This is a genomic window from uncultured Williamsia sp., from assembly GCF_947494875.1.
In the GTDB taxonomy this organism is placed as follows: domain Bacteria; phylum Actinomycetota; class Actinomycetes; order Mycobacteriales; family Mycobacteriaceae; genus Williamsia_A.
On the sequence record NZ_CANLWM010000004.1, the window covers coordinates 113,587 to 227,042 of the forward strand.

At 70.4% G+C, this 113,456-nt stretch carries 110 protein-coding genes, 3 pseudogenes and 2 riboswitches (2 of these 115 only partly in view); of the genes and pseudogenes, 61 read left to right on the plus strand and 52 right to left on the minus strand.

Translation table 11 applies throughout. The features are described 5' to 3' along the window. On the minus strand, nt 1-396 hold the start of the coding sequence (locus Q1A98_RS10885; RefSeq protein ID WP_299573104.1) for an ABC transporter ATP-binding protein. The gene continues 1,512 nt to the left of window position 1, outside the view; 396 of the gene's 1,908 nt are visible here — the first part of the coding sequence; the start codon lies at nt 394-396; its stop codon lies off the left edge, out of view. Between the two features lie 133 nt (nt 397-529). On the opposite strand from Q1A98_RS10885, the gene Q1A98_RS10890 reads away from it, so the two are divergent. Then, a complete protein-coding gene (locus Q1A98_RS10890; RefSeq protein ID WP_299573107.1) occupies nt 530-1,483 on the plus strand; it encodes an aldo/keto reductase in 954 nt (317 codons plus the stop codon). A 4-nt stretch (nt 1,484-1,487) separates the two neighbouring features. Here the strand turns inward: Q1A98_RS10890 and Q1A98_RS10895 are convergent, their stop codons facing one another. Next, on the minus strand, nt 1,488-2,711 hold the full coding sequence (locus Q1A98_RS10895; protein WP_299573110.1) for a DUF1501 domain-containing protein: 1,224 nt from the start codon (nt 2,709-2,711) through the stop codon (nt 1,488-1,490). Between the two features lie 28 nt (nt 2,712-2,739). Further along, complete coding sequence (locus Q1A98_RS10900; RefSeq protein WP_299573113.1) at nt 2,740-4,035, minus strand: DUF1800 domain-containing protein; 1,296 nt, start codon at nt 4,033-4,035, stop codon at nt 2,740-2,742. 144 nt (nt 4,036-4,179) lie between these two features. Here Q1A98_RS10900 and Q1A98_RS10905 point away from each other — a divergent pair, with 144 nt between their 5' ends. The 8 genes from Q1A98_RS10905 to Q1A98_RS10940 all read left to right on the plus strand — a co-directional run bounded on the left by Q1A98_RS10905 (nt 4,180) and on the right by Q1A98_RS10940 (nt 11,105). Continuing rightward, entirely contained in the window at nt 4,180-4,812 is a 633-nt protein-coding gene (locus Q1A98_RS10905; protein WP_299573116.1) for a hypothetical protein, read from the plus strand. 36 nt (nt 4,813-4,848) lie between these two features. Further along, the gene (locus tag Q1A98_RS10910; protein ID WP_299573119.1) at nt 4,849-5,589 is read left to right on the plus strand and encodes a response regulator transcription factor; all 741 of its coding nucleotides are present in this window, start codon (nt 4,849-4,851) and stop codon (nt 5,587-5,589) included. Continuing rightward, nucleotides 5,586-6,938: a HAMP domain-containing sensor histidine kinase gene (locus Q1A98_RS10915; protein ID WP_299573121.1), complete on the plus strand. Its 1,353-nt coding sequence runs from the start codon at nt 5,586-5,588 to the stop codon at nt 6,936-6,938. Before Q1A98_RS10910 ends, Q1A98_RS10915 begins: the two co-directional genes overlap by 4 nt. A gap of 62 nt (nt 6,939-7,000) precedes the next feature. After that, nucleotides 7,001-8,017: a glucose-6-phosphate dehydrogenase (coenzyme-F420) gene (gene fgd / locus Q1A98_RS10920; RefSeq protein WP_299573123.1), complete on the plus strand. Its 1,017-nt coding sequence runs from the start codon at nt 7,001-7,003 to the stop codon at nt 8,015-8,017. A gap of 80 nt (nt 8,018-8,097) precedes the next feature. After that, nucleotides 8,098-8,568, plus strand: coding sequence for a hypothetical protein (locus Q1A98_RS10925; protein WP_299573126.1), 471 nt, complete (start codon nt 8,098-8,100; stop codon nt 8,566-8,568). Nucleotides 8,569-8,577: 9 nt separating this feature from the next. Beyond that, the gene (locus tag Q1A98_RS10930) at nt 8,578-9,366 is read left to right on the plus strand and encodes an alpha/beta hydrolase (RefSeq protein ID WP_299573129.1); all 789 of its coding nucleotides are present in this window, start codon (nt 8,578-8,580) and stop codon (nt 9,364-9,366) included. A 73-nt stretch (nt 9,367-9,439) separates the two neighbouring features. Beyond that, the gene (locus tag Q1A98_RS10935; RefSeq protein WP_299573131.1) at nt 9,440-10,384 is read left to right on the plus strand and encodes a DMT family transporter; all 945 of its coding nucleotides are present in this window, start codon (nt 9,440-9,442) and stop codon (nt 10,382-10,384) included. A gap of 10 nt (nt 10,385-10,394) precedes the next feature. Next, complete coding sequence (locus Q1A98_RS10940; RefSeq protein WP_299573133.1) at nt 10,395-11,105, plus strand: enoyl-CoA hydratase/isomerase family protein; 711 nt, start codon at nt 10,395-10,397, stop codon at nt 11,103-11,105. Between the two features lie 3 nt (nt 11,106-11,108). Here the strand turns inward: Q1A98_RS10940 and Q1A98_RS10945 are convergent, their stop codons facing one another. Next, nucleotides 11,109-11,597: a polyketide cyclase gene (locus tag Q1A98_RS10945; RefSeq protein WP_299573135.1), complete on the minus strand. Its 489-nt coding sequence runs from the start codon at nt 11,595-11,597 to the stop codon at nt 11,109-11,111. Between the two features lie 128 nt (nt 11,598-11,725). Between Q1A98_RS10945 and Q1A98_RS10950 the strand changes: the two are divergent. Next, nucleotides 11,726-13,836: pseudogene (locus Q1A98_RS10950) on the plus strand (glycosyltransferase family 39 protein). Between the two features lie 88 nt (nt 13,837-13,924). On the opposite strand, the gene Q1A98_RS10955 reads toward Q1A98_RS10950, so the two are convergent. Next, nucleotides 13,925-14,338: a GNAT family N-acetyltransferase gene (locus tag Q1A98_RS10955; protein WP_299573138.1), complete on the minus strand. Its 414-nt coding sequence runs from the start codon at nt 14,336-14,338 to the stop codon at nt 13,925-13,927. An 81-nt stretch (nt 14,339-14,419) separates the two neighbouring features. Here Q1A98_RS10955 and Q1A98_RS10960 point away from each other — a divergent pair, with 81 nt between their 5' ends. Together Q1A98_RS10960 and Q1A98_RS10965 are read left to right on the plus strand one after the other, a co-directional pair. Continuing rightward, complete coding sequence (locus tag Q1A98_RS10960) at nt 14,420-15,283, plus strand: hypothetical protein (RefSeq protein ID WP_299573139.1); 864 nt, start codon at nt 14,420-14,422, stop codon at nt 15,281-15,283. Between the two features lie 233 nt (nt 15,284-15,516). Beyond that, complete coding sequence (locus tag Q1A98_RS10965; protein ID WP_299573142.1) at nt 15,517-17,178, plus strand: HNH endonuclease signature motif containing protein; 1,662 nt, start codon at nt 15,517-15,519, stop codon at nt 17,176-17,178. A gap of 9 nt (nt 17,179-17,187) precedes the next feature. On the opposite strand, the gene Q1A98_RS10970 is transcribed toward Q1A98_RS10965, so the two are convergent. Then, nucleotides 17,188-18,147 carry an alpha/beta fold hydrolase gene (locus tag Q1A98_RS10970; RefSeq protein WP_299573145.1) on the minus strand — a complete coding sequence of 320 codons (960 nt, stop codon included), beginning with the start codon at nt 18,145-18,147 and terminating at the stop codon, nt 17,188-17,190. A 121-nt stretch (nt 18,148-18,268) separates the two neighbouring features. Between Q1A98_RS10970 and pta the strand changes: the two genes are divergently transcribed. Next, nucleotides 18,269-20,377, plus strand: coding sequence for a phosphate acetyltransferase (gene pta, locus Q1A98_RS10975; protein ID WP_299573147.1), 2,109 nt, complete (start codon nt 18,269-18,271; stop codon nt 20,375-20,377). Then, on the plus strand, nt 20,374-21,576 hold the full coding sequence (locus tag Q1A98_RS10980) for an acetate kinase (protein ID WP_299573150.1): 1,203 nt from the start codon (nt 20,374-20,376) through the stop codon (nt 21,574-21,576). The genes pta and Q1A98_RS10980 overlap by 4 nt, the downstream gene beginning before the upstream one ends. A 12-nt stretch (nt 21,577-21,588) precedes the next feature. Here the strand turns inward: Q1A98_RS10980 and Q1A98_RS10985 are convergent, their stop codons facing one another. Next, nucleotides 21,589-25,338 (minus strand): hypothetical protein, encoded by a 3,750-nt coding sequence (locus tag Q1A98_RS10985; RefSeq protein ID WP_299573153.1) that lies wholly within the window; start codon nt 25,336-25,338, stop codon nt 21,589-21,591. A gap of 181 nt (nt 25,339-25,519) precedes the next feature. Between Q1A98_RS10985 and Q1A98_RS10990 the strand changes: the two genes are divergently transcribed. From Q1A98_RS10990 to Q1A98_RS11055, 14 genes are all read left to right on the plus strand, one after another. Next, nucleotides 25,520-25,681: a gallidermin/nisin family lantibiotic gene (locus tag Q1A98_RS10990; protein ID WP_299573155.1), complete on the plus strand. Its 162-nt coding sequence runs from the start codon at nt 25,520-25,522 to the stop codon at nt 25,679-25,681. 161 nt (nt 25,682-25,842) lie between these two features. Continuing rightward, entirely contained in the window at nt 25,843-26,607 is a 765-nt protein-coding gene (locus tag Q1A98_RS10995; protein ID WP_299573158.1) for an ATP-binding cassette domain-containing protein, read from the plus strand. Beyond that, nucleotides 26,604-28,118, plus strand: a complete 1,515-nt coding sequence (locus Q1A98_RS11000; RefSeq protein WP_299573161.1) for a hypothetical protein — start codon at nt 26,604-26,606, stop codon at nt 28,116-28,118. The genes Q1A98_RS10995 and Q1A98_RS11000 overlap by 4 nt, the downstream gene beginning before the upstream one ends. Before the next feature lie 50 nt (nt 28,119-28,168). After that, nucleotides 28,169-29,290 carry a histidine kinase gene (locus tag Q1A98_RS11005; protein ID WP_299573162.1) on the plus strand — a complete coding sequence of 374 codons (1,122 nt, stop codon included), beginning with the start codon at nt 28,169-28,171 and terminating at the stop codon, nt 29,288-29,290. Then, the gene (locus tag Q1A98_RS11010; RefSeq protein WP_299573164.1) at nt 29,287-29,913 is read left to right on the plus strand and encodes a response regulator transcription factor; all 627 of its coding nucleotides are present in this window, start codon (nt 29,287-29,289) and stop codon (nt 29,911-29,913) included. Before Q1A98_RS11005 ends, Q1A98_RS11010 begins: the two co-directional genes overlap by 4 nt. A 172-nt stretch (nt 29,914-30,085) precedes the next feature. Further along, on the plus strand, nt 30,086-30,625 hold the full coding sequence (locus tag Q1A98_RS11015) for a hypothetical protein (protein WP_299573167.1): 540 nt from the start codon (nt 30,086-30,088) through the stop codon (nt 30,623-30,625). Nucleotides 30,626-30,629: 4 nt separating this feature from the next. After that, the gene (locus tag Q1A98_RS11020) at nt 30,630-31,601 is read left to right on the plus strand and encodes an LLM class flavin-dependent oxidoreductase (RefSeq protein ID WP_299573169.1); all 972 of its coding nucleotides are present in this window, start codon (nt 30,630-30,632) and stop codon (nt 31,599-31,601) included. Then, a complete protein-coding gene (locus tag Q1A98_RS11025) occupies nt 31,598-34,525 on the plus strand; it encodes a thiopeptide-type bacteriocin biosynthesis protein (RefSeq protein ID WP_299573172.1) in 2,928 nt (975 codons plus the stop codon). Before Q1A98_RS11020 ends, Q1A98_RS11025 begins: the two co-directional genes overlap by 4 nt. Beyond that, a complete protein-coding gene (locus Q1A98_RS11030) occupies nt 34,522-35,844 on the plus strand; it encodes a lanthionine synthetase C family protein (RefSeq protein ID WP_299573175.1) in 1,323 nt (440 codons plus the stop codon). Before Q1A98_RS11025 ends, Q1A98_RS11030 begins: the two co-directional genes overlap by 4 nt. After that, nucleotides 35,841-36,797, plus strand: coding sequence for an ABC transporter ATP-binding protein (locus tag Q1A98_RS11035; RefSeq protein ID WP_299573178.1), 957 nt, complete (start codon nt 35,841-35,843; stop codon nt 36,795-36,797). The genes Q1A98_RS11030 and Q1A98_RS11035 overlap by 4 nt, the downstream gene beginning before the upstream one ends. Further along, the gene (locus Q1A98_RS11040) at nt 36,794-37,612 is read left to right on the plus strand and encodes an ABC transporter permease (protein ID WP_299573181.1); all 819 of its coding nucleotides are present in this window, start codon (nt 36,794-36,796) and stop codon (nt 37,610-37,612) included. The genes Q1A98_RS11035 and Q1A98_RS11040 overlap by 4 nt, the downstream gene beginning before the upstream one ends. 193 nt (nt 37,613-37,805) lie before the next feature. Continuing rightward, a complete protein-coding gene (locus Q1A98_RS11045) occupies nt 37,806-38,054 on the plus strand; it encodes a BatC protein (RefSeq protein WP_299573184.1) in 249 nt (82 codons plus the stop codon). Nucleotides 38,055-38,082: 28 nt separating this feature from the next. Further along, nucleotides 38,083-39,309 carry a cupin domain-containing protein gene (locus Q1A98_RS11050; RefSeq protein WP_299573185.1) on the plus strand — a complete coding sequence of 409 codons (1,227 nt, stop codon included), beginning with the start codon at nt 38,083-38,085 and terminating at the stop codon, nt 39,307-39,309. Nucleotides 39,310-39,368: 59 nt separating this feature from the next. Beyond that, a complete protein-coding gene (locus tag Q1A98_RS11055) occupies nt 39,369-40,205 on the plus strand; it encodes a sucrase ferredoxin (protein ID WP_299573187.1) in 837 nt (278 codons plus the stop codon). Nucleotides 40,206-40,217: 12 nt separating this feature from the next. On the opposite strand, the gene Q1A98_RS11060 is transcribed toward Q1A98_RS11055, so the two are convergent. Genes Q1A98_RS11060 through Q1A98_RS11070 form a run of 3 tightly spaced genes read right to left on the minus strand, consistent with a single transcriptional unit; the run spans nt 40,218 to nt 45,050 of the window. Then, nucleotides 40,218-42,641, minus strand: coding sequence for a serine/threonine-protein kinase (locus tag Q1A98_RS11060; protein WP_299573189.1), 2,424 nt, complete (start codon nt 42,639-42,641; stop codon nt 40,218-40,220). A gap of 7 nt (nt 42,642-42,648) precedes the next feature. Beyond that, nucleotides 42,649-43,635, minus strand: coding sequence for a glutamate ABC transporter substrate-binding protein (locus Q1A98_RS11065; protein ID WP_299573215.1), 987 nt, complete (start codon nt 43,633-43,635; stop codon nt 42,649-42,651). Beyond that, nucleotides 43,632-45,050, minus strand: coding sequence for a hypothetical protein (locus Q1A98_RS11070; RefSeq protein WP_299573218.1), 1,419 nt, complete (start codon nt 45,048-45,050; stop codon nt 43,632-43,634). The genes Q1A98_RS11065 and Q1A98_RS11070 overlap by 4 nt, the downstream gene beginning before the upstream one ends. 147 nt (nt 45,051-45,197) lie before the next feature. Here Q1A98_RS11070 and Q1A98_RS11075 point away from each other — a divergent pair, with 147 nt between their 5' ends. Beyond that, nucleotides 45,198-45,665, plus strand: a complete 468-nt coding sequence (locus tag Q1A98_RS11075) for an NUDIX hydrolase (RefSeq protein ID WP_299573221.1) — start codon at nt 45,198-45,200, stop codon at nt 45,663-45,665. 266 nt (nt 45,666-45,931) lie between these two features. Here Q1A98_RS11075 and Q1A98_RS11080 read toward each other — a convergent pair whose 3' ends face one another. Further along, complete coding sequence (locus Q1A98_RS11080) at nt 45,932-46,684, minus strand: hypothetical protein (RefSeq protein WP_299573223.1); 753 nt, start codon at nt 46,682-46,684, stop codon at nt 45,932-45,934. Here Q1A98_RS11080 and Q1A98_RS11085 point away from each other — a divergent pair. Continuing rightward, on the plus strand, nt 46,665-50,504 hold the full coding sequence (locus tag Q1A98_RS11085) for an Ig-like domain-containing protein (protein ID WP_299573225.1): 3,840 nt from the start codon (nt 46,665-46,667) through the stop codon (nt 50,502-50,504). The genes Q1A98_RS11080 and Q1A98_RS11085 overlap by 20 nt on opposite strands. Before the next feature lie 6 nt (nt 50,505-50,510). On the opposite strand, the gene Q1A98_RS11090 is transcribed toward Q1A98_RS11085, so the two are convergent. Together Q1A98_RS11090 and thiE are read right to left on the minus strand one after the other, a co-directional pair. Next, nucleotides 50,511-50,972 (minus strand): hypothetical protein, encoded by a 462-nt coding sequence (locus Q1A98_RS11090; RefSeq protein ID WP_299573228.1) that lies wholly within the window; start codon nt 50,970-50,972, stop codon nt 50,511-50,513. A 142-nt stretch (nt 50,973-51,114) separates the two neighbouring features. Continuing rightward, nucleotides 51,115-51,804 (minus strand): thiamine phosphate synthase, encoded by a 690-nt coding sequence (gene thiE, locus Q1A98_RS11095; protein ID WP_299573231.1) that lies wholly within the window; start codon nt 51,802-51,804, stop codon nt 51,115-51,117. Nucleotides 51,805-51,848: 44 nt separating this feature from the next. Continuing rightward, nucleotides 51,849-51,963: riboswitch (TPP riboswitch) on the plus strand. Between thiE and thiO the strand changes: the two genes are divergently transcribed. From thiO to thiD, 6 genes are all read left to right on the plus strand, one after another. Continuing rightward, on the plus strand, nt 51,961-53,028 hold the full coding sequence (gene thiO / locus Q1A98_RS11100; RefSeq protein WP_299573233.1) for a glycine oxidase ThiO: 1,068 nt from the start codon (nt 51,961-51,963) through the stop codon (nt 53,026-53,028). (Overlaps the previous riboswitch by 3 nt.) Next, nucleotides 53,025-53,225: a sulfur carrier protein ThiS gene (gene thiS / locus Q1A98_RS11105; protein ID WP_299573235.1), complete on the plus strand. Its 201-nt coding sequence runs from the start codon at nt 53,025-53,027 to the stop codon at nt 53,223-53,225. Before thiO ends, thiS begins: the two co-directional genes overlap by 4 nt. Beyond that, complete coding sequence (locus tag Q1A98_RS11110) at nt 53,218-54,000, plus strand: thiazole synthase (RefSeq protein WP_299573238.1); 783 nt, start codon at nt 53,218-53,220, stop codon at nt 53,998-54,000. Before thiS ends, Q1A98_RS11110 begins: the two co-directional genes overlap by 8 nt. Nucleotides 54,001-54,069: 69 nt before the next feature. Next, nucleotides 54,070-54,999 (plus strand): ABC transporter ATP-binding protein, encoded by a 930-nt coding sequence (locus Q1A98_RS11115; RefSeq protein ID WP_299573241.1) that lies wholly within the window; start codon nt 54,070-54,072, stop codon nt 54,997-54,999. Next, nucleotides 54,996-55,766, plus strand: a complete 771-nt coding sequence (locus tag Q1A98_RS11120) for an ABC transporter permease (RefSeq protein ID WP_299573244.1) — start codon at nt 54,996-54,998, stop codon at nt 55,764-55,766. The genes Q1A98_RS11115 and Q1A98_RS11120 overlap by 4 nt, the downstream gene beginning before the upstream one ends. A 54-nt stretch (nt 55,767-55,820) precedes the next feature. Further along, entirely contained in the window at nt 55,821-56,666 is an 846-nt protein-coding gene (thiD, locus tag Q1A98_RS11125) for a bifunctional hydroxymethylpyrimidine kinase/phosphomethylpyrimidine kinase (RefSeq protein WP_299573245.1), read from the plus strand. A gap of 25 nt (nt 56,667-56,691) precedes the next feature. Here thiD and thiC read toward each other — a convergent pair whose 3' ends face one another. Next, entirely contained in the window at nt 56,692-58,341 is a 1,650-nt protein-coding gene (gene thiC / locus Q1A98_RS11130) for a phosphomethylpyrimidine synthase ThiC (RefSeq protein ID WP_299573246.1), read from the minus strand. Beyond that, nucleotides 58,332-58,445, minus strand: a riboswitch (TPP riboswitch). It overlaps the preceding gene by 10 nt. Before the next feature lie 244 nt (nt 58,446-58,689). Between thiC and Q1A98_RS11135 the strand changes: the two genes are divergently transcribed. Both Q1A98_RS11135 and Q1A98_RS11140 read left to right on the plus strand, forming a co-directional pair. Next, nucleotides 58,690-59,034, plus strand: coding sequence for a GNAT family N-acetyltransferase (locus Q1A98_RS11135; protein WP_299573247.1), 345 nt, complete (start codon nt 58,690-58,692; stop codon nt 59,032-59,034). Between the two features lie 109 nt (nt 59,035-59,143). Further along, nucleotides 59,144-59,596 (plus strand): limonene-1,2-epoxide hydrolase family protein, encoded by a 453-nt coding sequence (locus tag Q1A98_RS11140; RefSeq protein ID WP_299573249.1) that lies wholly within the window; start codon nt 59,144-59,146, stop codon nt 59,594-59,596. A 34-nt stretch (nt 59,597-59,630) separates the two neighbouring features. Here Q1A98_RS11140 and Q1A98_RS11145 read toward each other — a convergent pair whose 3' ends face one another. Beyond that, nucleotides 59,631-60,425, minus strand: a complete 795-nt coding sequence (locus Q1A98_RS11145; RefSeq protein ID WP_299573251.1) for an exodeoxyribonuclease III — start codon at nt 60,423-60,425, stop codon at nt 59,631-59,633. An 86-nt stretch (nt 60,426-60,511) separates the two neighbouring features. Here Q1A98_RS11145 and Q1A98_RS11150 point away from each other — a divergent pair, with 86 nt between their 5' ends. Further along, entirely contained in the window at nt 60,512-60,793 is a 282-nt protein-coding gene (locus Q1A98_RS11150) for a zinc ribbon domain-containing protein (protein ID WP_299573253.1), read from the plus strand. 36 nt (nt 60,794-60,829) lie between these two features. Beyond that, nucleotides 60,830-62,083, plus strand: coding sequence for a formamidase (fmdA, locus tag Q1A98_RS11155; protein WP_299573255.1), 1,254 nt, complete (start codon nt 60,830-60,832; stop codon nt 62,081-62,083). 13 nt (nt 62,084-62,096) lie between these two features. On the opposite strand, the gene Q1A98_RS11160 is transcribed toward fmdA, so the two are convergent. The 5 genes from Q1A98_RS11160 to Q1A98_RS11180 form a co-directional block, all read right to left on the minus strand. Continuing rightward, nucleotides 62,097-62,582 (minus strand): CHAP domain-containing protein, encoded by a 486-nt coding sequence (locus Q1A98_RS11160; protein ID WP_299573258.1) that lies wholly within the window; start codon nt 62,580-62,582, stop codon nt 62,097-62,099. A 61-nt stretch (nt 62,583-62,643) separates the two neighbouring features. Continuing rightward, nucleotides 62,644-63,075 (minus strand): hypothetical protein, encoded by a 432-nt coding sequence (locus tag Q1A98_RS11165; protein ID WP_299573260.1) that lies wholly within the window; start codon nt 63,073-63,075, stop codon nt 62,644-62,646. A 10-nt stretch (nt 63,076-63,085) separates the two neighbouring features. Continuing rightward, complete coding sequence (locus Q1A98_RS11170) at nt 63,086-63,439, minus strand: DUF3291 domain-containing protein (protein WP_299573262.1); 354 nt, start codon at nt 63,437-63,439, stop codon at nt 63,086-63,088. A gap of 128 nt (nt 63,440-63,567) precedes the next feature. Continuing rightward, nucleotides 63,568-64,083 (minus strand): hypothetical protein, encoded by a 516-nt coding sequence (locus Q1A98_RS11175; protein ID WP_299573264.1) that lies wholly within the window; start codon nt 64,081-64,083, stop codon nt 63,568-63,570. Then, the gene (locus Q1A98_RS11180; protein ID WP_299573266.1) at nt 64,080-64,448 is read right to left on the minus strand and encodes a hypothetical protein; all 369 of its coding nucleotides are present in this window, start codon (nt 64,446-64,448) and stop codon (nt 64,080-64,082) included. The genes Q1A98_RS11175 and Q1A98_RS11180 overlap by 4 nt, the downstream gene beginning before the upstream one ends. A 658-nt stretch (nt 64,449-65,106) precedes the next feature. On the opposite strand from Q1A98_RS11180, the gene Q1A98_RS11185 reads away from it, so the two are divergent. Then, on the plus strand, nt 65,107-66,378 hold the full coding sequence (locus tag Q1A98_RS11185; protein ID WP_299573267.1) for an HNH endonuclease signature motif containing protein: 1,272 nt from the start codon (nt 65,107-65,109) through the stop codon (nt 66,376-66,378). Here Q1A98_RS11185 and Q1A98_RS11190 read toward each other — a convergent pair. The 3 genes from Q1A98_RS11190 to Q1A98_RS11200 all read right to left on the minus strand — a co-directional run bounded on the left by Q1A98_RS11190 (nt 66,363) and on the right by Q1A98_RS11200 (nt 68,894). Beyond that, the gene (locus tag Q1A98_RS11190; RefSeq protein WP_299573268.1) at nt 66,363-67,205 is read right to left on the minus strand and encodes an FAD:protein FMN transferase; all 843 of its coding nucleotides are present in this window, start codon (nt 67,203-67,205) and stop codon (nt 66,363-66,365) included. The two genes, Q1A98_RS11185 and Q1A98_RS11190, sit on opposite strands and share 16 nt — an antisense overlap. 97 nt (nt 67,206-67,302) lie before the next feature. Next, nucleotides 67,303-68,277 carry an N-acetyltransferase gene (locus Q1A98_RS11195; RefSeq protein WP_299573269.1) on the minus strand — a complete coding sequence of 325 codons (975 nt, stop codon included), beginning with the start codon at nt 68,275-68,277 and terminating at the stop codon, nt 67,303-67,305. Then, nucleotides 68,274-68,894: a peptide deformylase gene (locus Q1A98_RS11200; RefSeq protein ID WP_299573272.1), complete on the minus strand. Its 621-nt coding sequence runs from the start codon at nt 68,892-68,894 to the stop codon at nt 68,274-68,276. The genes Q1A98_RS11195 and Q1A98_RS11200 overlap by 4 nt, the downstream gene beginning before the upstream one ends. A gap of 167 nt (nt 68,895-69,061) precedes the next feature. Here Q1A98_RS11200 and Q1A98_RS11205 point away from each other — a divergent pair, with 167 nt between their 5' ends. From Q1A98_RS11205 to Q1A98_RS11220, 4 genes are all read left to right on the plus strand, one after another. Then, nucleotides 69,062-69,460 (plus strand): DUF3263 domain-containing protein, encoded by a 399-nt coding sequence (locus tag Q1A98_RS11205; protein WP_299573273.1) that lies wholly within the window; start codon nt 69,062-69,064, stop codon nt 69,458-69,460. A 22-nt stretch (nt 69,461-69,482) separates the two neighbouring features. Beyond that, on the plus strand, nt 69,483-70,016 hold the full coding sequence (locus Q1A98_RS11210; protein ID WP_366943429.1) for a LytR C-terminal domain-containing protein: 534 nt from the start codon (nt 69,483-69,485) through the stop codon (nt 70,014-70,016). 93 nt (nt 70,017-70,109) lie between these two features. After that, nucleotides 70,110-70,826 (plus strand): superoxide dismutase family protein, encoded by a 717-nt coding sequence (locus tag Q1A98_RS11215; RefSeq protein WP_299573276.1) that lies wholly within the window; start codon nt 70,110-70,112, stop codon nt 70,824-70,826. Then, entirely contained in the window at nt 70,823-71,992 is a 1,170-nt protein-coding gene (locus tag Q1A98_RS11220) for a glutamate--cysteine ligase (RefSeq protein WP_299573278.1), read from the plus strand. The genes Q1A98_RS11215 and Q1A98_RS11220 overlap by 4 nt, the downstream gene beginning before the upstream one ends. Nucleotides 71,993-72,004: 12 nt before the next feature. Here the strand turns inward: Q1A98_RS11220 and Q1A98_RS11225 are convergent, their stop codons facing one another. The 7 genes and pseudogenes from Q1A98_RS11225 to Q1A98_RS11255 form a co-directional block, all read right to left on the minus strand. Next, nucleotides 72,005-73,264: a CdaR family transcriptional regulator gene (locus tag Q1A98_RS11225; RefSeq protein WP_299573281.1), complete on the minus strand. Its 1,260-nt coding sequence runs from the start codon at nt 73,262-73,264 to the stop codon at nt 72,005-72,007. Between the two features lie 148 nt (nt 73,265-73,412). After that, nucleotides 73,413-73,736, minus strand: a complete 324-nt coding sequence (mnhG, locus tag Q1A98_RS11230) for a monovalent cation/H(+) antiporter subunit G (protein ID WP_299573284.1) — start codon at nt 73,734-73,736, stop codon at nt 73,413-73,415. Between the two features lie 185 nt (nt 73,737-73,921). Then, nucleotides 73,922-74,176: pseudogene (locus Q1A98_RS11235) on the minus strand (monovalent cation/H+ antiporter complex subunit F); the annotation flags it as partial. Beyond that, on the minus strand, nt 74,173-74,916 hold the full coding sequence (locus Q1A98_RS11240) for a Na+/H+ antiporter subunit E (RefSeq protein WP_299573287.1): 744 nt from the start codon (nt 74,914-74,916) through the stop codon (nt 74,173-74,175). The pseudogene Q1A98_RS11235 and the gene Q1A98_RS11240, both read right to left, overlap by 4 nt. Continuing rightward, on the minus strand, nt 74,913-76,520 hold the full coding sequence (locus Q1A98_RS11245) for a Na+/H+ antiporter subunit D (RefSeq protein WP_299573290.1): 1,608 nt from the start codon (nt 76,518-76,520) through the stop codon (nt 74,913-74,915). Before Q1A98_RS11245 ends, Q1A98_RS11240 begins: the two co-directional genes overlap by 4 nt. Beyond that, the gene (locus Q1A98_RS11250; protein ID WP_299573293.1) at nt 76,517-77,116 is read right to left on the minus strand and encodes a Na(+)/H(+) antiporter subunit C; all 600 of its coding nucleotides are present in this window, start codon (nt 77,114-77,116) and stop codon (nt 76,517-76,519) included. Before Q1A98_RS11250 ends, Q1A98_RS11245 begins: the two co-directional genes overlap by 4 nt. Next, nucleotides 77,113-80,064, minus strand: a complete 2,952-nt coding sequence (locus Q1A98_RS11255) for a Na+/H+ antiporter subunit A (RefSeq protein WP_299573295.1) — start codon at nt 80,062-80,064, stop codon at nt 77,113-77,115. Before Q1A98_RS11255 ends, Q1A98_RS11250 begins: the two co-directional genes overlap by 4 nt. Before the next feature lie 170 nt (nt 80,065-80,234). On the opposite strand from Q1A98_RS11255, the gene Q1A98_RS11260 reads away from it, so the two are divergent. Beyond that, nucleotides 80,235-80,699 carry a hypothetical protein gene (locus Q1A98_RS11260; RefSeq protein WP_299573297.1) on the plus strand — a complete coding sequence of 155 codons (465 nt, stop codon included), beginning with the start codon at nt 80,235-80,237 and terminating at the stop codon, nt 80,697-80,699. A gap of 3 nt (nt 80,700-80,702) precedes the next feature. On the opposite strand, the gene Q1A98_RS11265 is transcribed toward Q1A98_RS11260, so the two are convergent. From Q1A98_RS11265 to Q1A98_RS11280, 4 genes are all read right to left on the minus strand, one after another. Then, nucleotides 80,703-81,587 (minus strand): phosphatidylcholine/phosphatidylserine synthase, encoded by an 885-nt coding sequence (locus Q1A98_RS11265; RefSeq protein ID WP_299573811.1) that lies wholly within the window; start codon nt 81,585-81,587, stop codon nt 80,703-80,705. 77 nt (nt 81,588-81,664) lie between these two features. Beyond that, nucleotides 81,665-82,351 (minus strand): phosphatidylserine decarboxylase, encoded by a 687-nt coding sequence (locus Q1A98_RS11270; RefSeq protein WP_299573813.1) that lies wholly within the window; start codon nt 82,349-82,351, stop codon nt 81,665-81,667. A 181-nt stretch (nt 82,352-82,532) separates the two neighbouring features. Beyond that, complete coding sequence (glp, locus tag Q1A98_RS11275; protein ID WP_299573300.1) at nt 82,533-83,801, minus strand: gephyrin-like molybdotransferase Glp; 1,269 nt, start codon at nt 83,799-83,801, stop codon at nt 82,533-82,535. Continuing rightward, a complete protein-coding gene (locus Q1A98_RS11280; RefSeq protein ID WP_299573817.1) occupies nt 83,798-85,183 on the minus strand; it encodes a dipeptidase in 1,386 nt (461 codons plus the stop codon). Before Q1A98_RS11280 ends, glp begins: the two co-directional genes overlap by 4 nt. 103 nt (nt 85,184-85,286) lie before the next feature. Between Q1A98_RS11280 and Q1A98_RS11285 the strand changes: the two genes are divergently transcribed. Beyond that, on the plus strand, nt 85,287-86,084 hold the full coding sequence (locus Q1A98_RS11285) for an HAD-IIA family hydrolase (protein ID WP_299573302.1): 798 nt from the start codon (nt 85,287-85,289) through the stop codon (nt 86,082-86,084). 14 nt (nt 86,085-86,098) lie between these two features. Here Q1A98_RS11285 and Q1A98_RS11290 read toward each other — a convergent pair whose 3' ends face one another. From Q1A98_RS11290 to Q1A98_RS11300, 3 genes are all read right to left on the minus strand, one after another. Beyond that, complete coding sequence (locus tag Q1A98_RS11290; RefSeq protein ID WP_299573304.1) at nt 86,099-86,560, minus strand: SRPBCC family protein; 462 nt, start codon at nt 86,558-86,560, stop codon at nt 86,099-86,101. Nucleotides 86,561-86,642: 82 nt separating this feature from the next. Beyond that, complete coding sequence (locus Q1A98_RS11295; protein WP_299573308.1) at nt 86,643-87,767, minus strand: acyl-CoA dehydrogenase; 1,125 nt, start codon at nt 87,765-87,767, stop codon at nt 86,643-86,645. 54 nt (nt 87,768-87,821) lie between these two features. Beyond that, on the minus strand, nt 87,822-88,994 hold the full coding sequence (locus tag Q1A98_RS11300; protein WP_299573310.1) for an acyl-CoA dehydrogenase family protein: 1,173 nt from the start codon (nt 88,992-88,994) through the stop codon (nt 87,822-87,824). A 153-nt stretch (nt 88,995-89,147) separates the two neighbouring features. Between Q1A98_RS11300 and Q1A98_RS11305 the strand changes: the two genes are divergently transcribed. Next, complete coding sequence (locus Q1A98_RS11305) at nt 89,148-91,118, plus strand: acyl-CoA thioesterase/BAAT N-terminal domain-containing protein (protein ID WP_299573313.1); 1,971 nt, start codon at nt 89,148-89,150, stop codon at nt 91,116-91,118. Nucleotides 91,119-91,122: 4 nt separating this feature from the next. Here Q1A98_RS11305 and Q1A98_RS11310 read toward each other — a convergent pair whose 3' ends face one another. Next, a complete protein-coding gene (locus Q1A98_RS11310) occupies nt 91,123-92,367 on the minus strand; it encodes an MFS transporter (protein WP_299573316.1) in 1,245 nt (414 codons plus the stop codon). 95 nt (nt 92,368-92,462) lie between these two features. Between Q1A98_RS11310 and Q1A98_RS11315 the strand changes: the two genes are divergently transcribed. Continuing rightward, the gene (locus tag Q1A98_RS11315) at nt 92,463-93,050 is read left to right on the plus strand and encodes a TetR/AcrR family transcriptional regulator (RefSeq protein WP_299573319.1); all 588 of its coding nucleotides are present in this window, start codon (nt 92,463-92,465) and stop codon (nt 93,048-93,050) included. A 3-nt stretch (nt 93,051-93,053) separates the two neighbouring features. On the opposite strand, the gene Q1A98_RS11320 is transcribed toward Q1A98_RS11315, so the two are convergent. After that, nucleotides 93,054-93,509, minus strand: coding sequence for a carboxymuconolactone decarboxylase family protein (locus Q1A98_RS11320; RefSeq protein WP_299573320.1), 456 nt, complete (start codon nt 93,507-93,509; stop codon nt 93,054-93,056). 69 nt (nt 93,510-93,578) lie between these two features. On the opposite strand from Q1A98_RS11320, the gene Q1A98_RS11325 reads away from it, so the two are divergent. Continuing rightward, nucleotides 93,579-94,577: a pirin family protein gene (locus Q1A98_RS11325; RefSeq protein WP_299573322.1), complete on the plus strand. Its 999-nt coding sequence runs from the start codon at nt 93,579-93,581 to the stop codon at nt 94,575-94,577. Beyond that, nucleotides 94,574-94,915 (plus strand): GNAT family N-acetyltransferase, encoded by a 342-nt coding sequence (locus Q1A98_RS11330; protein ID WP_299573323.1) that lies wholly within the window; start codon nt 94,574-94,576, stop codon nt 94,913-94,915. The genes Q1A98_RS11325 and Q1A98_RS11330 overlap by 4 nt, the downstream gene beginning before the upstream one ends. A gap of 78 nt (nt 94,916-94,993) precedes the next feature. Here the strand turns inward: Q1A98_RS11330 and Q1A98_RS11335 are convergent, their stop codons facing one another. Continuing rightward, a complete protein-coding gene (locus Q1A98_RS11335) occupies nt 94,994-95,266 on the minus strand; it encodes a DUF559 domain-containing protein (protein ID WP_299573327.1) in 273 nt (90 codons plus the stop codon). Nucleotides 95,267-95,600: 334 nt separating this feature from the next. Further along, nucleotides 95,601-95,678, minus strand: a pseudogene (locus Q1A98_RS22370) (hypothetical protein); the annotation flags it as partial. A 270-nt stretch (nt 95,679-95,948) separates the two neighbouring features. On the opposite strand from Q1A98_RS22370, the gene groL reads away from it, so the two are divergent. Next, nucleotides 95,949-97,574, plus strand: coding sequence for a chaperonin GroEL (groL, locus tag Q1A98_RS11340; RefSeq protein ID WP_299573329.1), 1,626 nt, complete (start codon nt 95,949-95,951; stop codon nt 97,572-97,574). 241 nt (nt 97,575-97,815) lie between these two features. Next, a complete protein-coding gene (locus Q1A98_RS11345; RefSeq protein WP_299573332.1) occupies nt 97,816-98,178 on the plus strand; it encodes a hypothetical protein in 363 nt (120 codons plus the stop codon). Nucleotides 98,179-98,182: 4 nt separating this feature from the next. On the opposite strand, the gene Q1A98_RS11350 is transcribed toward Q1A98_RS11345, so the two are convergent. From Q1A98_RS11350 to Q1A98_RS11370, 5 genes are all read right to left on the minus strand, one after another. After that, a complete protein-coding gene (locus Q1A98_RS11350) occupies nt 98,183-99,298 on the minus strand; it encodes an LLM class flavin-dependent oxidoreductase (RefSeq protein WP_299573335.1) in 1,116 nt (371 codons plus the stop codon). Further along, nucleotides 99,295-100,326, minus strand: a complete 1,032-nt coding sequence (locus Q1A98_RS11355) for an ABC transporter substrate-binding protein (protein WP_299573338.1) — start codon at nt 100,324-100,326, stop codon at nt 99,295-99,297. The genes Q1A98_RS11350 and Q1A98_RS11355 overlap by 4 nt, the downstream gene beginning before the upstream one ends. Before the next feature lie 28 nt (nt 100,327-100,354). Next, nucleotides 100,355-101,077, minus strand: a complete 723-nt coding sequence (locus Q1A98_RS11360; RefSeq protein WP_299573341.1) for an ABC transporter ATP-binding protein — start codon at nt 101,075-101,077, stop codon at nt 100,355-100,357. Further along, on the minus strand, nt 101,074-101,880 hold the full coding sequence (locus Q1A98_RS11365; protein WP_299573343.1) for an ABC transporter permease: 807 nt from the start codon (nt 101,878-101,880) through the stop codon (nt 101,074-101,076). Before Q1A98_RS11365 ends, Q1A98_RS11360 begins: the two co-directional genes overlap by 4 nt. 148 nt (nt 101,881-102,028) lie before the next feature. Further along, entirely contained in the window at nt 102,029-102,271 is a 243-nt protein-coding gene (locus Q1A98_RS11370; RefSeq protein ID WP_299573346.1) for a DUF3072 domain-containing protein, read from the minus strand. 65 nt (nt 102,272-102,336) lie between these two features. Between Q1A98_RS11370 and Q1A98_RS11375 the strand changes: the two genes are divergently transcribed. The 3 genes from Q1A98_RS11375 to Q1A98_RS11385 all read left to right on the plus strand — a co-directional run bounded on the left by Q1A98_RS11375 (nt 102,337) and on the right by Q1A98_RS11385 (nt 106,441). Beyond that, nucleotides 102,337-103,884: an alpha/beta fold hydrolase gene (locus Q1A98_RS11375; protein WP_299573818.1), complete on the plus strand. Its 1,548-nt coding sequence runs from the start codon at nt 102,337-102,339 to the stop codon at nt 103,882-103,884. Then, nucleotides 103,881-104,531, plus strand: a complete 651-nt coding sequence (locus tag Q1A98_RS11380) for a DsbA family oxidoreductase (protein ID WP_299573349.1) — start codon at nt 103,881-103,883, stop codon at nt 104,529-104,531. Before Q1A98_RS11375 ends, Q1A98_RS11380 begins: the two co-directional genes overlap by 4 nt. A 68-nt stretch (nt 104,532-104,599) precedes the next feature. Continuing rightward, on the plus strand, nt 104,600-106,441 hold the full coding sequence (locus tag Q1A98_RS11385) for an endonuclease/exonuclease/phosphatase family protein (RefSeq protein WP_299573351.1): 1,842 nt from the start codon (nt 104,600-104,602) through the stop codon (nt 106,439-106,441). A 7-nt stretch (nt 106,442-106,448) separates the two neighbouring features. Here Q1A98_RS11385 and Q1A98_RS11390 read toward each other — a convergent pair whose 3' ends face one another. After that, nucleotides 106,449-107,105: a TetR/AcrR family transcriptional regulator gene (locus Q1A98_RS11390; protein ID WP_299573354.1), complete on the minus strand. Its 657-nt coding sequence runs from the start codon at nt 107,103-107,105 to the stop codon at nt 106,449-106,451. Then, nucleotides 107,062-107,508, minus strand: coding sequence for a hypothetical protein (locus Q1A98_RS11395; protein ID WP_299573356.1), 447 nt, complete (start codon nt 107,506-107,508; stop codon nt 107,062-107,064). The genes Q1A98_RS11390 and Q1A98_RS11395 overlap by 44 nt, the downstream gene beginning before the upstream one ends. Before the next feature lie 62 nt (nt 107,509-107,570). Here Q1A98_RS11395 and Q1A98_RS11400 point away from each other — a divergent pair, with 62 nt between their 5' ends. Next, on the plus strand, nt 107,571-108,143 hold the full coding sequence (locus tag Q1A98_RS11400) for an isochorismatase family protein (protein ID WP_299573359.1): 573 nt from the start codon (nt 107,571-107,573) through the stop codon (nt 108,141-108,143). A 19-nt stretch (nt 108,144-108,162) separates the two neighbouring features. Here Q1A98_RS11400 and Q1A98_RS11405 read toward each other — a convergent pair whose 3' ends face one another. The 4 genes from Q1A98_RS11405 to Q1A98_RS11420 all read right to left on the minus strand — a co-directional run bounded on the left by Q1A98_RS11405 (nt 108,163) and on the right by Q1A98_RS11420 (nt 110,921). Then, nucleotides 108,163-108,540: a DUF5313 family protein gene (locus Q1A98_RS11405; protein ID WP_299573362.1), complete on the minus strand. Its 378-nt coding sequence runs from the start codon at nt 108,538-108,540 to the stop codon at nt 108,163-108,165. Then, nucleotides 108,537-109,304 (minus strand): trans-aconitate 2-methyltransferase, encoded by a 768-nt coding sequence (locus tag Q1A98_RS11410; protein ID WP_299573365.1) that lies wholly within the window; start codon nt 109,302-109,304, stop codon nt 108,537-108,539. Before Q1A98_RS11410 ends, Q1A98_RS11405 begins: the two co-directional genes overlap by 4 nt. Before the next feature lie 84 nt (nt 109,305-109,388). Continuing rightward, nucleotides 109,389-110,165, minus strand: a complete 777-nt coding sequence (locus Q1A98_RS11415; protein ID WP_299573368.1) for an acyl-ACP thioesterase domain-containing protein — start codon at nt 110,163-110,165, stop codon at nt 109,389-109,391. Between the two features lie 6 nt (nt 110,166-110,171). Continuing rightward, a complete protein-coding gene (locus Q1A98_RS11420) occupies nt 110,172-110,921 on the minus strand; it encodes an acyl-ACP thioesterase domain-containing protein (RefSeq protein WP_299573370.1) in 750 nt (249 codons plus the stop codon). Between the two features lie 208 nt (nt 110,922-111,129). Between Q1A98_RS11420 and Q1A98_RS11425 the strand changes: the two genes are divergently transcribed. The 4 genes from Q1A98_RS11425 to ppk2 form a co-directional block, all read left to right on the plus strand. Continuing rightward, on the plus strand, nt 111,130-111,804 hold the full coding sequence (locus Q1A98_RS11425) for a DUF4166 domain-containing protein (RefSeq protein WP_299573372.1): 675 nt from the start codon (nt 111,130-111,132) through the stop codon (nt 111,802-111,804). 52 nt (nt 111,805-111,856) lie between these two features. Continuing rightward, nucleotides 111,857-112,297 carry an SRPBCC family protein gene (locus Q1A98_RS11430; protein WP_299573374.1) on the plus strand — a complete coding sequence of 147 codons (441 nt, stop codon included), beginning with the start codon at nt 111,857-111,859 and terminating at the stop codon, nt 112,295-112,297. A 124-nt stretch (nt 112,298-112,421) separates the two neighbouring features. Further along, a complete protein-coding gene (locus tag Q1A98_RS11435; protein WP_299573377.1) occupies nt 112,422-112,976 on the plus strand; it encodes a DUF6764 family protein in 555 nt (184 codons plus the stop codon). Nucleotides 112,977-113,043: 67 nt separating this feature from the next. Beyond that, nucleotides 113,044-113,456, plus strand: partial view of a polyphosphate kinase 2 gene (ppk2, locus tag Q1A98_RS11440; RefSeq protein ID WP_299573820.1) — the 5' portion only. The gene runs 529 nt beyond the window's last position; 413 of the gene's 942 nt are visible here — the first part of the coding sequence; the start codon lies at nt 113,044-113,046; its stop codon lies beyond the right edge, outside the window.

The following is a 113,456-nucleotide window of genomic DNA, read 5'->3' on the forward strand; positions in this document are numbered from 1 at the left end:
CGGCATGCGCTGCACGTGGTCGTAGACGGTGCGCCGGAGGTCGAGGATCAGCCCCTCACCGATCGACGCGGACAGCCACCGCACGATGAGACCGACACCGGCCTCGGCGAGTGCGACCACGGCGATGACGAGCGCGAGCCACATGATCGTCTCGGTGGACCCGTGTCCGGTGATCTGGTTGACGACCCGCCCCGCGAGGATCGGCGTCACCACCGTCAGCACCGCCGTCACGACGGACAGAGCGAGGAAGACCGCGATCATGCGGCGGTGGGGGCGGGCGAAGGCGGCGATCCGCCGCACCGTCGACCGTCGCGTGCCCTTGGGCAGCTTCGACGGCCTCCGGCTCGCCGACAGGCCGCGATACATCGTGTTGTAGGCGACCGATTCCATGGTCATGGGCTCGACAGTAAGCGTTCAAGTGGACTTGAAGTCATTCGCGGGGATCGGTGTTCGCGACGGGTGAACACGCGGCGTCTGCGGGCCGATCGCGACGGGAATGGCACCGTCGGACGGGGCGTTCTGTGTAGCCATGGCAACGATCGGCAGGTCAGACCTCGATGTCCATCCACTGATGCTCGGTGCGAACACCTTCGGATGGACGAGCGACGAGAAGGAGTCGCACGCGGTCCTCGACGCGTTCGTGGAGGCCGGCGGCAACGCGATCGACACCGCCGACTCGTACTCCGCGTTCGCCCCGGGCAACCACGGCGGTGAGTCCGAGTCGGTGATCGGCTCGTGGTTGACGGCGCGGGGCGATCGCGACGACGTCGTCATCGCGACCAAGGTCAGCCAGCACCCGGACTTCCTCGGGCTCGCCCCGGACACCATCCGTGCCGCGGCGGATTCGTCGCTGCAGCGTCTGCAGACCGATCACATCGATCTCTATTACGCGCACTACGACCGTCCCGACGACGACACCCCACTCGTCGACTCGCTCGCGGCGTTCGACGAACTGATCCGGTCGGGCAAGGTCCGGTACGTCGGCATCTCGAACTTCTCCCCGGAGCGCATCGAGGAGTGGGTGGCCATCGCCGACCGCGAGGGCTTCGCTCCTCCGATCGCACTCCAGCCGCACTACAACCTCGTGCACCGTCGTTCCTACGAGCCGGCCCTGCGTGATCTGGCCCTGAAGCACGATCTCGGCGTGTTCCCGTACTTCGCGTTGGCGTCGGGATTCCTCACCGGCAAGTACCGGACGAGAGAGGATCTCGCCGACACCCCGCGCGAGCAGCTCACCCAGGGCTACTTCACCGATGCCGGACTCGAGGTGGTGTCCGCGCTCGACGAGATCGCGACCGCCCACGACACGACCATCGCGACCGTCGCGCTGGCGTGGTTGCTGACCCGACCCGGGATCGTCGCGCCGATCGCCAGCGTCAGTCGCCTCGATCAGCTCCCCAGCCTGCTGGCGGCGACCACGCTGCGACTCGGCGACGAGGAGATCGACAGACTCACGACGCTGTCCGACAACGTCGGGGAGTAGCCGCTCAGAGGAAGCCGATGGGCCTGCGCCCGGGACCGACAGCCGGTGTGGGATCGCCACCGAGTCCACGCTCGATGAGCTCGGCGTAGACGTCGCGGAAGTCCGTGGTGACCTTCAGGTCGCCGTCGTCGAGATCGGTCAGGCTGGGCTCGTCTCCGTAGAAGCCGCCGCGGACGGGCGCGCCGGCGACCAGCACCGGCCCGGCCGTGCCGTGGTCGGTGCCCTCGGAGGCGTTCGCCTTCACCCGACGACCAAACTCGGAGTAAGCCATCACCACGACGTCGCGGCCCCGCGGGTCGGCGGCCATCTCCGTCAGGAAGCCCGACAGTGCCGAGTCGAGTTGGCCGAGCAGACGCTGTTGCGTCTCCCGTTCGTCGGCGTGGGTGTCGAAGCCGCTGATGCTCACCGAGTAGACCTTCGTCGGCACACCGGCCTTCACGCACGCCGCGACGGTCGCGAGCTGGTCGGAGAGGGACGAGCCGCCCTTCCCCTTCGCGCCCGATGTGTGGTGCTTCTGCGCGCCGGACAGCAGGGGACCGAACGTCGACGTCATCGTCTTCTCGGCGCGGTAGGACGAACAGACCATCGACTCCGCGGGACTGTCCCCGGTCCGGTCTGCCCCGAGTTCGGTGAGTGCGGTGACCGCGGAGGTCGTCAGTCCGCGGCCCGAGGTGTTCAGTGCGGCGGCCGTCGTCGTCTCCCCGATCGCCAGCATCGGCAACACGGGTCCGACGCACACCGCCCGCAACGGGTCGTCGCCGGTCGCGTCCAGCCAGCGACCGATCCACCCGGTGTGCACCGCCGACTGCGGCTGGGCGGTCTGCCAGATGTCCATCGAGCGGAAGTGGCTGTGGTCGGGCTCGGGGTAGCCGACGCCGCGGATCACCGCGAGTGACCCGTTCGTCCACTGCTTCGCCAGTCCGGTCATCGCCGGGTTCAGGCCGAGCCGGTCGTCGAGGTGCAGGACGTCCTGTGGCGCATAGGCGAGTTCGGGACGGTTGTCGTGGTAGGCGTTGTCCGCGTATGGGATCACGGTGTTGATGCCGTCGTTGCCGCCGTACATCGTGACCACGACGACCACGCCGTCGCCGACCACGCGCGGCCGGTCCGACGCCGCGGAGGTGAGCTCCTCCCACGTGACGGTGGTGACGCCACCGACGACGCCGAGCGCTGCGAGCACCCCGGACCCGAGGAGGAACCGGCGACGATCGACGGTGGGCGTCTTCATGTGTGACTCCGATGCAGGCGGAACGGGTTCAGACGGTGAGGTATTCGGGACTGTTGAGTGCAGCCGCCGTGAGCGTGACGGGGTCGTCCCGGTGCTGCGACAGCACGCGGGCGGTGCGGTCGGAGAACTGCCCGACCCCGAGGAGGTGCGCTGCGGCATCGATGCGATCGGCGGGCGAGGCGTCGTGGATCGTGGTCACTTGGGGCTTGGCGGCCAGACGCATCGCTGTGGTCCACCGGGTCTCGGTTCCCGCCGTCGACAACCACGCGCGGCCCGCGGGCCACCCGCCGACGCTCGGCGGGTGGAAGGGCAACTGGCCCAGATTCTTCAGCGTCGTGGACATGGTGGTCAGATCGGCGGCGGACGGGTCCGGTGCCAGTGCACGATGGGCGCCGACCACCCACTCCACGGGTGAGTTCACGATGGAACCGCGCCCGAACTCGGGGTCGGTGACGATCGCGGTGATCAGGGCACGCAGGTCGCGCCGCGAGCCGTATGCGTCGGTCAGACGGTTCAGCGTCGCGCTCGACGGCGCTGCGGCGGAGGCGAGTTGCTGCCACCACCGGGTCGCGACGTATCCCGACGATCCGGGGTGGTCGAGGACGGCGTCGCAGAACGACGACGCGTCGAGGTCGCCGGTCACGCCGAGAACGGTCTTGGAGCCGGCGTCGTGGCGTCGACGGATCACCTGGGGCGTGCGGTCGGCGGTGACCCGCCATCCGGTGAGCGCGCGGGCACCCTCGCGGACGTCGGTCTCGGTGTACCCGTTGCCGTGGCCCAGGGCGAACAGCTCCATGAACTCGCGCGCCAGGTTCTCGTTGGGTGAGCCGGCGACGTTCTGTCCGCCGTCCAGCCACCTCAGCATGGCGGCGTCGGTGAGCATCGCGTACGCGAGCGGCCGGAAGGTGCCCAACCCCATCGACCGCAGTTTCTCGTTCTGCGCGACCATCGCGGCGGCGTCGTGCACCTTGTCGTTCGAGGTGGAGAAGTGGTTGTGCCACAGGAACGTCAGCTTCTCGCCGGCGGGGCGCTGGGCGAGGACCATCCGCTTCAGCCACCAGGTGGTCGCCGCCTGGTCCTGGGCGCGGATCTCGGCGTTGCGGGCCTTCTTCTGCGCGGTGGTCATGTCGGCCGTCGCCGGCACGCGCGCGAACGTCGGTGGGGGAGTCGCGGCCACGCCGGGATCGATGCCGGGTCCGAGGGCGTCGGTGACATGGGCCGTGATGCCCCGGGCGACCGCCGCGTCGACCTCGGCACCTGTCGCACCGAAACCGAGCCGACGGACCACCCGTGCGGCGGCTGTCCAGTCCGAGGAGGGGATCACGCAGTCGAGTGTGCGAGCAGCCGTCGCCCGTCTCCAGACCCGCGTCACGATCCTCAGAAGTCCTTCAGGCTGCCGTGACCAGGCATTCCGCACTCTCAGTCGGTCTTCAGCCGCGAGGCCGCCGACGTTCCTAGCGTGGCGTCCATGACCGAACCGCATGACCCGCAGCACCCCGACGACCGCGCCCCCTATGAGGCGCCGAGCGACGACACCCGCCCCTACGCGTCGCCGGCGGGTCCACCGCCCCCGTTCCCGCCGCAGGGCCCGCCGCCCCAGGACGGCCCGATGGGCGGGCCCCCGCCGAACCCCCCGGCGCGACACGGTCTGGTCTCGCGTCGCACGCTGGCCGCGACCGGCGCCGCCGCGCTGATCGTCGGCGGTGTGGTCGGCGGGCTGATCGGCTGGGCGTCGACCGACAACGACCAGCCGGTGCGCGCCACCACGGTCGCCGAGACCCAAGCACCGGACGGCACGCATTCGCAGCAGGGTGAGCACGCCCGCAAGGCGCGCGGCGTCGCGGGCACCATCACGGCCATCAACGGGTCGACGTGGACCATCCAGACCACGCAGGGCGACCCCTTCACCGTGATGGTCGGGTCCGACACGACGTTCGGGACCGCGAAGGCCCCCGCGCAGGCGTCGGACTTCGCCGTCGGCGACCGGATCGTCGCGACGGGCAAGCGGTCCGGGACGACGGTCGAGGCCACTCGGGTCGTGAAGCGGGTCGCCCGCAGCGCGCCGAGCAGCGCTGCGCCGTCGGCCGCGGCACCGAGCTGAGCCGCGGACGGCCGACCGCTGGCAGAATCGGCGTCCGTGAACCAGGCCCGCGCAGGTGACCCGGGCGGCGCCCGGGTGCTGCGTGCCGGCGGTGCCCGGATCCTGGTGGTCGAGGACTCGACCCCCATCCGGGTGGCCATCGAGACAGCGATGGTCGACGCGGGTCACACCGTGCTCGCCCGCGCCGACGGTGCGCGACTCGAACACGACCTGCGCGAGTTCCGCCCCGACGCCGTCCTGCTCGACGTGATGCTGCCGGGCTCCGACGGGTTCGCGTTGCTGGAGGTGGTGCGCCGCCGCAGTGACGCGGGGATCCTCATGGTCACCGCGCGCGACGCCGTCGCCGACCGGCTGCACGGGCTGACCGAGGGTGCCGACGACTACGTCTCGAAGCCGTTCGAGATGGCCGAACTCGTCGCGCGCGTGAGCGCGGTGTTGCGACGCCGCGGACGCGTGGCGTCGACGATCCTCGTCGACGACCTCGTCATCGACCCGGAGGCGGCATCCGTACGGCGTGGTGGGACGCCGATCTCGCTGACCGCCACCGAGTTCCGCGTGCTGGTGTTCCTCGCCGGGCGGCGCGGGAGGGTGGTGACGAAGACGCAGATCCTGACGGCGGTCTGGGGCTACGAGCACTACGACCCGAATCTCGTCGAGGTCAACATCAGCACCCTGCGGCGCAAACTCGAGGCGCACGGGCCGCGTCTGCTGCACACCGAACGCGGCCTGGGCTACCGCCTCGACAGCGCCGACACCGCCGGCGGCGAGCCCGGATGAGGTCCGGCGGTTCGCTGCGTGTGCGCGTCACGGCGCTGGCCGCGATCGTCCTCGCGGTGGTGCTCGTCGCGATGGTCGTCATCGGGGTCACGCTCTTCACCACCGCGTCCGATCGGGCCGTCGACGGGCTGCTCACCGACCGCGCGTCCTACGCCCGCCAGATCGCGCGGACCGCCGCGACACCGCAGGCACTGCTCTCGCGGGTCGACAACCGGTCGGTGCGGGCGCAGGTGATCCTCGCCGACGGACGCATCTACGGGTCCCGGCTGCCCGACGACGACTCCGCCGCACGCCGGGTGATCGAACTGCGGTCGACGCGGGCCTGGGCGCAGGGCGCACGGCTGGTCCTGGCGGTCGACAGCCGCCTCCTCGACGGCGTCCAGACCCGGCTGCTGTGGGGGATGGTGATCGCCGCCGCCGCTGCGCTGCTCGTCACCGTCGGACTCCTCTGGGTCGGCATGCGGTTCGCGCTCGCCCCGCTCGACGCGATGACATCGCTGGCGCGGTCGATCGCGCGGGGTCACCGCGGCGAGCGACTGAGTCCGCGCGACCCGCGGACCGAACTGGGCCGGACCGCGGAGGCCTTCGACGACATGCTCGACTCGTTGGAGGGTGCGGAGGCGCGCGAACGCGGTGCGCAGCAGTCGGTCCGGCAGTTCGTCGCCGACGCCGCCCACGAACTGCGCACCCCGATCACCGGTGTGCAGGCGGTCGCGGAGACACTGCTCCAGGCCGACCGCGACACCCCCGTCGAGGAGCGGGAACGCCTCACGCTGCTGCTGATCCAGGAGACCCGACGGGCCGGTCGACTCGTCGACGACATGCTCGAGATGGCCCGGATCGACAGCGGGATCACCCTGTCGCCGCAGCCCACCGACATCGGCGCGATCGCCCGTGAACAGGCCGATCGCGTTCGGCTGCTGCACCCCGAGCTGACAGTCGAGGTGCAGGGCTCGGCACCCCCGGCGGTCGCCGACCCCGTCCGCGTCGCGCAGATCGTCGCGAACCTCGTCGACAACGCCTGTCAGGCGACGCCGGCGGGCGGGCGGGTGCAGATCACCGTCGACGGGTCACCGGGGTGGGTGCATCTCGTCGTCGCCGACTCGGGCGTCGGCATCCCGCCGGCCGATCGCGACCGCGTGTTCGAGCGGATGGTCCGCCTCGACGGCTCCCGCGATCGCCGATCCGGCGGGTCGGGACTCGGACTCGCCGTGGCGCGGGGTCTGGCCCGGTCGCACGGCGGTGACGTGGTGCTGCTGGCGACCGATCCACCCGGCGCGGTGTTCCGCCTCGACCTGCCGGCCGCTGCGCCACCGGTGGCTGCATCCGACGGATCACTCGCTCCGTAGGTCGGACTACGGTGGGACTGTCGTGAACAAGGCGGTGTTCGTCGAAGAGGTGAGGTGCAGCAGTGGCTCAGGAACTCAGGCTCGGATACAAGGCATCGGCGGAGCAGTTCGATCCGCGTGAGCTCGTCGAGATCGCGGTCGCGGCCGAGGGCGCCGGTATGGATTCCGTCGCGGTCAGCGACCACTTCCAGCCGTGGCGCCACGAGGGTGGCCACGCCCCGTTCTCCCTCGCCTGGATGGCCGCGGTGGGGGAGCGCACGAAGCGCGTCCAGATCGGTACCTCGGTGATGACTCCGACCTTCCGCTACAACCCCGCCGTCATCGCCCAGGCGTTCGCGTCGATGGCGTGCATGTACCCGAACCGGATCATGCTGGGTGTGGGCACCGGCGAGGCGCTCAACGAGTACGCGACCGGCTTCACCGGCGAGTGGCCGGAGTTCAAGGAGCGGTTCGCCCGCCTGCGCGAGTCGATCCGCCTGATGCGCGAGCTGTGGACCGGCGAGAAGGTCGATTTCGAGGGCGAGTACTACACCACCCAGGGCGCGTACATGTACGACATCCCCGACAAGCCGGTCCCGGTGTACGTCGCCGCCGGCGGCCCCGTCGTCGCGCGGTACGCCGGGCGCCAGGGCGACGGGTTCATCTGCACGTCGGGCAAGGGCATGGAGCTCTACACCGAGAAGCTCATCCCGGCTGTGAAGGAAGGCGCCGAGAAGGCCGAGCGCTCGGTCGACGATATCGACCGCATGATCGAGATCAAGATCTCCTACGACCCGGATCCCGAACTGGCGCTGGAGAACACGCGGTTCTGGGCGCCGCTGTCGCTGACGCAGGAACAGAAGCACAGCGTGAACAGCTCGACGGAGATGGAACGTCTCGCCGACGAGCTGCCCATCGAGCAGGTCGCCAAGCGCTGGATCGTCGCCTCCGACCCCGACGAGGCGGTCGAGGCCGTCAAGCAGTACACCGACGCGGGGCTCAACCACCTCGTTTTCCACGCGCCCGGTCACGACCAGCAGCGATTCCTCGACAACTTCCAGAAGGACCTCGAGCCGCGTCTGCGGAAGCTGACGGTCTGAGAGGTCCGGTGCTCGGCGGGCGGTTGTCGGCTCCGGCGACGGAGGCCGAGCGGACGGAATCCCGTCCCGGGGACGAGCTGGTGGACGCCGACGTCGTGATGGACACGGCGTTCACCCTGTCCGCACAGCCGGATGTCGTGTGGCCGTGGATCGTCCAGCTCGGCAAGGCGCGCGCGGGATGGTATCTGCCGCGGTCGGTAGAACGCTTCGTGCCGGCGTCGCGACGAGCCGCCCGGTCGGTCGATCCCCGGTGGCAGGATCTCGCGATCGGAGATGTGATCCCCGACTACGGCGGGTCGTCGGCAACCTTCGACGTGGTGGAGATGGCCGCACCGTCGACGATCGTCTACCACTCCGTGCGCGGCCGCCTGGTGATGACGTGGTCGATCGTGCTCCGCGATCGCGGTGGCTCGACGCGGGTCCTGCTGCGCGTGCGACTCGGCAACGTCCGGCGCAAACGGCTGGCGCAGACGGTCGGCGGTGTGTTCGACGGTCTCACCATCGCCGGGCTGGCTGCGGGCCTGCGGGAGCGCGTCCGACCGTCGGGATAGGTTGCGTCCATGACCGACTTCGCGACCACCCGTCTCGGTGACACCGTCGCCTACGACCGCCATAGCGCCGGCGCGCGCCCGGTCGTGTTCATCGCCGGGGCCGGTCCGCACCGCGCGGGCGACCCGGGCACCACCGCGACCGCGGATCTCCTGGCGGAGCGTGGCGTGGCGTCGGTCGTCTACGACCGCCTCGGTCGGAACGAGAGTCCCGCCGGCGGTGTCATCACGCTGGAGCGGGAGCTGGCCGCCGTCGCGGCGATGATCGACGCGGCAGGTGGGACCGCGGTCCTGTGCGGTCACTCCTCCGGCTGTGCCATCGCCATCGAGGCCGCGCGGGCCGGGCTGCCCGTCACCGGCCTCGTCCTGTGGGAGGCGCCGTTCATGCGCTCCGGCGAGTCCACCCGCGAGTGGATCGACGAGTTCGAGCGCCGTCTGGACACCGGGGACGACGACGGCGCGCAGCGGCAGTACATGCGCGACATGCCGGCGGAGTTCATCGAGATGGCGCAGCAGGCGGGTATCTGGGATGCGGTGGTGGCGCAGGTCGAGAGCCTGCGACCGGACGGCCGGGCGCTCGTCGCGGTGAGCGCAGCGCCCATGGCGGAGATCCTGGCGCCGGTCACGGTGCCGGTGCTGGCGGTGGTCGGCACCGAGACGTTCCCCGGGATGCCCGAGGCGGCCGACGCGATCGCCGCGGCCGCGCAGGAGGGTCGGTCGGAGCGGGTCACCGGTGCCCACCATGCCTGGGACCCGCAGGCCATGGCCGACCGCATCGCGCGGTTCGTCGGCGCGGGGTGATCTGGCGGACTCTGTGCGGTTCGTGTCCGGAACTCGCTTGCCCGGGCGCAGGCCCGTCGGCGAGGCTCGTGGCATGACACGTCGCCCCGATGCGGGCACCCTCGCCGTTCTCGCCGCCGCCGTCACGATGGTGTTGTGGGCGTCGTCGTTCGTCGTGATCCGTTCGGCGGGAGAACACTTCTCACCCGGTGGCATGGCCTTCCTGCGGCTCGCCGTCGGGACCGTCGCGCTGCTGCTGATCGCGTCCCGCCACCGCCGCCCCCTTCCCCGCGGCCGTTCGCTGGTGTTGGTGCTCGGCTACGGGGTCCTGTGGTTCGGCGCCTACACGGTGCTGCTCAACTGGGCCGAACGCCACCTGGACGCGGGCACGGCGTCGCTGTTGGTGAACTTCGCGCCGATCCTGGTGGCGATCACCGCCGGCCTCTTCTTCGGTGAAGGCTTCCCGCGTCCACTGGTCGTCGGGATGGCGATCGCGTTCACCGGCGTCGTGGTGATCGCTGTCGGGGGTAGTGGCGGTGGGTCCAACGACATGCTCGGTATCGGACTCGGGCTGCTGACCGCCGTCCTCTACGCCTCGGGTGTCCTGATGCAGAAAGCCGCACTGCGGACGGTGGATTCGGTCACCGCGACCTGGGTCGGCTGCGCCGCCGGGATGCTCGCGACCGTCCCGTTCGCTCCGCTGAGCGTCGCGGAGATCGCCGACGCGCCGACGTCGGCGGTCCTCGAGGTGGTGTACCTCGGCATCGGTCCGACGGCCATCGCCTTCACGACGTGGGCCTATGCCCTCACCCGGACCGATGCGGGGAAGCTGGCCGCGACGTCGCTGGTGGTCCCGGCCCTCGCGATCGGACTGTCGTGGCTGACCCTGGGCGAGGTCCCGACCGTGTTCGGGTTCATCGGCGGTGCCCTCTGTCTCGGCGGTGTCGCGATCAGCCGCCGGCGCCCACGGGAGACGGGGACATCGACGGCGGAGACCGCTGTCGCGGACACCCCACCCCCGGTGCGCGTGCCCGACTAGGGTCGGACACGTGCCCCACCTGACGCGTGACGACACCGTGTTCGTGCTCCACCTCAACGAGGAGGGCGTGTCGGACACCGAGAACGTCCTCGGCCCACCACAGGTGGCGCAGATCAACGAGCTCCTGGACGAGGTGCTCGCCTCGGAGGGCCCAGCGGCGCTCGTCACCACCGGTGCGGGGAAGTTCTTCTCCACAGGCCTCGACACCGCCTGGGTTCTCGAACACGTCGACCAGGTCGACGCGTACACGCAGAGCGTGCAGGAACTCCTCGCGCGGCTGCTGACCTTCCCGATGCCCACCGCGGCCGCGGTGCAGGGTCACGCGTTCGGCGGGGGCGCGCTCGTCGCCATCGCGCACGACCACATCGTCATGCGCGCCGACCGTGGCTACATCTGCATGCCCGGCATCACCATCGGTGCCAGCTATGCGCCGGGGAGTGTGCTGCTCGTCGCCGATCGTCTGCCCGTGCGGCCCGCGCACGAGATGCTCATGACCGGCCGTCGCTACGGCGGAGAGCTCGCACGGGATCTCGGGATCGCCGACGCGGCGGTCGCGGCCGATGAGGTGCTCGCCGCCGCCATCACCTACGGACGAACGCACCAGAACACACGCGGTCGCACGCTGGGCGAGATCAAGTCGTCGCGCTATGCCTCGACCGTCGCCGCATTGCAGGCCACGGTGACCGGAGTCGGCGACCAGGCGGCGATCGCCGGGGACTGACCCTCAGCTCTCGGCGAGGTGCTTCAGGTTCAGCAGTTGTCGTCGGGCCATGACGAGGTCGCCGGCGGACACCAGCGGCGCGACCACACGGCCGCGTGCCATCACGATCTTGAGCAGCAAGCGGGTTGAGTCCTGTTCGGGCAGAACAGCATACGACATGATTGCGCCGGCGATCGAGCCGGTCAGCTCGACGCCCGGTGTCACGGAGAGGATGCGTCCCATCGGTCGTCCGGCGCAGGAGATGAAGTGGTCGCCCACACGAGGTTCGGGTAGCTCGAGAAGGGTTCGGGGCGAGCGTCGCCCGAGGTTGTCGATCCAGTCGTAGGAGTACGGCGCCACGCGGATCTGCGTGACCCAGGGCCACACGCGCTCCGTCGGTGCGGACACGTTCACGCCTCGCCACGCCTGAAGGACCGGCTGCTCGACGATGTAGTCGCACGCGAAGCGTCGCCGCACCTCGTAGTCCCGCACTCCCCACCGGTTGCCGATCATGACCCGTTCCTACCAGCGATCGTTCCCAGCCACCTCCCAGCCTCCGGACAGTCGCAACCGAGACACAACGGACATCGTGTGCGACGTACCGACCGGCGTGCGCCGGTCCCCACTCCCACGGAGGATCCATGACCACCCTTGTCGACCGGGCGCGCCCGCCCTCCGAGCCGGATCCCGATGGTGGTCGCCATCGGGCCGCCCTCGACGCCTCTCGACCGTTCCGATCGCGGCTGTTGACACGCGCCCCGCTGCCGATCCTGCTCGTCGTCACCGCGGTGCTCTACCTGTGGAACCTGTCGATGAACGGATACGCCAACACCTTCTACGCCGCGGCCGCACAGGCCGGCGGGAGCAGCTGGAAGGCATGGTTCTTCGGATCGCTCGACGCGCAGAACTTCATCACCGTCGACAAGCCGCCCGCCTCGCTGTGGGTCACCGGGCTCTCGGTGCGCATCTTCGGCATGAACAGCTGGGCCGTGCTGGTGCCGCAGGCGCTGATGGGTATCGCGGCAGTGGCGCTGCTGTACGCGACGATCCGTCGGACGATCGCCGACGAGAGACTCGGCACGATCGCCGCGACCATCGCGGGCGCCGTCCTGGCGTTCACTCCCGCCGCGGCACTGATGTTCCGGTTCAACAACCCCGACGCGCTGCTGGTCCTGCTCATGGTCGGTGCCGGGTACGCCCTGATCCGCGCCGTCACCGCCGGCTCCGGCCGCTGGCTCGCACTCGTGGGCGTCGCACTGGGATTCGCGTTCCTCACGAAGATGCTGCAGGGCCTTCTGATGCTGCCGGCATTCGGTCTGGCGTACCTCCTGTTGGCGAACACCGGGTGGGTGCGTCGCCTGGTGCACCTGGCTATGGCGACCGTGTCGCTGGTCGTCGCGGCCGGCTGGTGGGTGCTCGTCGTCGCGCTGTGGCCCGCCGGATCGCGGCCGTACATCGGTGGGTCGACGAACAACACGGTGATGGATCTGGTGTTGGGCTACAACGGTCTCGGCCGCATCCTCGGTGGCAGCGGCGGCAATGGCGGCGGCGGCGGAGGAATGGGCCCCAGCAGCGCCCCCGCGGGTTCCAGTTTCGGTGGTGCCGCCGGTCTCGACCGGCTGTTCGGGTCCGAGATGGGCAACGAGATCTCCTGGCTGCTGCCCGTCGCCCTCTTCGTGCTGGTCTTCGGCGGGTACCTCCTGGTGCGGAATTCATCGTCGTGCGAACGGCCACACGGCTCGACCGCGGGGAGCAGACCGGTCTCGTGATGTGGGGAGGTTGGCTGCTGGTCACCGGCCTGGTTTTCGCCTTCATGAGCGGCACGATGCACCCTTACTACTCGGTGGCTCTGGCCCCGGCGATCGGCGCGCTGGTAGGGCTCGGCGCAGCATTCGCGTGGCGACTCCGGGAGCGTCTCGACGGTCGACTCGCCATGGCAGCAATGATCGGTCTCGCTGCCGTGTGGGCCATCGTGCTGCTGTCCCGCAACGACTTCGGGCCGGTATGGACCCGATGGGCGATCGGTGCGATCGCCGCCCTCAGTGTGGTCGCCGTCGTCGTCGGTGGCGTCCTGAAGTGGAAGAAGGTCGTCGCCACCGCCGCGATCGTCGGTGCCCTCGCCGGGTTCAGTGCGACCGCTGCGTTCGGGATCGCCACTGCGGCCACCGAGCACACGGGATCAATCCCGACCGCGGTCTCCACGTCGGAGGCATCGGGGATGGGTGGGCCCGGCGGCGGGATGGGCGGTGGCCCGGGTGGTTCGGGCGGCACCGGTGGGTCCGGTGGGTCTGCCCAGCGCGGTACGCCTCCGGCGGGCGCCGGCGGACAGCAGGGTTCGTCGGCACAGCAGGGTTCGTCGGCACGGCAGGGCTCTGCTCCCACGCAGTCGGCCGCGAGCCGCGGTGGCGGCATGGGGATGGGCGGAGAAACGTCCTCGCAGCTCAATGCGATGCTGAAGTCCACGACCACCACATGGTCCGCGGCCACGAACGGTTCGCAGTCGGCGGCGGAACTAGAGATCGCGAGCGGCACATCGGTGATGGCCATCGGCGGTTGGAGTGGTGATCCCACCCCGACTCTCGCGCAATTCATCCAGTACGTGAAGGACGGCAAGATCGCCTACTACATCGGCAGCGAATCAGGAGGCGGCCCTGGTGGCGGCAGCTCGAGCGCCCAGCAGATCGCCCAGTGGGTCGCGGCGAACTACACCGCGACCACGGTCGGCGGACAGACGGTCTACGCGCTGACCTGAGGCGGTCGGTTCTGAACAAACACCACACGGTTCCGGTGCCGGTACGTGTCGCTCGCCGACACGGATCGGCACCGGAATCGTTGCTGCGTCAGGGTTGCCAGAGCATGAGGTCGTTGCGGTCGGTGAAACCACACCGTCGGTACAGGGGGATGGACGCGACGGTGGGGGACAGGAAGACCTTCGCGTACCCGCGGTCGGATGCGACGGCGAGCACGTGACGGACCAATGCCTCACCCAGCCCCTCACCTCGTGCGTAGCCGCGCACGTAGAGGTGTCCGAGGTACCCCCACCGCCCGGCTGCAGCGTCCGAGGGCGACGGCATCCGGGTGTACGCGGTGAGCGCGACCATCCCGACGGCCCCTCCGTCGGCGTCGTGGCTCGTCCAGACGGTTCGTGTGGGGTCCTCCATCCACGCGCCCACCGCCGCGACGAAGTCGGCGTCCGGGTCGTCGGGCAGGGACCGATCGAGCGTGTGCGCCCACTCGCAGCGGAGCCGTGCCACGTCGGCCGGGGTCGACGGCGAGGCGGATGGTCACCGATCGAGGATGCCAGCCGGCACCCGCTGCCTCTACCCTTCGACGGCATGACGGCACGCGGGATGAGCGCGCGGATCGACCTCTCCACCCGACTGTTCTGGCGAGGCGTCGGACGGCCGATCGACCCGACGTCGCCGCATGACTGGTGGCTCGCGGCCCCGCACAACCCACCCGGTTCCCAGGGCGACGCATGGCTCGACGCGTTCGCGTCGCAGGGGACGGTCGCCGATCGTCCTCGGGCCGGACTGTTCGACGACATGTCCGCGCTCAATGGGCCGGGATTCCGCGCCGACGACCTCGACGGCCTGGTGCGCGACTTCTACGAGCAGACGTCGGCCTGGGCGATGGACGTGTGGTCCCAATGGAATCCGCTGTTCGCGCCCGGCGGTGCGTTCATCACCCGGTACTTCGGGCGACGCGTCCGGCAAATAGCCCTCCCGACCTCACCCCTGTCGGTGAGTCGCGGCATGACCAGCGACGTCCGCGTGGTCATCGACGCAGACGACCGTCGCCTCGGCGCAGCCTGGCTCCGCACGCTCGTCAGCGACGGCAGTCCGGTCTACAGCGGCTTCTACGGCGTGCAGACCCCGCCCGGCGCCGCCGACGGTCAACCGCACGTCCGGGTCGCTTTCCCCCTCGAATTGGGGTCGGTCCAGGTGTTCCTGCGGCCGTCGGTGACCGCCGAGGGGGCACTGCGGCTCGTCTCCCGCTCGCGGACGTTCGGTGAGGACGGCGCCTACGTCTCGGTGCTGCACCGTGGTCGGTGGTTCGCCGCGCGGGCGCCGTTGCGGGAGGAGTTCGTCGTCTACCCCGACGGGGAGTACACCGTCCGCACCGACCACCGCCTGGCCGTCGGGCCCCTGACCGCCATGCGATTGCACTACCGATTGGCGCGGGTGGGCGACAGCTGACAGTCACGGGGCCGCACCCGATGAGACACCTCGCCCACCGTGCTCGGTGTTCGTCTCGCTGGGGCGCTGTCGGTTGCGGATCTGGGGAGAGACCGATGTGCGGGCGTGGACGGGCCCGCGTTGTGTCACAACGTGTCCGGGTTGCCTTTCCCTTCGCGGCTCGGGTGGTCCCGTTCTCCACAGCCTGTCGCCGACGCTGGTTCTTGTCGGTGGTCCCGCCTATAGTCGAACACATGAGCGAATCGGGGACTCTCGACACCACGGGTGTCGTGGCGTCGCTGGCCGCGGACGAGAAGCACTCCGCCGCTGAGCTGATCGAGATCCTCGCGCACTGCCGCTCGATCACCGCCTCGGCCGACTACCGGATGCTGCAGGCGGCGTCGCTCATCCACGACGAGCGGTGCGAGGACCACCTCGTCGCGGTCGCCGAACACGACTCCGGGCAACGATCCTCGGTCGACGAGCTGATGGCTGCGGGGATGGATCATCTCGCCGGGCGGGACCCCAGGGCGGGGTTCGGGCCCGACGGGCTCGAGCGGGCGACCGCCGAGATCGGCGCCGTCCTCAACGTCCCAGCGGCGAAAGCGCGGGAGATCATCGTCGCCGGTGACGTCGCCCGCTACCGGCTGGTGTTCACCGGGCAGGCCCTGGCGGTGGGGCGGATCGATCTGGCCGGGTTCCTGCTCATCTGCGCCCGCACCAAGCTCGTCGTCGATCCGGATCTGGTGAAGATCCTCGACACCCACATCGCCCAGGCCCTGTTCGAGCGGCCACCGCTGTCGCGGGCCCGGCTGGTCGCGATGGTCGACGCGATCGTGGCGATGGTCGACCCCGACGCCCTGGTCCGGCGCAAGGAACGCGCCGCCGCCGACCGCGACGTGACCATCCGCCCCGACCGGTTCCAGCCCGGCGCCTCGCGGATGTCGGCGTCGCTGCCGATGGTCGACGCCGCCGCGATCGACGCCCGCCTGACCGCGATGGCAGGCTCGGTCCACACCGGTGACCCCCGCACCCGCGCGCAACGCCGCGCCGACGCGCTCATCGCCCTCGCCGCCGGACACGACCACCTCATCTGCGGCTGCGACACCTGCACCACAACCGTCGACCCCGATGCCGCTACGCCCGTCGATGTGGATGTCGACGCGATGGTCGACCTCGACCACGCAGACACACCGGACGATGCGCCTGCGTCAACACCGGCCGGAGACACGCCATCGCCGGCGGCAGCCGAGCCGCCCGCACCGCAGCCGATCGCCCCGCCGGTGGGTCCGGTGCGGCCGGTGTTCCACATCGTGGTCAACCTGTCGACCCTGCTCGGATTGGATGATCACCCCGGCTACCTCGACGGGCGCGGGATCATCGACGCCGACACCATGCGCGCCCTGCTCGCCGACGCCCACCGCGAATTCCTGCGCCGCGACGACCCCGCACGAGCCGCCGCCTCAGCCTCGACCTACGTCCCCTCGAAGAAACTCGCCACGCTCATCCGATGCTCGGAGATCTGCTGCACCTTCCCCGGCTGCTCAGCCCCCGCCTGGAACGTCGACCTCGACCACACCGACCCGTTCGACCACCGCGACCCCGGCCACGGCGGCCAGACCACCCGGGCGAACCTGAAACCCCTGTGCCGGTTCCACCACCGCACCAAAACCTTCAACCGCGCCTGGCGGGACTACCAATCACCACTCGGTGAGGCGTTCTTCCAGTCCCCCACCGGCCACATGTTCCTCGGCAACGCCTACACAGCCCTCGACATCTTCCCCGCCCTCGGACCACCCGGGAAACCGGAAAAACACCCGGCGAGAACAACACTCGATCAGCGCCGAGCAACAGCCCGCGCCGCACACCAGCGCGCGGTCGAGCGCGCCGAGGAGGCGGACCCGCCACCGTTCTGACGGTCGAGATCAGCGTCGGGCGTTGAGGATGACGTCTCCGATTCCCTCGCCGAGGGGGACGGGGCGGCACGCGCCGGGAAGCGCTGCACCACCGAGGTCCTCGACGACGAGGTTCTGGGCGACCGCGTCGTAGGGCATCCGGAAGTGGCCGGTCATGTCGGCGGGGCACCGTTCCTGGATGACGACGTCTCGAGCATTCGGGCCGTGCAGGATGCCGCTGCTCGACGGCTGGATGACCTCGTCAACGGCGGTGCGGATGGTCAGGTAGCGCACCCCGGAGACGGTCTCGGTGGGCGTGTTCAACTCTCGCAGGAAGTCCGATCCCACCACCTGCTGCAGCATCGACGGGTTCACCGGCTTCGGCGAGACCAACTGCGGGACGCCGGGGATGCGCGTCAACAGACCGAGGCCGTAGAAGGTGCTGCCGTGGCTCGGGGGCGCCAGGCCCACCCAGTGATCGACGACGGGCGCCGCGCCGAGCTCGTCCACCACGTACCTCGCGACGGTCGCGCCCTGGGAGTACCCGACGATGTCGACGCGGGCGGCTCTGGTCCATGCGCGCACCCGGTCGACGAACGACCGGACCGCGAGCGCCCCGACCCGGATGTCCTGCGTGCCGAAGGTCGTCGCGCCGACCGCACCGCCGTAGTTGATCGCGTAGACGCAGAACCCCTGAGCCGCGAGGGTCGGGGCGAGACCGGAGAAGTCGGCATAGGCGCTCGAGTCGGTGCCGTGCAACAGCACGACGGGTCGTGGGTGGGATGTCGACGGTCGGCACGCGGGATCGTTGGTCCCGGCGGGCCGGGCGTCGGGATGGTCGACGGCGTACCGCCGCACCGCGGAGATCGTGGTGAATGCCGGCGCGTCGGCCATCGGGACCACGGACACCACGCGTCCCGCCGGGGTGGCCGCGGCCGGCACCCCGACGACGCCGATCAGGACACCGACCGACACCGCAACCGTCGTCATTGACGTAGCAAACCGTCGCATTGTTTCAGTGAAGACCGCGGTGGCCCTGCCGGTCGAGAGTACGAACGACCGATTCGGTGGAGGGCGCGTACCGATCCGGTCACGCCCTAGGCTGTGGGCCATGGGCGCAGACAGTCCCGCGGGACCCCCCGGCACGTCGAGCAGCATCTACATCGCGTCCCCCGAGGGGGACACCGGCAAGTCGACCATCGCGTTGGGGACGTTGCACCTGCTCGCGGCCACCGGCGGCCGGGTCGGCGTGTTCCGCCCGATCTCCCGCGCGGCGTCGGGCGAGCGGGACTACATCCTCGAGTTGCTCATGGAACACGACTCGGTCGACCTCTCCTACGACGACTGCATCGGCGTCACCTACGAACAGGTCCACGCCGATCCCGAGGCGACGCTGGCCGAGATCGTCGACCGGTTCCACGCCGTCGAGGAGCAGTGCGACTCGATCCTCGTCATCGGGTCCGACTTCACCGACGTGGCGAGCCCGTCGGAGTTGAGCTTCAACGCGCGCATCGCCGCCAACCTCGGCACCCCGATGCTGCTGGCGCTCAAGGCGGCCGACCGCTCGCCCGACGAGGTGGTGTCGCTCGCCGAGGTCTGTCTCGCCGAGATCCGAGGGGAACACGCCCAGGCCGTCGCGCTCATCGCCAACCGCTGCGAGCCCGACGACGTCGACACCATTCGCGAACGGCTCGAGGCCACCGGCCTGCCCGCGTGGGCACTTCCCGAGGACCCGGTACTGGTGGCGCCGACGATGTCCGAGCTGAAGACCGCGCTGGGCGGAGAGCTGTACAGCGGTGATCCCGAACTGCTCGACCGGGAGGCGCTCAGCGTGATGGTGGGCGGGATGACCGCCGAGCACATCCTGGAGCGGCTCACCGACGGCGTCGCCGTCATCGCACCCGCCGATCGGTCCGACGTGCTGCTGGCCCTGGTGACGGCCAATGCCGCACAGGGCTTCCCGAAGCTGTCGGGGATCATCCTCAACGGCGGGATCATGCCCCACCCGATGATCGAGTCGCTGGTGCAGGGCCTGCGCCCGGCGCTGCCGATCATCACCTGCGAGCAGGGCACCTACGAGACCGCGCGCACCGCGGCGCTCGCGCGCGGACGCGTCGGGGTCGAGTCGGTTCGCAAGATCGACGCGGCCCTCACCCTGATGGAGAACCACGTCGACTCCGACAGCCTCCTCGACAAGTTGCGGCTCTCGGCGCCGACGGTCGTCACCCCGCAGATGTTCGAGTACCAGCTCGTCGCCCGGGCCAAGTCCGACCGCAAGCGGATCGTGCTGCCCGAGGGCACCGACGACCGCATCCTGCGCGCGTCGGGACGTCTGCTGCGTCGCGGTGTCGCCGACCTCACGCTGCTCGGCAACGTCGACGACGTGCACTCGCGCGCACAGGAACTCGGTATCGACCTGTCCGACGCGCAGGTCATCGACCCGCAGACCTCGGAGCATCGTGAGCAGTTCGCCCAGACCTACGCCGACCTGCGTTCCCACAAGGGCGTCAACCTCGACCGCGCACACCAGGTGGTCACCGATGTGTCCTACTTCGGCACGCTGATGGTGCACGCCGGGATGGTCGACGGCATGGTGTCCGGGGCGGCGCACACGACGGCCCACACCATCCGGCCGGCGTTCGAGATCGTCAAGACCACCGAAGGCGTCTCGACGGTGTCGAGCGTGTTCTTCATGTGCCTCGCCGATCGTGTTCTCGCGTACGGTGACTGCGCCATCGTCCCCGACCCGTCCGCCGAGCAACTCGCCGACATCGCGATCTCCTCGGCCGCGACGGCCTCGCAGTTCGGCATCGAGCCGCGAGTGGCACTGCTGTCCTACTCGACCGGCGAGTCCGGGTCCGGTGCGGACGTCGACAAGGTGCGTGAGGCCACCGAACTGGTGCGGGAGCGCGACCCGGATCTGTTGGTGGAGGGCCCCATCCAGTACGACGCGGCAGTCGAGCCGAGCGTGGCCAAGAGCAAGATGCCCGACTCCGAGGTCGCCGGACGCGCCACCGTCCTCGTGTTCCCGGACCTGAACACCGGCAACAACACCTACAAGGCGGTGCAGCGTAGCGCCGGTGCCGTCGCCATCGGGCCGGTCCTGCAAGGGCTGGCCGCCCCCATCAACGACCTGTCGCGCGGTGCGCTGGTCTCCGACATCGTCAACACCGTGGCCATCACGGCCATCCAGGCGCAGGCACTCGGGGACGCGCAGTGACCGACAGGCCCGTGGTCCTGGTGCTCAACGCCGGGTCGTCGTCCCTCAAGTATCAACTCGTCGAACCGGGTTCGGGTGAGCGGATCGCGACCGGCATCGTCGAACGCATCGGGTCGGACGACGCGTCCGCCCGGCACGAGCAGGCGGGCGAGACGGTCGAGTCCCACGGCGCCGTCGCCGACCACAAGGACGCACTGCACACGGCGCTCGATCTGTTCGCGCAGGCGGGCACCGACCTGCGTTCCACGGACCTCGTCGCCGTCGGCCACCGAGTGGTCCACGGCGGCAGGCGGTTCAGCGAACCCGTCGTCCTCGACGACGAGGCCGTCGCCGCCATCGACGACCTCAGCAGCCTGGCCCCGCTACACAATCCCGTCAACCTCGCCGGTGTCCGTGCGATGCGGGAGATCCTGCCCGAGGTGCCCCAGGTCGCCGTCTTCGACACAGCCTTCTTCCACGACCTTCCAGCGCACGCGGCCACGTATGCCATCGACGACGAGATCGCCCGCCGGTACGACATCCGCCGCTATGGGTTCCACGGCACCTCCCACGAGTTCGTGAGCGCCGCGGCTGCGGACTTCCTCGGCCGTCCGGCCTCGGAGGTGAACCTCGTCGTCCTCCACCTGGGCAACGGGGCATCCGCGTCGGCGGTGCGTGGCGGCCGGGCGGTCGACACGTCGATGGGACTCACCCCACTCGAGGGGCTCGTGATGGGCACGCGCAGCGGTGATCTCGACCCGGCCATCGTCGCCTACCTCGAGCGTGTCGCCGACATGGACGTCGACGCCGTCGACACGATGCTCAACAAGAACGCGGGCCTCAAGGGATTGTGCGGCGAGAACGACTTCCGGACGATCACCGCTTGGATCGAGGAGGGTGACGAGCGCGCCCGCCTCGCCTACGACGTCTACATCCACCGGCTGCGCCGGTACATCGGCGCCTACATGGTCGACCTCGGCCGCGTCGACGCCATCGTGTTCACCGCGGGCGTCGGCGAGAACGCGGCGACGGTCCGGGCGGACGCCCTGGCCGGTCTGGAGGGTTTCGGCATCCGGGTCGACCCGGATGCCAACGCGATCCGCTCCCACGACGCGCGACGCATCTCGCCCGACGACGCGCCCGTCGCCGTCCTGGTCGTCCCGACCGACGAGGAACTCGCCATCGCGCGCAAGGCACTGGAGCTCGTCCGAGCCGGGTGAGCAGGCGACGGCTCAGCAGTCCCCGCCCGACCCGAGGCCGGCGAGGTACCGAGAACGGTTCTCCGGGCTGATCGGATCCGTCGTCGCGCAGACCCACCGACGCGCCACGGTGTCGTCGACGGTGCGCATGACCACGGAGCCGACACGGTCGCCTCCGGTCGCGACCACGTTGCCGCGGGTGACCGGGGGCAGGACGAAGTCCGTGTCCGCGGTGTCCGTCCCGGAGACCGTCGGACCTGCTGTGAGGTGCCCGTCGGCCGTCGCATCGAACAGTCGCATCTGGCGGGTGGAGGTCCCGACGGCCAGTCGACCTGTGCCCACCGTCCCGACGGTGACCGCGTAGACGGCGGGGATCCTGCTGCTGATGCGTGGCGTCGCGGCGTCGAGACGCCAGGCCGTCAGATCCTCGGCGGCGGTGTAGAGGGTCCGTCCGTCCGGCGACCATGTCACCCCGCGCAGCGGGCTCGGGTCGGTGAGTGTCGCCAGCATCCGGGGTGCCGCCGGATCGTGGACATCGACGACCCGGGTGGTCTTGTCGTCGGACGCGATGGCGAGACGGGTGCCGTCGGGGCTGAACGCCACGTCGCGCACCAGGTCCGACAGGCCACCGAGAGAGGGCGACACCCGTCGCGGCGCATCCGGGTTCGTGGTGTCCCACAGCACGACCGAGCGATCGGTGTCCCCGGTCGCGAGGAGGCGACCGTCGGGGGAGTAGGCAGAGTGATAGCTGAAGCGGGTCCCGAGGTCGAGCACTGCCGCGGGCCGGGGGCGACGTGGGTCGGTGGTGTCGAACAGCTGCACGCGCCCGCCGCTGTTGCGTGCTGTCGCCACCTGGCGGCCGTCGCGGCGCATGGACACTGTCGGGTGGTTGTTGACAACCGCGTCGATGGGGATGCGGGACAGGGTGTTCCCGCTGCGGACGTCACCGAGGGTCAACGCCATGTCGGTGCCGACGCTCGCGACGAGATCGCCGGTGGCGTCGACGGCGACCCCCGTCACCGCCCCGGAGTGCCGGTGCACGACTGTGCTCGGCAGGGACCAGTCGGCGATCGAGCCGTCCGACAGACCGGCGGTCAGGCGGGACCCGTCGGGGCTGAAGGCGATCGTCGAGGACGTCAGAGCCGACTGCTCGGGCGCGGACTGCAACGACCACACCAGCTGCGGCACGGTCGATCCCGCCACACTCCACACCTTGACGATGCCGTCCTCGCTCGCCGACGCGAGAAGGTCGGAACGCGGGCCGTAGGCGACCGACCACGAGCCCGCGGTCGTCCCCGGCACGGCGCTCACCACGCGGACGGGTCGCGCGAGGTCCGTGATGTCGAGGACCGTGATGTCGGGCGAGTCACCGCTGACCGTCATGCGGGTCGCGTCGGCGGAGAAGGCGATGGAGTGCGCGATCGACGAGAACCCCGCCACCGGGGGGCCGATCGACACAGGCTTCGTGGGATCGGCGGTGTCCCAGAAGCGCACCGTCGCGTCGTCGCCACCGCTGGCGACGATGTGGCGACCCGGGACGAACGCCACCGTCCGGACCGGTCCCGTGTGTCCCCGCAGCACCGACATCTGCTGCGGCGACCGGGGATCGCCCATCGTGTACAGGGTGACCGTCGAGTCGTCCGACGGTGCGGCCAGGCGGGTCCCGTCGTCGGAGAACGCGATCACGTAGACCGTGCCGCGGCCCGGCCGCAACACCGCCGTCATCCTCGGGGAGGAGGGATCGCCGATGTCCCAGATCCGGACGGTACCGTCGCCGCTCGCGGCCGCGACGACCGGCGCGGTGGGGGAGAACGCCACCGAGGTGACGTAGTCGCCGAAGCCCGAGAGCACCGACACCGTGCGTCGTCGCCCGTCCCGTCCGGTCTCCCAGAGCCGTACCGTCCGGTCTCCCGACGCCGACGCCAGCAGTCGGCCGTCACGGCTGTACCCGAGGTCGTACACCGGTCCGTCGTGGCCGGTGAGCACACGAGCCAGCGGTTGGGTGGTCGCGCTCAGCAGGTCTCCGTCGACCGACTGCTCGCCCGGCCATCGATCGTGGGCGACGAGCCGGAGGCGCTGCGCGAGTGACGGGTCGTGGCCGGCGACGTTCTGGATCTGCGACAGCAGCGCGGCGCGCTGGGCGGCATCCCGCTGACCGCGCAGCGCCGACGACTGCTGCAGGCCGATGGCGGCGGCGACCGTGGAGACGATCGCGAGCACCACGACGAGGGCGACCGCACCGATCACCACGGTGCGTCGGCGACGTCCGGCGGCCACCGCACGGTCCAGGAACTCCTGATCGTCGCCGGACAGCAGATGGCGGTACCGCGTCGAGTACGACCGGTGCATCCGCAACGCCTCGGCGAGCCGTGCCCCGCGGTACAGGAACGACGGATCACGACCCGTCTCCACCCACGCCCGCGCGTCCTCGTCGAGTTGCTGACGGGCGAGATGCGCCGCGCGGTCCTCCCGCAGCCACCCGGCCAGCCGGGGCCACGCCCGCAGCACGACGTCGTGGACCAGGGTCACGTCATCGGCCGTCACCGTCAACAGCCGTGCGGCGGCGAGGATCTCGATGACCTCACGGGCCTCTGCGGGGAAGCGTCTGTCGAGATCCTGGTGGGTCAGACGGCCGCGCAGCGGGATGTCACCCGGGCCGAACACGGTGAGCGCGACCAGAAGTGATCGGGCGACGTCCTGGTGCCCCGCCGCCACGATGTCGTCCCACGCACGCTCGGCGGTGTCACCCAGCGCGGAGGCGATCCCCCCGGTCTCCCGGTAGGCCGCGACGGTCATCCTCGGCGCGCTGCGCTGCCATGTCGACGCGAGCGCGTGCGCGAGGAGTGGCAGCCGCGCGGGGGTGTCGCGGCCCTCGTCGTCGTCCAGCTGCGCGACGTCGCACAGCTCCGCGAGCAGGAGGTCCGGCAGCCCACTCTCGATGCGGCCGCCGACAGCTCGCACGGGTCCGGAGATCGCCTCGCGGAGTTCGGCATCGGTCATCGGACCGACGATCACACAGTGTGCACGCCACGCCCGGGCGAGGAGAGGGACCCGGACGCAGCGATCGAAGAAGTCCGATCGGATCCCGAGCACCACAGGGCGCTCCCGGGCCAGGCGGTCGAGGGTGTCGATCACCGTCGCGCGAGCCGGTGGATCCAGCGAGAACACCGACTCGAACTGGTCGAGGACGACGAGGCCCGCGGTCGACACCGTCTCGAGGCCGGCGACGCCGTCCGGCGTCAGACGCGCCCGTGACACCGGTCCCCTCATGGCGGGGGTGCGACCGAGCGCGCGGGTGATCCCGGCACCGAGCAGCGACGACTTCCCTGCGCCCGACACCCCCGTCACGACCACGAGGGCCGGTCCGTCGGCCCCGGCCGCCGCGGTCACGGTCGACACCAGGTCGTCGATCACGGCGCCGCGCCCGAAGAACATCTCGCTGCGGGAGTCGTCGAACGGGGCCAGCCCGGGGAACGGGAGGTCGGCGCAGTCGCGGTCCTCGGCGGCGATCTCGGCGGACCAGACCGCCTCCCAGTCGCCGATGGACAGCAGGTCGTCGACCCCGCCGGACGCGGCCCGCGCCGTCAACCACACGAGGAGGGGTTCGACGGCCGCGAACGACCGTGGCAGGTGGCGCCCGGTCCGCCAGTCGCTGATGCGCTGTGCCGACGCCGAACCGCCCGCCCGGGACACCGCGTGCGCGGCCGACCGCAGCGAAGGGCCGCCCGCACGCTCGAACAGGTCGGCGAGATGTGCGCCGAAGGTCCCGCCCGCCTCGTCCACGTCCTGACCGTAGTCGGTGCAGGTCGCGAGGGGTACTTGCTGAGAGTCATTAGGGCTGCGAACTCGCGAACGTCTGGGATCGCCGTGTGATCGGTACGTGAACGACGGTTGCCACGGTGGTTCCAGGCGAGCGAATCGCCGTCAGGAAGAAGACGACACGCAACACTCGAAGGAGAACGACATGTCCGATTTCGATCTGGATGCCACCGTCCGTCACGATGCCGCCGAGGCCCAGCCGCAGATCACCAGCATCTCGCTGTGCACCCCGGGCTGCCAGACCGGCGCCCTCGCCTGCACCACGCGCAGCTGCAACCCGACCGGCGGGTGCACCATCACCAAGTGATGCCGGTCGCCGACTGATGGTCGGTTCGCGGAGAACGGATGCCGGTGCCCCTCGCGGGCGCCGGCATCCGTCGTCTCCGCCGCAGGAATCCCCGCGATCCTGCCCCTGAATCCCCCCACGGGGGGATGTCCCCGACAGCCCTCGCCGAGAGGATCGATGTCATGAACGAGACGACCACACACCACATGACGAGACACCACGAGACACGGCCCCCCGTGATCGCGATGGACCACGTCCGCGCGACCTTCGGTCGGCGCACCGTCGTGGAGGACGTGTCGCTGCACGTCCGTCGCGGGACGGTCTACGGCCTGCTGGGTCCCAACGGCGCGGGCAAGTCCACGACGTTGTCGATGCTGGTGGGGCTCGTCGCGCCGGCCGCAGGCGACGTCACCCTGTTCGGGAAGCGCTGGGAGCGATCGTCACTCGCGCGTGTCGGCGCGTCGATCAACGGCCCGGCCTTCTACCCGCACCTCTCCGGCCGTGCCAACGTGCGCATCCACGCCGACGTCCTCGGACTCGACGGAGACGCCGTCGACGCGGCGCTGGGCGAGGTCGGGCTGCTCGATGCCGCGCGCGCGAAGGCCGGCAGGTACTCGACCGGCATGAAGAGCCGCCTCGCGACGGCGATCGCCATCGTCGGGAATCCCGAGCTGGTGGTTCTCGACGAGCCGCAGAACGGCCTCGACCCCGCCGGGATCCGGTACATGCGGGGGCTGATGCGGCGGATCGCCGACTCCGGGTCGACTGTCCTCTTCAGCAGCCACCTGCTGACGGAGGTCGCCGAGACCGCCGACGACATCGGCTGCATCGTCGCCGGTCGGACACGGTTCGAGGGCCCGCTGGCGGACTTCGCCCCGAACGGTGACGTCGAGCGTGCGTACTTCGGGCTGTTCGACGACGCCCGGTCGTGGGAGCAGGCGTCGTGAGCGCGCCGAGTGTCGCGACCGCTCGTCGGTCGACGCGACCTGCCCCGACCTCGTCCGCCTCGCTCGGCCGGTATCTGCGCGCCCAGGCCCGGATCTGGCTGCGGCCGAGGCTGTTCGCCGTCCCCGCCGCTGTCGTCGCTTTCATGGTGATCACCTGCGGCGTGCAGTTCAGCACCGGCCGCCACGGCGTCGACGACGCCCTCGGCTTCCTCAACCTCTGGGTCGTCGCCGCCGGACCGCTCCTGACCGCGGTGTTCGTCGCCCACCTCGCCCACATCGACCGCGCAGCGCGTGCCGGCGGACTACCCCTGCGCGGTGTCGGAGCCCGCGACCGCATCGTCGGCCGCGCCGTGGTGGCGGTGGCGGGCGGTGCCGTCATCCAGCTCGCCGCGCTCGGGGTGTGGTCGCTGCTGACGATCCTCGCCGGCGACGACGTGCCGGTCGGGTCGACCATCGCCACCGCCGCGGGCCTCGTCGCCGCCGTGGTGGTGTCCGGGCTGTGGTTCACCGTCGCCCTCGCGATCGCGGGCCTCGTCGCGCCGATCGCCGGTCCGGGCCTGGTCGCGATCGGGACCGTGGTGACCGGTGTCGCGTTCGCCGAGTCGCCCCTGTGGCGGGTCGTCCCGACCACCTGGCCCATGCGATCGGTGCTCGACACGATCGGCACCCACGTCAACGGCACCTCGCTGGACGGCGCGTCACTCCCCGTCGGACCGATCCCGTTCGTCGGGTCCGTCGTCGTCGCGGCGCTGCTGATCGTGGTGGCGGTCGTCGCGTCCAAGGCTCGGCGACCTGCCGTCGGTACCGGTGCGTCGTCAGCCGCGCCACGACCGACGACGGCATCCGTTCGTCACACTGGTTCCACCCGCGCTCCGGGGGTGCGCTTCACCACGGTGCTCGCGATGGTTCGCGGCCCCGCGGTCCCGGTCCTCGCCGTGCTGTCCGTCGCCCTCGTGGCGGTGCTGCTGCGCTGGCGGTCGGTGTCCGACGCCGCCGAGGTGTTCGCGCTGATCGTCCTGCCCCTGGGAGCGACGACGGTTGCCGCACTCTGGGTTCCGCGTGTACGCACGGGCGCCCGCGCGCTCGCCGGCCGCCCCCCGCGTCCCGAGTCCGTGGGACTGCGACTCGTGCTCGCGATGGATCTCGTGGTCGTCCTCGTCGTCGCCGCCGTGGCCGCGGTGCTCGTCCACTCCGGCGGTGCGGTCGGGCCCGTGCTGCGGGCGGCAGGTGTCTTCGTGGTGGTCGGGGCCATGCTGGTGGCGGTCGAGACACTGCTCGCCGTCTGGGCGGGGTCCGTCGTCGCGGTGGCCGTGGGCGTGATCGGCACCGTGTTCGGCACGTTGGTCGGCGGGACGTCGATGTACTCGGGTGTGGGGCTGCTGGTCCCGTTCGCCTGGGCCGCACACCCTGCGGATGCGTCGGCCGGGGTGACAACCGGTGCGGCGGTGGTGATCGCGGTGCTCGCCTCGACCGTGGCGGCGCGTCGGCTCTACCGCGTGCGTCGCCGCTGAGGCCGCGCCGCCGCCCGGCGGCAGCCGTCCGCTCTGGGAGACTGACCCGCGTGAGGCGCATCCCCTGGACCGACGGGCTGCTCGGCGTGGCGGCCGTCGCCGCCGCGGCCGTCGGATGGGTCGCGGCGGTGGCGGGCGACCGCGGTGCCCATGGCTGTGTCGCCGCCGCCTGTTTCACGGCGGCGGCGTTCGCGGTCCCCGTCCGCCGAACCGCGCTCTGGCCCTCGGCGGCGGCGACCGCCCTCGCGTTCGCGGTTCTCGGCGCGACAGGATCGGCGAGCGCCCTCGGCGTCTTCCCGCTCATCCTGTGTGTCCCGCTCACCGTCAGCGCCGTCACCGGACACGCCGAGCACCGGTGGCAGGGACGCGCGGTGCTGGTGGTCGCCTGCCTCGCGACCCCGCTGAGTCCGGCCGTCTCCATCTCCGCCAGCCGGCCCTTCGCGATCGGACTCCACGTCGCGGTGCTCCTCGCCGTGCACCTGTGGTCGAGCCGACGGCGACTCCAGCGTGAGGTCACCGCCGCCGAGCAGGCGCGTGCCGTCGAACTCGCCACACTCACCGAACGGCAACGCATCGCGGCCGATCTGCACGACGGGCTCGGCCACGCGCTCACCGCGATCCGCGCGAAGGCGTCCACGTCGGTCGCTCTGGCCCGGACCCGTCCGGAGACGGCGACCGAGGCCCTGACGGTCATCTCCGACCTCTCCCGGGAGTCCCTCGTCGAGCTGCGACGCGCGGTCGGCGAGATCTCCGGTACCGCGTCGGGGTTCACGGACTCGCCGGCACAGATCCTCGACCGCGCGCGGCGGATCGGACGGGAGGTCCGGTGCACGACACCGTCCGGGACGACCGTCGAGGACGTCGACGCGTCGCTCGCCGACGACGTCCGCGCCACCGTCCGACGCGTCCTGCAGGAGGCGATCACCAACGCCGTCCGGCACGCACCGCCCGATGCACCGGTCGACGTGGACGTCACCGTCGACGACGACGCTCGGACCATGACACTGCGGGTGCACAACATCGTCGCCACCGGCGCGACACCGCCCGGCGCCGGACACGGCTGCGACACGATGCGTCGGCGCGCGGCGGACGTCGGCGGACGCTGCACCGTGGGACCCGACGGCGACGGGTGGACCGTGACGCTCGAGGTGCCCGTCGGGCGTCGGTCATGACCATCCGTGTCGCGGTCGTCGACGACCAGGAGGTCATCCGCGACGCCTTCGCCGACTACCTCGACGCCGAGGACGACATCGACGTCGTCGGTCGCCTCGGGGACGGGCGCGCTGTCGTCGACCTCGCCGGGTCCACCCCGCTCGACGTCGTCGTGATGGACATCCGCATGCCCGTCATGTCCGGGGTGGAGGCGACCAAGCTGCTGATGACCCGCGACGACCCACCCAAGGTGCTCATCCTGACGACCTTCGACGTCGACACCTACGTCGAGCTCGCGATCGGGTACGGCGCCCGGGGGTTCCTCCTGAAGGACGCCGAGCCCGAGGACCTGCTGGCCGCGGTCCGCGAGGTCGCCCGCGGCGGGATGGTGCTCGCGGACCGAGCGGCTGAGCACGTGACCTCCGCCCTGCGGCCCGCCGCCCGCGTCGACCCCCGCGTGCAGGCGCTCTCACCGCGCGAGGTCGAGGTGCTCGAGTTGATCGGCGCGGGCCTGTCGAACCGCGAGATCGCCGACCATCTCTTCGTCGCCGAGTCGACGGTCAAGACCCACGTGCGGGCGCTCCTCACCAAGCTCGACTGCCGCGATCGCGTCGCCCTCGTCCGCGTCGCACTCGGCGGCTGACCGACGCGCCCCCGGGTCCGCCAGGTCCGGACACCGTCCGGTGTCCGGACCGGACACTTTCTCACCCGTCCTGACCTGCGACGACATCGTCGCACCCGAGAGCGCAACGGACGGACGGCCCTAGCGTCGATCCCGTTGTCCGATCACACGACGATCACATCGGGAGGCACAGGTGGACGATCTCCGCGCCGCACCACCGCCGGCGTCAGCGGTGGAGGTACAGGTCCTGGGCAAGCAGATCGTGAACGGGCTCCCGGTGCGGTCCACCCGCCCGCTGGAGTTCGTCACCGCGCTCGCGTGGGGTGGTGGCGAGGCCAGCCTCACCACGCTGCGCACGACGCTGTTCGGCGGTTGCGCCGGCCGGTCCGCCGTCGCCACGCTCGCCTACCGCGCCCGGCGGATGGGGGTGGAGACGGTCTTCGACCGCTACCGCGACAGCTACCGGCTCACCGGTCGGGTCACCGTCGACGTGCTCGAGATGATGGCGGCCCTCCGCGACGGCGACCACCGACTCGCGATCTGGCTGTACGAGGGCCCCTACCTGCCCGCCAGCCGCACGCCGATGGCCACCCGGGTGCGCGAGATCCTCCGACGCCGGGTCCGCGAGGCGACCGACACCGTCGACCCCGATCTCCGCGACCGGTACGTGGCACGTTTTCGCGACCTCCTCGACGTCGAGCCGATGAACGCCCTCGACGAGTTGGTCGGGTGACGACATGACCCTGCTGTCCGTCGTCGCCCCCTCGGTTCCCGCGCACCCCCGCGAGTGGGATGCCACGGCAACGCTGATCCGCTCGACGAGCATGCACCGCCTCTGGGTGGGCCAGTCCTACGGTCTCGACTCGACGGCGATGCTCGCCCGTCTCGCCGGACGTGGGCTCGCCGTGCCGTGTGGATCGTCGGTGATGGTGGCCGGTCTCACCGACCCGCGGCGCGCCGCGGGTGAGGCCCGGAGCATCGCCGCGATGACCGGCCACCCCTTCCTCCACGGGATCGGGCCCGGCAGCCGCGCGGTCCAGCACCGCCTGCGACCCGACGAGCCGGCGATGCGTCTCGACGACCTGCGCCGGTACGTCGAGACACTCCGCACCGAACTCGACCCGACCCGCCCCGGGCTCCTCGAACCGATCGCGACGCCACCCGTCCACGTCGGATTGGGGGTCCTGCGACCGCGGGCCGCGGCCCTCGCCGGCGAGATCGCCGACGCCTGGCTCAGCTGGATGGCACCGGCGACCTACCTCGCCGAGACGATCGTCCCCACCGTCCACGCCGCGGCGGCATCACATCGACGTCCCGCGCCCCACGGGATGGCGATGGTCGCCGTCGGCGTCGACCGACCCGGTCGCGACCGATGGGCGATGGCGCATCTGGCCGTCGGCGGACACATCCGTCAGCCCCACTACCGCGACGCGGTCCGCCGGTCGGGCATCCAGATCCACGACGACTACGAGCGCACCATCGCCTCGCTGCTGCGTCACCGCCTGTTCGTGTACGGCACCGCGGACGAGATCGCCGACCACCTCCACGAGACGTACGGCGCGGCAGGGGTCGACGAGATCGCGCTGATGACGATCGCCACCACGAACCTGTACGGCGCGGACGCGACGTACGAGGACCTCGCCGACATCGAGGCCGCATTTGCGCACCGCTCCAGCACATCTCACGTAGAACGGAGGGCACACGCATGACCAGCGACCGACACCGTCCACCGATCGTCCCGAGGGTCGCGGTCCGTGCCGCGGTGCTGCCGGTGTCCACCTATCCGGGGGATGTCGGGGCCGACGGCGACGACACGGACGCCGTGATCGCCGACATCCGACGGCTGTGGGCGCAACCCGGGGTGCCGGCCGCGATCGAGGTCGCGAGTGAGCCGCTCGCCGCCGCATGCCGCGCCATCGTCTCCGGCGACGAGCGGGACCGGAAGCGGTGCCGACGCGCGCGACGGAGCCTCGTGTCCTACCGGATCCGAGCGGCGACACGGGCGACACCCTTCGGGGTCTTCGCCGGTGTCGGGATGACCGACCTGACCGACCGTGGTCGATCAACGGGTGATCTCGGCACCACCGTGCTCGACGTCCCGGCGTCGCGCGCGATCATCCGGCCGTCCAGCGCCACCCGTCGCGCCGCGCTCGAGGCCACACTCGCAGACGAGGACACCGCGTTCGTGGTGAACCCCAGTGTCACCCGGCGTGACGACCGACTGGCCGTCCGCCTCCCACGATCGGGGTCCCGGAGCAGTGTCACGGTCCGGGCGACTCCTCCGGTGAGTGTGGTCGTCGATGCCGCCGAGAAGCCGCGGTGCCGGGGCGACCTGGTCCGCGAGGTGGCCGTCGCGTTCCCGGACGTCGACGAGACGATCGTCGACCGGTTCGTGACCGAGCTCGTCGACACAGAGATCCTGGTCCCCGCCCACGGTCTGTCGTCGTACGACGTCCCCGCGGTCGGCGATCGTCCCTGCGACGCGACGCTCCGGCTGCCCCTGGGCGCCGCCACCGCCGAGATCCGCAGGCGCCGGGCGACGTCGGGGAGCGCCGACGCCCGCAACGTCGCGCTGTGCGACACGGAGATCGGCCTTCGCGGGGCGCTACCCCGACAGCTGGTCGACGCCGCGCCGGACGTCCTCGACACCCTCCTGCGGGTCTCGATCGTGCCGAGCGCGTTCGCGGCCGTGACCGACCACACCGTCCGCTTCGCCGAACGGTTCGGACGCGCCGTCGTCCCGCTGTCCGTCGTGGCCGATCCGTACGAGGGGATCGGGATCCCCTCGGCCGACCGTGCACCGGCTCCCGTCGACGAGGAGCTGTCACGGCGGCGGACGGACCTGCGCGCGATGCTGATCGAGAGGGCGCGGCGGTCGGGAACGTCCTCGATCGCGATCACCGACGACGATGTCGCGGACCTCCCGCCCGCGGGTGAGGTCGTCGCGTCGTACGACATGTTCCTCCAGCTGGAGTCCCGGGACGGCACGACGGTCCCGGTGCTGAGTCCGGTCTCCACGAACTTCCCGGGCGGCCGCGCGATGGGACGGTTCACGACGACGGTGACCGGCGCGCTCGACCACGTCCGTGACCTCGCAGCCGACGAGATCGCCGCCTACGCCGAGCTCGGGGACCCGCCGGTCATGGCCGAGATCGACCACGTGCACGGGCGGGACGCGATCAACGACGTCGGCGCCGCGCGGCCCGTCCACGACGCGGTGCTCGGCACGAATGTGCCGGCGGCAGAGGGTCGTCGGGCATTGTCCCTCGACGACGTGCACGTGGCCCTGGACGGCTCGGACCTCCGGTTGGTGCTGGCCGACGGCACGCCGCTGGAGTTCCGCCAGGTCAGCATGGTCGCACCGGAATCCCGGCCTGATCTGGTGCGGATGCTCGACGATCTGACCTGGGACGGGTCGGCGCGACCGTTCTTCTCGTGGGGCACCGTGGAGGACACGACCGCGTGGCTCCCCGAGGTGACCCGCAGTGGCGTCGTCGTCGCGCGACAGCGGTGGCGCCACGTCGGGCCGCCGCGACCGTCCGCGGACGACGTCGCGCGCTGGTGTGCCGATGCGGGTGTGGCCCGTCACGTCTACTGCGGCACGTTCGACAACAAGCTGCTCCTGGACACCACGAACCCGGTGCACAGGGAGCTCATCGCGGAGCGTCTGGCGGCCGGTGACACATGGCTACAGGCGGCGCCGACGCCCGAGGACGCGGCCGTGCTGCCGGACACCGCCGGCGCCCGGCACGCCGCCGAGGTCGTCGTCACGGTGCGGACGACACCGTCGCGCGGCGCCACCGTCTGCCGAGACCCCCTGTACGACGATGCCGTCTCCTCGCGCCGCCGGATCACGATCGGTGGCGAGTGGCTCTACCTCGCGGTCGCGACGGACCTCGACCACCAGCCCGCTGTGCTCGCCGCGGTCGCCGACGCCGTCGGGGACACGCCCTGGTACTTCGTCCGCTACCACGACGGTGCCGGCAACGACCGACTCCGCCTGCGCGTCCGCGCATGGGTGGGCGACTGCCGTCCGCTGTTCACCGCGCTCGACGACCTGCGGTCCCGGGGGCTCGTCGGAGACGTCACCGCCCCGACACACCACCTCGAGTTCGAGCGGTACGGCGGTCCGTCGTCGACCGACGTCCATCAGCAGGCGTTCTGCCGGGAGACCAGGGCCCTGCTCCCCGTGCTCGACCGGCTCCGTGCGGAGCCGACCGACGCAGTGATCCGCGCGGACCTGCCGACACCGGCCGCGATGGTGGTGCGCTGGCTGACCTCCGTGTGCGACGACCGAGATCACGCACACGCGGTCCTGGCGGTGGGTGTCGACGGGTACGAGCACGAGCTCGGCGACCGGGTCCATCGGATCCGCAAGGCGGTCCGCTCGGTCGGACACCTCGACCCGGACGTCGACGACGAGCACGTCGTCGCGATCGGGTCGGCGCTCACCGAGTTCTGGGACCACCACCGACAGAGCGGCGAGGTCGCGACCGGCCCCGAGGTGCTGCAGAGCGCGCTGCACCTGTTCTGCAACCGACTGGGCCTCACCCGGTCCGACGAGTACGCGGCACTCCTGATGTGCCGGGACAGATTCCGACGAGACGAGCGAGAGGCGACGACAGACCGATGACCACGCTCCTGCACGACCCCGCGCAGTCCGGCACACCCTCGGGCGACGACCCCGTCGCGCTCGGGTGGCGCATCCTGCACCGGTGCATCGACGACGCGCCGTGGCCCGACCGTCCGCACCCAATCGACCACCGCTTCGACGTCGCGTGGGACCCGATGTCCGTCGGCTACGGCGATCTCGGTGTCGCGCTGGTCTGCTCGGCCGCAGATCAGCGCGATCCCGACGGCGGGTGGGACACCGCAGCGCACCGTCACGTCGTCGAGGCGGTCCGACGCTACTCCCAGACCCGGGACCTGACCGTCGGCTTGTTCTCCGGCGTCGCCGCCCTCGCGTTCACCCTGCGGTGCCTGTCGCGAGACGGTGAGCGCTACCGCGGTGCCATCGCCGACGTGGACGCGGAGTTGGTCCGGCGGACGAGATCGCTGCTGGCCGCGGTCGATCCCGCATCGGGGGTCGGGACGGCCGACTACGACGTCATCTCCGGGCTGGCCGGCGTCATGACCTATGCGATGACCACCGACGCCGTGTCGGACCCGGCCGTGTACCGGCTCACCGGCGACATCCGCGACAGACTCACCGACCTGGCCCTGGCCACCGGTGACGTCGGCGGGTTCTGGACACCCGGTGGCCGGGTCTCCGACATCGATGCCGTGGACCGCGACAACCTCTGGGCCGGCTACCTGAACCTCGGGTTCGCGCACGGGATCGCCGGTGTGGTGTCCGTCCTCGGTCAGTGCGTCGACCGTGGGCTCGGCGGGACGCGGACCCGTGGGGCCGTGGACCACCTCGTCGACATCCTCGAGCGCAGCGCTCGCACGGTCGACACGATCGACGTCCCCTACCACCTGTCGCTCGCGGTGCACCGCCGCGACGGACTGACCCGCGAGGCACGGAGCAATGCCGAACTCAGCCGGTATGCCTGGTGTTACGGGAACCCCGGCGTCGCACTGGCCCTGTCGAACAGCGACCACTGCAGGTCCACCCGGCGCGGACTCGTCGACGACCTCGACAACGCCGACGACCGCACGGCGGCGCAGCGCGTCGTCGACAACCCCTCCCTCTGTCACGGCAGCGCCGGACTCCTCCTGATGGACCGATGGGTCCACGGTCGCAGTGGGTCGCCGTGGCTCGCCGAGACGATCGGGCACCACGACGAGGGAGCACGACTCCTGCTGCGGAACAGGCAACTCGGCGTCGACCACCTCGACAGCCCCGGCTTCCTCGACGGTGCCGGGGGAGCGGCGGTCGCCCTCGTCGCCCAGGACGGCAACCCCGAACCCCACTGCCTCCGCGCTCTCTCCGGACGGTGGTCGGCGTGAGCATCCTCGAGAACACCCGCACCGGGACGACCCGCCCCGTCGCGGCGACACCCGCCTCTGCCGTCAGCGTCGAGGACGCGGTGGTGACCTTCGGCCGCACAACGGTTCTCGGGCCGGTCTCGCTCGATCTGCCGGCCGGATCCACAGTCGCGGTGCTGGGTCACAACGGTGCCGGCAAGACCACACTCCTGCGGCTGATGGCGGGGATCGTCGTTCCCGTGGCGGGATCGGTACGCGTGGCCGGTGTCGACCCCACCCGCAGATGGCGACAGGTGGCGCGCGTGGTGGGCTCCAGCTTCTACCCCGAGCGCGCGTTCTACTTCCGGCTGAGCGTGGCGGCGAACCTCGAGTACTTCCAGTCGCTGCAGAAGGTCTTCGGGCGACGCGCCCGCGACGAACGCGATCGCCTGCTCCGCCAGGTCGGTCTCGCCGACATCGCCGACCGCAAGTTCATGGAGCTGTCACTGGGGCAACGCAAACGCGTGGGGTTGGCCAAGGCGATGATCGGCGACCCGGAGGTCGTCCTGCTCGACGAACCGCTGGCCAATCTCGACGACGAGGGCCGGGCCGTCGTCTCCTCGGTCGTGACCGACCGCGCCCGACAGGGACGGACCACCGTCTTCACCACCCACCAGATGGGAGACGTCCGGGACGCCGTCACCGACGTCGTCCGGGTCGCGCACGGATCGCTGGTGCACGAACGCATCTCGGATGCGGAGGACAGCGTGCCCTGTCGTCGCATCGAGGTGCGGGGCGGTCCGCGCGCCGGATGTGACCTGTCCGGGGTGTCCGCGATCTATCGGACCACCACGGATGGCGACCGCATCCGGCTGACGGTCCCCGTCGACGTCCGGATGTCGACGGTGCTCGCCCAGGTCGAGGAGGCCGGCGTCGCCGTCGCCTCGGTGTGGGAGGGCGAACACCTCTCCGACCACGAGGAGCAGATCGCATGAGTGTCACCGTGTTCCACGAGTACCGCGCGTTCGTCCGCAAGGAGGTCGCCGAACGACGCACCTACCGCACCGCCGTGCTGCTGGGGGTGGTGTCGTCGCTCGTCGCCCTGGGACAGTTCGCCTTCCTCGGGGTGTTCCTCCGCGACGGTGGCACCCTGCCCGGCATGCAGGAGTACGGCGGCAGCGTCGCGGCGTTCCTCATCTCGGGTACCGCGTTCAGCGGATTCGTCATGGTCTCCCTCCACGGCCTCACCCAGTCGATCCAGGCCGAACAGGTCGCCGGCACGCTGGAGGCGGTGGCCGGCTCGGCTGTCGGTCTCCTGCGCGTCATGATGTTCGGCGCGGTCACCGCGATGATCGGGACGTTCGCCGGGTCCGCCCTCATGCTCGTGTTCTTCTCGGCCGTCCTGGGTTTCCCCCTCTCCGTCGACCCGTTGTCGCTCGGGTTCGCGCTCACCGCGACCGTCGTCTGCCTCGGTGGTTTCGGGATGGCCGGATGCGGGATCGTGCTCGTCACCAAGAAGGGGGACCCCGTCTCCTGGCTCGTGTTCACCACCATGACGCTGCTATCGGGGATCCTCTACCCGACCTCGGTCCTCCCCGGGTGGTTGCAGGAGGTGGCGCACCTGCTCCCGACCACCGTCGCGCTCGACCTCGTCCGCAGGTCCCTGCTCGCCGGCGCCACGCTGTCGGGGACGGCGGGCGGTTCCACCGTCCTGCTCGCCTGGACCGCGGTGAGCGTCCCCGTCGGTGCGGCCGTGCTGGTGTGGGGTCTGCGCGCCACCCGACTCCGCGGCTCGCTGGCGCAGTTCTGATCACGGCGAGCGCCGTCCGTCACCGGCGGGAATAGCGCTCGTCCGCGGCGAGGTTGACCCGGACACCGCGGGGTACTCCGTGACGGCCTGCGTCTGTTCGCAGAATCGACAGCGGTCGACGTCGGCGGTGGTAGAGATGAGATGAGCGGCCCGTCCGTTCATCGTGGAAAGCGCAACCGAGGAAAGGCACACCATGGCACTGGACGACAACGACATCACCACCTCGAGCGCGGGCGGCGAAGGCCCGGCAGACGGCGGCTCGAACCCGGGCGGTCACGACGGCGGCGCCGACGGTACCGCGAACACGGGCGAGGGCCCGGCCGACGGCGGCTCGAACCCCGACGGCCACGACGGCGGCGCCGACGGCACCGCGGGCGAGGGCCCGGCCGATGGTGGCTCCAACCCGAACGGGCACGACGGCGGCGCCGACGGCACCGCCTGACCGCACCGCGCGACACGAGAGCTGAGACATGCAGAGGTCGGACACCCTGAGCCGGTGCGTCGCCGTCGATCCCGCGACGTTCGGCAGTCGTCACTGGGGTGTCCGGCCTCTTCTCAGTCGATCCGCGGAGCTGCCTCGTGACTTCGCCGACCTGCTGTCGACGGAGACCGTCGACGAGTTGCTCGCCGAACGCGGCGTGCGTGCGCCGTTCATCCGGATGGCCAAGAACGGGTCGCTGCTGGCTCGCGAGGAGTTCCTGTCACCGGCGGGTGTGGGCGCCGAGATCGGCGACCAGGTCGATTCGGCCAAGGCGCTGGCCGCGTTCGCCGACGGCGCATCGATCGTGTTGCAGGGCCTCCACCGGTTGTGGCCACCGATCATCGACTTCGTCCGCGGACTCGTCGACGATCTCGGGCATCCGGTCCAGGCCAACGCCTACATCACACCGCCCGGTAGCCGTGGGTTCGACTCGCACCACGACGTGCACGATGTCTTCGTGCTCCAGATCGCCGGCCACAAGCACTGGACGATCCACGAGCCGGTCGTCGAGGCGCCGCTGGCGTCGCAGCCGTGGACCGACCACCGGCAGGCGATCACCGACCGCGTCGCCGAGACGCCCCACATCGACACGACGCTGGCCCCTGGCGACGCGCTGTACCTTCCGCGCGGCTGGTTGCACAGCGCCCGCACGACCGACGAGACGTCGATCCACCTGACGATCGGCGTGCCCGCGCTGACCCGCGTGGACGTGGTCCGCGCCGCGGTCGCGCGCGTCGCCGAGTCGGTGACCGAGCTCCGGTCGTCGTTGCCCCTCGGCATCGACCCCACCGACCACGCGACCCTCGAAGCCGAGGCGACGAAGGCACTCCTCGCCTTCGCCGACGAACTCCGCGACCGCGCCCACGAGTGGGGTGACGGTGTGGCGACCGACCTGACGCGCGAACTGGCCTCGCGGACACGCCCGGCCGCGGTCCGCCCGCTGGCCATGCTCGACGCCATGGCGAACCCCGAAGCCCAGCGGGTGCGCCTGCGGCACGGACTCATCGCGACCGTCTCCGACGACGCCGACCGTGTTCATCTGCATCTGACCGGTCGCACGATCTCGTTCCCCGCGTCCTGTTCGGCGGCGGTCCACCACCTCGTCGACGGCGCCGATGCGGATGTCACCTCCCTGCCCGGGCTCGACGACGCCGACTCGACGGTGCTCATCCGGCGGCTCCTGCGAGAGGCCGTCCTCGTGCCGGTCGCGCGGTGACCCGTCCCGCCCGGCTCGTCCCTCCCTGCAGTGATCGGTCGCTGTCGATCGACGAACCCATGTTCGCCACGGCATCCGCGGGCCGATCGTGGCTGATGCTCGAGCTCTGCGGGCCGTGGGGCCCGTCGGCGTTCCTCGAGTCCCCGAACATCGTCGACCCCGCGCTCGGTCTGGCCATCGTGCGCCGCGCCGAGGCCGCCTCCATGCGCATCGTCGCGATCCGCAAACACGGTCGACGACCCGACGTGAAGCGGTGGCGGTGGTTCATCGCCCGCTCCGACCTCGACGCGTCGTCACTCGTGGGTGGTGAGGTCGACGGGCCCGACGCCTACCTGGACATCCCGCTCGACGGGGACGGAGAGGCGGCGGTCGACGGTCCGCTCGTCGCCATCTGCTCGCACGGCAAGCACGACGTCTGCTGCGCTGTCCGGGGACGGGGCGCAGCCGCTGCGCTCGATGCTGCCTATCACGAGAACACCTGGGAATGTTCGCATCTCGGCGGGGACCGGTTCGCCGCCACCATGCTGGTCCTCCCCGAGGGACTGGCCTACGGTCGCGTCGACGGCACCGACCCGGTGGAGATCATCCGGCGCCACGAGGACGGGCGCATCACGGGGTCACACTTCCGCGGCCGCACGAGCCTCAGCCACGAGGTGCAGGCCGCGCAGCACTTCGCCCGGCAGAACGCCGGCGACGACAGGATCGACGCCTGGCGCCCGCTCGGGGAGCACTCCGAGGACGGGGTCACCCGCGTCATCCTCGAGGCCGAGGACCAGCGCCGTCTCGTCGTGACCGTGCGGGCCTACCTCTCGGCGGACTCGGTCATGACGATGTGCCGATCGACGATGCCGGGCAGCGTCCGCCGCTTCGTCTGCGACTCGATTCGCTGGGCCTGACACCCCACCGCGTCAGAACAGGGTGCGCGGGCGGATCACGTTGGCGAGGTCGACGAGTCGGAACCGCTGCTTCCGGTCGACGGTGGACCGGGCCAGGCGTCGCAGCGACGTCTCCAGGCCCTCCCGCAGGCCGTGTTCGGTGAACGGGAAGCCCAGCAGGCTGATCCCGTCCGACGCGCGATCGGGGTTGACGGCCAACCAGCCCAACGCCGTCCCGAGCACCATGATCGACAACCGCGGCTTGCGGGGCTCGGTCTCGGGCATCGCGGCGAGTCGACGCGCGGCCTCGCGCAGCTGGTCCCCGGTGACGGCCTCGGGCGGTCGGCCGTGGACGAGCGCGAGGATCGCCGTGCACGCGGCGGTGTTGAAGTGGCGGCTCGTGGCCGGCACCTCGTCGAGGGCCGCGACCGTCCCCGCGATGTCGCCGACGGCGAATCGCATGCGCGCCAGACCGAAAGCGGCCGTGACGATGCCGCGGTCGGTCTGCCACAGCGTCCAGTACTCGTCGCGGGCGATCCGGAACCACCGTGCCACCTGCGCCTCACGGTCGGCGAGGTCCCGCGCGTCGTCGCTCGCCTCGGCCCGCAACCACCGGCCCATGAGCTCGGCGGTCGCGCCCACGGCAAGCTTCGGTGCCACCTCGCCGGGCATGGCCGCCAGCACCGCGCAGAAACGGTCGTGGGCGAGCTGCGCCTCCCCGTTGATCAACGCGCACAGACCGAGATACCACTCGATACGCCACGAGTGCTGGTGGTGCCGCGCGGTGATGTCCAGCAGGCCCAGGGCCGTGTCCACGTCACGCAGCTCGATGTACGCGCGGGCCTCGGCGAGATCCACCTCGAGGGACGGGTGGTCGTCGGAGGGATCGGTGCCGATCAGCGACGACAGGCCGTCCTGCTTCGCCGACCGGATGGTGTCCAGGGTCTGGTTCGGCTCCGACAGCGCAGCCGAGGTGAGCAGTCCCGCTGCGGGATCCGATTGATCGACCAGCGGGACGGGCAGCGCCGCGGCGATGTCGTCGGGGTCGAGGAACGTCTCGGAGTTCACCGGGTCGAAGAAGCCGTCGACCGGTCCGAGCATGAGGTCGGTCCCGTAGGTCGTGCGCTGCGGCGTGAAGACCGTCGACAGCGCAGGACGCGGGACACCGGTGTGCCGGGCGACGATCTCGCGGAGCACGGTGACCATCTGGCCGGTCATCTCGTCGGCGGAGGCGAACCGCTCCTCGGGGTCGGGGTCGGTGGCGCGCAACAGGAGTCGGCGGAACGACTCGTTCTCGGCGAGAACCGGCGAGTCCTCCGCCGACGGCAGACCGTCGAGGTACCGACCGTTGTCCATCGGGATGTCGACGGCGAGGACCGCGAGCGTGCGGCCGATGCTGTAGACGTCGGTGGCGACCTGCGGTCCGGTGGAGACGATCTCGGGAGCCTGGAAACCCGGTGTGCCGTAGAGGTGTCCGTACCCGTTGATCGCCGACACGGCTCCGAGGTCGATGAGCTTGACCTCCTGCCCGCCGATCATGATGTTCTCCGGCTTGATGTCGTTGAACACCAGCCCGACGGAGTGCAGGTAGGACACCGCGGGCATGATCTCGAGCACGTACGCGATGGCCTCCTCCGGCGGGAGTTGCGTCCGATGCCCCGACCCGTCGCTCGGCGCGGTGAGACTCTTCAGCGTCGCGCCGCCGACGTACTCCATCACGATGTAGCCGAACGTGTTCCCGTGGTCGTCGGTGTGCTCGACGAAGTTGAAGATCTTGACGATGTTCGGATGGGACACCGCCGCGAGGAACTGCCGTTCGGCGAACGCGACCGCCTGCGCCTCGCGGTCCTTCGAGTTGAGCAGGCCCTTGAGCACGACGGCGCGGTCGGCCACGTTGCGGTCGACGGCGAGATAGATCCAGCCGAGTCCGCCGTGGGCGATGGCGCCGCGGATCTCGTACTGGTCGGCGACGATGGTGCCCGGCGTCAGGCCTGGGACGAACGAGTACCGAACCCCGCAGTTGGGGCACGAGCCCGTCATCGGCAGGTCCGCGTCGGTGAGGTCGGCGCCGCATTGCCAGCACCGGCGCTTGGACTCCGGGATGACCGGGTTCTCCATGACCGCGTCGTCGGGCTCGATGTCGCGGACCCACGTGACGTCGACGAGACCGGAGCCGAGACGTCGACGCTTGCGGGTCACCCGGCTGGTCAGCGCCTGCGCGTTCGGGGCCACCCGGGTGCCGGCGTCGTCGGTGGTCTGGTCGGTGCCCGGCGTGACGTCGGCGGCGACGGTGCCCACGTCGGGGACGGCGGCCTGCGTGGCCACGTCGTGGTCGAGGTCGGGGACGGCGGCCTGCGTCGCGACGTCGTGGTCGAGGTCGGGGACGGCGGCCTGCGTCGCGACGTCGGAGTGGTCCGATCGATGGTCCACGGAGTCGTGCTCCACGTGCTGCGTCACCTCGCTCTCAGTCCCGGTATCGCGGCTGGGGTGGGTAGTAGACGGGCCCCAGGATGGAGAGCCACCGATTGTAGATCTGATACCACGTGCCGTCCGCGCGGATCTTGTCGAGCACGGCGTTGACGAACCGCACCAGGTCGGGTGAATCCTTGTTCATGCCAACGCCATACGGCTCGTCGCCGAGGCTCGCGCCGACGACGTGGACGTACGGGTCCTGCTCGGCCAGTCCGGCCAGGATCGCGTCGTCGGTGGAGACCGCGTCGACACCGCCCTGCTGCAACACGACGAGGCAGTCCGCCCACGTCGACACCGTCGACATCCTCACGCTGGGGACCCGCGCCTGCAGTCGGGCGATCGACGTGGTCCCCCGTGCCGCGCACACGCGCTTTCCCGCGAGGTCGTCGGCCGAGACGATCGGGGAGTTGCGGAGCGCGAGGATGCGCTGGCTCGCCTCGTAGTAGACCGTCGAGAACGCGATGTCCTGCTGGCGGTCGCAGGTGATGCTCAGCGTCTTCACCACCACGTCGACCTCACGGTCCTGCAGGGCGGTGATGCGGTCGTCGGAGGTGAGGATGCGGTATTCGACACGGTCGGGATCGCCGAAGATCGCCCGCGCGATCTCCTTGGCGATGTCGACGTCGAAGCCCTGGATGTCGCCGGTGATGGGGTCGCGGAAGCTGAACAGGTTCGAGCCGATGTCGAGGCCGACGATGAGCCGTCCGCGCTGGAAGATCTGCTCCATGGTCGAGCCGCGCGGCATCTGCGCGACGGGCGGCAGCGGGGTCGGGCGCAGGCTGCCGGTGTCGCAGGACGACGGGGTGAGCGACTCCCGCGGGGCGTTCGTCACGAGGCCTGGCGGCGTCGGTGTCATCGCCTCGGCGGTGGGCGGATCGTCGGGTGGTGCCGGGGCGCGGATGCAGGCCGCGGCGGTCAGCGCCGTCAGCACGAGCACGAGTGTGGCGAGGACCCGACTCCGCGCTGTCCTGGGCGTCACCGGTACTCCCGGATACGCGGGATCATGCCGAGCACCGTCATCACGGCGGCGATCACCGCGAGCACCAATGCGCCCGTGCCGGCGTAGCCGATGACGACGCGGGCGGTGTTGATGTCGTCGCGGAACGTGGTGCGGGTGGAGCGGATGCCGTCGATGAGCGATTCGTCGAGCGCGGTGTAGGCGGCCGCGGCCCCGTTCGGCGCCGACCCGACCGCCATGGACGTCGCGCCGGAGATGTCACCGACCGACGACATGTCTGTCGCGGCCTGGTGGGCGTCGCGCCACGAGGCCAGCGCGGCCTGCGCGCGGCCGACGATCGTCCGGTCGGAGTCGTCGCCCACACGGTCACGGTAGTCGTCCAGGGCCGTCTCGATCTGCGCGAAGGCGCCGCCGACCCGCTTCTGCAGCGCGTCCTGGTCGCCACGCCGTGCCAGCGACAACGTCTCCAGGGAGCGGGCCTGCTGGGCGAGGATGCGCGCCGAGGTGAGCTCCTGCAGGGGCTGGGCGCCGCGCCGCTCGGCCGTGTCGACCGACGACACCGACAGCAACGACCCGACGAGCACCCACACGATCGCGATGACCGTGACCACGATCGCCGCGACGAGCCCGAGGTTGAAGCGACGACGGGTGCGGCGTGACAGGTAGCGGTGCGTGGCCATCAGGGCGATCAGCACCACCGCGAGAGTGGTGTAGACGACCCACGGTGGGTCGGTGAAACGGTTCTGCGGGTCCGCGAGCGCCGCGGTCCGGGCGCTGTAGAGGCGTTCCCCCGCGGGCAGGATCGTCGTCTGCATGAGGTTCGACGCCTCGCCGAGGTACGCCGATCCGACCGGGTTCCCCAACCGGTTGTTGGTCCGGGCGGACTCGATGAGCCCGGTGTAGACCGGCAACTCCTCCGCCAGTGTCCCCAGGTCGGAGCGCACGGCGTCGTTCTCCGCCGCCGTGCCGCCCGCTGCCTCGATGAGCGCGCGCGACGCGGTCGCGATCGCGGTGGCGTAGCGGTCCCGCAGCGCGGCCGGTTCGAGGCCACCGGAGATGAACGCGGCGTTCGCCGCGGCGTCGGCGATCGAGAGGTTGCTGTAGAGGATCTGTGACGACTCGGCGATCGGCTCGGTGTCGGTGATGGTCTGCTGCAGCGCGGCGGTGCGCGCGTCGAGCGACACCGACGCGTACCAGCCGCTGACGAGGGTCACCAGGACCAGCAGGGCGGTGATGAGCAGCAGACGGCCGGGTGTGGTCCCGGCGAGTCGTCGTGCGCTCGACAGCGGGGACCGGGCCTGCTCGCGCGCCAGGGTGAGCAACTCGCGACGTTCGTCGCGGGTGAGACGCGGTGTCCGGCCGCCGCGCCGCGGCGTGAGGTGGTCGTCGCCGCCACGGGTGAGCCGGGAGCGCAGGAACGCCGCGTCGCCGGTCACTACCGGTACCTCTTTCGTCGCCTCACCACCGCCGCCGGGTCGCACGTGCGGTTGTGGTCGACTCTAAACCCGCGCGGGGTCGTTACCGTGGGTTCGCGGGGCCGCCGGCAGTCGGCGGCCCGGCGATGTCGAGGAGGCCCGGGGAGCGTGCGCGGAGACGGAGACGGCTGGGTGTTCGACGGCGGGGCCCGGTACTGGGGTCTCCACGGTGCCGCGGGACTGCTGCTGCGCGCGCCCGTCGAGGACGGCGGACGCGCCGTGCTGCTCCAGCACCGTGCGTTGTGGTCGCACCAGGGCGGGACGTGGGCCCTGCCCGGCGGGGCACGCGACTCCCACGAGACCGCTGTCGACACGGCGGTCCGCGAGGCGGGGGAGGAGGCGGGGATCGTGCCCGCCGCGCTGACCGTCCGTGGCGAGGTGGTCACCCACACCGCGGCCGGCGGATGGACCTACACGACGGTGATCGCCGAGGTCCCCGAACCGCTGTCGACGGTCGCGAACGTCGAGTCGACGGAGTTGCGCTGGGTCGGCGAGGACACCGTCGACAGCCTGCCCCTGCACCCCGCCTTCGCCCGCGCGTGGCCGACGCTGAGAGAGCACCTGCGGTCGCTCTGACGCCTGCATGGGGCGCGCGCCGCGCAGAATAGGACGCCGGGCCGCACACTGCCGGGCTGTTTCGGCGGTGTTCGCGCGATCGGGCGACGCGAGAAGTTGTTTCGCGCAACGTACATTGCGTGAAATCGTCGGTCTCCGTTTATGATTCGCGGGAGTCCCGGCAAGTCGTTCTCGTCCAGTGGTGCAGAAGCGCGCGTGATGTCCGATGCGAGGCCCGGGTGGTGCGCCGCGTCGCGCTGCGAGAACGGATCACGGGTCGTGAGTGCTCATCGGGTACGGAATCGGGCGAAGGCAAAGGCGCGTGCGGCGAAGTCGGCGCGGCGGTCGCGGGAGCGCCGCATGGGCGCGACGCAGAAGCACTCGATGACAGTGTGGATGCGATCGGGCGCCGCTGCCGTCGGGGTCGGGGCCGCACTGTTCGCCGGACAGGGCGTCGCCGTCGCCGACACCACCGGCGCCGACGAGTCGACGTCGTCGGCCTCGGCCGAGACATCCGCGGAGCCGTCGGCACGTCCCACGGTCGGCGAGGGCGGTGGGCCGTCCTCCACCTCGCCCTCGTCCGTCCCGTCGATCGGGCCCACGACCACGGCAACGCCGACGCCCGCCGCGGATTCGTCCGACGACGAGGCCTCTCCCGCGGAACCCGAGACGACGGCACCCCGTACAGGCTCGACGACGACGCTGCCCGCGACGACATCGCTCACGACGACGCCGCCTGTCACGACATCGGCCGCGACGCTGCCGCCCGCGACGACGTCGTCCTCGACCCCGGTCTCGCTGCCGGCCACGACCGCACGCTCGACCGCGTCGACCGCCGGCGGGGATCCCGCGACGACGCAGACACCCTCCTCGGGACCAGCGTTGCCGGCCGTCCCGCCGGCATCGGGGGCCGGCTCCCCGAACCGCATCGTCGCCCCGGCCGCGCTCCGCGTCCCCGCACCGAGCGTGTCCTCGGCGCCGGCATCGACGTTGGCGGCCGTCGGTCTGACGATCCTGGGATTGCCGGTCGCCTCGACCACCACCGGACTTCCCGTCGCCCCGGCGCCGATCGCCAACCCGATCGGTGATCTCCTCGCGGCGATCTTCCGTCGCATCCAGTCGGTGTTCGCCCCCTACCGCACCGGGCAGACATCGCCCACGGTCGTCGATCCCTCCACCGGCGTGGTCACGGGAAGCGCCCAGTTCACGAGCCCGCTCTGGCTCCCGCAGTGGTACACGGTCACCACATCGGTCTCCGGCGTCGTCACCGTCGGACGCGACGGCCGGTTCGTCTACACCCCGACCGACACCGCACGCCACGACGCCGCCACGTCGACGGGCCGCCGCACCGACACGGTCACGGTCACCGCGCACAACTGGTTCTCGCGAAGTGCGATCACCGTCACCGTGCCGATCGTGCCGGCGAACGCAGCGCCGGTCGTCGGCCAGGTCGTCGTGGGTACCCCCGGCACGAACGGTGTGGTCACAGGGTCGGTGACCGTCACCGACGGTGACAGGGACTCGATCACCTACGCCGCCTCCACCCCCGGGAAGGGCAGCGTCGTCATGTCCACCGGCGGTGGCTTCACCTACACACCGTCCGCCGGGGTCGCCCACGCAGGTCCGACCACCGACAGTTTCGTGGTGACCGCCGACGACGGACACGGCGGTTCAGCATCCGTGTCGGTCGTCGTGCCGGTGGCGCAGCAGAACGCGGCGCCGGTCCGCGACGGTCAGACCACGGTGGGCGCACCCGGAGCCGACGGTGTGGTCAGGGGGAATGTCGTCGTCCGCGACGCCGACGGTGACACGGTCACCTACACCCCGTCGACGACGGTTCTCGGTGGCCAGGTCACGGTCACCCCGACCGGCCAGTTCACCTACACGCCGACAGCCACCGCCCGTCACGGCGCCGCCGCTCCCACCGGTCCGACCAGCGATTCGTTCACCATCACCGTCACCGACGGGTTCGGCGGTTCACTGACCATCCCGGTGTCCGTCGTCGTCGCACCGGCGAACGCCGCTCCGGTGGCCGGACAGGTCTCGGTCACACAGCCCGCCGTGGACGGCACCGTGACAGGGACGGTCCGTGCCTCCGACGTCGACCTCGACACCGTCACGTTCGGCCCGGGCACGATCACCACCGCCCGCGGGGGGCAGGTCACGATGACGTCGGGGGGTGCCTTCGTCTACACCCCGTCGTCGCAGGCACGCCACGACGCGGCCGCGCCCGGCGGCGCCACCGTCGACTCGTTCACCGTGACCGCGGACGACGGGCACGGCGGAACGATCACCGTCGACGTGTCGGTACCCATCAGCCCGCTCAACCGCGCGCCGGTTCTCGGAACCGGTGGCGTCGTGTACGACCCCATCTCCGCCGACGGCAGCACCACCGGTCGCATCGACATCACCGACCCGGACGGCGACCCCCTCACCTACACGGCCACGACGACCACCGGCGGCACGGTCTCCATCGACGACACCGGCAGGTTCGTCTACCGCCCGAGCGCAGCGGACATGCACGCCGCGGCCGCGGGCGTGTTCCGGAGCCAGGTCTTCACGGTCACCGTCGCGGACGGCCACGGGGGGACGCAGGACTTCTCTCTTGTCGCAGGCATCGTCCCGGCGAACACGCAGCCGACCCCGGACCCGGTCACCGGCGGGTACACCCGCACCTCGTTCGACACCTCGACCAGCGTCACCACCGGAGCCGTGTCCGCCGTGGACGCCGACGGCGACACACTCACCTACTCGGCCGGGAACACCGTCAAGGGAGCGGTTGTGGTCGACGCCCGTACCGGGGCGTTCACCTACACCCCGACGGCGCAGGCCCGTCACTCCGCAGCATCGGGCGCGATCGGCACAGACAGCGACACCGTCTCGATCACGGTGACGGACGGTCACGGGGGGACCACGACGATCCCGGTGGTCGTCCAGATCCTGGGCGTCAACACCGACCCGACGCCGACTCCGCCCGAGGTCGCCGTACCCGACACGACCACCGGTGTCGTCACCGGCACGCTCTCCGCGTCCGACGCGAACAACGACTCCCTCACCTGGCGGCTCACCACGCCCCCCACCACAGGAATCGTGACGGTCGGCGCGAACGGGACGTTCGTCTTCACCCCGACCGACGCGGCACGAGCCGCAGCCGGTTCGGGGGGCTCCACCAGCGACACCTTCGTCGCGACGGCCGACGACGGGCACGGTGGCTCCGTTGCGGTCACGGTCACCGTCACGATCGCACCGCCGGCCAACGTGATGCCGATCGCCGTCGCGGACACGGTCTCCGTCACCGCCGGAACTCCCGCAGTCGTCAACCCGTTGGCGAACGATCGGGATCCCGACGGTCAGCTCGTCCCGTCGACGGTCACAATCGTCTCGGGGCCGTCGCACGGAGCGGCGGTCGTGAACTCGCAGACGGGTCAGATCACCTACACGGCCGATCGGCAGACAGGTGCGAGCAGCGACTCCTTCACCTACACCGTCAGCGACAACCGCGGCGGGCGTAGCGCGGTCACGACCATGACGGTCACCATCGCTCCCGCACCGGCGAATTCGGCTCCGATGGCGAACGTCTCGCCACCGTCACCGAACATCGCGACCGGCGTGGTGACGGGCTCGCTCGGCTACACCGACAGCGACGGTGACGCGGTGGTCGGCTACACCATCACCCAGCCCGACAACGGGGTGGTCACCGTCGACACCGCAACCGGCAAGTACACCTACACCCCCACCACTCGCCCCGCCTTCGGGTCTCCGGCGGGCCAGACCACCTTCATGGTCACCGCGACCGACAGCCGCGGCGCGGTCAGCGCCCCTACCACGGTCGTCGTCACCGTCTACGCGGCGCGACTGACCGGGATCGGCCCCGCCGGAACCGGACTCGCCACGCGCACCCAGACCGGTGTCAGCCCGCTGGGGAGTCGGTACGTCATCACGAACGTCAGGTCGTCTCCAGGGAGCACGATCACCTTCTTCGACGCTGCCGGGGCCGTCACCCGGACGGTCGCCTGGGACGCACAGATCAACGACATCTCCTGGTACGTCGCCTATGACGGCACCGAGGTGGGGTTCCTGGCCACCAGCAGGGGCACCGCACTGCTGCAACTGCAGGACGCGTTCGGGCACTCTGCGTACGTTCCGTTCCAGACCACCGACTACGGCTACACCGACAGTGACTATCTGTACTCGTGGGACGTGTTCTCAGCGGCGCCGATCGTTGCACTGAAGCGCGTGAGCAACCCGGGAGGGTACGGCGACGCGCAGCCGCAACGGGGTGGGTCGTCGGAAACCGCCCCGAGGACGTTCCTGACACCGGTCAGCGGGCTCGTGGGGTATCAGCTGGTCGCCGGCTCCGCTGACGGCAAGTACGTCTACGTCGCGCAACCCGATGCCGGGGGCGTCGTCGCGCTGGAGGGGTTGACGCCGAAAGCGGTCATCCCCACCCCGAACGACCTGGCCGCGGCGATCGAGACGAGCGCCGATGGTTCGCGTGTCTACGTGGCCACTTACCTCGGGAAGTTGCTCGTCGTCGACACGAAGACCAATTCGGTGTTGTCGACCGTCGAGCTGGGGACCACGATCCCTCATTCCGTCGCAGTGTCACCGGACGGCACGCGTGTTTACATCGCCAGTTACGGGAGTTACAGCGCACAGGACCTCTGGCTCCCGACCGACCCCGGCAGCGTCATCGCCGTCGACACTGCGACCAACGCAGTGGTCTCGGTGGTGGCCGCCGGATACCGGACGACGGGTGTCGATGTCTCCCCTGACGGCAACCACCTGTGGATCACCAACGACGACGCCGATCGGACGGTGATGGTCGTGGACACCGCGTCGCTGGAGCCGCGGGTCTGACGCGGGTCAGGCCGCGCGATCGAGCGCGTTGAGCAGGGCGACGACACCCGCGCGGTCGGCGGCGTCGTCGATCCCGAGGCCCCAGGCGCGACGGCCGTCGCACTCGACCTCGACGAGCATGACCGTCTGCGTCCCGACCCGCTGCTGGTGCAGTCCGGTGATCTCGACGCAGGTGCCGGTCGCGTGCAACATCGCGGTGGCCGCGGCGAGCGGACCGGTCGTCGACTCACGCAGGGACCAGATGCGGTCGCCGGCGGCGATCGTCGCGTGGTACTCGGTGAGGTCGTTGCGGGCGGGTGTCGCGTGCCAACTGCCGAGGCGGATGCCCGCGCCGGGTGCGTATGCCTCGAGGAACGACTCCCAGGTCAGGGAGTCGGCGTCGGCGCGGACGGCTCGCGGCAGGAGCCCGGGGAAGTGCGCGGACGCGCAGGGAGCGGTGGTGGACCGGTGGTCCAGGAGTGTGGTCATGACGGTGGTCTTCTGTCATCGCGCCGCGGCGCGGAAGAGGGTGACCGAGAGAGAAGAGCGCGCTGACGACCCGCAGACGGGGGGTCGGTCGGATCAGACCCCGCTGCGGCGGGCTACTACGAGTGCGCGTGTCATGGTGCGATCAGCCTAGACCCGAGCCCTCGCCGTCGGCAAGCACGATCTGTCGCAGTCGTCGGGCTGCGGCCTCGGGATCGTCCGCCGCCGTGATCGCCCGGACCACGACGATCCGGCGGGCGCCCCGGTCGCGGACGATGGGCGTCCGGTCGGCGTCGACGCCGCCGATCGCGAACCAGGGCAGCCGACGGTCGGTGTCGGCGGCGTGCGCGACGAGATCGAGGCCGGCGGCGGCGCGGCCCGGTTTCGTCGGCGTCGCCCAGCACGGTCCGACACAGAAGTAGTCGATGTCCGGGTCGGCGTCGGCGGCGTCGGCCTGGACCGCGTCGTGGGTCGATCGTCCGATGACCGTGTCGGGCCCGACGATCGCGCGTGCCGCCGCGGGCGGCAGGTCGTCCTGTCCGAGGTGCAGTACGTCGGCGCCCGCGGCGGCGGCGATGTCGGCGCGGTCGTTGACGGCGAGGAGCGCGCCGTGGCGGTCCACGACCTCGCGCATGGTCGCGAGGATGTCGAGCTCCTGCCGGGCCTCGAGCGCGCCGAACTCCCGCTCGCCGGCAGATCCTTTGTCCCGCAACTGCACGATGTCTACACCGCCGCTCAGAGCGGCGTCGAGGAAGTCGACGAGGTCCCCGCGCTCGCGGCGCCCGTCGGTGCACAGGTAGAGCCGGGCGTCGTCGAGTCGTGTGCGGAGGTCCACGGTCAGCCACCGTAGTGGCCGATCGTCGGCGAGTAGGCTGGCGAACCGACACACACGGGGGCTCGGGGAACGGCCGGGCTGAGATCGCGACACCATCCGTCGCCGACCGTCACACCTGATCCGGGTAATGCCGGCGAAGGAAGGTTCTCCACCACCATGGGTCTCTCCGCACCGCCCCGGACGCTCGCCGTCGTAGGAGGCGGTGTCGTCGGGTCCGCGATCGCCTGGCGCGCGGTGCTCGCCGGCTGGCAGACCATGCTCGTCGACGACGGTCGCGCCGCCTCGGGGTCGCAGGTGGCCGCCGGGATGCTCGGTGTGGTCGGTGAGGCCCGCATCGGTGACGACGACGCGTTCGCCCTCACCGTCGACGCCGCGTCGCGGTGGTCGGGATTCGCCGACGACCTCGACGCTCCCGACGTCCGCGTTGCGCGCGACACGCTGTTCGTCGGGGCCGACCGGTCGGACCTCGCGGAGCTCACCGCGGTGGGCGAGTGGTGTTCGGCGCGGTCGGTGTCCGTCGAGCCGATCGCATCCCGCGAGTTGCGTTCGTGCGCACCGGGTCTCGGAGGGATCCGGCGCGGTGTGCTCGCGTCCGGTGAGGGTGCTGTCGACAACCGGGAGGTCCTGCGCGCGTTGTCGCGTGCCTGCGCCGCCGCAGGTGTCCGCACGTGCCGCCGTCCGGTGGGCGCGCTGTCGGAGCTGGACGCCGACCAGATCGTCGTCGCCACCGGTGCCTGGCTTCCCGCCCTGGTTCCCGACGCCCCCGTGCGGATCGAGAAAGGCGAGGTACTCCGGTTGCGTCGCACCCCGACCGCGCCCGCGCCCCCGTCGGTCGTCGTGCGGGCGCGCTGGCACGGACGACAGGTCTACGTGGTGCCGCGTCCCGACGGGGTCGTCGTCGGCGCGACGCAGTACGAGGTGTCCGACCGCGACGACACCGCGCCCCGCGCGGGTGGCGTCGCCGATCTCCTGCGCGATGCCGCCGACCTGATGCCCGGCCTCGCCGAGTACCGCCTCGAGGAGGTCGGGGCCGGTTTCCGCCCGCTCACCCCCGACGGGCTGCCGATGATCGGTCGGCTCGACGCGCGGACGGTCGTCGCCGCCGGACACGGTCGCGGCGGCATCCTGCTGGCGCCCCTGACCGCCGACCTGGTCCTGGGCGCCCTCGCTGACCGACCCGACGAGCGCTGGTCCCCTGTCCTCGATCCCGGGAGGTTCGCATGATCACCGTCACCGTGAACGGCGTCGACCACGACGTCGACGCCGACATCACCGTCGCCGGGCTGCTGCAGCGGCTCGACCTGCCCGAGCAGGGGGTCGCGGTCGCCGTCGACGGCAGCGTGCGGCCGCGGTCGTCGTGGGGAGACGGCGTCGCGCCCGGCGCGCGCGTCGAGGTGCTGACGGCGGTGCAGGGTGGCTGACGTGGCGCCGCTGGTGATCGGGGGGCGCGAGTTCTCGTCGCGGCTCATCATGGGCACCGGGGGTGCGGCCAACCACGACCTGCTGCGTCGTGCGCTGGTCGCGTCCGGCACGCAGCTGACGACGGTCGCGATGCGTCGGGCGGGGGCGAGCGGCTCCAGCGGTGTCGTCGACCTGCTGGCGTCCCTCGACATCGAGATCCTGCCCAACACGGCAGGCGCACGAACCGCGGCCGAGGCCGTCCTCACCGCGCAGCTCGCGCGCGAAGCGCTCGACACCGACCTGGTGAAGCTCGAGATCGCCGGCGACGACCGGACACTCCTGCCCGACCCGATCGAGTTGCTCGACGCGGCCGACGACCTCGTCGCCGACGGGTTCACCGTGCTCGCCTACACCAACGACGACCCGATCCTCGCCGCCCGCCTCCAGGACACCGGGGTCGCCGCGGTGATGCCGCTCGGCTCGCCCATCGGGACCGGACTGGGGATCGCGAACCCACACAACATCGCGATGATCGTCGCGGCGGCCACCGTCCCGATCGTGCTCGACGCCGGTATCGGGACCGCGAGCGACGCCGCGCTGGCGATGGAGTTGGGCTGCGACGCAGTTCTGTTGGCGTCCGCGGTCAACCGCGCCGACGACCCCGTCGCCATGGCCACCGCGATGGCCCGCGCCGTCGAGGCCGGTCACCTCGCACGACACGCCGGCCGCATCCCCCGACGCTTCTGGGCCCACGCCTCCTCACCCGACCTCGACTGGACACCGACTCCCGGCTGATCCCGCGGACCCGGTGTCCATCCTTTCGTCCGATGCAGGGGTGGGCGACCGGCTGGCATAGTCGCGGCTGTGATCAGCGTGCAAGGACTCACCAAGACGTACGGGAGCACCCGTGCCGTCGACAACCTCACCTTCGAGGTGAAGCCGGGGATGGTCACCGGCTTCCTCGGGCCGAACGGCGCGGGCAAGTCGACGACGATGCGGATGATCCTCGGCCTCGACAACCCCACCTCGGGCACCGCGACCGTCAACGGCAAGCCGTACCGCGAGCTGGACGACCCGCTGCGGCAGGTCGGCGCTCTGCTCGACGCGAAGTGGGTGCACCCGAACAGGTCCGCCCGCTCACATCTGCGGTGGATGGCCGCGGCCAGCGGCATCGGCACCCAACGCGTCGACCAGGTCCTCGCCGACGTGGGACTCACCGAGGTCGCCGGCAAGCGCGCCGGTGGGTTCTCCCTCGGCATGTCCCAGCGGCTCGGTCTGGCGGGCGCCCTCCTCGGCGATCCCGGTGTCCTGCTGTTCGACGAGCCGGTCAACGGGCTCGATCCCGAGGGCATCGTCTGGATCCGCAAGTTCATGAAAGCGCTGGCCGCACAGGGCCGAACGGTGTTGGTGTCAAGTCACCTGCTGACCGAGATGTCGCTCACGGCCGATCACCTCATCGTCATCGGCAAGGGCCGTCTCATGGCCGACTGCTCCGTCGCGGAGTTCACCAGTCAGGCGCAGCGCACCGTCAGCGTCCGCAGTCCCCAACTGCAGGAACTGCATCGGGTCCTCGAGGCGGAGGGCCTGCGACCGGCCCCGAAGTCCGACGGGTCCCCGGTGATGACCGTCCCCGACGTGACCACCGATCGTGTCGGTGAACTCGCCGCGGCGAACAACATCGTCCTGCACGAACTCTCGGGCAGCGTCGCGTCGCTCGAGGAGGTCTTCATGTCGTTGACCGCCGACCAGGTCCAGTACTCGGGCTCCACCGGCCTCCAGGGAGGTGCACGATGATCAGCCACGCCATCGACGCAGAACGCATCAAGCTGCTCAGCACCCGCTCGCCCTACTGGTGCGTCGGCATCGTCGTCGTCCTGGGCATCCTCATATCGATCCTGATCGGGGTCCTGTCCTCGAGCACGGCCACGTCCGACGCCTCGGATCTCCGGGACCCGTCGTTCTTCGCGATCGGGGTGTCCCAGATCGGCGTGCTCGTCCTGATGATCATGGCGGTCCTCGCCGTGACCAGCGAGTTCCGGTTCGGCACCATCCGCACCACGTTCCAGGCCATCCCGCGACGCGAGATGGTGCTGGGCGCCAAAGCGATCGTGTACGGCGGCCTGGCCGGCGTCGTCACGCTCATCCTGAGTGTCGTGACGATCGTGCTCGGCACCTCCCTCGCCGGCGACGCGGGATCGGCCATCGATCTGGGTGGCGGCGACGCCGTCCGGCAGTACTGGGGGATACCCGTCTACGCGATCCTCTGCGTGCTCATCGGACTCGGCGTCGGTGCGCTGGTCCGTCAGACCGCCGGTGCGATCGTCATCCTCCTCATCTGGTCGCTGGCCATCGAGACCATCCTGTCGTCCATCCCGAAGGTGAAGGCCGTCGCGCCGTACCTGCCGTTCAACAACTCGGCGCACTTCCTCTCCGGCGACACGACGAACACGGGTGGCATCGACTACCCCTGGGGCCCCTACGGGTCGCTGCTGTACTTCGCGCTGTGGGCGATCGTCATCTTCACCGCGGGGATCGCGTTGACCCAGCGGCGCGACGCCTGACCGAGGTCCGGCGGGGCCGTCCGAGGCCGGTGCGGTCGGCGTAGATTCACGGGCGTGGAACTGTTGCCGACCGCCCCTCTCGGACAGACGCCCGTCCGCGCGATGACCATCGCCGGCACCGACTCCGGCGGCGGTGCCGGTGTCGCCGCCGATCTGCGCACCATGGCCCTCACGGGCGTCCACGGCTGCGTCGCCGTCACCGCCGTGACCGTCCAGAACACGCTCGGTGTGACGGGCGTGCACACCATCCCGCCGGAGACCGTCGCCGCCCAGATCCGTGTCGTCGCAGACGACATCGGGCTGAATGCCGTGAAGACCGGGATGCTCGCGACCGGTGAGATCATCGACGCCATCGTCGACGTGGCCGCCGAGGTCGGCATCGGCCGCGACCGACCGATCCCGCTCGTCATCGACCCCGTGTGCGCGTCCATGCACGGCGACCGCCTGCTCGCCGTGGAGGCCATGAGCGCACTGCGCGAACGCCTCATACCGATCGCGACCGTCGTCACCCCCAACCTCGACGAGGTCGTCCTCATCACCGGGATCGAGGTCGTCGACGACGAGACCCAACGTGCAGCGGCCGTGGCCCTGCACGAGATGGGTGCGCAGTGGGCGATCGTGAAAGGTGGGCATCTCCGGTCGAGCCCGCGATCGTCCGACCTGCTGTACGACGGAACGGATTTCGTCCGCCTCGACTACGAACGGATCGACACCCCGCACGACCACGGTGCCGGCGACACCCTCGCGTCGGCGATGACCAGTGCTCTGGCGCACGGGATGTCGGTGCCCGACGCCGCCCGGTTCGCCAAGGGGTGGGTCAGCGAGTCGATCCGCTGGTCCTATCCCCTCGGCGCCGGCCATGGGCCGGTCAACCCGCTCTGGCGGGTCGCGCGGGACTGATCCCGAGGCGACCCGCCCTCGGCGCTCAGCCGACGGGTTCGATCGGCAGGTAGACGTTCTTGCCGTTCGCGATGAACTCGTCGGACTTGCGGTCCATCTCGCGGGCGAGCATCGCGTCGATGTCGGCCTGTGTCCGTAGGTCGTTCTCCTCGGCGAACGCCCGCACGTCGGCGGAGATGCGCATCGAGCAGAACTTCGGGCCGCACATCGAACAGAAGTGGGCCGTCTTGGCGGGCTCGGCGGGCAGGGTCTCGTCGTGGTACGCCACGGCGGTGTCCGGGTCGAGGGCGAGGTTGAACTGGTCGTTCCAGCGGAACTCGAACCGAGCCCGACTGAGGGCGTCGTCACGCTCCTGGGCCCGGGGATGTCCCTTCGCGAGATCGGCTGCGTGCGCGGCGATCTTGTAGGTGACGACGCCGACCTTCACGTCGTCGCGGTCCGGGAGTCCCAGGTGCTCCTTGGGCGTCACGTAGCAGAGCATCGCCGTGCCGGCCTGGGCGATCATCGCCGCCCCGATCGCCGACGTGATGTGGTCGTACGCGGGTGCGATGTCGGTCGCGAGCGGTCCGAGGGTGTAGAACGGCGCCTCCTCGCACCACTCCTCCTCCAGCCGCACGTTCTCGGCGATCTTGTGCATCGGGACGTGTCCCGGTCCCTCGATCATCACCTGCACTCCATGGGATTTGGCGATACCGGTCAGTTCGCCCAGGGTGCGGAGCTCGGCGAACTGCGCCTCGTCGTTCGCGTCGGCGATGGACCCGGGGCGTAGTCCGTCGCCGAGGGAGAAGGTGATGTCGTAGCGGCGGAAGATCTCGCAGAGCTCGGCGAAGTGGGTGTACAGGAACGACTCGCGGTGGTGCGCGAGACACCAGGCCGCCATGATCGACCCTCCGCGGGAGACGATCCCGGTGACCCGGTGCGCGGCCAGGGGGACGTATCGCAGCAGGACGCCGGCGTGGACGGTCATGTAGTCGACGCCCTGCTCGGCCTGCTCGATGACGGTGTCGCGGTACATCTCCCACGTCAGCTTCGTGGGATCACCCTTGCACTTCTCGAGCGCCTGATAGATCGGCACGGTCCCGACGGGCACGGGCGAGTTGCGCATGATCCACTCGCGGGTGAGGTGGATGTCGTCGCCGGTGGAGAGGTCCATGATCGTGTCCGCGCCCCAGCGGGTCGCCCACACCATCTTCTCGACCTCCTCGGCGACCGACGACGTGACGGCCGAGTTGCCGATGTTGGCGTTGACCTTCACCGCGAACGCCTTGCCGATGATCATCGGCTCGGACTCGGGATGGTTGTGGTTGGCGGGGATCACCGCGCGCCCGATCGCGACCTCGGAGCGGACGAGTTCGACATCCACGCCCTCCCGTGCCGCGATGTAGCGCATCTCCGGGGTGACGAGACCCGCTCGCGCCCAGGCCAACTGGGTGGATGCACCGTCGACGGGATCGGGGCGGGTCCATGCGTCACGGGTGCGCGGCAGTCCGCCGTCGAGATCGGTGTGGGGTGGGGAGTCCGTGTACGGCCCGGACGTGTCGTACAGATCGAGGTGCTCGCCGTTCGACAGCTCGACCCGACGAAACGGCACGGACATGCCGTCCACGGGCTCGTGGTGCTTGTGGCTCCCGCGGATGGGGCCGGTGGTGATGGACGTGACGGAATCGGTCGTCATCGAGTGCTCCCTACGCCGGCATTACCCGGTCAGGTTCAGTCGGTCGGCGGCCGCCTGCCGCCATCTCAGCCCTCGGTTTCGTGAGAGCCCCCGTGGAAGGTGTGCAGTTGTGGCGGGGACGTCGATCAGCCCCGCCGATGAGCGTACGCGTCGACCGGGAACCGGGAGGGCACCTCGTGCGTCTGATGGATGTGGGGGGTCGCGACCGCCCTGTGACCCACCCCAGAGCATCCGACTCGAAGTGGTCACGAATGACCGAACAGTTCCGTAACTACGCCTACGTAGGCGTAGCACGCGATATTGTGACCACTGTCACATCGAATGCGAAGGATTCCGAAGGAGGTGGCGATGCACGTCAGGCGGAAGAAGAAGCCCGAGCAGTCGGCGCAGTCCATCCTGCAACAGTTGTCCGAGGTCAGGCACAACGCCGAGCGCGATCGGTTCGAGTTGTACGTCGCCGGCGACCTCGTCGGGGTGCTGGGCTACTCGGTGGAGGACGTCGGCGGCCAGCAGGTCGTCACCGTCCTGCACACGGTCCTCTACGACGAGTTCACCGGCCACGGGCTCGCGTCCCGACTGACGACCGGGGTCCTGCAGTACGTCGTCGACACCGGTGCGAAGGTCCGCCCCGTCTGCACGTTCACCCGGCACTTCCTCACGACCCATCCGGCCTACGCCGCCGTCGCCGTCTGACCGGACGCCCACACTGCTGGGCGCAGCGACGGTGACGCCGGAGTGGACCTGGCTGGGAGGGCGTCCGCAGGCTGCCCGGGTCGGAGGCAGGCCGTCGTAGGGTGAGGCGATGACCGATTCCACCGCAGTCGACACGGTGACGCAGCAGGTCGCCGTCGTCGATGATTTCCTTCGTGCTCTCGCCGATGGTGATCTCGACACCGCCGCAGCTCTTCTCGACGACGACCTGCTCTATCAGAACGTGGGGTTGCCCAGCATCCGTGGCGGGCGCCGGACGATCGCCCTGTTTCGTCGGATGTTGCGTGCAGGACGGTTCGACGTGGTCGTCCACCGCGCGAGCGGTGACGGGGCGGGGATCGTCCTCAACGAGCGAACCGATCTTCTCGCCGTCGGCCCGTTCGTGCTGACCTTCTGGGTCTGCGGCGTCTTCGAGGTCCGCGACGGTCGGATCATTCTGTGGCGCGACTACTTCGACTTCCTGACGATGCTCACCGCGACCTGTCGTGCTCTTGTCGGGGTCGTGGTGCCGGGGCTGCGGCCGCAACTCTCTCGCGCGCGATGAGGATCCAGTCAGCGGGCATGACGGCCGGTCGGCGTCAGTCGAGGTCGACGACGACAGGCGCGTGGTCGCTGGCGCCCTTGCCCTTTCGCTCCTGTCGATCGATCGCCGCGTGAGTCACCCGCGCGGCGAGAGCCGGTGAGCAGAGGGTGAAGTCGATGCGCATGCCCTCGCGGCGAGCGAACCGCAGCTGCGTGTAGTCCCAGTACGTGAACTCGCCCGGCGTGAACGGACGGACGACGTCGCTGTATCCGGCGTCGACGACGGCCTGGAACGCGGCGCGCTCCGGGCCCGACGTGTGCGTCTTGTCGGCGAAATACTCGGTGTCCCAGACGTCGTCGTCGGTCGGTGCGATGTTCCAGTCACCCGTCAGCGCGATCTGCGCCTCCGGGTCGTCGGCGAGCCACGCGCGTCCCGCAGCGTGCAGCGCGGCCAGCCACTCGAGCTTGTAGGTGTAGTGCGGGTCGTCGAGCGCGCGCCCGTTCGGCACGTACAGGCTCCAGACCCGGACACCTCCGCACGTCGCGCCGATCGCGCGTGCCTCCTGCGCGGGTGCGGTCTCCGCGTCGCGGGCCCACCCGGGTTGTCCGGGGAAGCCGATGGCGACGTCCTCGAGCCCGACCCGCGACGCGATCGCCACGCCGTTCCATTGGTTCAGCCCGACGGTCGCGACGTCGTATCCCGCGGCCAGGAACGTCATCGTCGGGAACTGGTCGTCGGAGCACTTGGTCTCCTGCATCGCGAGCACGTCGACGTCGGACCGTGCGAGCCAGTCGGCGACGCGTTCCGCCCGCGCCCGGATGGAGTTCACGTTCCACGTCGCGATGCGCATGCCGACCGAGGGTAGTTGCCCGCTCCGGTGGACAGGTCCGAGGTGTCGGTCGTAGCGTTCGGGGAACCACCACGATCGGGAGGGCCATGCCGCTGTACGTGTTCCGCTGCGCGGCGTGCCCCGACGTCGACCGCGCGTTCTCGATGGCCGCGGTTCCCGACGAGATCGACTGCGCGACATGCGGTGCGCCCGCCCGTCGGGTCATCACCACCGTCGCGACGGGTGCGGATCCCGGCACCACCCGACTCCTCGACGCGACGCGAGCGACCGCTGATCGGCCCGCAGTGGTGTCGGCGATACCCGGCCGCACCGCGCCGGTCCGTCGCGTCACCACCGATCCCCGGCATCGACGGTTGCCGCGGCCCTGAGTCCGCCCCCGAGTCCACCGACCGACAGGAGTCACCATGCCCGAGTTGATCTTCCCGCTGGACTCGACGAAGTCCTTCACCGATCAGCAGAAGGTGGGGCACAACCGTTGGCACCCCGACATCCCCGCTGCGGTGACGGTCAAGCCCGGCGACGAGTTCCGGGTGCACTGCCGGGAGTGGTTCGACGGGGCGATCGTGAACGACGACTCGGCCGACGACATCCGCGACGCCCCGCTCGACGGCGTCCATGTGCTGTCGGGGCCGATCGCGGTCGAGGGCGCGAAGCCCGGTGACCTGCTGATCGTCGACATCCTGGACCTCGGGCCGATCCCTCAGGAGGACTCGGGACCGCTCGCCGGCCAGGGCTGGGGATACACCGGGATCTTCCCGACCCGCAACGGCGGTGGCTTCCTCACCGAGCAGTTCCCCGACGCCTACAAGGCGATCTGGGACTTCAGTGGTCAGCGATGCACCTCACGGCACGTCCCGCACGTCGAGTTCACCGGCATCGTCCACCCCGGACTGATGGGCACCGCGCCGTCGAAGGATCTGCTGTCGACGTGGAACACCCGGGAGGCGGCGCTCATCGCGACCGACCCGGATCGGGTGCCGCCGCTGGCGCTCCCGCCGCTGCCGAAGGACGCGATCCTGGGCACCCTGACCGGCGACGCGTTCGACGCTGCGGCTGCAGAGGCCGCACGGACGGCACCGCCTCGCGAGAACGGCGGCAACCAGGACATCAAGAACCTCACCAAGGGAAGCCGCATCTTCTACCCGGTGTTCGTCGACGGCGCGAACCTCTCGGTCGGCGACCTGCACTTCTCACAGGGCGACGGCGAGATCACCTTCTGCGGCGCCATCGAGATGGGCGGGTTCATCGATCTGCGCGTCGAGATCATCCCCGACGGGATGAGCACCTACGGCGTGAGCGAGAACGCGATCTTCATGCCGGGCACCACCGACCCGCAGTTCTCGGAGTGGCTGGCGTTCTCCGGAACGTCGGTGACCCTCGACGGTGAACAGCGCTACCTCGACTCACATCTCGCCTATCAGCGGGCATGTCTGCACGCCATCGACTACCTCACGAAGTTCGGCTACGCACCCGAGCAGGCGTACCTCCTGCTGGGTGCCGCGCCGATCGAGGGCCGGTTGTCGGGCGTCGTCGACATCCCCAACGCCTGTGCCACCGTGTACCTGCCGACGGCGATCTTCGACTTCCCCGTGACGCCCACCGCCGCAGGCCCCGTCACGATCGACCCGGGGATCGGGGCGCCGCACTCGAGCTTCTGATGCCGCGGGGCCTCTAGCGCGACGGCGCCAGGATGTAACTCATCCCCGGTGTGTTCGTCGTCCACCACCATCGGGTGCTGAACGGTCCGCCGGGGCCGTTCATGTCCCAGATGTGCACGGCCACACCGGTGCGCGTCGGGACCACGCGATCGACCCAGCCCACGTGGCCGTAGGGGCTGGCGCCCTGCACACCGGGTTGGAACACGACCATCGAGTTCGGTTGCGGCCGCAGCGATGTGGACCAGCCGGTCGCTCGGGCGTTGCGGTACCAGTCTTTCGCGTTGCCGGCGAGCGCGGCGTAGCGGCCGCTGAAGGCGCGGAACCTCTGCATCGCGCCCCACGTGCACTGGCCGGGCATTCCGGTGTTGTAGCCGATGGTCTGGCCCACGGCACGGGGTGCGGGTGCCGCCGCCGCGACCCCGGGAGCGATGGGGGCGACGGATGCGGGGACGACAGCACTCGCCCCGCCGATGAGCGCGGTCGCAGCAAGGGCGACCACTGCCGCGCGTCCTGACCTCAGGCCCGCGCGATGAAGGATCGGTAACACGCAGGACACGATCTCATCTCGGCGGGCCGGGCGCACCCTTTCCCGCATCACCGGGTCCGCCGTTCCCGTTTTTGCCGGGTTTGTCCTGCTTGTCCTGCTTCTTCTGCTGGCCGGGCGGGGTCGCCGGCGCCGCGGGAGCAGGTGCCTGCTGCGTCGCGGTGGTCGTCTGATCGGTGGTGGTGTCGTCGGTCGTCGTCGTGGTCGTCTCGTCGGGGGTGGTCGTGTCGACAGTGCTCGTCACCGTGGTCGTGCCGGCGGGGGTCGGGGTGTCGTCGCCGCGGCAGGACACCCCGATCGACAGGACGATCACGATCAATGCCAGCAACGCCGCGACGGCGACCAGGATCCGCGTCCGGCGACGCCTCTCGTCGTTGGGAGGCCCGGGTTCCGGCGGTCCGGGCTCGGGCGGTCCCGGATCCATGGGCGGAGGCATGCGCAGCGTCATCGACGTCAGGTTACGACGAGGGTCCGGCCCCGCTCGCCCGGCCGGCGTCGTCCAACCGACGGAGTGCGTCGTCCCAGTCGGGCCGGACGCCGGCCCGTTCCTCCCAGAACACGAAGGTGGCGTCTGAGGTACGACCGCGGAATGCGGCCATCACAGAGGCGTGCGGTTCGGATGTGACCATCTCGGTCACCGCACCGCGGTCACGCCAGGTGCTCAGCGTGAAGAAGGTCCGTCGGAGTGGCCGGGCGACCAGCGAGACCCCGATGGCACCGTCGGATTGACGCACCTGTTTGTGGATGCGGAGCGCGGCAAGAAAGAACGCGGGGACCGCGCGATACGACGACACCTCGAGCCGCGAGGCCATCACGACGACGTCTCCCTCGATGGAGGCTGCCTGTCGTGGTCCGGGCGTCCACGGAAGAGTCGGCGTGGTGCACCTCACTGGGTTTCGCGACGACGCTTCTGTAGTACGTCGTTCTATAGAACAGTGTTCTACAGATCCGGCGGCGTCGCAAGGTCTGTTTGGACCCGTAGAGCGCGCAGGCGTACGTCGTGGTCGTCGGGAACGGCTGCGGCGTTGACGAGACGAAGCGGGCCGGAGTAGTGCGGGGTGAACCAGTGCGGATACCGGGTCGGCATGAGTCGACGTCGTTGCACTAGGCAGCTGCGTGAGAGCAGGTGGACCGAGCCTCTCGGTTCCGTCAGGAAATCGAGCTGCGAATAGCGGTCCCAGAACAGGCAGCCGTGAAGCTCGACGATGCCCGGTCTGTGATCACCGCGGAGCATCGTCTGGAAACCGCCGTCGAACTCGGCGACCCACTCGGTGTGGTCGCCGTGTAGCCTCGGCTCCACACGGGCTGTGACCCGCGTGCAGATCTCCGTAGGGACCGGAGACTCGCAGACCTCGCTCGAGGCATCGAGCCAGAACGTGGTCGGCGAGAAGACGTCGCCGGCCACGGGTGGGTGCGGGAACGGCTCCAGATCCTCTAGCAACCAGAGTTCGGTCACGAATCCTCGTCGAGGACCAGGACGACGAACAGGCTGTCGCGGACGTCTTCCGCCGGCGTTCCCGCCGCAATCGGTGCAGGCATCATCAGACCGCAGTCGTCGATCATCCGGACGATCTGCGCCACGCTGACCTGAGTGGCGATCCCGGTGACGACGCCTCGGTCGACGACAGCTGCCCCACTGACCTCGACAGCGGGGTCGTCGAGGTTGATCGTGACACGCGCATGGCGAGCGGGGACCGTCGCTCCGAAACATCTCGCGGGGGCGGTGATGTGCAGCGTTCGACGCGACCGTTCCGCCTGTCGTCGAAACTCGAGGACCTCGTGGATGGTCGGCTCGAGAAGAACGAGATCGTCCAGAGTCACGTGGACACATCCCGGTTCGTACCTCAGCCCGTCTGAGTCGACGATCGGCGCCGGAAATCTCTCCACCGCATCCACCGTCCGTCGGAGTCGTGGCGAGCCATGTTCTGGCGGTCCGACGAAGTCCTGAACAAGAGCAGAGACGACTCCAGACGCTTGCACACCGGGTACGCCATCACGGTGCCACGAGATCCAGACGCTGACGTCTCGGAGAAAGTCGAACTCGTCGTCACATGCCCACAGTGCTGTCCCACCGTCGACGGCCACGAGATTGCGATCGGCATCCCATTCGACGGGTGCGACCGAGGCGACTTGGTCGGCAGGGTAGGCGAACAGGGCGCCGGACAGAACCTCACCTACGACCGGAGCGCTTCTGCAGCAGCCATATTCGAACGGAGCGATCTGAACGGTGAGGGAAGGGGAGCGAGACGTCACATGACCACCGGACAGTCGACGAACCGACGCGCGAAGGCCTCGGGTTCCGGTGCACCTATGGCAAAGATACGTCCGATTCGACTCAGGGGGAAGAGTGATTGTCTGGAGCTGCCCACTCGACCTCCCCAACCGCCCACTCGACGGGTTGGTGTGGAAGTGAATCGAGTTGTGTACAAACCACTTTCGTCGCCGGGAGTTGTCGGACCCCTCATGTACACATGTACCCATGACGAGGGCGGGCACCATCGACGCGCGGGACGCGCTGCGTGATGTGATGGCTGTGCTCGCCCACCTTCCCGCTGCCGGTGATGAAGCCGAGGCGGTTGATCGGATCTCCCTGATGGAGTCGATCAAATGGGCCTGTGCCGCGGGGCAGGCCGCCGACACTCTGCGGTTGCAGGAGTTGCGGTCCGCCGCCGAGGCCGAGCGTGGCGTGCCAGTCGAGAGACGGTGCCGCGGACTGTCAGCGGAGGTGGCGTTGGCGCGGCGAGTCTCCGGGAACGCCGGTGGCCGGCATCTCGGGTTCGCCCGCGCGATGGGCGAGATGCCCAACACCTTCGCTCGCCTGCGCGACGGCTCGTTGTCGGAGTGGCGGGCGACGATCCTGGTCCGCGAGACCGGCTACCTCCAGGTCGAGGATCGGCGCGTCATCGATCACGCACTGTGTTCCGACCCGGCCACGCTCGACGGGGTCGGTGACCGCGCTCTGGAGGCGTTGGCCAAGCAGATCGCCTACCAGCGTGACCCACACGCCGTCGTCGATCGCAACGCATCCGCGCCGAAGGACCGTCGCGTCACGATGCGGCCGAAACCCGATGCGATGGTGCAGCTCTCCGCGCTACTACCGATGAAGGCCGGGATCGCCGCCTACGCCGCGATCAAGCAACACGCGGACGGCCTCGTCGGCGACGGTGACCGCAGCCACGCCCAGATCATGGCCGACACCGTGATCGAACGCCTCACCGGCAAAGCCCGCGCCGAAGACGTGGCCATCTCCGTCGACGTCGTCCTCAGCGCCGAGGTGCTCACCGGTGGATCCGACGCCGCGGCGGAGGTCCCCGGCTATGGCGTCGTCCCGGCCGACACCGCCAGAGACCTGATCACCGATGCCCTCGACGCCGACGCCCTGGTCACGCTGCGGCGCTTGTTCGCTTCGCCGGCGAGCGGGGCGCTGGTTGCCATGGAGTCGAAGGCCCGGATCTTTCCGTCCGGTCTGCGCCGGTTCATCACCCGGCGGGATGTGTCGTGTCGGTTCCCGTACTGCGATGCCCCGATCGTCGAGATCGACCACGCCCACCCCCACCACGACGGCGGTGCGACGGACGCCCTGAACGGGCTGGGGGAGTGTCGGACGCACAACCGGCAGAAAGAGAGCCCCGGCTGGCAGGTCGCGACCGCGATCGACGACGACGGCACCCACGACGCGCTCATCCGAACACCGACCGGTCACGAACACCGATCCCGAGCACCGGCCGGGGCGGATCAGGCCGCCGCGTGAGGCGCGTGCGCGTGCGAGGTACGGACGACGTGCATGTCCTCCGCCTCGGCCCATGCCTGCGCGCGTGCAGGATCCACGTGAGCGAGTATCGCAGCGGCGTGGGCTGTTCCGGCGTCGCCCGCCACCACTGTGGCGACTGCGAGGTCGGTGTGCGGTCGCGGTTCGAACGGACCGCGGGGGAGGCCGGCGACGTCCGCGGCGGAGACAACCGCGCAGGCCGACCCGTCATGGATCTCCGTCGCCGACGGCGTCCCGGCGTCGAGAACCCACCCGCCGAGCGGCGGGTGGCCCGCCGTCGCGCTCACAGTGCCGACGGTGACCATCACGCCACACTGGAGACGGTCGGCGATGCGATGAGCGGCATGGTCGGCGAGAAAGGCGCGGCCCGTCGACATCAGCTCGAGACGCACGTCCACCGGGACCTCCAGTATCCCCCCGCCCAGGCGCGGTCGATGCCACACGGGGACCACCTGATCGGTGGTGACGACGATGGGTGCTGAGCCGTCCGCCCGGAACCGCATCCGCGTCAGGAACCGGTCGTCGGGAACCGCACTGCGACGGACCGATTCGGTGGCCCCGTCGGTGATGTCGGCGAAGTGCAGCGCGCGGGTCACGATCTGTTCCAGGATCGCGCTCACGAGGACAGGCGTGCCGGCCGCGACGTCGATCGCGTGGATCTCCGAACCGGGGTCGGTGCGGTCCACGGTCAACGCGACGTTGTGCGCGTGCCGCGCGAGCTCCCTCGCCGCGGAGTCGAGCGAGGCGGGCTCGGTGACCGACACCGCGATGTCGGTTCCGAGACCGGTGAGATGTGCGGTGGCGATCATGGCGGGCTCCTGGGGGTTGCGGTTCGTGTGACGACCACGGTGATCCGCGAACCTGGACGCCGACTGTGAGCCGACCGAGAAGCGCATGTGACCCCGATCAGAGGGTGCGGTAGCCGTACCCGTGGTGCCGCACGAAGCCGAGGCGGCGGTACAACCGGATCGCGGCGGTGTTGTCCTGCTCCACCTGGAGGTAGACGCGATCGCACCCGCCGTCCCTGGCGGCCTGCATGAGGGCAACTATCACCGCGGCACCGACCCCCCGGCCCCGGTGGTCGGGATGCGTCCAGAGGCAGGACAACCCGAGCCATGTCGGGGCGGCGTCCGCGGACCGGGTGATCGCGCCTCGTCCCGTCGCGACGAGCGTCCCGTCGACCACCACCGACGCGAACAGGAGCGTTCCGTCGACGACCGCGCGCAGGACCTCGGCGGCGACCGCGGGATCGACGACCTCGTCGCGGTGCCCGATCACCGTGGCGAGCCACTGATCTGACGGCGTGGCCGAGACCTCGACCGCGACAGCCGGATCGCGACGACCGAGCCGGATGTCCCGCGTCATCACCGCCACGCGCACGCCGGCGGAACCCTCGGGCACGGCGCCCACGGGGAGGACACGGTCGACGGCCGCGATGGTGGTGGGCAGTCCCTGGTCGTCGTACCACCGCCGGATCACCGACAGCGTCGCGACGTCAGCGGTCACCCCGAAGGCCAGGGGCACGGCCGAATTCGCACGACGCGACCATCCCCCGCCCGCGCGCAGCAGCCATCCGTCGACGGTGGCCCGATCCGTCCCCGGCCATCCGTGGGCGGCCGCGGTCTCCAACTCGCGGATCTCGCTGGTGCGCACCGCCCGATCGGGCAGGACGCGCACAGCGACGACGAGGTCGCGCGGGATGACGATCCGATCGCCGTCGCGCTCGACCACGACGGCGTCGGCGCCGGCGGACACCAGGGTCCCCGTCACGTCGGAGCGCGTCGCGGAGGGATCGCGGCGCCAGTCACCCGGCGCGCCGTCGCCTTTCGCGAACCGGACGACCACCCGGTCGCCGGGCGCGCCGTCGACGGGCGAGGTCACTCGTCGGTGTCGTCGGGGTCATCGTGACCGAACGGGTCGGGATCCTCACCCGGCGTCCATGTCAGACCCGGTGTGCCCCAGCCGTTGCGCTTGATGGCCTTCTTCGCCGCCCGCGCGTTGCGACCGACGAGCACGTCGACGTACAGCTTCCCGTCGAGGTGGCCGGTCTCGTGCTGGAGCATCCGTGCGAAGAAGCCCGTGCCCTCGACGACGATCTCGGCGCCGGTCCGGTCGACACCGGTGACGCGGGCCCAGTCGGCGCGACCGGTCGGGAACTGCTCGCCGGGCACCGACAGGCAACCCTCGTCGTCGTCCTCGGGGTCCGGCATGGTCTCGGGGATCTCGGACGTCTCGAGGACCGGGTTGATCACCTCGCCGCGGCGACGTGTCGAGGCACGCGTCTCGCCGGAGGGGCAGTCGTAGACGAAGAATCGCCGCCCGACACCGACCTGGTTGGCCGCGAGGCCGACGCCGTGCGCGGCGTCCATCGTCTCGTACATGTCGTCGATCAGGGCGACCACGTCGGCGGGCGGACGGCCGTCGGCGTCGAGTTCCACCGGTGCGGTGGGCTCGTGCAGCACCGGCTCGCCGACGATGCAGATCGGGAGAATCGCCATGCGGGGGAGATTACTCGGCACATCCGGTGCGTTCGTCCGGCACGGCGCACCCGCGAATCGGCGCGCGACCGTGCTTAGATGACTCACGAAACACATCGGTGTAACTCGGTCGGGACAGACGTGTCGCGCACCCGGTGTGTCCGCAGTGTGTACCTCGAGGGAGCGAGATGGACGGCGCAACCGCGCGTAGCCAGAAGGGGTCGGCAGGCGAGCCCTCCCCCGCCGACACGACCACACCCCAGAGTCCCGGCGGTCAGCCGGTCGGAACGAACGCAGACGGTCATCAGGTCGACGCCAACGTCGTCGGTCCGGACGGACTGACCCGCCGCGAACACGACATCCTCGCCTTCGAGCGCCAATGGTGGAAGTACGCCGGCGCGAAGGAAGAGGCCATCAAGGAACTCTTCGGCCTGTCGGCGACGCGGTACTACCAGGTGCTCAACGCCCTCGTCGACCGTCCGGAGGCGCTCGCCGTCGACCCGATGCTCGTGAAGCGACTGCGACGTCTGCGGGCGAGCCGCCAGAAGGCGCGGGCCGCGCGCCGTCTCGGCTTCGAGATCACCTGACTCTCTTTGTAGAGTGGCGCCCGTGACGACCCCGGACCGCGACTCCAACCGCCTGCCGCTACGGGCCGGCGCGATGCTGTTGCTGGCGGTGGCCATCGTGTTCGTCGGTCTGGGCTGGCACTCCGCCGCGAGGTCCGACAGCAGCCCGGAAGCCCAGCTGCAGGCGGCCGCGGCGTCCGAGTCGGCGTCGCCCAGCACCACTGCGGCGCCGTCCTCCTCGTCGACGAGCCCGTCCACGTCCGGTACCGCCGGCGCGGCAGGGGAGAGCGGTGCGTCCGCGTCGAGCCCGCTGGTGTGCGTCTACAACGCGGGGACCATCACCGGCCTCGCCGTCGAGGTGACCGACGCACTCAAGGCCAAGGGCTACCGCACCAGCGCCCCGGGCAACCTGTCGACGTCGAGCATCACCGAGAACACCGTGTTCTACACGGCGTCTCAGCGCGCACAGGCCCAGCAGATCGCCGACGATCTCGACGGCGGCGCCAGCATCGACGCCCGTCCCTCGGCGTTCACGCAGTGCCGCGGCGGGATCGCGGTCGTCGTCCTCACGCGCTAGGTCGGTGACCGGTCGCCCTCATCCCGACCGATATGATCGCCGGGACACAACCGGCCAGGCCCGGCGCCTGCACGCGAGGGAGAAACACCAGCGATGACGTTCCAGCCGACCCACCGCCGCACCGCTCGTCGCGTCACCGCGGCCCTGGCCTCGGCCGCAGCCGTGGGCGCCGTCCTCGCCGCCTGCAGCCCGGGGGAGGAGCCCACGTCGACGCCGGGCACCACCCCCGCGGTCATCACCGGTGACCAGGCCCCCGGCGGCCTGGGTGAGGGCGAGTCGGGCAACGGTGCCGGCGGTTCGACGTCGGCGCAGTCCGGGTCGGGTTCGGAGCTCACCGCCTCGCTCATCTCGCCGTCGGGCACCCCGGTCGGCACCGCGACGTTCACCAGCTCCGGGTCGAACGCCGTCCGCGTCGACGTCACCGTCACCAGCGGCGTCACCCCGGGATTCCACGGCATGCACATCCACGCCGTCGGCAAGTGCGAGAACAACAGCACCGCCCCGACCGGCGGCGCCCCCGGCGCGTTCCTCTCCGCGGGCGGTCACCTGCAGGTCGACGGCCGCACCGGACACCCCGCCAGCGGCGACCTCGTCTCCATCCAGGTCGACCAGAACGGCCGCGGTGAGACGGTGACGACCACCGACGCCGTGACGCTGAGCGACATCACCGGCAAGGCGATCATCATCCATTCCGGTCCCGACAACTTCGCGAACATCCCGAGCCGCTACGCGCCGGCCCCCGACAGCGAGACCCTCGCCACGGGTGACGCCGGGTCGCGGGTGGCCTGCGGGGTCATCGAGCAGGGGTGACCGTCTCACCCGCCCAGGACGGCCATCCGGTGGTGCGGGAACCCATCGACTTCAGCGGGTCACCGACCCCGACGATCGGGGTGGAGTGGGAGTTCGCCCTCGTCGACAAGGTGACGGGTGAGCTGTCCAACTCGGCGGCCGCGCTGTTCGAGAAGGTCGTCGCCCACGACGATCCCGCCCTGCAGCAGCGGGTGCACCGAGAACTGCTGCGCAACACCGTCGAACTGGTGACCGGGGTGTGCACCACCACCGGCCAGGCCGTCGACGACCTGCGGGGGACCCTGCGCGTCGTCTCGGGGATGGCCGAGGAGATCGGAGTCGACCTGTTCGGCGCCGGGACGCACCCGTACGGCGAGTGGTCGACGCAGCAACTCACCGAGTCGCCGCGATACGCCGAACTGATCGAGCGCACGCAGTGGTGGGGCCGGCAGATGCTCATCTGGGGCGTGCACGTGCACGTCGGCATCGACCGCCGCGAGAAGGTGCTGCCGATCGTCAACGCGCTGTTGGCGTTCTACCCGCACCTGCTGGCGCTGTCGGCGTCGTCGCCGATGTGGTCGGGGACAGACACGGGGTACGCGAGCAACCGCGCGATGATGTTCCAACAGTTGCCCACCGCGGGGCTGCCGTTCCAGTTCGCCACATGGGAGCAGTTCGAAGCGTTCGTGGCCGACCAGAAGACCACCGGCATCATCGACGACATCAACGAGGTCCGCTGGGACATCCGGCCGTCGCCACGCCTGGGGACGGTGGAGGTCCGGGTCTGCGACGGCGTCTCCTCGCTGGCCGAGCTCGGCGCGATCGTCGCGCTGATCCATTGCCTCGTCGTCGATCTCGACGAGCAGTTCACGGCCGGCACACTGCCGCGCGAGATGGCGCCGTGGCTCGTGCAGGAGAACAAATGGCGTGCAGCGCGATACGGACTCGACGCGGTCATCATCACCGACGCCGACTGCTCCGAGCGTCTCGTCACCGACGACCTCGCCGACATCCTCACCCGTCTCGCCCCGACGGCCGCCCGGCTCGGGTGCTCCGACGAGTTGGCCTCGGTGTGGTCGATCGTGACGGGCAAGGCGTCGTACCAACGTCAGCGCGCGGTGCTCGAACGCACCGGCAGCATGTTCGACGTGGTCGCCGCGGTCGTCGCCGAACTCGACCGCGACTGACGCGTCGGTCGCTCAGGACGGGCGCAGCGCCTGCTGTTCGAGGTCGAGGGCGAGCAGCGCGATGTGTGCGCGCGAGATGCCCTCGGGCAGAGCGAGATCGATACCCGTCGTCTGTGTGATCCGGCGGAGCCGGTAGTCGACGGTGTTCGGGTGGATGTGCATCCGCCGACCCGTGCCCTTGCGGTTGAGCCCCGTCTCGAGGTGCACGCGCAGCGTCTCGAGCAGCTCCGGGTGGTTCTCCAGCGGCGCGAGGGTGGCGGCGAGGTGGTCGCGCGCCGGGCCGGGGCGCGTGATCTGGTACTCGATGAGCAGATCCTGCATCTGGTACAGACCCGGCGGACGGCGGATGGCCCGCACCAGGTCCATCAGCTCGTGCGTCTCCTCGCTGAGCGTCGGGATGGTGTCGGTGGGGCCCATCGCCTGGGTGGCGATGATGGGCGCCTCCGCCGTCGCACTGATCTCTTCGAGCAGGGCGGGCGTCAGCCGCGGCATGTCGGCGTCGGCCGGGATCAGGACGGTTCCACCCCGGTTCGACAGCAGCGTCAGCGCGCGGCCGTTGAAGATCGACCCGATGGTCGACTGCACGCGGCGGAGCTTGCGACGGGCAGCGATCTTGGTGTTCACCCGCGGGTCGAGCTCGTCGGGGTGCGGCGCGATCGCCATCGACACGACCTGGTAGTTCTGCGCCACCGGCAGGCCGGTCTGCCGCGCGACCGCGGACGCGGTGTGACCGGCGAGCAGCGCCGACATCAGCGTCTGCGTGGCGGAGTGGTGCTGCCCGGCGACGAGGTGGTGCTCCTCGACGTACGCCGTCGAGACTGCCACGGTGAAGCTGTCCAGCAGACCCATGACCAGTCGGAACGCCGGGATCAGCTCGGAGAAGTCGTCCTGGGAGGCCTGTGCGGCGATGAGGTCGAAGCCGACCTTGATGCCCTCGTGGTAGGTGTGGATGATCGTGTCGAGCGGGACGCCCTCGCGGGCCCACTGCGCCGCCGACTCCCGCAGATAGGCGAGCTGTGCCTCGTCGGGCAGTGTCCCCTGGTCGAGCACCTCGACGGCCATGCGCAGGCAGGTCTGCGTGACCGCGGTGACGTCGCCGTGCAACTGCTCGCCCGGCAGTGTGTGGCAGGGCGCGACGTTGTCGGCGAAGTGCCCGACCATCTGCGCTGCGAGCTTGTTGATGTCCGCGAGGGATCGGGATGCGGGTCGGCCCGCGACCGTGATGGTCAGACCCGTGTTGCGCGAATCCTCGGCGCCGCTGTTCGACGTCATGTGATGACCCTCCCCGGTCGTTCGCCGTCGCTCATCCCCCACAGCGTGTTGCGACGGTGCTGTGACGTGAACCATATCCGATGCGAACGACAGGGCAAAGCGACCATTCGCACACAAAACAGTCGACGTCGGCTGGACACCAGGCGCCTCAGGTGTCAGAGCCGCGCGGGGACGGCTCGTCGAAGTCGGCGATCCGCTGCTCCTGGTAGGCGAGCCGGCCGATGCGATGGGCGACCACCGGGGCCGTGATCAGTGCGAACAGCCCGGACAGCACCAGCATGCCGAAGTCGACGCTGCCCGACAGTCGGATCATCGCGGCGATCAGGACGAGGAGCAGGCCGAACGTCTGCGGTTTCGTCGTGGCGTGCATGCGGGTGAGGGTGTCGGGGAAGCGCAGGACGCCGATCGCCGCGGTCAGTGCCAGCAGCGAACCGAGCAGGACGAGCACGGCGACGACGATGTCGGTGATCATGGGCGTCCCCTGTCGGTCTCGGTGTTCCTGTTCTTCTTCTCCGGGTCCCCGTCCGCCTCGTCCAGGGCGCTGTCGGCGTGGCCGGCGGCGGTGATGTCGACGTCGACGTCCGTCCCCGCGACCGTGTCGGGCCCCAGGCTGGAGGCGTACGAGGTCTCCTCGCGCGGCGGCAGGACGCGCACGACGTTGTCGCGTACGCGGAAGCGGGCGATGGCCGCCGACCCGACGAAGCTCAGCAGGGCCAGCGCAACGACGCCGGGCACGACGGTCGAGTCGAGGCTGTAGGCCGCCCACCCGGCGAGGCTGCACATCGACAGGGCGATGAGCGTGTCGAGCGCGACGAGGCGATCGAGGGTGTTGGGTCCGGCGAGGACGCGCACCATCGTGATCGCCGCGGCGGCGAGCAACATCGCCGCGGCCGCGATCCAGACGACCATCATCGGCGTGCACCTCCGGCGGGCGGCGTCGGCAACGGACGGTGGAACTCGTCGTCGATGCCGTGGTACGGGCTCGGGTGCCATTCGCTGTCGCGTTCGAAGGCGCGCACGAACAGTCTCTCCACCCGGGCCATCTGGGCATGGAAGTCGCGGACCTTCTTCTCCGACGACACGTCGATCAGATGGACGTACAGCAGCCGTCGTCGGTGGTCGATCTCGACGACCATCGTGCCGGGCACCAGGTTGATGTAGTCGACGGCGAGGGTCAGGACGAGGTCGGACTTGATGGCCACCCGGGCGCGCAGCACCGCGCTGAGGGGCGGGCGTCCCGGCCGGATCGCCAGCCACGCCACCTCGGCGCTCGAGGCGAAGAAGTCGCGGACGAGCAGCACCACCAGCAGCAGCACGGTGCCCGGGTGGATACGACCCTCGACGGGGACACGGGGCAGGGGCAGCAGGGTGAGGATCACGATCGCGACCGCGATGCCGCCGAGGATGTTCGCCCAGGAGATGGTTCCCCACAACAGCACCCACACGAACGTGAGCCAGGCGATGGTCCACAGGCGGACGGCGACCTCGCGACCGTCGGAGCCGAACCAGGAGAGCACGTGCACGCGATTCTTCACCCACACCGCCCCGCGGGTGAGGTGCCAGGCGACGAACATGAAGCTCACCCGCCACAGGTGGTGCAGCGAGCCGCGGACACGACCCTTGGTCGGTGTGGGGCCCATCGGTCGTGTCATCGAGGACCGCCCAACACCGCGCCGATGTAGACGCCGCGGTCGCCGAGATCGCCCGCGGCGCTGGAGGCGAAGTCGAAGATCGGTCCCGCCCAGATGGTCAGGGCGACACCGGCGACGACCATCATCATCGTCGGGACGACCATGCCGATGGGCATGCGGCCGACGTCGACACGCTCGCCGAACGCGATGTCACCCTCCTCGTCGACCAGGGCCGACGGCCCGGTGTCCGCCATGTCACCGTCGGGCGCGTCGGCTCGGGGCCGCCAGAACGCCTTGGTCCACACGCGGGCCATGACGTAGAGCGTCAGGAGGCTGGTGACGACGGATCCGGCGATGAGGATCCAGGCGAGCACGCTGCCGTCCTGGGTACCGGCCTCGATGAGCGCGACCTTCCCGATGAACCCGGAGAACGGCGGGATGCCACCGAGGTTGAGCGCGGGGATCAGGAACAGGCCGGCGAGCAGGGGACTCGCGGCGAGCCCACCGAGGCGACGCAGCGACGCCGACCCGGCCTGGCGTTCGATGAGACCGACGACGAGGAACAGGGTCGTCTGCACGAGGATGTGATGCGCCACGTAGTAGATCGCGCCGGACAGCCCGAAGCGGGACGACAGGGCGACGCCGAAGATCATGTAGCCGATGTGGCTGACCAGGGTGAACGACAGCAGTCGTTTGATGTCGGCCTGGGCGATGGCGCCGAGGATGCCGACGAGCATGGTCAGCAGCCCGGCGACCAGCAGCACCGTGTCCATCGACCCCCCGGGGAACAGCAGCGTGTGCGCCCGGATGATCGCGTACACACCCACCTTCGTGAGCAACCCGGCGAACACCGCGGTCACCGGGGCCGGCGCGGTGGGGTACGAGTCGGGCAGCCACGTCGACAGCGGGAACACCGCCGCCTTGATCCCGAACGCCACCAGCAGCACCGCGAACAGCGCCGTGCGGGTGCCGTCGGGGACGTCCTGCAGTCGCACCGCCATCTCGGCGAGGTTGAGGGTGCCGGTGGCGGCGTACGCGAAACCGATGCCCGCCAAGAAGATCAGCGACGACACCATCGACACCATCACGTAGGACACGCCGGCGCGGACACGGTCGGCGCTGGCGCCGAGGGTCAGCAGGACGAAACTCGCGGCCAGCAGCACCTCGAACGAGACGAACAGGTTGAACAGGTCGCCGGCGAGGAAGGCGTTGCAGACGCCCGCGGTCAGCGCGAGGTAGGTCGGCAGGAAGATCGACACCGGTTGTTCGGTGGTGCCGTCCCGGATGCCCTGGCCGACGGCGTAGAGCACCACGCACAGCAGGACGATCGTCGACACCACCAGCATCAGCGCCGACAGTTGGTCCACGACGAGGGTGATGCCCAGCGGACCGTTGTCGGTGCCGCGCCCATCCCACCCGCCCACGTGCAGTGCGTAGGTCCCGTGGCGGTCGGTCAGGTAGAGCAGCAGGCACGACGCGACGAACGCGCCGGCGATCGCGACGATCGTGACGGCACGCTGCACCTTCGGACTGCGACCCATGACGAGCGTCAGGGCCGCGCCGATCAGCGGCAGCAGCGTCGGCAACACGACGAGGGTCGCGAACCACGACCGGTCGACGGTCATCGCTTGCGCTCCTCGTCGAGCAGCGACTCGTCGTCGATGAGGTCGTCGGTGTCGGAGTCGTCGTCCGACGGCATGAGGTCGGCCTCGATGCGGCTGCGCTTGCGCTCGCGGACCTCGTCCGCCGACAACGGGTTCCCGTCGTCGTCGAACATGTCACCGGCCGTGGTGTCGACGCCGGTGAGGGGGTCGTCGCTACGGTCGCGGTCGGGTGCGCTCGACAGCGACTGCGCCGAGACCTTGCGGTCCTCGGGGTCGTCGGGAACGTCGTCGTCGGTGTTGATCGTGAACGATCGATAGGCCAGTGCCAGGACGAAGGCCGCGACGCCCATCGTGATGACGATGGCCGTGAGGACCATGCCCTGGGCGAGCGGGTCGGCGTCGGCGGGTCGGTTGTCCGACGTACGCCCGTAGATCGGCGGGTTCCCCATGCTGCCGGCCGTCACGATGATCAGCAGGTTCACGGCGTTGCCGACGAGCAAGAGCCCGAGCAGCATCCGGATGAGGCTGCGCTCCAACAACATGTACACGCCGCAGGCGGCGACGAGGCCGACGACGATCAGCAGACCGAGGTTCACGGGATCCGGGTCGATGGTCATGCGTTCGTCACCACCTCGGCGGTCTGGCCGGCCCGCGCGGTGGTGGCGGTCTCCTCGATGTCGAGGCGGGCGCCGAGGCTGCGTAGCACGTCGAGCACGAGGCCGACCACGATCAGGTAGACCCCGAGGTCGAACACGAGCGCGGTGACGAACTTGATGTCGCCGAGCACCGGGAGGTGGATCTCCAGCGTCGCCGAGGACAGCGCGGGCGCACCCAGGAGCACCGACATGATCGCGGTACCCGCCGCCAGCGCCAGGCCCACACCGAGGATGCGGCCGGCGTCGAACGGGATGGTCTCACCCAGCTCGTACCGTCCGCCGGCGAGATACCGCAGCACCAGGGCCATGCCCATCGTCAGGCCGCCGGCGAAGCCGCCGCCGGGGGAGTTGTGGCCGGCGAAGAAGAAGTAGATCGAGAGCACCACCATCGTCGGGAAGATGAGGCGTGTGGTCGCCTCGAGGACCATCGAGCGGTGGCGCGGGTCGCGCAGCTCACTGCCGCGCAGCCACGTCGTGCGCGCCAACGGCATCGGCGGCTCCGGGGTCGGCGCGGGGCTGTCGCCGGAGACGGCGTCCGGGTCGGCGCCCTGGTGACGGGCGGCGTCGGCGACGCGGGGTGCGGCGCCGAACCGCCTGTGCCGGAACACCATCGACGCCACGCCGGTCGCGGCCACCAGCAGCACCGACACCTCGCCGAGCGTGTCCCACGCCCGGATGTCCACGAGGAGGACGTTCACGGCGTTGGCGCCGTCGCCGTACTCGTAGGCCGCGCGCGGGAGGTCGGCGGCCACACCCTGGGTGGTGCGGGCCGCCGCTGCGAACAGACCCATCACCACCAGCAACGCGCCGAACGACAGGGCGATCAGCGCGCGCAGCGGCCGGAACCCGGTGAGATGACGCTTCTCGGTCTCGGCCGGCAGCTTGCGCAGGACCAGCACGAAGATGACCAGGCTCAGGGTCTCGACGAGGAACTGGGTGAGGGCGAGATCGGGTGCGCCGTAGAACGCGAAGATCATGCCGCAGCCGTAACCGGTGACGCCGACGATCAGGGTCGCGGCGAGGCGGTTGCGCAGGATGGTCGCGGCGACGGCGGCCGCGACCATGATGAGGCCGACGACGATCTGGATCGGCGAGTCGAACCCGGCCACCGCCAGACGGTTCCGGTTGCCGAGGAACAGGGCGACGAGCGGTGTGACGACGAGGGTGACCATCACGACGCCCTGCGTCACCGGCAGGGACCCGGTCTGGGTCACGCGTGTCAGCGCGAGCGAGGCGACGTCGGCGCCCCGCAGCACGGCGTCGTAGATGCGGTCGGCATTGCCGAGCGGTGGGGTGGTGAACCCGAGGCGGCGACGACGAGCCCGCAGGATCACGAACGTGGCGACACCGCCGACGACGACCACGGCGGTGAGGCCCAACGCCGGCGTGAAACCGTGCCAGATCGCGAGGTGCTCGATCTCGTGTCCGTTCGCGGGCAGGGTCGTCGCGTAGCGCTCGAGGACGTCGCCGAGCGGCGAGGCGAGGAACCCGGCGACGACACCCGCGACGGCGAGAACGCCTGCGGGGACGAGGAACAACGGCGACGGTCGGTGCATCCTCGCGACGGCCGCGCTCGGGGTCGTCTGCACCTTGCGGCCGAAGCCGCCCCACAGGAATCGCACGGTGTAGGCCATCGTGAGGACCGACCCGAGGACGACGACCGCAGTGAGGACGCCGCCCTCCCAGCCGCCGACACCGCGGTACTCGAGCAGGGAGGCGAGTGCGGCCTCCTTGCCGACGAAGCCCATGGTGATCGGGAGGCCCGCCATGCTCGCCGCAGCGAGCGTGGCGATGACGGCGAGTGCCCGTGCCGCCGAACCCAGCCGGGCCAGCTTGCGCACGTCGCGGGTGCCGGTCTGGTGGTCGATGATGCCGACGACCATGAACAGCGACGCCTTGAACAGAGCGTGTGCCACCAGCATCGCGACACCGGCGAGCGCGACGTTCGCGTCGCCGACGCCCACCAGGATCATGAGGAACCCGAGTTGCGAGACGGTGCCGAAGGCGAGGATCAGCTTCAGGTCGAACTCACGCAGCGAGCGCCAGCCGCCGAGGATCATCGTGAGGCCGCCGAGGCCGACGCACAGGATCTGCCACGCGAGCAGGTCCGAGTAGCCGGGTGCGAGGCGGGCGATGAGGAAGATGCCCGCCTTCACCATCGCGGCGGCGTGCAGGTACGAGCTGACCGGGGTGGGCGCCGCCATCGCGCCGGGCAGCCAGAAGTGGAACGGCACGATCGCCGACTTGCTCAGTGCACCCACCACGATCAGCACGATCGCGACGGTCACCGCCGTGCCCGACGGCGGCGACGCGACGACGTCGGACAGGAGATAGCTGCCGGCGCGCTCACCGAGCACGATGATCCCGGCGAGCATCGCCAGGCCGCCGGCCGTGGTCACCAGCAACGCCTGGGTGGCGGCGCGTCGCGAGGTCGCGCGCTGGGCGTAGAAGCCGACCAGCAGGAACGACAGGACGGTGGTCGCCTCCCAGAAGATGTAGAGGACGATCATGTTGTCGCTGACGACGAGTCCGAACATGGCCGCCGCGAACGCGACCATCTCGCCGCCGAACCCGGCGACGCGGCGCGTCACCCGCCGCGGGGCGGATGCATCGCCGCTGTCGAAGTACTCGGCGCAGTAGCAGAGGACGAGAGCGCCGACGCCGAGCACCAAGACCGACATCACAGCGCCGAGGGTGTCCATCCGCAGGTCGATGTCCATGCGCAGTGCGGGCACCCACGAGATGCGCTCGGTCCACGGGTCGTCGGCGGTGGGCCACCGCATGACGACGACGACGGTCGCCAGGGCGGGAGCGAGAGCGAGGACGTAGAAACCGCGCCGCCCGAGCCAGATGAGGATCGCGGGGGCCAGCCCTGCCGTGACGGCGAGGGCGAGCAGGATCGCGATCACGGGGGGCACCTCGTCTCGTCCGGCATGGGCGGGGTGTCACGGACCGCGCAGGCCGACGCCGCTGCTCATCCGCGGTGTCGACTCTACCGGGCGGGGTCGGCCACCGACGTGTCGGCCCGACGGCCCCGGGCCGCTGCCGGTAGGTTGCCTCACCGGAACGGAGGGACACCATGCATGCCATCTCGACCGCCGCACCGCGGCGCGTCCTGCCGCGCACGACACTGCTGATCGCGGCCGTGGCCGTCGCGCTGTGCGGGCTGCTCGGCGCGTGCGGATCCGGGTCGGGTTCGCCGTCGGAGTCGACCGGGCCGTCGGCGCTGTCGCTGCCGTCGGACTTCCCGAAGTCCGACGTCCCCGTCCTGGCCGGGCCACTTCTGTCCGCGGGCGGGACGGCGGACGAGGGCTGGAACCTCACCGTGCAGGGACCCGCGAACGCGACCACCGCACTCGACGACGCCGTCGCGGATCTGACGAAGGCGGGCTACGCCGAACAGCAGCGGACCACCGACGGCGGCAACAAGGTGGTGGTGCTGACCGCGACGAAGTCGGGCACGCGCTACACCGTGGAGGTCGGAGCGGTCGCCGGTGCCGCCGGCGGCGGGAACTCCGTCTTCTACCAGGTCACCCGCGGATAGGACTCAGGGCCGACCGGGCCGCCGCAGCCCGAGGCGGGCCTGCGATCGCAGGGGACGTACGCGGTCCCGGCTGCGAGCGGCGCGACGTTCGGCGCGCCGCTCGGCCGGGGCCTTGTCCCAGGTGTGCGGACGCTTCGCCGTCCACCGGCTCGCGCGCCACGCGAACGGGATGTGCGCGAGGTACCCCGCGATGAGCAGCAGCATGAGGACGTACGGGAACGTCACCAGCAGGGCCGCGCCGATCGCGACCACGATGAGGATGCCGACGAGCTTGTGCGGCGGCACCGAGACCGTCTTCACCGAGACGGTCGGGATCCGGCTGACCGCGAGTCCCGCGCTGACCAGGACCCAGGCGCCCACGGCGGCGGTCGAGGTCCACCAGCCGTCGCCGAACTGCTGCTCGCACGCCACGGGCAGGAGCGCGATGATGGCCGCGGCGGGAGCGGGCACGCCGGTGAAGTAGTCCTTCGTGTACTCGGGTGCGGTGACGTCGTCGTCGAGGATGTTGAACCGGGCGAGGCGCAGGACGATCGCGCAGACGAAGACCAGCACGATGACCCACCCGGCGTCCTGACCACGGAGCAGCAGCAGGTAGACGGTGAGCGCGGGCACGACGCCGAAGTTGATCGCGTCGGCCAACGAGTCCAGCTCGGCGCCGATGCGGGTGGTCGCGTCGAGCAGTCGCGCGATCCGGCCGTCGACGCCGTCGAGCAGGGCTGCCGCCGCGATCATCCCGACCGCGAGGTCGACGCGGCCGTCGAGCGCGAAGCGCGCCGCCGACAGCCCCGCGCAGATGGCCAGGACCGTGAGACCGGAGGGGATGAGCAGGCGGCCGGCGGTGAGGTCGGGGACGCGGCGATCGCGGTCGGTGCGCCCGGGCCGACGGATGCGCGACGACGGTGCGCCGGAGCGGCGCAGCGTGCGACGTGATGTCACCTCGGGGCGCGCGGCCCGGTGCGGGACCACTAGAGCCTGGCCAGCACGGTCTCGGCGCCGACCGCCCGCTGTCCGGGGAGGACCTCGGGGTCGGTTCCCGCGGGGAGGTACACGTCGACGCGGGACCCGAAACGGATCAGCCCGTAGGTCTCCCCGAGCCCGACGCGGTCTCCGGCGCTCTTCTCGTTCACGATGCGGCGCGCGAGCAGTCCGGCGATCTGCACGACACCGATGTCGACGCCGTCGTCGGTGCGGAGGTGCATGCAGGTGCGTTCGTTCTCGGCGCTGGCCTCCGGCAGGTCCGCGGACAGGAACCGGCCGGGGGTGTGCGTCACCGACACGACCTCACCGCCGACGGGACTGCGCTGGACGTGGACGTCGAGGATGCTCAGGAACGTCGACACCCGCGGCAGTGGCTCCGATCCGAGGCCGAGTTCGGGCGGCGGCAGCGCGACGTCGACGAGGGTGATCTCCCCGTCCGCGGGCGCGACGACCGCGCCGGGTGCGGTCGGCGGCACGCGATCGGGGTGCCGGAAGAAGGCGGCGCAGACCACCGATGCGGCCAGCGCCGGCGTGCGGATCCAGCGGCGGTTCCGGCCCGCGAGCGCGAGCGCCGCGGGTGCCGCGACGAACGGCAGACCGGCGGGGTGCACCGGCGGCAGCGTGTGACCGACGAGCTCGACGACGTGCGTGAGGCCGCGGGTGTGGCGGGTCAGGCGGCCCCGATCGCCGACCGGGGCACCGGGGACAGCGGAGGCGGCGGGCTTCGGGCGTCGTGCCACGTGCCTCGACCATCCCTTCCTCGCCGGTGCGCCGGGCCTCGACGCGTCTGTTCGGAACGCCAGCGTAACGGCTCGCCCGAGGGCCCGGGAATCGTCGGGCGACGCCGCCCGCGGCTCAGTCGTCGAGCAGCAGGACGACGACGGTGTCACCGGACGCGACGTCGTCGGCGTCGGCGGGGATGTCGATGAGGGCGTTCGCCGAGGCCAGGTACCGCAGGTGATGCGACGACGGCGGTCCGATCGGCTGGACGCGCAGCGTCCCGTCGGGCGCGGTCTCGACGACGCCCCGCCGGAACTGGCGTTTCCCGCGCGGTGATCGCAGGTCGTCGGTGAGGACGGCGGTCGAGCGGGGGCGCTCCTGCGGCAGCCGGAGCGCGGCCCGCAGCGGCGGTCGGACGAAGATCTCGAACGAGACCTGCGCGCTGACGGGGTTGCCGGGCAACGTGACGATCGGGACCGCGCGCCCCGACGCGGTGGTGTACCGGCCGCTGCCCTGCGGCATGCCGGGCTGCATCGCGACCTTCACGAACTCGACGTCGTCGCGGACCAGTGCGTCCTTGACGACCTCGTAGGCGCCGGCGCTGACGCCGCCGGAGGTGAGGACCAGGTCGGGTGGGTCGGCCGAGTCGACGACAGCGTCGAGGTGGGCGCGGAACTCGTCGACGTCGTCGGGGACGAAGTGCAGGGCGGAGGCCCGGGCACCCGCGGCGGTGACCGCGGCGCACAGCATCGCGCCGTTCGACTCGTGGATCTGCCCGTGCTGCAACGGTTCTCCGGCCGCCACCAGCTCGCTGCCGGTCGACAGGACGACGACGTGCGGGCGGGCGGGAACGGTGACCTCGGCGATCCCGAGTGCGGCCAGCAGGCCGATCTGCGGTGCGTTCAGCACGGTGCCTGCCGCCAGGGCGAGGTCGCCCGCGGCGATGTCGGAGCCGGCGCGGCGCACCGATGTCCCGGCGTCCACGGCCCGTCGGATGTCGACGGACTCCGTGCCGCCGTCGGTGTACTCGACCTGCACCACGGCGTCCGCGCCGGCGGGCATCGGTGCGCCGGTCATGATGCGGTGCGCGGTGCCCGGGGCCAGCGTCAGGACGTCGGTCCGCCCGGCCGGGATGTCGGCGGCGACCGGCAGCCGGGCGGGGGCGTCGTCGGAGGCACTCGCGACGTCCGCGGCACGGACGGCATACCCGTCCATCGCGGAGTTGTCGAAGCCCGGCAGCGAGATGGCGGCGTGGACGTCGTCGACGACCACGCGGCGCAGGGCGTCGGCGAGGGCGACCCGTTCTGGTTCGGGCGGGGTGATCAGGTCCGCGACGCGCCGGGCGTGCTCCTCGACCGGACGGAGGGTCTCGCCGGGCGCCAGCGGGTGGTCGTGTCCGCTCACGCGGTCGTGCCGGTCGCGGCGAGTGCCCGCAGGAACAACGCCTCCGACAGTGCGGTGCGGGCGATCTCGTCGGGATCGACGCTCTCGTCGGCGGCGTGGATACGGCAGCGGGGCTCCTCCACACCGAGCAGGGCGATCTCGGCGTCGGGACAGATCTCCGACAGCACCGTGCAGAGCGGGATGGAGCCGCCCTGTCCCGACCGCACGACGGGACGTCCGTAGGCCTCCTCCATCGCCGCGGTCAGGGCCTGGTACCCGGGGCCGCTGGTGTCGGCGGCGAACGGTGCGCCGGCCGCCTCGGGCTCGACCGTGACCCGTGCGTGCCAGGGGATGTGTGCGCGCAGATGGGCTTCCAGCGCGTCCCGGGCGTGTGCCGGATCGATCCCCGGCGGCACGCGGAGGTTCAGCACGGCCGCGGCGTGCGGGGCGATCGCCGACGCGGCGTTCTGCGTCGACGGAGCGTCGATCCCGATGACCGTCACCGCCGGCCGCGCCCACACCATGTCCTCCGGTGGTGCCGAACCGAGGAGGTCGACCCCGTCGAGGACGGTGGCGTCGGATCGGAAGGTGTCCGCGTCGTAGGGGGCGCCGTCGAACGTGCCGGTGGCGTCGAGACCGTCGACGGTGGTGTTCCCGTCGGCGTCCCGCAGGCTCGCCAGCCCGGCGATCAGTGCGGCGAGGGCGTCCGGTGCGGCGCCGCCGAACTGGCCGGAGTGCACCCGGGATCCCAGGGTCTCGACGGTGACCTTTACGTTCACGACGCCGCGCAGGCTGGTGGTCAGGGTCGGCGTCCCGATGGCGACGTTGCCGGTGTCGCAGACGAGGATGACGTCCGCGGCGAACAACTCGGGCTGTTCCCGCGCGAGGTGGTCGAGGCCCTCGCCCCCGGCCTCCTCGGACCCCTCGATCACGACGCGGATCCCGACTCCGAACCCTGCGGTCTCGTCGTCGTGGAGTGCCCGCAGTGCGGTGAGGTGGGCGACCACGTTGCCCTTGCAGTCCGCCGCGCCGCGTCCGTACCAGCGGCCGTCACGCTCGGTGAGGGTGAACGGGGACGACGCCCAGTCCGCCTCGTCGACGGGTTGCACGTCGTGGTGGGCGTACAGCAGGACGGTGGGGGAGCCCTCGGGTCCCGGGTGATGGCCGATGACGGCGTGGCTCCCGTCGACCGTGCAGATCGTCGAGCACGGCACACCCGCCTCGGTGAAGGCGTCCACCACCCACGTCGCGGCGTCCTGGCAGGCCTGCTCGCGCCCCGGTGCGCCGTGGACGGACGGGAACGCGACCAGCTCGGCGAGGTCGGTGCGGGCGCGCGCCATGAGGTCGTCGACGACCGGGCGCAGAGGGGTCGTGGCGGTCGCGGTGTCGGCCGGATCCGGCATCGGGGGCATGGGTCTCAGCATGCCAGTGCCGGACACGGTGTGACCGGCACAGGGGCGACGGCCTCGGGGGGCGACGCGCGCAGGGGGCGACTAGATTCGCGTCATGACCGGGTTGCTGCTGGACATCGACGGGGTGCTCGTCACCTCGTGGCGCCCGCTGCCCGGTGCCGTGGAGGCACTCGACGCGCTCGAACGGCAGGGCGTGCCGCGGATGTTCCTGACGAACACCACCTCCCGGTCGCGGCATCAGATCGCCGAGGCGCTGACCGGGTGCGGCCTGCGCGTCGACGCCGAGGAGATCCTCTCGGCCGCCCGCCTCACCGCCGAGTTCCTCGTCTCGGAGTACCCGGATCGTCGCGTGTGGGTGCTGAACAAGGGGCCGGTCGCCGAGGACATGTCGGGGGTGCAGATCGTCGACGGTCCGGACGACGACCCCGAGGTGATCGTGCTGGGCGGCGCGGGTTCGGTGTTCACCCACGACGCGATGTCGCGGGTGCTGCAGATGATGTTGCGGGGGATCCCGGTCGTCGCGATGCACCGGTCGATGACGTGGTCGACCGACGAGGGCGTCAAGATCGACACCGGGGTCTACCTCGAGGGGCTGGAGAAGGCTGCGGGCCAGTCGATCCGGGCGATCGGGAAGCCGTCGCCGATCGGGTTCCGGTCCGCGGTCGAGATGCTCGGCATGGAGCCGACGTCGGTGGTGATGGTCGGCGACGACCTGCACAACGACGTCCTCGGGGCGCAGGCGTCGGCGTTGCGGGGAGTTTTGGTGCGCACCGGGAAGTTCCGTGCCGACGAGCTGGACAGGGTCCTCGCCGACGAGTTCGGTCCCGTCCCCGACCACGTCATCGACTCGATCGCCGACCTGCCGGAACTCGTGGAGTCCCTCGCCGTCTGACGCGGGCGCGTGTGTCAGCCGCGCTCGGCGGCTGCCTTGATCTTCATCAGGGTCTCGCGCATGCCCTCGTCGAGCTCGGCGTCGAACGACTCGGTGCCACCCATCGCGAGGCCGATCAGCGTCGACGAGACCTTCGTGGTCTGACCGTTCTTCGCCTCACGACGCTCGGTGAGACGCACACCGCTGTCGGTGGGGGTGATCTCGAATCCCCACACCGTGCGGTTCTCGGCGATCCGGTAGGCGATCTTCCTGTTCGGCTCGAACGTGACGACCTTCGCCGTGGTCGGCCAGACCAGCAGCCCGCGCTTGTTGACGTTGATGGTCTTCGCGCCGAGCCGAACCGTGCCACCCCGCACGATCACCTTGCGGCACTGCGGACTCCACTCGCCCATCCGCGACAGGTCGGAGACGATCGACCACACCTTCTCGGGGGTGGCGGCGATCTCGGTCGACTGCTCGAGCAGTGGGGCGGCCATGGGACTCCTTCGTCGCGGGGGCGAGGTGAGTGTAACCGGGCGTACCCGACACCCACCCGCCCCCGGACGACGGAGGCGAGCGTCAGATCAGGGTGAGCATGTCGTGATCGGCGACGGAGTCCGAGAGCACGCGCAGGTGGTCGTCGGCGGTGCCGATGGTGCGGGCGATCGCCGTCAACCGGCTGACGACGTGACCCACGGGGTACTCCGCCGTCAGGCCGATGCCGCCGTGCAGCTGGATGGTCTCCTGACCGATCAGCCGCGCCGACCGGCAGATCTGCAGCTTCGCGCGCGACGCGGTGGCCGGGTCGACGTCGTCGTCGGCCAGTCGCATGGTGGCGTACGTGCTGATGCTGCGGGCCAGCTCGAGTTCCACGTACATGTTCGCGGCGCGGTGGGTGAGGGCCTGGAACGTCTTCAGCGGGACACCGAACTGCTTGCGCGACTTGAGGTACTCGGTCGTCTGGTCGAGCGCCTGCTCCATGGCGCCGACGGCCTCGGCGCACAGCAGGGTCTGGGTGACGACCTCGGTCTTCGTGATGACCGCGGCGGCGTCGTCCACGGGCAGGTGGGTGGCCTCGGCGCCGTCGAACGTGATGCGGGCTGCCCGACGGCGATCGTGGGTGCGCAGAGCGGTGCGGGTGACACCGGTTGCGTCCGCGTCGACGACGAACAGGGCGGGTGCGCCGTCGAGAGTGGCGGTGACCAGGAACTTCCCGGCGACGTCACCGGCGAGGACCGGGGTCTTCGTGCCGGTGAGTGTGTGGCTGTCACCCGAGGCGGTCGCCGTGGTCGACAGCGCGGCCGCGGGCCAGCGGTCGCCCGGCTCGTCGTGCGCGTAGGCCAGCACGAGTCCGCCGCTCGCGACGGCCTCGACGATCTGACCCCGCAGGGCGTCGTCGGTGGTGGCGGCGACGGCGACGCCGGGGGTGGCCATGCCGGTGATGAACGGCTCGGGCGCCAGCGATCGACCGAACTCGCCTGCGACGACGGCGGTCTCGGCGAAGCCGGCGCCGGCGCCGCCGTCCTCCTCGGAGAACGGCAGGCCGAGGATGCCGATCTCGGCGAGCGAGCTCCACACCTTCTCGCTCCAGCCGCGGTCGGTCTCGGCGACGTCGCGCAGCTTCTCGACGTCGTAGGCGCGCCCGAGCACCTCGCGGGCGGTGTCACGCAGGAGCGTCTGCTCCTCGGTCAGTTCGAAATCCATGGGGGAGTGACCCTCTCGTGGGTTCTGTTCGGGGGAGTGGGTGAGGGGCGCGGTCTACAGACCGAGGATGCCGCGGGAGATGATCTGACGCTGGACCTCCGACGACCCGCCGTAGATCGAGACCTTGCGGGTGTTGAGGTAGGTCGGCATCGCGAGGTGCGCCCACTCCGAGTCGTCGACGGCCGGGTCGAAGACGGTGAGGGCGTCGTTGCCGGCCAGGTCGGTCATCAGCTCGGTGACGTCCTGCGTGAGCTCACTGCCGCGCAGCTTGAGCACCGACGACGCCGGGTTCGGCTTGCCGCCGGTCTCCGACGCTATGACACGCAGCTGCGTCAGTTCCAGTGCGAGCAGGGCGTTCTCGAGTTCGACGAACCGCGCACGCATGTGCGGGTCGTCGAGCAGGGTGCCGTTCGCGGTCGAGATCGACGCGGCGAGCTCCTTGGCGCGGGCGAGACGGATCTTGTTGTACGAGACCCGGGCGATGCCGCCGCGCTCGTTGGACAGCAGGAACTTGGCGTAGCTCCAGCCCTCGTTCTCCTCGCCGACGAGGTTCTCCACCGGGACACGCACGTCGGTGAACCAGACCTCGTTGACCTCGTGGCCGCCGTCGATGAGCTGGATCGGGCGGCGCTCGATGCCCTCGGAGTTCATGTCGATGAGCAGGAAGCTGATGCCGGCCTGCTTCTTCGGGGCGTCCGGGTCGGTGCGGACGAGGCAGAAGATCCAGTCGGCGTACTGCGCCAACGTGGTCCACGTCTTCTGGCCGTTGACGATGTAGTGGTCACCGTCGCGGACGGCCTTGGTCTTGAGCGACGCCAGGTCGGACCCGGCCTCGGGCTCGGAGAAGCCCTGGCACCACCAGATGTCGAGGTTGGCCGTCGCGGGCAGGAACCGGTCCTTGATCTCCTGCGACCCGAACTGGGCGATCACCGGACCGACCATCGCGGCGTTGAACGCCAGCGGTTCGGGCACTGCCGCCAGGTTCAGCTGGTCCTGCCAGATGTGGCGCTGCACGGGGGTCCAGTCCTTGCCGCCGACCTCGACGGGCCAGTTCGGGACCGCGATGCCCTCCTCGTTGAGGATGCGCTGGGACGTGATGATGTCGTCGGGGAACTTCAGGGCGCCCTTGGCGGAACGCTCGCGGATCTCCTTGGGGATCTTCGTGGTGAAGAACGTCCGCATCTCGTCGCGGAAAGCCGCCTCGTCGGGCGTGAGCTGCAGGTGCATACCTCCTTGATACTCCCGGGTAACCAGCGGTGGAAGCACGACCCCGTATCGACGACCGGCCGAGAGGTCGCAGGTCGGCAACGACGAATCGGACACGAGGCGGCCGGCGGTGCGCTGAGATGAGGTCGGGGGCCGGCGAGAGGTGGCTCGGGGATGTCGTTCGTCCTGGGGTTCGCGCCCTGGATCCTGTTCTGGGTGCTCGTGGGCAACACGGGTTTCGTCGTCGCCGTCGCGTGTGCGACGGGCGCCGCCCTCATCGGCTCGGCCGTCTCCCGGCGGCGGGACGGGCGGTGGCGGTCGCTCGACGTCGGGACCGCGGTCGTGTTCGTCGTGCTCCTCGTCGCCGCGTCGGGCCTCGACGATTCCGTGCTCGAGCGCTGGCTGCAGCCCGCCGGCAATCTCGGGCTGTTCCTCGTCGCGCTCGTGGGTGTTCTCGTCGGGCGGCCATTCGTCCGGGAGTACGCAGCCGACGCCGTCGACGCCGTGACCGCCCGCACCGACGGGTTCCGCACCATCACGCTGGCGATGACGTGGATGTGGGTCGCCGCGTTCGCGGTGATGACGGCGGTGTCGTTCGTGCCGCCGATCGTCGACGGCGCCGCGACCGTCCGCGACGCCGACCGGCCGCTGTCCGTCGTCTGCTACTGGGTGATCCCGTTCGTTGTGCTCGGCGTCGCCGGTGCCCTGTCCGGGCTGTTCCCGCCGTGGTTCGACCGGCAGACGGCGAGGATCGCGGAGCGGTCGGTGCCCGCCGAACCGGTCGAACAGCCCGCGGCACCCCCGGACATCGCCGGCGGGGCCGTGACGCTGGACCTCCCGGACGCGAGCCGTCACGACGAACCGTTCGTGGTCGTGGTCGCGGGCCTCGACCCGGAGACGGTCGTCGAGATGGAGTGCGCGGGCGTCGACCTGGTGGGTCGGCGGTGGTCGTCGCGCGCCCGGTTCGCGGTGACGGCCGACGGGACGGTCGACTCCGGCCGCGACGCACCCCACGACGGCGACTGGCCGGCGGCGGATCCGGCCGCCCCGATCTGGGCGATGCGTCCGGAGTCGACAGACGGCCTCGTCGACGAGATGTTCGTGCCGCCGGCGGGCGCGTGGACGGTGACCGTCACGGTCCGGCAGGACGACGCAGACCTGGTGCGCCGCTCCGTCACTCGGTCACACGGCGATCGCGACGTGCGCGTCGAGGACGTCGATCTCGGTGGCCGGGACGGGGTGGTCGCCCGACCGGCCGGTGATCGCCCGGCGGCGGGATGGCCGATCGTGCTGTGTTTCGGGGGATCCGAGGGTGGCGTCGACTCGCAGCGGTCGACGGTGGCGATGCTGGCCTCCCACGGCCATCTGGCCGTCGCGGTCTCGTGGGTGGACGAGCCCGGCGCACCGGACGAGGCGACCGTCGTGGACATCCCGCTCGAACGCTTCACGCGGGCGGTCACGGAGGCGTGCGCGCTCGACGACGTGAACCCCCTACGCGTGGTGTGCGTGGGGATCTCACGAGGTGCCGAGGGATTGCTGGCGGCGGTCGCTCTGGCCGGCTCCGCGATCCGCGAGACCGTCCTGTCGGGCCTGGTGCTGGTGAGTCCGTCCTCGGTGAGCTGGCAGGCGGTCGGCCCCGACGGCGACGTGCCGGACACGCCGTCGTGGCGGTGGTCCGGTGCACCCGTCCCCGCGGTGCCGGTCCCGACCGGACGCCTCATGCCGCAGCTGGTGTCGGAGGCGGCGACGGTCGGGCGTGACGTGGCCCGTGGTCGTCCGAGCCTGCTCCGGCTGTGGCCCGCCTACGCCGCAGGACTGGACGCGGCCGTCGCCGATGTCCCGTTGCCCGACGGGCCGGCGCTGGGTTCCGATGTGCCGGTGCCGGTCCTGTGCATCGCGGGCGCCGACGACGCGCTGTGGCCGTCGGCGCGGATGGCGCACACGCTGGTGCACGGGCGTGGATCCGGCGACGACCGGCTCGTGGTGCTGCCGGGCGCCGGGCACCTCATCCGGTTCGGCGAGTTCCCGACGGCCGCGCAGTGGACCGGTGGCATCGCGTTCGGGGGTGACCGCGTCGGTCAGGCACTGGGCCAGCGGGCGGCGCGAGGAGCGCTGCTGGAGTTCCTCACCCGCGCCGGGGACTGACCGCTCAGGCCGCGCACTCGACGGTCTCGGTGACGATCTCTTCGAGGGACTCGTCGTCGACGGTGCGGCGCCCCATCACGACGGCTGCGGCCGCGGCGATCACGACGAGCCCGACGATGAACAGCGCGTACCCGACCGCGGTCGGGGTCAGCCCGACATGGGTGGTCACCAGCCCGGCCACCACCGCGGGGACGCTGAACGCGGTGTAGCTCAGCGCGAACACCGCCGCGAAGACGCGTCCGCGATCGCCGGGCTCGGCCGTCGTGGCCATCGTCGTCATGACCCCGAGCAGCGTCGTGCCGAAACCGATCCCGGCGACCACCGATCCGACGACGTAGAGCGGCGCAGAGGCGACGAGCGTCGCCGACATGGTCACCAGCACACCGCCGCCGAGCGCGCCGTATCCGACGGTGAGGGCGACACGGGACGGCAGGCGGGTGCCGAGGGCGGCTGCCGTCGCGGCGCTGCCGAAGAACGAACAGAGGATCGCGCCGGCCGCGGCGTGGTTCGTCACGCCGAGGACCTTCGCGGCGATCGAGGAACCGAGTGAGAGGTAGAGCCCACCCAGGGCCCAGGTCGCGGCCATCGCCGGCGCAGCGGCGAGGAACGCGCCACGGACGTTGCCCGGCACCGACATCGACGGGGCGAGTGTGGTCGCGAGATGCCGTCGCGAGCGGAAGCCGTGCAAGGGTGACGTCTCGGGCAGGAACGCGACGGCGACCAGCATCAGCGCGAGCGCGGTGCCGACGACGATGTAGACGAGCTCTCGCGGCAGCGGTGCGTACTGCACCAGGGCGCCGGCGAGCACCGAGCCGGTCGCCAGGCCGAGCGGGGGTGTGGCGGTCGAGATCATCGAGCCCAGGTGCGGTGTCGGGGCGAGGTCGACCAGGGCTGCGCTCGCGGTGCCGGTGAGGGCGCCCGTCGCCAACCCCTGCAGGATCCGCGCGGTGAGCAGCATGCCGGTGCCGTCGGCCTCGACGAACACCACCATCGCGACGATGAGCAGGACGATCGAGGCGGCCAGCACGGGCCGGCGGCCGATGTGGTCGGAGACCGAGCCGACTGTCAGCAGGGTGCCGACGAGCGCGACGACGTACACCGCGAACACCACGGTCAGCGTGAAGGCCGAGAAGCCGAAGGCCTGCTGGTAGACGGGGTACAGGGGTGAGGGAGCCGCCGACGACAGCAGCACCACCGCCGTGGTGACGGCAACCAGCCAGAAGGCGACCGAGCGGGGCAGGCGGGGCATCTCGTCCTCCGGTTCACTAAAGCAACGGCGTTTGCTTTTCTGGAACGGTAGCGGAGGTGTGGGCTTAATGCCAACCCGTTTGCGATAATGGTCGCATGTCCACGTCGAACCGTCGAACCGTGCGCCGCCCGGGTGGCCGCAGCGCCCGTGTGCAGGCGGCGGTGTACGCCGCCGTCGGCGAGTTGGTCAGCGAGGGTCACCGCGACTCGGTGACCGTCCCGCAGGTCGCCGAGCGGGCGGGCGTCAACCCGACGAGCGTCTACCGGCGGTGGGGGTCGATCGAGGCGTTGATGTCGGAGGTCGCGGTCGCGGCTCTGACCGGCGACGAGCCCCTCCCCGACACCGGGACCGCCGTCGGGGACCTGCGCGAGTGGGCGTCGATCATCGCCGCCGACATCACCCGACCGGAGCGGATCGTCTACCTGCGCGCGATGGTCGGTGCGCGCGTCGGCATCCCTGGCTCGTGCCCGTGCTGGGACGTCCGGCTGACCCAGGCCGACGAGATGCTCGCCCGCGCCGTCGAGCGCGGCGAGTCCGTCCCGACGGTCACCCAGGTCCTCGACCACGTCATCGCGCCGCTGTACCACCACGTCGTGTTCGGGCTGCCCGTCGACGACGACTACACACACCGCCTCGTCGACGAGGTCCTCGCGATGAGTGCGCGGGTTCCCGCGCCCCGCTGAGCGTCATTGACGGACCGGGTGCCTGCTCAGGATCGACACCCTGTTGAAGGCGTTGATGGTGATCGCCACCCACACCACGGCCGACAGCTGGTCGTCGGAGAGTGCCGCGCGGGCGTGCTCGTACTCGCGCTCCTGCGTGTCGTGGTCGGGGAGGCTCGTGACCACCTCGGCGAGGCGCAGCGCCGCACGCTCGACGTCGTCGAACAGCTCGGTGTCACGCCACGCCGGCAGCGTCGCGAGTCGGTTCGACGTCTCGCCCGCGGCGATCGCCCGTCGCGTGTGCAGGTCCAGGCAGAACGCGCAGCCGTTCATCTGGGACACGCGTACGTTGATCAGCTCGACGAGGATCCGCGACAGGCCCGCGTCGCGGCTCGCGTCGGTCACCGTCGACGCGGCCTCACCGAACGCGCGGTAGACGGTCGGCGACTGCTTGTCGATGAAGACGTGGGGCTCCGTCACAGGGGTCCTCTCTCACCACGCGCGACCGTAAACTCGGTGCACTGACCGCACCATAGAGGGGGCGAGGGCATGAGCAATCTCGAGATGGACCCCGTCGTGGAGGACTGTGAGCCCGGGCCGCCGGTCGCGGTCGAGGTGATCACCGCCCGGGAGGTGCCGCTGGGTGGTCCCCGCGCCATGCCGGTGCGCCGCACGCTTCCCCAGCGGCAACGGTCGCTCATCGGGGCCTGGTGCTTCATCGACCACTACGGGCCCGACGACGTCTCGGCGACCGGCGGCATGGATGTCGCGCCCCACCCGCACACCGGGCTAGCGACCGTCAGCTGGTTGTTCTCCGGCGAGGTCGAGCACCGCGACGCCGCCGGCGTCCACGCGATGGTGCGGCCGGGCGAACTCAACCTCATGACGGCCGGCGCGGGGATCAGCCACTCGGAGGTCTCCACGCCGGACACCACCGTCCTGCACGGCGCGCAGCTCTGGCTGGCGCTGCCGGAGTCGGCGCGGAACGGTTCACGCGAGTTCCACCACCACGCGCCGGAGGCCGTTGCGATCGAGGGCGGGTCACTGCGCGTGTTCCTCGGCGCCCTGTCCGGGGCGACGTCGCCGGTGCCGACCGCCACCCCGCTCCTCGGTGCCGAACTCGTCGTCGACCCCGGCGCCACGGTGGTCCTCGACGTCGATCCCTCCTTCGAACACGGTGTCCTCGTCGACAGCGGCGTGATCGCGGTCGAGGGGGAGGCGTTGGGACGGGCCGAGCTCGGGTACGTGGGCGTCGGTGCCACCCGCATCAGCGTCGAGAACTCCGCCGACGAGCCCGGACGCGTCCTCGTCCTCGGTGGGGAGCCGTTCGGCGAGGAGATCGTCATGTGGTGGAACTTCGTGGGCCGCACCCACGAGGAGATCGCGCGGTATCGCGAGGAGTGGGAGGCCGGCGCCGACCGCTTCGGGACGGTCGACGGATACGTCGGCCCGCGGCCGCGGATCCCGGCCCCGACCCTTCCGACCACGACGTTGCGTCCGCGCGTCAATCCCGACCCCCGCGCCCGACCCCGAGGAGAGAGCCGATGACCGTCGACAAGACCGGCGTCGAGGTCGTCGTCGCCGACGCGCCCGAGCGTCAGCGGTTCGAGATCTCCGTCGACGGCACCGTCGTCGGGTCGGCGCACTACCGCGACCACGACGGTCGTCGCATCTTCTTCCACACCGAGGTCGACGGGGCCTATGGCGGCCGCGGGCTCGGCACCATCCTGGTCCGCGAGTCGCTCGACGCGATGCGCGCCGCAGGAACCCGCGTCGTCCCCGTCTGCCCACTGTTCAAGGCGTTCGTGGAGAAACACGACGACTACGCCGACATCGTCGACAAGCCGACCCGCGACGATCTCTCTTTTCTTCGAGAACGGACCTGAGCGACGAAAGTCTGCACTGAGCGGTGAGGCATCGACGTATGCGTCGCGCCGGGCCGCTGTGTGCAGAGTTTCGACGCCTCAGGCTGCTCCCGCCGGGCGACCGCGGTGTTCGCGTCGTCGGATGAGGTCGAGGACGACCTTCTCGGTTTCCGGCCAGTCGTGGACGACCTGGTGGTAGCTGAGCCGCAGGACGACATATCCCAGTTGGACGAGCCGCCGATCACGGGCCCGGTCGGCCTCGTACCGCTCCACGCCGGTGTGGTGGGCATGACTGTCGACCTCGATGACCAGTCGTTCTCCGACGAGCAGATCGACCCTCCCCACCCCGGGAACGCGATGCTGAGTCGTCACGGCGATGTTTCGCGCGCGCAGCCGAAGCCGGACCTCGTGTCGCGAAGCGCAGTGCGGTCAGGACATCGTCCACCGCCTGCTCGGGCCGTGGGATCGGACCGTGAAGACGGCAGGCGCCACGTATCGGCGAACCTCGGTTCTCGGCGCGAACGTGCAGCCTCCGCTGGTGCTCGGGGACCCAGACCCCGCGTTGGCGGAGAGCGGCCACGCAGGTCAGTACGCCACCCGCGGCGACGGCCTCGCGGACGTGAGGATCCGCGCGGGTTGTCGCGAACCAGCCTCGGCGGATCCGTACGAGCGTCCCCGCTCGGATCGCCCGCGCGACGTCGGCGTCGGCCACGCCCGCCTCTGCCAGCTGCCGTCGGGACAACACGCCCCAGTTGATCTGCGCCAGGGTCTCCGCATCGTGCACTCGCAGATCGTCGCTCGTGGACGGGGTCGGGAACAGACCTCGGCACCGCCCTGTGGACAACTCGAAACGGGCCCACGCCCCGTCCGGGACCGTCGCGGGTGACCTTGCACTCGCCTATACCGAGTGCTAGAAATGCGGTTGGCACTCGCGGACTGTGAGTGCCAGGTCGGGACGGTGAGAGCGGGTCCTGCTGATACCCGGTCGTCCGTCGCGGGCACCGAGTCCGGCCAACGAACTTCAGTGTCACCCCCTATCGGAGGATCACTTCGCATGGCCAAGCAAATCGCGTTCGACGAAGAGGCCCGTCGCGGCCTCGAGCGGGGTCTCAACAGCCTCGCCGACGCCGTCAAGGTGACGTTGGGACCCAAGGGTCGCAACGTCGTCCTGGAGAAGAAGTGGGGCGCCCCCACCATCACCAACGACGGTGTGTCCATCGCCAAGGAGATCGAGCTCGAGGATCCCTACGAGAAGATCGGTGCCGAGCTCGTCAAGGAGGTCGCCAAGAAGACCGACGACGTCGCGGGCGACGGCACCACCACCGCCACCGTTCTCGCCCAGGCGCTCGTGCGTGAGGGCCTGCGCAACGTCGCGGCCGGCGCCAACCCGCTGGGCCTCAAGCGCGGCATCGAGAAGGCCGTCGAGGCCGTCACCGAGTCGCTGCTGAAGTCCGCCAAGGAGATCGACACCAAGGAGCAGATCGCTGCCACCGCCGGTATCTCCGCAGGCGACCCGTCCATCGGCGAGCTCATCGCCGAGGCCATGGACAAGGTCGGCAAGGAAGGCGTCATCACGGTCGAGGAGTCCAACACCTTCGGCCTGCAGCTCGAGCTCACCGAGGGCATGCGCTTCGACAAGGGCTACATCTCGGGCTACTTCGTGACCGACGCCGATCGTCAGGAAGCGGTCCTCGAGGACCCCTACATCCTGCTCGTCTCGGGCAAGGTCTCGACCGTCAAGGACCTGCTGCCGCTGCTGGAGAAGGTCATCCAGGCCGGCAAGCCGCTGCTGATCATCGCCGAGGACATCGAGGGCGAAGCGCTCTCGACCCTGGTGGTCAACAAGATCCGTGGCACCTTCAAGTCGGTCGCCGTCAAGGCCCCCGGCTTCGGTGACCGTCGCAAGGCCATGCTGGCCGACATCGCCATCCTCACCGGTGGCGAGGTCATCAGCGAAGAGGTCGGCCTCTCGCTCGAGGGCGCGGGCATCGAGCTGCTCGGTACCGCCCGCAAGGTCGTCGTCACCAAGGACGAGACCACCATCGTCGAGGGCGCCGGTGACTCCGACGCGATCGCCGGTCGTGTGTCCCAGATCCGCGGCGAGATCGAGAACAGCGACTCCGACTACGACCGCGAGAAGCTGCAGGAGCGCCTGGCCAAGCTGGCCGGCGGCGTCGCCGTCATCAAGGCCGGCGCCGCGACCGAGGTGGAGCTCAAGGAGCGCAAGCACCGCATCGAGGACGCCGTCCGCAACGCCAAGGCTGCGGTCGAGGAGGGCATCGTCGCCGGCGGTGGCGTCGCCCTGCTGCAGTCCGAGGCTGCCATCGACGGCCTGTCGCTCGAGGGTGACGAGGCCACCGGTGCCAACATCGTGCGCGTCGCGCTCGAGGCCCCGGCCAAGCAGATCGCGTTCAACGCGGGTCTCGAGCCCGGCGTCGTCGCCGACAAGGTCCGCAACAGCCCGCTGGGCACCGGCCTCAACGCCGGCACCGGCCAGTACGAGGACCTGCTCGCCGCCGGCATCAACGACCCGGTGAAGGTCACCCGCTCGGCGCTGCAGAACGCAGCTTCGATCGCGGCCCTGTTCCTCACCACCGAGGCCGTCGTCGCCGACAAGCCGGAGAAGAACCCGGCCCCGGCGATGCCGGGTGGCGACGAGATGGGCGGCATGGGCTTCTGAGTCCATCCGTCTGACTCACCAGACAACCGGAGGCCGGTCACCGTTCGCGGTGGCCGGCCTTCGGCGTTCCTCCGTGCTCCTGCGATCGTTCCCGCTTCCCGCGACCGTTGCGACGGTCGCGGATGGCAGAGGCGGTCGCGTCCACGGGGGTCCCTACACCGGCGCGACGACGGTGAGCCCCATGTCGCGCCGCATCGGCCAGACGCTCGTCATGGCAACAGGACACCCATAGCCTCGTCGCATGCCGATTCTGCGATCGTTTGCCCGGGTGTACACGACCGACCTCGATGATCACGTGGCGGCACGCGCGGTGCTGGGGTCCTCGTCCACCGGAGGTCGCAGGTTCGCCCTGCCCGACCGTGGGCTGCAGGTGATGATCACCGACGACACCGTCATCGTCGCCGGCGACGAGGATGCGCTCGCCGCCGTACGCGACACCCAGATCACCTGGCTCGTCGACGACCTCGACGGGGCGCTCACCGCGCTGCGGCCACGCATCGAGCGGATCGTCGCCCCGCCGACGCGCGTGCCCACGGGCCGCAACGCCACCGTCCGGCTGAGCGACGTGCAGGTCGAGTTGGTGCAGTGGGACGACGAGACCTGAGGTCTCAGGCGGCGTGCGCAGCCGCCGGCGCGGTGATGCCGCGGCGGTCGAGGATCGGACGGACGCCCTCGGCGAAGTGATACGACTCCTCGAGGTGCGGGTAGCCGGAGAGGATGAACTCGGTGAAACCGGCGTCGTGGTACTCGCCGATCAGGTTCGCGACCTCCTCGTGCGACCCGACGAGCGCGGTGCCCGCCCCGCCACGGATCAGCCCGACGCCCGCCCACAGGTTCGGGTAGATCTCCAGCGAGTCGGTCCGCCCGCCGTGCAGCGCGGCCATCCGCCGCTGCCCCTCCGACTGCGACGCCGAGTGCAGCCGATGGGCCTCCTCGATGCGTTCGGTCGGCAGCTCGTCCAGGAGACGTTGCGCGACAGCCCATGCCTCGGCGGAGGTGTCGCGACTGATGGTGTGGAGCCGGATCCCGTACCGCAGCGTGCGACCCTCCGCCGCGGCGAGCGCGCGGACGCGGTCGATCTTGGCCCCCGCGTCGGCCGGGGGCTCACCCCAGGTGAGGTACGTCTGCACGCGACGGGCCGCCACCGACAACGCGGGGTCCGACGATCCGCCGAACCAGAACTCCGGCAGTGGATCCGGTGCCTCAGAGACGCGGGCGTCGGCGACACGGTAGAACTCACCCTCGTGGTCGACGGGACCCTGCGTCCAGATCCGGTGCACAAGGTCGAGAAACTCGTCGGTGCGGGCGTAGCGGCGGTCGTGGTCGACCCAGTCGCCGAACCGCCGCTGCTCGGCGTCGTCGCCACCGGTCACGATGTTCAGCAGCAGGCGGCCCTCCGACATCCGCTGGAGTGTCGCGGCCTGCTGCGCGGCGAGTGTCGGCGGGGTGAGCCCGGGGCGGAAGGCGACCAGGAACTTCAGTCGACGGGTGCTCTGCAGCAGCGCCGCCGTCGTCAACCACGCGTCCTCACACCAGGTTCCGGTCGGTGTGAGCACACCTTCGTAGTCGAGACGGTCGGCGGCCTGCGCGACCTCGGTGAGGTAGCGCAGCGACGGCCGACGGAAACCGGCGGGCTCCACCCGATGCGACGAGGCATGCGATGCCCCGACGATCGATCGACCGTCACCGGCAGTGGGCAGGAACCAGAAGACGCGTGCGGTCACTTGGTGGCCTCTGCCACGGTGCTGTTGAACCGCTCGTCGACGTAGTCGGAGAACGGCGTGCCCCGCGGCACGAGCTTCGCATCGACGAAGGCGTCGTAGAGCTGCTGCTCGGACTCGATCACGGAGTTGTCGAGGGGGATGGCCGGTCGCAGGCTGCGGCCCTGCGCGACGGCGCCGACACCGGTCGCCACGCCGATCGCGCTGGAGTACTTCGCCGCCCACACCGAAGGATTGGCCTTCGCCCAGGCCGTGGCCCGTGCTATGCGGGACACGAAGTCGGCCAGCGCGGTGTTCTTCGCGGGGTCGGCGAGTGCGGTGTCCGCGGCGATGCCGAAACCGTAGCCGTTCGAGACGCCCGTCGCGGTCGTCAGTGTCCGTGCGCCGTTCTGTGCCTGGGCGATCGCGGTGAAGGGATCCCAGATGGCCCAGGCGTCGACGTTTCTCGCGGTGAACGCCGACAGCCCGTCGGAAGGCTGGAGGTAGATCAGCTGAACATCGGCGGGTGTCAGGCCGTTCTTCTGCAACTGCAGCAGGACGTGACCGTTCGCCGAGCTCCCCTTGGCCACCGCGATGCGCTTGCCGCGCAGGTCGGCGACAGACCGTATCGGTGAGTCCGCCGGGACGAGGATCTGGTCACCGCCGGCGTCGTTGCTGTATGCGCTGACGACCTTGATGCGCGCGCCGGCCGCGGCGCCGAAGATCGGTGGCGTGTTGCCGGTGACGGCGAAATCGATCTTGCCCGCGGTTGCCGCCTCGACCTGCGGCGGCCCGGAGGTGAAGCTCGAGAACGACACCTTGTAGGGCGTGCCGGCCAGCAGCCCGGCGGCTTCCAGCAGTGGCTGGGTCACCCCCTTCTGGTCACCGACGTTCAGGGTGACCGACGACAACTGCGCCGCGTCCACCGTCGACGGTGGTGCTGCGGTCCGGGTGTCGGAATCACGGGACACGCAGCCGGCCAGGCTGATCGTGGCGAGGGTCAGCACGGTGATGCCGGCAAGGGTGCGGGACAGAGACGATCGCAGAGACATTCGTGGCTTCCGTTCGGGGGAGGGTCGGTCAGTGCACGCCGAGCGCGCCGAGCAGATGGGTGCGGATCGAACCGAACCCGGAGGCACCGCGATCGCGCGGTCGGGAGAGGTCGACGTCGACGTTGTCGACGATCGCGCCGTCCTCGAGGACGAGCACGCGATCGGCGAGTGCGACCGCCTCGTCGACGTCGTGAGTGACGAGCAGGATCCCGAACTCGCGGCGTTGCCACAGGTCGAGCAGCAGCGACTGCATGGTCAGCCGGGTCAATGCGTCGAGGGCACCGAACGGCTCGTCGAGCAGCAGGAGCTCGGGCTCACCGACCAGAGCTCGGGCCAGCGCGGCTCGTTGTGCCTGTCCGCCCGACAGGGTCGCGGGCCAGACGTCCCGCTTGTCGTCGAGGCCGACCTCGGCCAGCGTCGCGTCCGCGGCCTCCTCGGCCGGGCGCCCGGTGACGCCGGCCGGGTTCAGTCCGTACGAGACGTTCTGCCGGACCGTGCGCCATGGGAACAGCCGGGGTTCCTGGAACGCGACGGCCGGTCGACCCGTGACATGTGTCTCGCCGGTGTGATCGTCGGAGAGGCCGGACAGGACTCGCAGGATCGTCGACTTCCCGGAGCCCGACCGTCCCAAGAGGGCAACGATCTCGCCGCGGTCGACGTGGAGGTCGACGCCGTCGAGCACCTGGTGGTTGCCGTACCACTTGTCGACCCCGTGCAGCGAGGCGACGGCGGTGGCCGTCGGGGGGCTCACCCGCGATCCGCCCGGTAGCGCATGGCCCGGCGTTCCAGGACACGCACGATGCCGTCGGTCGTGATGCCGAGCAGCGCGTAGACGACGAGCCCAAAGATGATGGTGTCGGTGCGGAAGAAGTCCCGGGCGTTGTTGATGATGTAACCGAGTCCGGCGTCGGCGTTTATCTGTTCGGCGACGATCAGCGACAGCCATGCGATGGCCAGTGACTGCCGGAGCCCCACCAGGAGCTGCGGTGCGATGCTCGGGATGATCACCCGCGAGAACCGTTGACGCCACGAGAAGCCGAGGACGTCGGCCGTCTCGAGGTGCCGGCGGTCGATCTGGCGGATGGCCGAGAAGGTGTTGAGGTACAGCGGGAACGCGACGCCGAGCGCCACCAGCAGGATCTTCGGGGTCTCGCCGATCCCGAACCACAGGATGAACAGTGGGATGAGGCCGAGGTGGGGCAGTGCCCGCAGCATCTGCAGCGGCGGGTCGACCGTGGCCTCCGCGATGCGGGACAGTCCGACCAGCGCACCCAGCGCGACGCCGATGACGCCGCCGAGAACGAGTCCCTCCACGACACGGGTGCCGGACACGACCAGCGCGTCTGTGAGCTCGCCACTGCGCGCCAGCTCGATGCCCGCGTCCACGATGAGCGACGGCGCGGGCAGGATGCGCTCCGGGATGACGCGGAGCGCGCTGCCGATCTGCCACAGGATCAGCAGCGCGATCGGTGACAGAACACGGATCACCGTCCAACGGTGGCGGGACCACCGGTCAGTGTGGTTCGGGCCCTCGGTGACCGACGTCGGTGTCATGGCAACCGGTGTCGGGTGACCTGCGGACAAGATGGCGACCATCGTCCGACGGTCACAAACCGGACAGCACCCGGCGAGGGTTGCCGTCAGTCTGGGCCGATGTCGGCCGTGGCTTGCCCCGACGCCCGCACGTCGCTACGGGACGGGCTCAGCCGCGGTCGGTCTTGCCCTGCAGACGCTCGATCTCCTCGGAGGCCTGTGCCTTGGTCAGATCGGCCGAGAGGGTCTCGCCGGCGTCGCGGGCGAGGGTGTCCAGGTAGCTCTTCTGCGCTCCGGTCATCGGCTCGTCGCCGGTGACCCAGTTCTGCGGATCCTTCTCGGTCGTGTTGCCGGCGTCGGCACCGAGGACCTCACCGGTCTCCGACGTCGAACGTGCGTTCGATTCAGTCATGACCCGACCGTACGCCCGATTCGACGCGCCGTCGACCGGCACGGACCGATACGTTGAGCGCCGTGATGCCGCGCCGAGTCCGTGCCCTCGTCCTCGCCCCGCTCCTCGCAACCGTCGCGGTGGTGCTCGCACCGACGGGCGCCGCGCAGGCAGCACCGACCTGGGGTCCGTGCCCTGCGGTCCACGGCGCGTCGAAGGACACGCTGTGCACGACGATCCGCGTTCCCGTCGACTACGCGCGTCCGTCCGCCGGGAGCATCGGCGTCCTCGTGTCGAAGCTGCCCGCGCGGGGTGAGCGCCGTGGGGTGCTGTTCGGAAACCCCGGTGGCCCCGGTGGTGACGCGATCGGGATGTTCAGCCTGCTGCAGACGCCGCTTGCTCTCCGCGACTCCTACGACCTGATCGCCGTGCAACCGCGGGGACTGATCGGAGCCGGCGCGCTGGACTGCACGCCGCCGTCGCCGTCGGACCCCGCGTCCTATCTGTTCGCCGCCGGAGCGCTGCGGGCCTCGTGTGCGAAGAAGTCGTCGCAGGCCTACATCCGCTCGATCACCACCGCGAACACCGCCCGCGACATCGATTCCGCGCGTGCGCAACTCGGCCTGGGTGATCGCGTGGACCTGCTGGGGATCTCGTACGGGACGACGCTCATGTCGACCTACGCGACGCTCTTCCCGCAGCACACCGACCGGCTCATGCTCGACTCCGCGGTCGACCCGCGCCTGGAGTGGAACACGCTGCTCACAGCGCAGACGCCGGGATACCGCGCGCGCATCTCCGATCTTTTCACGTGGATCGCCGACCACGACTCGATCTACCGACTCGGGTCGACGCCGCTCGCCGTCTACCGCACCTGGAGCGCGAAGGTGACGGCGGAGGCCGGTATGCCGCCGTCGGTGAGCCCGCCGCCTGCGCGCGTCGGCGACGTGCCCCCGGGGCTGCGCGCCCAGGCCCAGGCCTACGTCACCGGACAGAACCTGACCGGTGAGGCACGCGCCCGCTTCGACAACCTCCTCGCGAGCCTCGTCACCGGCAAGCGCCAGTCGGGCTCGACGTTGTTGACGCTCACACGGATCGGTGCGCCCGACCGCAACGCCTGGCCGCTCATCGCCCAGCGGATCCTCGCCGCGCCGCAGGCGCCGCCGAAGCAGTCGCCCGACGACCTGCGCGTCGGCCTGAACTCCGTCGCCATGCAGAACACCCTGCTGTGCAACGAGAACGCCGTCCCTGCGAACCTGGGACTCGTCCCCGCGTCGTTGGTGGACCAGCTGCTGGTGTCGGACCCCGTGGCCGGCCCGGGACTGCTGTTCGAGTCGGGGCTGTTCTGTTCGGGCGTCACACCGTCCGCCCGCCCGGTCCCCATCACCGGTGCGCGATTGCAGGTGCGGCCGCTGCAGATCCAGGCGATCGGTGACCCGCAGACGCCGTACCGCCCGAGTCTCGAACACCGTCGTCTCATGGGTGCGCACCTGATCACCGTCGGCGGCGGCGACCACGGTCAGTTCGGGCGATCCAACCCGGTCGTCGACGCGGCGATCGTGGACTACCTGCGCACCGGTCGCACCTCGGTGACGACGGCTCCGCAGGCCCCGATCACGACATCGCTGCGGTGACCGCCGACCCGCTCACGGTCGACATCTGGTCGGACATCGCCTGTCCGTGGTGCTATCTCGGCACACGACGGTTCGAGACCGCACTCGCGGAGTTCGACGGCCGCGACGACGTCGTCGTGACCCACCACAGCTTCGAACTCGCACCGGACACGCCGGTCGACTTCGACGGCTCCGAGGTCGACTTCCTCGTGCAGCACAAGGGACTCCCGGCCGCGCAGGCGCGTCAGATGCTCGCGCAGATGACAGAGACCGGTGCGCAGGACGGCGTCCGGTACGACTTCGACGCCCTCCGGCACACCAACACCCGCAAGGCCCACGAGGTGCTTCACCTCGCGAAAGCCGATGGACTGCAACGGGAGCTGGTCGACCGTATGTTCGCCGCCTATTTCGCCGAGGGTCGGCACCTCGGGGGCGACGAGGACCTCGCCGATCTCGCGGCCGAGGTCGGACTCGACCGCGACGAGGTCCTGATCGCGCTGGAGGAGGGCACCTACGCCGACGCGGTGACCGCCGACATCGAGCAGGCCCGCGAGTACGGGATCACCGGTGTGCCGTTCTTCGTCCTCGACGGCCGGTACGGCATCTCCGGTGCGCAGTCGCCCGAGGTGCTGCGATCGGCGCTGGAGCAGGTCCGCGCCGAGCGCTGACGGACGGCGATCTCGCCGTTCTCGTGACGTTCACCTTCCGGTAGTCAGCGTCACTAACATCCAGTCGCATGAGAACTGTGGCCTGGCTCGTCCCCGCCGTCGTGACGACGGCACTGGCACTGACGGCGTCGACGGCGACGGCACTGGCACTGACGGCGTCGACGGCGACGGCGGCCCCGCCTGCTCCCACGACTACCACCACGACCATCGCGGCGATCCAGGGACCGGGGTTCACCTCGCCGCTCGCCGGACGTGCGGTGTCGGGTGTCGAGGGCGTGGTCACCGCGGTACGCACGTCCTCGCCGCGAGGATTCTGGATCCAGTCGCGGACGCCCGATCGCGACGACGCCACCTCCGACGCGGCGTTCGTCGTCACGAACCCGACTGCGCCCGCGGTGGCCGTCGGTGACGAGGTCGCCGTGGACGGCACGGTCACCGAGTTCCGTTCCGGCGGTGCGTCGTCGACGAATCTGTCGGTCACGGAGATCACCTCGCCGACGGTGACGACGAAGTCACGCCGCAACGCCCTGCCCGCCCCGCTCGTGATCGGACCGACCACGGTCCCCGACCGCTTCGCCCCGCCCACGACCGGCGACGTCGAGACGATCGGCCGCGTGCAGGCGCGACGCTCGGCGCAGGAGTTCTGGGAGGCCCACGAGGGGATGCGGGTGGAGATCCCCGCACCGAGGGTGATCGCCCCCAGCAACACCTACGGTGACGTCTACATCACGTCGAAACCATTCACGCAGAACACCTATCGGGGTGACGCGCTGCTCTCGAGCTACGACCTGCCGACGGGGCGGCTCCACGTCACCGCCCTCGACGGCGCGAAGCCCACGCTGACCGTCGGGGACCGCTTCGCCGGACCGGTCACCGGGGTCGTCGACTGGTCGTCGTTCGGCGGGTTCACCGTCGACGCACCCTCGCTGCCGCGGGTGGTCCCCGGCGGGCTGGCGCGCACCGTCGCCGGCGGTGCCGCGCCGGGCGAGTTGTCGGTGGCCACCTACAACGTCGAGAACCTCGCGCCCGGCGACAGCGACGCGAAGTACGCGGCACTCTCGGCCGGCGTGGTGCGGAACCTCGGGCGGCCGGACATCGTCGCCGTCGAGGAGGTACAGGACAACTCGGGTGCCGCCGACGACGGGACCACCGCCGCCGACCGCACCATCCGACGTCTCACCGATGCGATCGCCGCAGCCGGTGGACCGCGATACGCCAGTCGCAGCATCGATCCCGCGAACGACGCCGACGGTGGACAGCCGGGTGGCAACATCCGGACCGTCTTCCTCTTCGACCCGACGCGCGTCTCGTTCGTCGACCGCGGCATCGCGTCGTCGACGACGGCGACGACAGTCGTGCGCGGGCCGAGTGGTCGGGTGCAGCTGTCTCAGTCACCCGGGCGCATCGCACCCGCCGATCCCGCCTGGACGAACTCGCGCAAGCCGCTGGTGGGGGAGTTCACGTTCCGGGGCCGGACGGTGTTCGTCATCGGCAACCACTTCGCGTCGAAGGGCGGGGACCAATCCGCCGACGGCCGTTTCCAGCCACCCGCGCGGTCGTCGGAGACCCAGCGCGACGCGCAGGCGCAGGTCGAGAACGACTGGGTGCGTGCGACGCTCGCCGTCGATCCCCGTGCTGCGATCGTCTCGGCCGGTGACTTCAACGACTTCCCGTTCAGTCCCGCCCTGCGCACACTCACCTCCGCGGGCGCGCTCACCGATCTCATCACCACGCTGCCCCGGGACCGGCAGTACACCTACGTCTACTCCGGGGTCTCGCAGGTGCTCGACCACATCCTGGTGAGCCGGGCGCTTCGTCCGTCGGCACGATACGAGGTGGTGCACCTCAACTCCGAGTTCCCCGACCAGGTCTCCGACCACGACCCGCAGGTGGTGCGGGTCCGACCCTGACGGTCGATCAGCGGGCTCCGTACCCGCGGACGAGCAGCTCGGCGAGGGTGGCCGCGTACTGCTGGGGATCGACCTCGGGGTGATACCGCAGGTACCCGAGCATCGCGTCGATCGCTCCCTGGTACGTGACCGCCATGACCCTGGTGTCCGCCTCGGCCAGCGATCCCTCCGCGATCCCGCGCGCGAACAGCGACTCCTGTAGGCGATAGCCCGCCTCGTAGTCGTTCACCGACAACCGCAGGTCCCCGTCCGCGGTGTGCAGGTTGTTCGCGATCTGGTCGAGCGCCCGCAACTCGTCGGAGTGCGTGCGGGTCAGCGACGCCATGTGCCGCAGCGCCTGTCGGATGACGTCCGGCGCCGGCCTGTCGAGGTCGAGTCGCTGTGTCACCTCGTCCCGAAACAGCATCGCGACGTGGATCGCCGTGCGGTACATCAGGTCGTCGCGGTCGTCGAAATAGCGCCAGATCAACCCCTTGGCGACGTCCGCCGCGGTGGCGATCGCGGTGGCGGACGCGGCGGTGTACCCGCGATCGGCGATCACCGTCACGGCCGCCGTCATGATCTGTTCACGACGCTCGTCGGCGCTGAGGCGGACGCGCGCGCGGACGGGCGGGGCGACGTCAGTGGACGACGCCGTCTCCCGCGGTCGACCGGATGGGCTCACGGGCGCCATTGTTCTCCGCGAGCGCGATCGCGACGACGAGACCCACCGACGCCAGCATCAGCAGGGCGATGACCACCATCTCGACCTGCATCCACACGGGGACGAAGCCGGGGATGGACGCCTCGACGGCGTTCACCGCGACGAGTACGCCGGAGATGATCCCGACCGCACGCAGCGCAGGACGACTCCCGGAACGCACGCCGGCCAGGCGAAGGGGGAGGACCAGGGCGAACACCGCGACGATCGCGGCGTGAACCCAGGCGTCCGTCGAGGTGAACCGCGGAGCGGTCGCCTGGAGGATCGCGAGGACGACGACCGTGACCACCGCGATCGCCGAGTACCCGAGGATCGCCCGTCGCAGCCAGAGGTGGGCGAGGGGTACGAGCCGGCTGTTGTTGACCATGTGGTCATTATTAGTGACCAGACAGTCAACAAGCAAGATCTTTTCCCGACTAGATTCGGGTCATGGCCATGGCACTGCTGATCGTCGACGTCCAGAACGACTTCGCCGAGGGTGGAGCCCTCGGCGTCTCCGGGGGAACCGCCGTCGCACGCGGGGTCACCGACCTGCTGCGGACGCACCGCGACGACTACGCGCTCGTCGTCGCATCTCGCGACTGGCACGACGCCGATTCCGACAACGGCGGGCACTTCGCGCTCACCGGTGAGCCCGACTTCACCACCACCTGGCCGGTGCACTGCGTCGCCGAAACCCACGGCGCTGCCTACCATCCGGACTTCGACACCGCCGCGGTCGACGTCGAGATCTACAAGGGCCGAGGCGAACCGGCGTACTCGGCGTTCGAGGGTGCCACTGCCGATGGCGTGCCGCTCGCGGACGTGTTGCGCGACAACGCCATCGACACCGTCGAGGTCGTCGGACTCGCCACCGACTACTGCGTGCGCGCCTCGGCTCTCGACGCGGTCGGCAGCGGGGTGACCGTGCGGGTGCGCCGCGACCTCGTCGCCGGTGTCGCCGAGGAGACCAGCGCCGCCGCGATGCGGGAGATGGCCACCGCGGGCGCCGACATCGTCTGAGGCGGAACCGGTCGGGGTCTCAGAGCCCCCGGTACTTCGCGAGGTACGCCTGCTCCGCGGGGAGGTTGCGGGCGCGCTCTCGTGCGTCGACCAGTGCCGGGTCGAGTCCGTGCTGCGCGAGGCGATGGCGTCGGTAGACACGGTTGAGGGCGATCGAGAAGTACACGTACGGCAGCAGGATCGGCACCGTCATCATCGCTTTCACGACCCAGTCGGTCGGCAGGACGAGGAACGGTGCGAGCAGCACGAGACACGGAACCGCCCAGCGGGCGACCATCTTCGGACCTGCGCCCCGTCCGGCCAGGTCGTGCGTCACCCATGGCAGATACCTGTCGTCGAGGCGTAGGCCGTAGCCGTAGAGCACCTGACGCCAGAGGGGCGGCCGCGCGGGCGTCACGCGCCGACCTCGGCCACCACGAACACCCGACGGAACGGGAACCAGGTCCGTCCGGGCGCGTGCTCGGGATAGTGCTCGCGAAATGTCGGGGCGAGGTCGCTGCGGAATGCATCCCACCCCGCGTCGTCCAGGACGTCTCGGATCGGGGTGAGTGCGGTGCCGGTGACCCACTCGAGCACGGCGTCGGGTCCCTCCAGTTCCTGCAGGTAGGTCGTCTCCCAGGCGTCGACGCGTGCGCCGCTCCGGTGGAGGATCTCCGCGTAGCCGACGGGGTCCTCGACGGTCTCGCCGCCCCGGAGCTCCAGCCCGGCGAGGCGGTCCCGCCATGCCGGCGACGCGGCGAGGTCGCGGATCGCGCGGTGTGACGGCGCCTCGAAGTTGCCCGGCACCTGGAACGCCAGCCAGGAACCCGGCGCCATCGCCTCGGCCCAGCGGGCGATCACCTCCCGATGCGTCGGGATCCACTGCAGGGTCGCATTGGAGACGATCACGTCGACCTCGGGTCCTGGGGTCCATCCCGCCACGTCGACGACCTCCGCGTCGAGGCCGCGATCACGGGCCGCGGCGACCATCTCCGGCGAGGAGTCCAGCGCCACGATCCGGGCGCCCGGCCACCGGTCCCGCAGTCCGACAGTGAGATTGCCGGGGCCGCAACCGAGATCGGCGATCACCCGCGGGGATGTGGCACCGACCCGGCCGATCAGTTCGCCGTAGGGCCGACCGCGGTGATCGGCGAAGGTCAGGTACTGGGCGGGATCCCACATCGGTGCCTCCTCGGGACGCGCTTCACAGTACGCGCGTACTGCTAGAAGCAACAGTATGCGCGTACTGCTACGTCGTCACAAGGGTCAGCTCGGCAGCGGCGTGATGGACGCACGGGCCCGGACGTCGCCGTCGACGGTCAGCCACACGAGCAGACCGGCGCCCGTCTCGACGTCGGACGGCTCGGTCACGATGTGCACCGTCTCGCCGTAGGTGATGGGCTTGTCGTACTCGATGACCAGCCGGTACGGGTTCTCGACGAGGGAACCCGCCGCGGGGAACACCTCGCGGAGCGCCTGCAGGTAGATCGAGTTGTTGACGTGGTCGAGGCGGTCGGTGTCGGCGTGACGCAGCGCGAACACGGGCCCGTCGTCGCTCATCGGCTGCTGCGTGAGCCACGCCTTCCACCGGAGGCGGCGCTCGTCGGTGGTGGTCGCCAACATCTCGAAGAACCGGTCCTCCATACGGCCCGGCGACTTCGTCTCCATGTTCATGTTGATCCAGAAGCCCTCGGTCTCGATGAGACCGCCCGGTTCGCCGTCGACCCCCTCGCCCTCGATCCGCACCCGCATCGAGCACCAGCGCGGGGAGATCCCGGCGCACCAGCGCCACAGCTGCACCGTGTCGGGCCATGCGATCGGTCGGATCACGTCGATGACGGTGCGGCGGACGATCCAGAACTTGTGGGCCTCGAACGCTCCCGCGTCGACGAGGTGCTGTGCGCCCGCCTCCTGCAGGTAGCGGGCGACACCGTCGACGCTGAGGCGTTCGTGCTGGTCGATGTCGGCGCTGGAGAGCGGCCAGGAGGTGTGGAAGACGTAGCCCTCGGTGGGCAGGTCGACGAGGCGATCGGTGAGAGGCATCGCCCCTCAGTCTGGCAAGCGCGTGATCGACGCGTGGGACCGGCACTCGCCGCCGACCGAGATCCAGATGAGCACACCCGTCTCGATCGGGGCGGAGGTGATGTGGACGTCCTCGCCGACCATGATCGGCGTGTCGAACTCGACCACCAGTCGGTGCGGCCGAGTGATCAGCTCGGCGACCTCGGGGTAGACCTCGGCGACCATCTGCCAGTAGATGGCGTTGGTGACGTGCCCGAAGCGGTCGGTGTCGGTGCGTCGGATCTGGAAGGTGCGGTCGGACTCGGGCGGCATCGGCTCGCGGATCGACGGCTTCCACCGCAGACGGGTGTCGTCGGCGGTGGTCGACAGTCGGTCGATGACGTGGTCGCTCATGCGGCCGATCCCACGGGTCTCGATGTTGATGTTGATCCAGAACCCGACGGTCTCGACGAGTCCGCCGGCGTCCCCGACGATCCGCACCCGCATGTCGCACCACCGGTTCGACAGCGCCGAACACCACCGCGACACGGTGACCGTGTTCGGCCACGACACCGGCTCGATCATGTCGATGACGGTGCGACGCGCGATCCAGAACTGGTGGTCGGCCAGGGCCTCACCGTCGGCGAGGTGCAGAGCGCCGGCTTCCTGCAGATACCGCGCGACCGAGTCGGCGCCGAGGATCTCGCTCTCGTTCATGTCGCTGGTGCGGACCGGCCACTGCGTCGTGAACACGTACCCGTGGTCGGGCAGGGGTTGGAGCTGCTCGGTGAGCGGCATGGATCTCCCGGATCTCGGCGGGCGGGCGAGGACCTTCGCGCCGAAACTACCGCTCTCGGTCCGGGCCGGAGCACGAACATCACGACGGCGTGCGACTGCTGTGGTCGGCGGTGCACCGTTGTGACGCCGGTGGTGCTCGAGTGGCTACCGGGGTGTCGGGGGCGGTAGTAGATTGCACAACCATGTCGCGACGGGCCGGGGACAGCGGATGACGCCCGTGTACCGCGCTGCGCTGGGGAGCGATTTCGACGAGCTCCACCCCAACATCCAGTGGCGGTACGGCGTCGACTCGACATCGGGCATCGCCCAGGTGACCAGCGGCATCGTCGAGTCCGTCTACTGCACCTCGAAGCTGACCCCGCCCGTGCTGCGGATGTTCCGTCGCCGCAACGTGATGCCGACGACCACCAGTCGGCTGGTGCCGTTCTTCATGGACAACTACTGCTACCGCGACGAGCGGGGGCGCGAGAACCTCGCCGTGATCCGCCGCTTCGCCTACTCGAACGGTGAGCAGCGCCTGCACTCGCTGCTCGTCAACGGGTCGAACGGACTCGTCGACTACTTCGGCGACGGGCCCGACATGCTCATCCCGCTGACGCCCCGGGTCGGTCCGGGCGGATCGCTCGTCCTCGAGAGCGACCCGATGCAGATGCTCAGCCGTGGGATGAAGCTCGGGATGCGAGGCCTCTTCTCCACGTCGATGCGATACGTGGAGGAGTGGGACGACGAGGAACAGCGGTTCCGGCTCGACGCGACGGTCCGCAACGTGACCCTCGGCGAGATCATGCACTTCCGTGGGTGGTTCACCGCCGCCGATCAGCCGTGCACCATCCACGACATCCCCGACGAGGCCTGGCCGCTGCGGCTCGAGGACCGCGAGTAGCGCGCTCGCCGTTCCGTGCAGCAGCGCGACACGCACGGGGTACTTTCTCCCCATGGCCGTCCACGGAACCACCGACTTCGACATCGATGCGCCCGCCTCGCTGATCATGGAGATCCTCCTTGACGTGGAGTCTCTGCCCGACTGGTCGGGCCCCCACAAGAGCGCCGAGATACTCGAGACCGACGACGACGGTCGTCCGAAGAAGGTCAAGCTCCAGGTGAGCATGTCGGGTGTCACCGACAACGAGGTGCTCGAGTACTCCTGGACCGACACCAGCTGCTCGTGGCAGCTGGTGGAGAGCGATCAGCTCAAGTCGCAGAAGGGCAAGTACTCGGTGACCGAGAAGTCCGCGGACTCTTGCCATGTCGACTTCGAGCTCGAGGTCGACCTGAAGATCAAGCTGCCCGGGCTCGTCGTGAAGCAGGGTCAGAAGAAGGCCCTCGACACCGCGAAGAAGGGTCTCACCGCGGAGGCCAAGCGCCGCTCGTCCTGACCGCGTGCCGGTCGTGACCGGATCGATGCGTGTCCCCACCTCGGCGCGCCGACGACGCGGGTACTGTTCACCTGTCCCTGACGGTGGTCACCGTCGGTCGCATCGAGAGTGATTGAGGTAGTTCATGTTCGGGCATTCCGGTCAGTCCGTTCGTCGTCGGGTCACGCTGCGCGCCGCCGTCGTCGGTGTCATCGGCGCGGGCGCGATGGGTGTGCTGGGCGCGATCGGTGCGGGTGGGGCGGGCGCCGCGCCGCTCGTGTGCGACACCGTCGGTGACAAGCAGGTCAACCGTGTGGTCGGCGACGGATCGTGCGGGGCGAAGTCCGACGCCACCTCGTCGGCCCACGGCGAAGACCGGTCGGGCGCCGGGAGCGCGATCGGTGCCGCGGCGAACCGCGGACATGCCAACGCCTACAACACCGTTCCGGGTGGCGCCGCCCTCGCCGGCGCCAGCAACAACTCGACCGCCTACTCGGTGACCTTCGGCCCGGGCGGCTTCGCGCTCTCCCAGGCCCGCAACGGCGGGCTCACCGTCGCCGTCGCCGGCATCGGGGGCGCGACGTACGCCGGACCGGACGGCGTCCGCTGCTCGGGTGGCTTCGCCGCCGCCTACGACAGCGTCACCGGCAAGTACTGCATCGGGACCGGTCGCAACTACCTGAACAACAGCATCCGCTGAGTCGTCCGTTCACCCGGCGGCAACGTCCGCGTCGCCCACGCGTCCTAGATTCACGCGCGTGAGCGAACTGATCGATTCCCCGCGCGCAGACCTCGTCGACCTCAGCCGCACCGTGGGCCGGGAGGAACTGGCGCGCGTCGTCGATCTCGCGGACACGTCCGGCTTCACCGTCGACGACTCCGACGACGACGACCCGCGGCTCGTCGTCACCCGCGACCACGCCGTCGTCGACACCTGGCGGGAGGGCTACCCGTACGACGAGCGGATGGCCCGGAACGACTACGAGCGCGAGAAGCGCCTGCTGCAGATCGAGCTGCTCAAGCTGCAGAAGTGGTCGAAGGAGACCGGTGCCCGGCACGTCATCCTCTTCGAGGGTCGCGACGCCGCGGGCAAGGGCGGCACCATCAAGCGGTTCATGGAACACCTCAACCCGCGCGGGGCGCGTGTCGTCGCGCTGGAGAAGCCGTCGGAGCGTGAGTC

What these genes read in the sequence shown, in the direction of transcription:
- Q1A98_RS11145 (WP_299573251.1), bottom strand. Translation starts at nt 60,425, where the DNA reads ATGCGCATCGCGACGTGGAACGTGAACTCCATCCGGGCGCGGGCGGAA.
- Q1A98_RS11355 (WP_299573338.1), bottom strand. Translation starts at nt 100,326, where the DNA reads ATGTCTCTGCGATCGTCTCTGTCCCGCACCCTTGCCGGCATCACCGTG.
- Q1A98_RS11020 (WP_299573169.1), top strand. Translation starts at nt 30,630, where the DNA reads ATGACCCTGCTGTCCGTCGTCGCCCCCTCGGTTCCCGCGCACCCCCGC.
- Q1A98_RS11185 (WP_299573267.1), top strand. Translation starts at nt 65,107, where the DNA reads ATGACGAGGGCGGGCACCATCGACGCGCGGGACGCGCTGCGTGATGTG.
- Q1A98_RS11315 (WP_299573319.1), top strand. Translation starts at nt 92,463, where the DNA reads ATGTCCACGTCGAACCGTCGAACCGTGCGCCGCCCGGGTGGCCGCAGC.
- thiS (WP_299573235.1), top strand. Translation starts at nt 53,025, where the DNA reads ATGATCACCGTCACCGTGAACGGCGTCGACCACGACGTCGACGCCGAC.
- Q1A98_RS11040 (WP_299573181.1), top strand. Translation starts at nt 36,794, where the DNA reads ATGAGTGTCACCGTGTTCCACGAGTACCGCGCGTTCGTCCGCAAGGAG.
- Q1A98_RS10895 (WP_299573110.1), bottom strand. Translation starts at nt 2,711, where the DNA reads ATGAAGACGCCCACCGTCGATCGTCGCCGGTTCCTCCTCGGGTCCGGG.
- Q1A98_RS10970 (WP_299573145.1), bottom strand. Translation starts at nt 18,147, where the DNA reads ATGACGACGGTTGCGGTGTCGGTCGGTGTCCTGATCGGCGTCGTCGGG.
- Q1A98_RS11225 (WP_299573281.1), bottom strand. Translation starts at nt 73,264, where the DNA reads ATGACGTCGAACAGCGGCGCCGAGGATTCGCGCAACACGGGTCTGACC.
- Q1A98_RS11045 (WP_299573184.1), top strand. Translation starts at nt 37,806, where the DNA reads ATGGCACTGGACGACAACGACATCACCACCTCGAGCGCGGGCGGCGAA.
- Q1A98_RS11190 (WP_299573268.1), bottom strand. Translation starts at nt 67,205, where the DNA reads ATGATCGCCACCGCACATCTCACCGGTCTCGGAACCGACATCGCGGTG.
- thiO (WP_299573233.1), top strand. Translation starts at nt 51,961, where the DNA reads ATGGGTCTCTCCGCACCGCCCCGGACGCTCGCCGTCGTAGGAGGCGGT.
- Q1A98_RS11385 (WP_299573351.1), top strand. Translation starts at nt 104,600, where the DNA reads ATGAGAACTGTGGCCTGGCTCGTCCCCGCCGTCGTGACGACGGCACTG.
- Q1A98_RS11050 (WP_299573185.1), top strand. Translation starts at nt 38,083, where the DNA reads ATGCAGAGGTCGGACACCCTGAGCCGGTGCGTCGCCGTCGATCCCGCG.
- Q1A98_RS10890 (WP_299573107.1), top strand. Translation starts at nt 530, where the DNA reads ATGGCAACGATCGGCAGGTCAGACCTCGATGTCCATCCACTGATGCTC.
- Q1A98_RS10915 (WP_299573121.1), top strand. Translation starts at nt 5,586, where the DNA reads ATGAGGTCCGGCGGTTCGCTGCGTGTGCGCGTCACGGCGCTGGCCGCG.
- Q1A98_RS11140 (WP_299573249.1), top strand. Translation starts at nt 59,144, where the DNA reads ATGACCGATTCCACCGCAGTCGACACGGTGACGCAGCAGGTCGCCGTC.
- Q1A98_RS11305 (WP_299573313.1), top strand. Translation starts at nt 89,148, where the DNA reads ATGTCGTTCGTCCTGGGGTTCGCGCCCTGGATCCTGTTCTGGGTGCTC.
- Q1A98_RS11435 (WP_299573377.1), top strand. Translation starts at nt 112,422, where the DNA reads ATGTTCGGGCATTCCGGTCAGTCCGTTCGTCGTCGGGTCACGCTGCGC.
- Q1A98_RS11055 (WP_299573187.1), top strand. Translation starts at nt 39,369, where the DNA reads ATGTTCGCCACGGCATCCGCGGGCCGATCGTGGCTGATGCTCGAGCTC.
- Q1A98_RS11215 (WP_299573276.1), top strand. Translation starts at nt 70,110, where the DNA reads ATGACGTTCCAGCCGACCCACCGCCGCACCGCTCGTCGCGTCACCGCG.
- Q1A98_RS10990 (WP_299573155.1), top strand. Translation starts at nt 25,520, where the DNA reads ATGTCCGATTTCGATCTGGATGCCACCGTCCGTCACGATGCCGCCGAG.
- Q1A98_RS10960 (WP_299573139.1), top strand. Translation starts at nt 14,420, where the DNA reads ATGACGGCACGCGGGATGAGCGCGCGGATCGACCTCTCCACCCGACTG.
- Q1A98_RS10945 (WP_299573135.1), bottom strand. Translation starts at nt 11,597, where the DNA reads ATGATCGGCAACCGGTGGGGAGTGCGGGACTACGAGGTGCGGCGACGC.
- Q1A98_RS11300 (WP_299573310.1), bottom strand. Translation starts at nt 88,994, where the DNA reads ATGCACCTGCAGCTCACGCCCGACGAGGCGGCTTTCCGCGACGAGATG.
- Q1A98_RS11030 (WP_299573175.1), top strand. Translation starts at nt 34,522, where the DNA reads ATGACCACGCTCCTGCACGACCCCGCGCAGTCCGGCACACCCTCGGGC.
- Q1A98_RS10935 (WP_299573131.1), top strand. Translation starts at nt 9,440, where the DNA reads ATGACACGTCGCCCCGATGCGGGCACCCTCGCCGTTCTCGCCGCCGCC.
- Q1A98_RS11025 (WP_299573172.1), top strand. Translation starts at nt 31,598, where the DNA reads ATGACCAGCGACCGACACCGTCCACCGATCGTCCCGAGGGTCGCGGTC.
- Q1A98_RS11410 (WP_299573365.1), bottom strand. Translation starts at nt 109,304, where the DNA reads ATGTGGGATCCCGCCCAGTACCTGACCTTCGCCGATCACCGCGGTCGG.
- Q1A98_RS11415 (WP_299573368.1), bottom strand. Translation starts at nt 110,165, where the DNA reads ATGCCTCTCACCGATCGCCTCGTCGACCTGCCCACCGAGGGCTACGTC.
- Q1A98_RS10930 (WP_299573129.1), top strand. Translation starts at nt 8,578, where the DNA reads ATGACCGACTTCGCGACCACCCGTCTCGGTGACACCGTCGCCTACGAC.
- groL (WP_299573329.1), top strand. Translation starts at nt 95,949, where the DNA reads ATGGCCAAGCAAATCGCGTTCGACGAAGAGGCCCGTCGCGGCCTCGAG.
- Q1A98_RS11240 (WP_299573287.1), bottom strand. Translation starts at nt 74,916, where the DNA reads ATGACACGACCGATGGGCCCCACACCGACCAAGGGTCGTGTCCGCGGC.
- Q1A98_RS11285 (WP_299573302.1), top strand. Translation starts at nt 85,287, where the DNA reads ATGACCGGGTTGCTGCTGGACATCGACGGGGTGCTCGTCACCTCGTGG.
- Q1A98_RS10965 (WP_299573142.1), top strand. Translation starts at nt 15,517, where the DNA reads ATGAGCGAATCGGGGACTCTCGACACCACGGGTGTCGTGGCGTCGCTG.
- Q1A98_RS11090 (WP_299573228.1), bottom strand. Translation starts at nt 50,972, where the DNA reads ATGACCACACTCCTGGACCACCGGTCCACCACCGCTCCCTGCGCGTCC.
- Q1A98_RS11170 (WP_299573262.1), bottom strand. Translation starts at nt 63,439, where the DNA reads ATGGCCTCGCGGCTCGAGGTGTCGTCGTATCGCGCGGTCCCCGCGTTC.
- Q1A98_RS11280 (WP_299573817.1), bottom strand. Translation starts at nt 85,183, where the DNA reads ATGCCGGATCCGGCCGACACCGCGACCGCCACGACCCCTCTGCGCCCG.
- fmdA (WP_299573255.1), top strand. Translation starts at nt 60,830, where the DNA reads ATGCCCGAGTTGATCTTCCCGCTGGACTCGACGAAGTCCTTCACCGAT.
- mnhG (WP_299573284.1), bottom strand. Translation starts at nt 73,736, where the DNA reads ATGATCACCGACATCGTCGTCGCCGTGCTCGTCCTGCTCGGTTCGCTG.
- Q1A98_RS11330 (WP_299573323.1), top strand. Translation starts at nt 94,574, where the DNA reads ATGACCGTCGACAAGACCGGCGTCGAGGTCGTCGTCGCCGACGCGCCC.
- Q1A98_RS11205 (WP_299573273.1), top strand. Translation starts at nt 69,062, where the DNA reads ATGGACGGCGCAACCGCGCGTAGCCAGAAGGGGTCGGCAGGCGAGCCC.
- Q1A98_RS11345 (WP_299573332.1), top strand. Translation starts at nt 97,816, where the DNA reads ATGCCGATTCTGCGATCGTTTGCCCGGGTGTACACGACCGACCTCGAT.
- Q1A98_RS11250 (WP_299573293.1), bottom strand. Translation starts at nt 77,116, where the DNA reads ATGACCATCGACCCGGATCCCGTGAACCTCGGTCTGCTGATCGTCGTC.
- Q1A98_RS11365 (WP_299573343.1), bottom strand. Translation starts at nt 101,880, where the DNA reads ATGACACCGACGTCGGTCACCGAGGGCCCGAACCACACTGACCGGTGG.
- Q1A98_RS11425 (WP_299573372.1), top strand. Translation starts at nt 111,130, where the DNA reads ATGACGCCCGTGTACCGCGCTGCGCTGGGGAGCGATTTCGACGAGCTC.
- pta (WP_299573147.1), top strand. Translation starts at nt 18,269, where the DNA reads ATGGGCGCAGACAGTCCCGCGGGACCCCCCGGCACGTCGAGCAGCATC.
- Q1A98_RS11150 (WP_299573253.1), top strand. Translation starts at nt 60,512, where the DNA reads ATGCCGCTGTACGTGTTCCGCTGCGCGGCGTGCCCCGACGTCGACCGC.
- Q1A98_RS11400 (WP_299573359.1), top strand. Translation starts at nt 107,571, where the DNA reads ATGGCCATGGCACTGCTGATCGTCGACGTCCAGAACGACTTCGCCGAG.
- Q1A98_RS11295 (WP_299573308.1), bottom strand. Translation starts at nt 87,767, where the DNA reads ATGGATTTCGAACTGACCGAGGAGCAGACGCTCCTGCGTGACACCGCC.
- Q1A98_RS11245 (WP_299573290.1), bottom strand. Translation starts at nt 76,520, where the DNA reads ATGACCGTCGACCGGTCGTGGTTCGCGACCCTCGTCGTGTTGCCGACG.
- Q1A98_RS11395 (WP_299573356.1), bottom strand. Translation starts at nt 107,508, where the DNA reads ATGGTCAACAACAGCCGGCTCGTACCCCTCGCCCACCTCTGGCTGCGA.
- Q1A98_RS11375 (WP_299573818.1), top strand. Translation starts at nt 102,337, where the DNA reads ATGCCGCGCCGAGTCCGTGCCCTCGTCCTCGCCCCGCTCCTCGCAACC.
- thiC (WP_299573246.1), bottom strand. Translation starts at nt 58,341, where the DNA reads ATGACGACCGATTCCGTCACGTCCATCACCACCGGCCCCATCCGCGGG.
- Q1A98_RS11290 (WP_299573304.1), bottom strand. Translation starts at nt 86,560, where the DNA reads ATGGCCGCCCCACTGCTCGAGCAGTCGACCGAGATCGCCGCCACCCCC.
- Q1A98_RS11430 (WP_299573374.1), top strand. Translation starts at nt 111,857, where the DNA reads ATGGCCGTCCACGGAACCACCGACTTCGACATCGATGCGCCCGCCTCG.
- Q1A98_RS11325 (WP_299573322.1), top strand. Translation starts at nt 93,579, where the DNA reads ATGAGCAATCTCGAGATGGACCCCGTCGTGGAGGACTGTGAGCCCGGG.
- Q1A98_RS10905 (WP_299573116.1), top strand. Translation starts at nt 4,180, where the DNA reads ATGACCGAACCGCATGACCCGCAGCACCCCGACGACCGCGCCCCCTAT.
- Q1A98_RS11420 (WP_299573370.1), bottom strand. Translation starts at nt 110,921, where the DNA reads ATGCCGCTCACCGAGCAGCTCCAACCCCTGCCCGACCACGGGTACGTG.
- Q1A98_RS11165 (WP_299573260.1), bottom strand. Translation starts at nt 63,075, where the DNA reads ATGACGCTGCGCATGCCTCCGCCCATGGATCCGGGACCGCCCGAGCCC.
- Q1A98_RS11120 (WP_299573244.1), top strand. Translation starts at nt 54,996, where the DNA reads ATGATCAGCCACGCCATCGACGCAGAACGCATCAAGCTGCTCAGCACC.
- Q1A98_RS10995 (WP_299573158.1), top strand. Translation starts at nt 25,843, where the DNA reads ATGAACGAGACGACCACACACCACATGACGAGACACCACGAGACACGG.
- Q1A98_RS11200 (WP_299573272.1), bottom strand. Translation starts at nt 68,894, where the DNA reads ATGGCGATTCTCCCGATCTGCATCGTCGGCGAGCCGGTGCTGCACGAG.
- Q1A98_RS11260 (WP_299573297.1), top strand. Translation starts at nt 80,235, where the DNA reads ATGCATGCCATCTCGACCGCCGCACCGCGGCGCGTCCTGCCGCGCACG.
- Q1A98_RS11010 (WP_299573164.1), top strand. Translation starts at nt 29,287, where the DNA reads ATGACCATCCGTGTCGCGGTCGTCGACGACCAGGAGGTCATCCGCGAC.
- Q1A98_RS11135 (WP_299573247.1), top strand. Translation starts at nt 58,690, where the DNA reads ATGCACGTCAGGCGGAAGAAGAAGCCCGAGCAGTCGGCGCAGTCCATC.
- Q1A98_RS11310 (WP_299573316.1), bottom strand. Translation starts at nt 92,367, where the DNA reads ATGCCCCGCCTGCCCCGCTCGGTCGCCTTCTGGCTGGTTGCCGTCACC.
- Q1A98_RS11370 (WP_299573346.1), bottom strand. Translation starts at nt 102,271, where the DNA reads ATGACTGAATCGAACGCACGTTCGACGTCGGAGACCGGTGAGGTCCTC.